This is a genomic window from Gardnerella sp. CCPDSM (assembly GCF_056754715.1).
Genome location: NZ_JBQEQO010000004.1, coordinates 57,672 through 173,014, shown reverse-complemented (window position 1 = coordinate 173,014; position 115,343 = coordinate 57,672). Strand labels below are relative to the sequence as shown.

The window sequence follows — 115,343 nt, the reverse complement described above, 5'->3', positions numbered from 1 at the left end:
GAATACTCAACTACTTGCGGCACACTTTCGCGGCGCACAAACACTGAATTATCAATGCTTGTGCCGGTTTTTGCAAGCTGAGCTACCACAGGCCATTGGTGCGCAAAAAGCCGAACCGTATGCTTGTAGGAAACTAGCACGTTTGCTCCAGCAATCATTTCGCCTTTTTGCAAAGTCTTTTTATGCTGCGAGTAAATCCAAGGTCCTATAACAAAATCAGAATCTGGATCAAAACCGATTATTTGCAGCTTTTCCGCGCAACATCCTGCAGAAAGAGAAGAAATATACGTTTGCGCGCTCGACTTTTGTACGCCTGGCGAACGCTTAACTAAATCTTCAATATTATTCGTGAAATAGAAAGTGCTTGAACCGCCGTTAGTTAAAAGCGCTTCCGCTTTTGTGTGAGTACCGTTTGGGATAACCATAATATCGGCTCCCATTCGCTCACGCATGCTGTTCAAGCCTTGTGCGAGATTCATAGAAATAAGCGAGCCGCCGAAAAATATGGCAGACAGGCACGCAGCAACCACTATAAGTGCGGCAGTGCGTAACGGTTTGCGTTTAATATTTTCCAGCGGCAGTCGCTTTAGAGTAATAGTGCGCATATTTTTATTCTTTGCGTTTAAATAGCAAATATTATGTGCAAAATGCTTTACTAAGCTTCACTCATTTATTTTGTGCAAGCTTAGTATCCATATAAACTGCTACTGCTGCGAATACCGCTGCAAGCACAGACAGAACAATCAACGTTGGGCGAGTAACAGATGCGCAATGCATCATTGGGCTCTTGCAAACGCCAATAAGGAATGTTGGAACGGAAAGCATAAGCAAAGCGTTCACGAATACAGCAACATTCAAACCGGCGCGAACCTGATCTTTAACGAACAAAGCAATAACGCCAAGAACTGCAATAACTACGCCGATTCCAAGAGCAGCGCGGCCAGTGTAATAGCATGCCATGTGCATTCCGCCTTCCGACTGGCATACTTTGGCGAAGGTTAGCGGCGCAATAGCAATAAGCACGCCAAAAATAATCGCTGGAATTGATGCGAATAATTTATTTTTCATAATTGATACCTCATAGATGTATATGAATTATTTTTTAGTGCGACATTTTCCTTAATGCCACACGCCTTACTGCACTCACTTTCGCAAGTGCCACATCTTCGCTAAAAACTAAGTTTACGATGAAGTGTATAAAAATGAAATGTTACAATTTTTCGATTGGTGCAACTCGAAGCATTAAGCGCTTTACGCCGTCGGAGCCGAAATCGACTGTAATAATTGAATTTCTGCCCTTATCTTGAGTTGCAATAACAGTTCCTAAACCGTAAGTGTCGTGCGTAATTTTGTCTCCAATTTGGAAGTCTTGAATATTTAGATTGTTGTCTTTATCCATTACTCCGGAAGATGAGCCAAGTTTTGTAGCACTTGTTGAAGACGCTGATTTTGTGGCGATTTTGCGCGTTTTTACAGCGCTTGATTTATACGAATTTGATTTGGATGCGTACGATTTAGAGCCGTAAGAAGATCCGTAAGAAGAACTAGAGCCGTAAGAAGATCCGTACGAAGATCCGTAAGATTTAGATCCGTAAGATTTAGAACCGTAAGATTTAGAGCCGTAAGATTTGCTTCTTCCGTAAGATTTTCCGGAACCGTAAGATTTGCCGGAACCGTAAGCGCTGCCGCCGTAAGTTGTTTTTTCGCTAAAAGCATCGCTATAATCGTCATCCCAGCCGCCGAAATCGCTATCGAAATCACCGCCGAAATCACTATCGAAATCTCTACCAAAATCGCCGCCGCGCGCACGCGAAGCACCCCAACTAGTAACATCAGCTTCTTTGCGCTTCCAATCAATCAAATTATCTGGAATCTCATCCAAAAACTGGCTTGGAAGCATATCCTGAGCCTGACCCCACTGCGCACGCACAGCAGCGCGAGTCACATACAAACGCTGCTTAGCACGCGTAATTCCAACGTAAGCAAGCCGGCGCTCCTCGCAAAGCTCGCCATCATCTTCCAAAGCGCGCGCATGCGGAAAAGTACCCTGCTCCATGCCAGTTAAGAACACAACCGGATACTCCAAGCCCTTAGCCGTGTGAAGCGTCATCAACGTAACTTTGCCAGTGTCCTCATTTTCATCCGGCAACTGATCCGAATCCGCCACAAGCGCCGTCGTTTCAAGGAAACCAGCCACGCTAGCATCCGGCGTATTCTGCTCATACTCGGCAGCAACCGACTGCAACTGCGACAAATTATCAACGCGCGAAGCATCCTGCGGATCTTCAGAACGTTGCAAATCTTCCAGCAAACCGCTGTCTTTCAAAATGCTGTCAATAACTTTTGAAGGCTTCGAATCGTTGTCTTGCATGCACGTCATTAAGTTGTGCATAAGATCTCGAAACTCTTTAAGCTTTGAAGCAGTGCGCGTTGGCACGCCGTCAATCGACTCCAAATGCTCCAAAGCTTGCCAGAAACTCACGCCTTGAGTTTGCGCATACAACGTGAGTAAAGCTTCGGCGCGAGGGCCAAGTCCGCGCTTTGGAACGTTCAAAATTCGGCGCATATTCACGTCGTCATCCGGGTTTGCCATAGATTGCAAATACGCGAGCGCATCCTTTACTTCGCGGCGCTCATAAAACTTCGTTCCGCCAACCAACTGGTACGGAAGACCCGCCTTAACAAGCGCATCTTCCAGCGAACGCGACTGCGCATTAGCACGGTACATAATTGCAATATCCGAGTAAGAAACGCCTTCTTCTCCAGAAAGACGCGCTATTTCCTCAGCAATCCAAGCCGCTTCCTGCTGAGCGCTGTCTGCAGCGTAGCCGCAAATTGGATCGCCCTGGCCTAAAGCCGTCCACAATTTTTTAGGTTTTCGACCTTGATTATGCGAAATAACAGCGTTTGCAGCGTCCAAAATTGTTTGCGTAGAGCGATAGTTTTGCTCAAGCATAATGGTTGTTGCGTTTGGAAAATCTTTTTCAAAGTCTTGAATATTGCGAATATCTGCGCCACGGAAAGCGTAAATTGACTGGTCGGAGTCGCCGACGACTGTGATTGATGCAGGCGTGCTATTTTGCTGTGCTGCATTTGCGTTAGATTGCGTTACGTTCGCGCGAGATTGCTTTACATCTACGCCTGCAAGCTCTCGAATAAGCTCGTATTGCGCGTGATTAGTATCCTGATACTCGTCAACCAAAATATAGCGGAACTTGTGTCGATAGTATTTCGCAACTTCCGGAGCTTCTCGCATAAGTTGCACAGTTCGCATAATCAAATCGTCAAAATCAACAGCATTAGCTTGAGCCAATCGATGCTGATATTCCGCATAAATCGTTGCGTATACAGCTTCAGAATTTCCAGCGTGCGCAATTTGCTGCCCCAAAACCCCCGGCTTGTAATCGTTTGCATACATGTCGAGCTGCTCGCGCCAACTAATCAAACTATTCTTGCAATCCGAAATCTTCGCCAAAATATTACGAGGCGTAAAGCGCTTAATATCAACGTTAAGCTCAGTTGCAATAATTTTTACTAAACGCTCGCAATCAGCAGTATCGTAAATAGAAAATCCAGGTTTTAAGCCAATACTTTGACCCGACCTGCGAAGTATTTTCACGCATGCGGAATGGAAAGTCGAAACCCACATTGTATTTGCTTCGCTGCCAATAAGACTTCCCAAACGTTCGCGCATTTCGGCTGCGGCTTTGTTCGTAAAAGTGATTGCTAGAATTTGGCTAAGCCACGCACCTTTTTGGCCTAGAATCCAGGCGATTCTGCGCGTAAGAACTCGCGTTTTGCCGCTGCCTGCGCCTGCTCCAATAAGAAGAGCCGGGCCGTCGTATTGCACTGCTTTAGATTGTTGTGGATTTAAGCCGTCGAGTAGTTTTTGCGCGTCTATTGCGATTCTGGAATGAGAGGAAGGCGAGGAATATGAGTAGTTTTGGGAATATTCTTGAGGGTATTCTTCTTGCGAAGGAGCGTAATCTTCTTGCGCGTAATCTTCTTGTGCAGGAGCAGGTTCTTGCGCGTAATCTTCTTGCGCAAGTGCAGGTTCTTGCGCGTAAGCGTCAGCATATTCGTCATAACCATAGTTAGCGTAATCACTTGCATCCGCAGCATTCGCATAAAAACTATCGTCCGAATCTAGCGAATCCGCAGCATTCTCATAAAAACTATCTTCCGAATCTGCCGAATCAACGGGATTTCCCAATAAATCACTCGCATACCCGTAATCGCTATCTTTTGCACCCATACTTGCACCCATACTTACACTCCATTAATGCTGCAAATCACATACGCATACCTTCAGCAACAAAACGCCCCCACGTTTTAATTGCGCACGTATCTAATCAGGTTTACCACATGCCGCAGTCGTTTTTAGCGTATTGTGTCACACGTTTGGGTATGCTTGAGCGTACTGCAATGTAAGTTACGCAAGAAGGGTCATATCGTGCAAGAGTTGGAAAATCGCATTATAAAAGACGGTATTGTAAAGCCAGGAAACGTGCTAAAAGTAGACGCTTTTTTGAACCATCAATGCGATGTTGCGTTGTTTGACCAAATGGGAGCAGCTTGGGCTGAGCATTTTCGCGACGCAGGTATTAATAAAATTCTTACGATTGAAGCTTCCGGCATTGGCATTGCTTGCGTTGCAGCGCGCCATTTTGGAAATATTCCTGTAGTTTTCGCAAAGAAAGCACAGTCGATTAATCTTGATGGCGACCAGTACGTTTCCACCGTTTTTTCCTTTACAAAGCAGCGCGAGTTTCCGGTAATTGTGTCGCGTAAGTATTTGAGTGCGGAAGATCGCGTGCTTATTTTGGACGATTTTTTGGCTAACGGCAAAGCTTTACACGGTTTGATTGATATTTGCGATCACGCTGGCGCTACAGTTGCCGGCATTGGTATCGCGATTGAAAAGGGATTCCAAGGCGGCGGAGATGAGCTTCGAGAGGCTGGATATGACTTGGATTCGCTTGCTATTGTTGACGCGATGGATCCTAGCGATGGGTCGATTTCGTTCCGTAAGTAACGGCGAGTGAGATAGCTGATTTTCGATATTCTTGAGTATCGTCTATGAGTTTTGATTAATGTTTTCTATAGTCAATCTGATGAGCCTCGAAAGTTTTCAGCATCGCAAGTTCCCGTCCTTCGTCGCTCTATTCTTAAACGTTCTTAACGATACGCTCGCGTTTTATTACGCTCGCTTGCGAAACTCGCGTTGGAAGTCCACTGGACTTCCAACTTTAGCGAGTTTCCGCATTGAAGTGCCTCCGCGCGCTACGCTTTAAGCGCTCCGGCAAGTCAATGCGCAGTCCTCTTTTAGTGCTCGTAGAGAAATTCCCCAAACTCTGCGTGTTTAATCTTTAATAACCTCATTCAATCGCAGAGATTTTTCGATTTTTCTTCTTCGCTTGGCGAATCAGCAGCCTGCGGCTCTGCGCGACGACCTGCTTTCGCGCTTAGAGCGTAGCGCGCGAAAGTAATTCGGAGCGTGAGCTTGCTCAAGTTGAAAGCACGGTGTGCTTTCAACGCAAGCTCAGTAGCGAGCGCGTTCCGCGCGAGCGTGCCGCGTTCAGTGCGAAAAATCTCAAATCTCTACCACACTAGTATTCGTACACTAAAGTCGCGAAACAAAGCTGTGTGTGGGTGTGTGGTATGTGTGCCCGGTGTGGTGTTAGCAGAAGCACAGATGTTAGTGTTCTTTAAGCAACAAGTAATCACTTTTCACAGAATATGCAAACTCACTGAAGTTAGTGCAAATGTGAAGGAAACGAGAAAAATTTTTCGCAAATAGTAATTTTGTCGAAAAATACGATAAAGTAGTCCGGTTGGTATACTGCAATACTGTTGCAATAAACAATTGATTAGGTGGCTAAACATATGACTGAAGTGGTGATTGCGAGCGCTGTACGTACGCCTATTGGCAAATTCGGCGGCAGCTTATCTTCGCTTTCCTCAGTTGATTTGGGAACGATTGCCGCAAAAGCCGCAATCGAACGCGCAGGTCTTAATGCTCAAGACGTAGATCAAGCCATTTTCGGCAACGTTTTGCAAGCAGGCAGCGGCCAGAACGTGGCTCGTCAAATCGCATTGCGCGCAGGCCTCGACACTTCCAGCTGCGCAATGACTATTAACGAAGTATGCGGATCTGGCTTAAAAGCAGTGCGCTTGGCACAATCTGCAATCGTTATGGGAGACGCGCAAGTTGTTGTTGCAGGCGGCACCGAAAGCATGAGCAACGTGCCATTTTACGCAACCAACTCGCGATTTAGCGGACACAAATACGGCGACTTTGCGCTAATTGACGGCTTGCAGCGCGACGGCTTAAACGACGCTTTTACAGGCGACGCAATGGGCGTTACTGCAGAAAACGTAGCCGCAAAATTTGGTATTACTCGTAAATCTCAAGATCTTTTTGCGCTTAAATCTCACCAAAAAGCTATCGCCGCTATTAAACGAGGCGATTTTGACGCTGAAATTGTTCCAGTAACGCTTGAAAACGGAAACGTTATAAGCAAAGACGAGCATCCGCGAGAAGACACGTCTTTGGAACAGCTGTCGAAATTGCGCACGCTTTTTAAAGCGTCTGAAGAATCGGAAGAAAATGCAAACTCGACTTGCGAAAATAGCACCCACGAATCGACTGTAACCGCTGGAAATGCAAGCGGAATTAACGACGGAGCCGCAGCCCTTGTGCTCATGAGCAAAGATTATGCAGAAGCGCACGGAATTAAATATCTTGCGAAAATTGTGGGATTTGCAGAAGGCGGAATCGACCCAGATTTAATGGGTTACGCTCCAAAGCACGTGATGGAACGCATGCTAAACGCAACAGGCAGCAGCGTTGAAAGCATTGATTTGTTTGAGATTAACGAGGCTTTTGCAGCGCAGAGCATCGCGGTTTCTGAGCAACTGCATATTGATGAGTCGAAGCTAAATGTGAGGGGCGGCGCGATTGCGCTCGGTCATCCGCTGGGTGCTAGCGGAGCGAGGATTTTGACGACGCTTATATACGCTTTGCGAGACAGTGATAAGAAAAATGGCGTGGCTGCTCTTTGCGTTGGCGGCGGAATTGGCGTTGCGATGCAGATTGAGTGCGCTGGTAAGTAAGAAGTAAGTAAGTGCGCTGGTACGCGTGTTCATGCGTAAGTAAGTGCGCGCTTATACGCAGGTAAGTAAGTAAATAAATAAGCAAGCAATATACGTAGTCGACACAAATCATGAGGTGATTTCGATGACTGCTTTTCGTGAATTAAGCGTGGAAAATCGCATAAAAACCTTGCAAAACGAGGGCGCGATAGACGAGTCTGACGCAACTTTTTTGCTTAAGCAGCTTGCGGAAAGTTCCGATGCCACAATTCCGGCGGATGTTGCGAATCATATGATTGAGCATCAGATTGGGAAGTACACGCTGCCGGTTGGCGTTGTGCGAGGGCTGATTGTGAACGGCGAGACGCGGGACGTGCTGGTTGCAACCGAGGAGCCGTCCGTGATTGCGGCTGCGTGCAATGGCGCGAGGATTGCGGATGCGGCTGATGATGGAGCTTCGGCAGGTATTGCGGATGTTGCTGATGGTGAATACGGAATTATTGCGCACTCTCCGCAATACGTAACAACCGCGCAAATAGCTTTTGAAGACGCGGACGGGAGCGTGGCGGCGCGTTTGCGTGAGATTGTTGGCGATTGCGAAAAGGTTGAAGAGTTATTGCGCGTTGCAAACGAGTCACACCCATCAATGAGTAAAAGGGGTGGCGGCGCGCGAAAATGCCGCGCTTCAGCTTTGCACGGCTTCGCCAAGCTCGAGATTGACGTAGACACATGCGATGCGATGGGCGCAAACACAGTGAACACTATGGGCGAAGCCGTCAAAGCCCAGCTGGAAAGCTGGCTCGGCGTTGAGGCGCTTGTGGCGATTCTTAACAACACAAGCCGCGTTGCCACCACGGCAGAAGTGCGCATACCGGTTGAAGCGCTCGCATCAAGGCGGCTTGAAGAAGCTGAACGCGAAGGCGAAGGAAAGCGCCTCGCACGCCGAATCGCGGCATTAAGCGCGCTAGCCGCCAGCGACCCGGAACGCGCCGCCACGCACAACAAAGGAATCCTAAACGGCATCGCAGGAGCCGCGCTCGCGTCCGGAAATGATACGCGAGCGCTAGAAGCGGCAGCACACGCGTGGGCTGCGCGCTCCGGTCGCTACCTACCACTGTCAACGTGGAACACCGAAATCTTAAATACCCAAACCATACTCCACGGCCGTATTGAAATTCCGCTACAAATCGGCATTGTTGGCGGCTCAATCTCATCTCTTCCAATGGCAAAACTCGCGCTTAAAATCGGCAAATACAAAAGTGCAAACGACTTTAGAAACACGCTTGCAGCTCTCGGATTAGTGCAAAATCTTGCGGCACTGCGCGCGTTGGCAGGTCCCGGAATTCAGGCAGGTCACATGACATTGCAAGCGTCAAATCTTGCGATTGCAGCAGGCGCAAAAGGCGCAGAAATCCAACAAATCGCGCATAATCTTATTCAACTTAGCGCATCAGAGCGCACTACAGAAAAAGTTGCGCAATTGCTTAAAAAGTTACGTGAATCAAGTAAAAATTGAGGAAAAAATGAATACTCCACCAACCACCGTCGGCATCGACCGCATCTCCTTCGCAACTCCCCACTACTACTTAAATCTCACGAATCTTGCAAACGCGCGCGGAATCGACCCTAATAAATTCACAATCGGCATCGGCCAAAGCGAGCAATCCGTGCCGCCTAATCACCAAGACATCGTCACTCTCTCCGCCGAAGCCGCGCGCCCACTCCTACCCCACATCGATAGCAATCGCCTCAAAATGCTAATCGTCGGCACAGAAAGCGGCGTCGACGCAAGCAAATCAAGCGCGCTATACGTTCAAAATCTGCTAAAACTCACGCAGTGGGTGCGTGCTATTGAAGTAAAAGAGGCTTGCTACGGCGGCACCGCGGCTTTGATGATGGCATGCGACTACGTGCGCGCTCACGCCGAAAAAGATCCGCAAGTGCTCGTTATTGCGGCCGATATTGCGCGATACGGGCTTGCAACTCCTGGCGAAGTAACGCAGGGCGCTGGAGCTGTGGCAATGTTAGTTAGCACGAATCCGCACGTTCTTGAAATTAACGACGATAGCGTCGTAAAATCCGCGGACATTCAGGACTTTTGGCGACCGGTTTACCAGGATACAGCGCTTGCTCGCGGCAAGTTTTCGACTGAGAAGTATATACAGTTTTTCTGCGATGTGTGGAAAGAGTATTGTGCGCAAAACGGTTGCAATTTCAACGATTTTGCAGGATTATGCTTCCATTTGCCGTATACGAAAATGGGTTTGAAGGCACTTAAGGCGGCGATGGATACTTGCGATAATACTTGCGCTGATACTTGCGATAATTCTTGCGATAATAGCAACTTAAGCGAATCGTCACGCAATCGCTTACTTTCGCGCTACGAAACCAGCACGAAGTACAGCCGTCGCATAGGCAACATTTATACGGGATCCTTGTATTTGGGATTATTGTCTTTGCTTGAGCTAGACGAATCTACTCACGAAAATAGTAAGCTTCCTCAACTTAAAAACGGCGATAAAATCGGCTTATTCTCATACGGATCCGGCGCTGTTGGCGAATTTTTCAGCGGCACGCTTGCGCCTGGATTTAAGGATGCGCTTTTTGCTAGGGAACATGCGGATATGCTTGATTCGCGAGTGCGCTTAAGCGTTACTGATTACGAGGCGATGTTTTCTAGCGTTGCGCCTTACGCTCCGGAAGATTTTGTAAGCGACGCATCTCACCGCGATTGCGCGCACTTCTTCCTCGACGGCATCACATCGCAAGAGCGCCACTATTCCGCGCGCTGAAAACCAACACCCCCCCCCCCGGCAAATGTTCCATAAAATGGCTGATACAGCTACAAATGCGAGGCGAGGTGCGCGCATTTGTGTACTTGCACCCAACCCAAGTACACAAACCCGAGGAAGTATGCGCACGTTTGTGGACTTGCACCCAATCCAAGTACACAAACCCGAGGAAGTATGCGCGCATTTGTGTACTTACACCCAACCCAAGTACACAAACCCGAGGAAGTATGCGCGCATTTGTGGACTTGCACTCGAACTAAGTACACAAACCCGAGGAAGTATGCGCACGTTTGTGGACTTGCACCCAACCCAAGTACACAAACCCGAGGAAGTATGCGCACGTTTGTGGACTTGCACCCAACCCAAGTACACAAACCCGAGGAAGTATGCGCGCATTTGTGGACTTGCACCCAACCCAAATACACAAACACGAGGAAAAACTCCCGCAAATGTTCCACAACAACGTCAGAAAGCTCGGCAGAATAAAAAAGCCTAAAGCATTTTTACATGCTTTAGGCTTGGTTAATTCGCGGATGAGGCGAGATTCGAACTCGCGGTAGGTTTCCCTACAACGGTTTTCAAGACCGTCTCCTTAGACCGCTCGGACACCCATCCAGTCTGCGCGCGAAAGCAATCAAATCGCCTTCAACACACAGGGGTTAAGCATATCAGCACGCATAGAACGCAACACACACCACCAACGCAACTCACCAACACACACCACCAACGCAGTACTCACCAACACAACACACCAACACAACAAATAAAAAAAAAACGTGCGTAAGCACAAAACTTACGCACGCAAATACGAACAATCAGTTCAAACCGCGACTCTCACGCTTCCCACTTCGTCGGCTCAATAACTTCCTTGCCGCCCATATAAGCCTGCATAGCCTTTGGAATGTCAATCGAACCATCTTCATGCTGATGATTTTCCAAAATAGCCACAAGCCAGCGAGTAGTAGCCAAAGTGCCGTTCAAAGTGCTCACTGATCGAGTTCCGCCATCTTCCATGCGTTCGCGCACATTCAAGCGGCGAGCCTGATACTCAGTGCAGTTGGAAGTAGAAGTCAACTCACGGTAGCGTCCCTGCGTTGGCACCCAAGCTTCGCAATCGAACTTGCGCGCAGCAGAAGAACCAAGATCGCCCGCAGCAGTATCGATAATGCGGTAAGGCACTTCCACCTTCGCAAGCATTTCCTGCTCCATGCCAAGCAACTTTTGATGCTCAGCGCGCGAATCTTCCTGCTTGCAGTAAACGAACATTTCAACCTTGTCGAACTGATGCACGCGAATAATTCCGGAAGTATCCTTACCAGCAGCACCAGCCTCACGACGGTAGCAGCTAGACCAACCGCAGTAACGCAAAGCGCCGTTGCTTAAGTCAAGAATCTCATCCTCATGCATACCAGCCAAAGCAACTTCGGAAGTACCAACCAAATACTGTTCATCCGGCTCGCGCAAACGGTAAATCTCATCCGCGTGAGAATTCAAGAAGCCCGTGCCACGCATCACTTCTGGGCGCACCAAAGTTGGCGTAATCGCAAGCGTAAAACCGTGCTCTTCTGCCTGATCCACAGCCATAGTCAGCATTGCGATTTGCAAGCGCGCCACGGCACCACGCAAGAAGTAGAAGCGAGAGCCAGCAACCTTCACGCCACGACGCATATCAATGCCAGCAACGCCGGTGCCAAGAGTCAAATGATCCTTTGGCTCAAAACCTTCAGCTGCAAAATCGCGCGGAGTTCCAACTTTCTTAACGACCACGTAGTCATCTTCGCCGCCTTCTGGAGCCTCATCTTCAACGATGTTGGAAAGCTTCCACATTGCGGTTGTGTAGTCGGCAGTAGCTTTTTCGGATTCGGCTTTGTACTCAGCCACCTTCGAAGCCAATTCCTTAGTTTCTGCAATAAGCGCAGCTTTTTCTTCTGCAGGCGCGGTTGCAACCTTCTTGCCAATCGCCTTCTGCTCAGCGCGAGCGGCCTCAAAAGCCTTAAGCGCATCACGGCGCAAATCATCATTGCGCAAAACTTCATCGACGAGCTCAACGGACTCGCCACGCTTACGCTGCGATTCCTTAACTACGTCGGCATGTTCACGAATAAATTGAATATCAAGCATGCAACCTAGCCTAGTGCCGCAAGGCGACAGATAGCACCTACGCACGCACGCCAAATTATGCACGCCAAAACATATAATAGACAAACTACGCACAATAAGGGGGATGATATGCCAGCAATACATGCGAATACACAAAATTTTGAGCGAATTGCTTCAACTAATGAGATTGTTGTTGTTGATTTTTGGGCGACTTGGTGCGGTCCGTGCCGCGCGTTCGGCCCTATTTTTGAGCAAGTAAGCGAAAAATATCCTGACATTCCTTTCGTTAAGGTTGATGTTGACGAAAGCTCCGATATTGCTGAAGCTGCTCAAATTCGCGCAGTTCCAACGGTTATGATTATTAAGCGCGGCGAGGTTATTTATCGTCAAGCAGGTTCGCTACTTGCGGCAGATTTGGAAGATTTGATTAAGCAAGCACAAAATTTTGAGCATAAAAGCGAAGAAGATAAAGGCGAAGATAATAATAACGAATCAAGCCAAGAATAATACCAAGGACCAGACCAAGAGGTATAATTCTGCACGGATGTTTTTACGCGCAAATTATTTTTACAATTTGTACTTTTAAGCAGACTTACAAAAGTAAGTAGGTTTAGTAAGTAGTTGCGTAATTAAGTAGTTGCGTAATTGCAAATAAGGAGGGATATGGCCAGTCACCGTAAGCATACTGTTACGCTTAGTTCGCTGAGTTTGCGTCAATGGGCTAAGTTTGGTGCGATTGTTGCAGGTTTTGTTGCTTTGGTGACGCTTGGTTTTGCCTCGCGCGGTTTTTATACTTCAACTCAAGGCCACGCAGCTCCTGTTACTTCCTATTCTGCAACTGATAGCACGCAAGTTTCTCGTGGCGCATCTCGAGACGCACTAACTAAAGGCAATACTTCGTACGTAAACGTTATTATCAACGGACATCACCGCACTATTTTGGGAACTCATTTTACCGACGTAAAGTCTGTTCTTGAAGCTGGAGATATCACTCTTGAGCCACACGATGTTGTTACGCCTTCTTTAACTACTAAAGTTGACGAATCAACTGTTATTACTATTAATCGTGCTGGCGCAAAGTTAGAAACTTCCGACGACCCTATTGCTTTTAACGTTGTGAAAAAAGAGACTGCCGCACTTCCAAAAGGTACCGAAAAGGTGCAAAGTGAAGGCGCTGAAGGCGTTATGGAAACAGCAAAAATAGTTACGCGCACTAATGGCAAAGTTGTTTCTTCAAACATTTTTGCTTCTTACGTAAAGCAGGCTCCTAAAGATAAGGTTATTCTTGTTGGCACGGGCGGCTCTTCCGCAGGACTTGGTTTTGCAGCTTCGATTGGAACCACGGTTCCAGCTGGCGAAATGCAACAGTGGGCTCACGATTGGCTGATTTCCAACGGATATAGCGAGGCTGATTTTACAGCCACAGTGTTTATTATTTCTCGCGAATCCGGCTGGCGCGTAAATGCTATGAATCCTTCTGGCGCTTACGGTTTGCCTCAGGCATTGCCTGGACGCAAGATGTCTTCTGCTGGCGCTGATTGGGCTACTAACTATCAGACTCAGCTTCGTTGGTTCTGGAATTATTGCAACGGCCGTTACGGATCAATCCAGGGCGCTTACAATTATTGGCAATCCCACCACAATTACTAAATATTTGCGTAAAATATTTGCCTAATATATTTGCCTAATATATTTGCGTAAGTATTTGTAGCAGTACAATATTTGTGCAGTATTTGCAATCTAAGCAAGTAATTGTAGCAGTATTTACGCATGCTATTGCTCGCAATGCAGTAGCTAGACTAATTACAAAAAATTTGGCGAATACACGAATTTAAATATACGAATTTAGCTAGCAATTAGCGCTTAATGCTATTTTCAAAGGATGTTATTTTGGCACACTCAAAATGGCTTTTCAACACAAGCCGTAATCTCAGTCATGCTTTGACTGGCGATGAAGCGTACTTCAATAATCGCCTTACGCGTCCTGCATTAATTTCGCTCGCAATTCTTACGTTTATTACGTTTATTGGAAATTTTGCGCAGTTACAACTTACGGCAGCTCTTCCAACAATTGTTCAAGAATTTGGCATAAGCGTTACTACAGGCCAGTGGCTTACGTCTATTTTTCAGCTGATTATGGCAATTATGGTGCCTCTTACAGCGTTTTTAACTCGCCGCTTTTCCACTCGCCAAATCGTTATTACTTCTATGCTACTTTTCACAGTAGGCTCAGTTTTTGCGTGGTTAAGTAACGATTTTATTATGGCTCTTGTGGGCCGCACTCTTGAAGCAATTGGCACTGGAGTTATGTGGCCCGTTTTGCAAATAACAGTTTTCTCCGTATTCCCTGTTACGCGCCGCGGTATGGCAATGGGCAGCGTTGGCATGGCTATGAGCATTGCTCCAGCGATTGGGCCTACTATTGGCGGCTTGCAAACAGATATTAACGGCTGGCGATCAATCTTCTTCTCTCTGACTGTTATTGGCATAATTTCCGTGATTTTGTCGACTCTTTTCCTTCATAATTTTGGCGAGAATGATCCTAACGCGCACGCTGACTTCTTCTCAGTTGGTCTGTCGATTATTGGTTTTGGCGGACTTATGTTTGGTTTTACCAATATTGAAGGTTGCGGAATTTCTAGTCCGCTTTCTTGGGTTCCTATGGTTTTAGGAGCGCTAGGAATTGCTTGGTTTGTGCTTCGTCAGCTTCGAGCCGAAAAGCGCGGTCACACTCCGCTTCTTGGAATTGGCGTGCTTAAAAACAGGCATTTTATGGTTGGCACTATTTGCGCGTGCTTAACTTTCTTTGCGTTTAGCTCAATAATGGTTTTAATTCCGCTTTATATTCAGTCTGACCGCGGTTTTTCTGCAACTATGAGCGGTTTGATTCTGCTTCCAGGCGCTTTTGGAATGGCGATTTCGCAATATTTTGGCGGCCGTATGCTGGATCGTTTTGGAGTTAGACCGGTTGCAATGGCAGGCTCGATTATTTTGCTTTTTGGCACTGTGATGATGAGCCTTATTGACATGAATACGTGGATTTGGTGGATTTCTATTTGGCAATTCACTCGCCAAATTGGCATGGGCTTCTTGCTTATGCCTGTTACAACTTGGTCGCTTAATTGCTTGAAACCCGAAGAGCTTGGCGACGGCTCCGCTGTAACTAATACTATGAGGCAGCTTTGGGGCGCAATCGGCGCTCCTGTGCTGGTAGTTACAATGACAGTTCTAACTGAGTGGCATCGTTCTGTTACCGGCACAGGCCATGCTGCTGACGTTGCTGCAAGCATTTTTGGCGTGCAATGGACGCTTCGTATTAGCGCTATTATTACGGCTATTATGGCTTTGTTGGTTATTTTTGGCGTTAAGGGAGAAGGCGCAGGTTCGGCGCATAATCTTGCGCGTAGAGCTATTGATCGCATGCGCGTAATGCATATTCCGCACTCAACAGAGCATCAAGACGTAATGCACGATCACACGCATAATCACTACTAAATCGCACGCATTCGTTTTTTTATGGAACATTTGCCGGAGTTTTACCTCGTGTTTGTGTACTTGAGTTGGGTGTAAGTCCACAAACACGCGCACACCTCATCACGTTTGTGTACTTAAGACAGCCGCAAGTCCACAAACACGCGCACACCTCATCACGTTTGTAGCTGGATTGGCTGGTTTTTGGAACATTTGCCTGAATTTTACTTTGGTAGCTTTTGCGCATGGCAGTTATGCAATATTCCTGCCATACTTTCTTTTTCTTCGCGTGTCACGCTAAGACCGTACTTATATTTAACAGCAATTTGACGCGCTACGTAATCGCATCTAAATGACTTATTTGAAGGCAGCCAATAAGCCGCGGAAGCAGAACCTTTTTCTTGATTCGCTTTGCCTTGTACAGCTAATAAATTAAGCATATCGTTACCAAACTTTAAGCGTTTGGCAGTATTCCACTTCCACGCTCCAGACTCCCATGCATTCTGTAGCGCAACAACATGATCTATTTGCACTAAAGCACTTGTTTTGCGCCCACGCACGAAATGAATATTTAGCCCAGTGTACGGATCGTGAAGTAGTCCTGATCTAACTTTGCAAGATCCTGCATATTTGTATCGCACATTTTGCAAATCGCGCGACAAAACGTCTTCTCTCACATCGCAACCATTGCCATCGTTATCCGTTGTTCTGTACCCAAATACTTGACGTTCATAGCCACTGCGATAAGGTTTCGCCACGCGAAGCCTTTTTAGCGCTTCAGCTGCTTGCCCACTTGCTTCATATTCGCCAGTAATTTTGCCTACTGTGTGGTCAATTTTTGGCAATACTAAACCAATAACAACACCGCATAGCACAGCAAGAAGTAGAAGCCACAGTAAAGCATTAAAACGCGAATCATGCGAATTTTTATTACGCATATTCACTCCCCCAACCTAGAATGCATATACACTTTTACTTTTATTGCAACACAAGCTAATTACTTACAAGTACTTATTTTCTTATTCTCTTATTTTCTTATTTTGACTATAGAAGGTATGCGTTGCAAAACCACATCAACTATCTGCTGAAGCATAATTACTAGCAAAACCATTGCCATAACAGCGTATACGGTGCTCCAAGCTGGAATATTTGCCGGAACTGGGTGAATTGTATTAGACACCACAAGCGCAGCAGTAGCAATACTCGCTAATGAAAGCGACAGCACGAACGCAGAAATTGACGCAATTTTACGCTCTAAGCGCATATTTTGTTGCGAAACTTTGCGCATTGACGCAACCATATGATTAACGCAATGCTCACCTTGCCTAAAAGCAAGCACTTCATCAATGCCAAGCTCAATATCACTTACTTCACACTCAACTTCATGTTGCTCTAAGCGCACTTTGTTTACAATATGCTTCGATCTTATAATCAAATATCTTGGCACAACGAACATAATAAGAATGCAAGCTACAATCGCCACATACGACAAATTCGCATCAAAATAGTAAAGCACAACCATAAGCGGCACAACAGCACAAACCATGCCCACATTCATGCTTAAATGAGCCTTATGCCATTTATCGTGATGCATATCTACGCCAGCAAACGACACAACTAAAGTAAGCGCACGAACAACCATACAGCACACAGCAGCAAGCACACATTGTTGCATTACAAAACCAAATATTGGTCGCCCTGCTACAGCAAACATTGCAGCAACAATCGCTACAGGAATAAATACTGCAGAAGCAAGATTTAACGCTGTGCTAAGCATAGAAATAATTGCAAAAAGCGCGCGCTTCCACTTTGAAACAGAACGCGCTTTCGACGCATAATTCGACACAGAAGAAATACCTTCAGACGCAATATTTACAAGAGAAGATTTAGAATCATTCTTTTTAGAATCAGAAGATTTGATATTTGCGATATTTTTATTTGTGATATTTTTATTTGCGCTGCTTTCGCTATTCTCTTTATTTTCGCTATTTTGTTGCGATTTAGATTTTGCAATATGACGATACGTTTCTACAGTAACTTTTGAATCTGTTGAAGATACGCCAGCATCTTTAGGCATAAGAACAATTACGTTTGCAAGAGTAGTCGATACGCGTCGCAATATTTTAATAATTGTTTCAGCTTCTGCATTACTCATAGATTGCGCAGAATAATCAAAAATATAAACAGGCGTATGACGAAGCAAAGCGCGCGCAAGAATAATTCGACGCATAATATCTTCAGGATTATACGTTGAGTCAGAATTATTAAATAAGCGATCTATTGGCATATCCAAGCCGTCATAATCTGCATAAACAACGCCATCTACTCGAACTGCGCGCAATGCGTCCCACATTGCAGTAGTTGTGGCAGTTGGAGCTGCTAAAAGTAAGTTTTCTCGCAAAGTCGTGGCAAATAAGTGACTTCTTTCGCTTACTACAGTTACAATATCTGCTAAAGCTCCAGGAGTTGCATCGTTAAGCGGCAAATATGAAGCATTCTCATTAGCGCCGAAAGCATCTGAGACTACGAATGGAGAAATATCATCTTCGCTAACTTCGTAACGGTCGCTGTAAGAAAGTAATACATCCGCAGATTTATTAAAACCAGCGCCGGAAAGTATGCCTTCTCGCATAGCAGCATGGTATTTGCTTGGAACGATTTGTAAATCTCCAGAACGAGCAACTATTGATAAGCGCTCAACTTCATTAGCGTTTTGGCTACTATTATGCGCATTATCGTTTTTAATATCGCAACGCATACGCAAAGCAACATTCGTAACACCATCTGGCAAAGATAATGTTGAACCGTCATCGCTAAATGCTATTGGCGCAGAAGAATCATTCACCATCTTAAGCAAAGATTCAACATGGCTCATGCCATGAACAGCGTTTTTAACAACGTGCATGTATTTACTAACGCTTCGCAAAGGCTGCACGCTAAGCATTAATAAAGGCATAGTAAGCAATGCTGCAGCAAGTCCAACTCCCTTAACTGAAGACAGCCAAACAGTTGCAACAATAGCAATTCCAGTAATAACGTATGCACATAATATGCTTAAGCATCTTAAAGCTTTAGATCCTAAAATTAAAACCAAAAGCAAGGAAGCAATATTAAATATTGCACTTAACGCGCAAATTCCAGCAATAGCCGGGTTAACTGTAAATAATGCTGCAGAAATAACTATTGGAACTGGAATAGCAGCTAAAATTTGCGGCACAAGAACCGCAATAAAACGCTGAAGAGCAGCAATATCATCATTTACGGATAGCGATGCAAAATCTTTAGCGTCTTCAATATCTGCAGAGCGCAAAGACAACATTGCGTGCAACATTTTAGGGCGCAAACGCATAGCAACTCGAGATTCAATATCGGTTGCCATTGTGCAAGAGCCATGAAAAGCAGCATATTTGAACAAAATAATAGCCGCAATAGCAATAATATAAGACGTTAACTCAATAGAACTCATTAAAGAAGTTCCAACTGAGCGCACCGGCCTAAGAACAGGAGAAAGCATGCCAACGCACACGTACACAAAAGCGATATTCATAAGATAAGAAATCGCGAGGCACGTCGACCTTAAAGCAACCAAATGCTTAATGCCTGGCACGAACGCAAAACAGCGATTTATCATCTCCTGATTCCTTTTCTTTATCTAAAAAATCCTCTAAATTTTCCAAAAAATAAAGTGTCCCAACTGCTTTCAAGATTACGCTGTGCACACACCATCAACACGCCGGCAACCGCGTAATTATGCTGATTTTAAGCCATTTTTGCAACTCTAACTAGCAAAGATTTAAAGATGTTTCACAAGTGTTTAGCAAAGCGTTACACAATTGTTTTACAAAGTGTTTCACAAGTGTTTCACGCAAACTATAATTTTGCAATTTAGCACTTTATTCGTCACTTTATTTAGCACTTTATTTAGCACTTTATTCGTCGCTTTTGCAAACGAAATTTATCTCAAAACACTAGCAAGAGAAGAACGCAATTTTACGCTTGCAGGTATTTGCCCAACGCCATGAGCCATATCTGTAAACGCAGGCTCAGGACCATGATGAATCAAACGCAACGCTTCCCTAACAGCCAACGAACCCAATTGCTGAGTATCAAGACTTACGGTTGTTAAAGGTGGGAAGAAATCGCTTATTGCAGGAATATCACCAAAACCAACAACGCTAATATCACTAGGAATTTTCAAACCATGCTCATACAGCGAGCGCACAACTCCAACCGCTTGCTCATCGCTTGAAGTAACAACAACGCTTGGTAGCGAAGTTCCGTCAATACCAAATTTTTCCAGCATATGATTCATTCGCGCGTAACTTTCTGAAGATTTCCACGAAGAGCATTGAATAATATGCGAATGAATGCCTTGTGAAGCAGAAAGCGACCTCCACGCAATTAAACGCGTAGAAGATCCTCTCCACTTAGAAGGACCTGCAAAATAAATAGCATTTTTATGACCATAATGCGCAATAAGAGACACAATATCGCTCATTGCGCGCCAATGGTTCGTGCCAATTATTGAATAATTAATATTATTGTGACGGCGCAAAATATTCATGCCTTCATGCGCGCTTATAGCTCCGTGAGTAGATGTAATACATACGCAAGGCTTAATAATTCGTGATTTGCATAGTGACGTAAATATTGCGTCGGTTGGTGCGTCGACTATAAGAGCATCTACATTTTGTTCTTCAAAGTTTTCGCATAAGTCTTGAATATCGCTTTGCTCGCATAATGTTTCGTTCACCATGCTTACGGAAAGAAATAATCCGCGCGCTTTTGCTTGAGCCTCAATTGGGGGAATAATATTGTAGGACGAGCTGGATGTTGCGCCTACAATAAGGCCTAATGTGCGAGATTGATGCGTTGCTAGCGAGCGCGCAGAATTGCTTGGGTGATAATCTAATTGCTCAATTACTTTTAAAACTCGCATGCGAGTATTTGCAGAAACATCCGGAGAATTGTTAATAACGCGAGAAACAGTTTGATGACTTACGTTAGCTGCACGCGCAACGTCGAGCATTGACGCGCGTTTTGCTTCGTTTTTTGTCATACTTAAACCTCGATTACAAATTCCATGAAAGTCTGTGCAAATCGCTAGGACCTACTTCTTTTATTGCGTTACGATGCGCAAGAGAACCGTAACCTTTATTGCTAGCCCAATCGTAAGCTAAATACTGCGGTTTTTTAGCCAAAGATACCATAAGATTATCTCTTGTAACTTTTGCTAAAACTGCAGCTGCAGCAACGCTAGCACACTGCCGATCTGCTTTTACTAAAGTGTGTACGTTTACAGGAATCGGCACGGATGGTGCGTCAAAAGTATTCGCAACTTTATCAATATAATCGCAAGGACCATCTAATATTGCCGCAATTTTAGTAACTTTCGCGCTTTTCTCACTTTTTTGTAATTGCATTTTAAGAATATCATTTTCTACTTTTGCAATTGCTTTTAATGCAGCTACCCCTAGCGCGTAGCTTATGCCCCACTCGTCAATTTCTTTATTCGTGCATGATCCAATAGCCCAAAAAGTACACCACTTTTGCAAAGGCTCATACAGCGCTTCACGCTTATGCTCAGTAAGTAATTTAGAATCAGCTAAGCCTTCCGGAATATTTTGCGCTTCTACTTGAGATTTACCAACAACAGCAGCACCAACCATTACTGGACCTGCTAAAGAGCCACGACCAACTTCATCTAATCCAATAACCCAATCGTAGCCTTCAGAAAGTAAAGATTGTTCATGCGTTAAAGATGGAATTAACGGTATAGTAAGCAATTTTGTTTGCATAATTTTTTTTAATAGCTTACTTCACGTAATTATCTGGTACGCTATCAAAAGCGTCGTGATGATCTTCCAAAAAGCCGATTCTATTTAGTGGCCACGTGCGGAATACAGCAACGCCTTCAATTTTAGAAATTGGCACCAAACCATCGTCACCGTCGTTGCGATGATAGCGAGAATCCGCAGAATTAGCGCGATTGTCGCCTAATACAAAAACATGATCCGGCTTAACTTTTACTTTAAACGCAAAAGCGCTAGGATCCACGCCAGGACGAATATAAGCAGATTCGTGCACTGTTACGCCATTAACAGTAATCGGCTCGCCTGCGCCTTTGCACTCTACAACATCACCAGGTAAGCCAATAAGACGCTTAATTAAATCATTGCCAACAACACCGTTAGCACCACGCTCACCGCTTAACCAATGCGCAGGATCTTCAAAAACAACAATATCTCCGCGCTGAAGAGAAAATATACGCGGAGTAAGCTTCGACGTAATCACATAATCGCCAATGTGAATAGTGTCTAGCATAGATCCGGAAGGAATAGTATAAGCACCAAGCAAAAATAGTCGAACAAGTATTACTGTAAAAACTGGAATACCAAACCAAGTTATTACATCTCGTAACGAAAAACGGTCGTTACCATTATGACGAGCGTGTGCAAAATGCTTGTTTTTGCCGGATTTTTTTCTAGACATGCGAGAGCCGGAAGGAACATAGCCTTCCGGCTCAGGCGGAACCGGTGAAGGATCAAGGCCATGACCCGCTACAGCAACGATATGCGTATCGCTAATTTGCGTGCCATCAGCCATAATATGTAATCCTTCACAATGGTTCTAATAATTTACTTAGCAGAGTTATCGCGACGCTCAGCAATACGAGCTGCCTTGCCGCGCAAAGCGCGCAAGTAGTAAAGCTTAGCACGACGAACACGACCACTACGAACCAGCTTAATGGAGTCAATAGCTGGAGAATGAAGTGGGAAACGACGCTCAACACCAGTGCCGAAGCTCACCTTACGAACAACGAAAGTTTCACGAACGCCAGCACCCTTACGAGCAATCACCACGCCGGTGAAGGTCTGAATACGAGTGTTGTTACCTTCCTGAATCTTAACGTTGACATCAACGGTGTCGCCAGGACGGAAAGCTGGGATTTCCTCAGCTGCCTTAAGATGCTTAGCATCAAATGCTTCTACAGCATTTACCATAATATTCCTCCATCGCCGCCGCATATCGACGTACAGTTAGCTAGAAAAAAGTTACTCTAGCGTAATCTTTCCCAAAAAGTTCGCTTTTTGGGGGCTTTCGATCCGTGCAATCTTAAATAAGAAGCTACTAGACCTAAAGATAAAAGAACTATGCGGCATCCTTTTATCGAAAGCATACGAATATCAAATTTATGCACAATAATGGACATTCGTTGTACATTATTTCTAGCGAATTTTCGCGATAGTTTTCGCAAATTTCCGCTAGTTTTTACTAGATTTCGCTAGTTTTAGCGCAAAACACCATCCAAAGGAGCAGTTTCAACAGTACGCGTAAGCTCATCGTCATCTGCATCGTAATCAAACAACTCACCGTAACGCCCCCAGCTAATCGCAATATCAAACTGCTGACGTGCCAACGCATCCGTATGCTTACTGCGAAGCAAATCCAAAATCAACTCTCCGCGAAGCTTTCCGTTACGATTACGGCTCAAAGCTTGATCAATTGCGTGAACAAGAGGCGCATGCTCAATAGCAAGCCTTGCAAAAACTTGCTTACTGTGCAAAATGTCGGCGTTATGCCATTCTTCTCCAGCTGGAGTAATAGTAATATGGCCGTTTTCTGCTGTAAGAAGATTAAGCATTGTGCCAGCATCAACAAGTGGGAACAAGTCATCAATTTCAAACGACAAGTCAGCAGCCAAATCAGCCAAATCAATACCATCCGGATTTTCCGAAATCACGTCAAGCAAACCTGCCATACCACCTGGAGTTGCGTTTGGAAGCAAACGAACAGCCACAGGTTCTGCTTTCGCTTCCCCAGATTCTGCCTCATCTTCGCTTTGCTTGTCTTCGTCTTCATCGTCATGGTGACGCTGAATAAGCATATCCGCAATTGCTGCAGCTTCAGTATCTTCAGCATCCTCAGTATCTGCAGCTTGAGTTTGATTTTGCAAATCTTCAGATTCAGAATTATCCTTCTCGGACACACTTTCTGGAGCAGAACCTGTAAGAATTGCGTACAAGTTATCAACCATCGCCTCAAATTCAGCACTATGCTTATCTCGAGGGCGAGGCAAATCAACCTGAACGTCTGCAATTAAGTGACCAGGGTGAGATCCAAGAACCACAACGCGATCAGCCATTTGCACAGCTTCTTCAATATTGTGCGTCACAATAAGAACCGACTTAATATCGCGCTCATCGCTTGACCACAACTTAAGAACTTCTTGACGCAAGTTTTCAGCAGTAAGAACATCAAGAGCAGAGAAAGGCTCATCCATAAAAAGCGCATCCGGGCGAAGCACAAGTGCGCGCGCAATACCAACGCGCTGACGCATGCCACCAGAAAGCTCCTTTGGGTAAGCAGTTTCAAAGCCGTCCAAACCGATTGCGTCAATTGCAGCTAACGCAAGCTCAGTGCGCTTTTCTTTGCTAACTCCGCGAGCGCGCAAACCAAGCTCCACATTGTCTTGAACTGTAAGCCATGGCATAAGTGCGAAGGTTTGAAATACTATTGCAACACCTGGGTTCGGTCCAGTAAGCTCGCGTCCGCGATACGTTACAGTGCCTTCTGTTGGTTGCACAAGACCTGCCAGAGTGCGAAGGAAGGTTGATTTTCCAGCACCGGAGCGTCCTAGAATTGCCACGATTTCGCCTTCGCGAAGAGTGAAGGAAATATCGTGCAACACGTGCTGAGTAGTGCCACTATCGGAAGTAAAGCTTTGGCTTATGTGCTTTGCGTCGATAATATCGCTTGTGATTGAAACTGGCGCTTTCTGTGAATTATTTGCGCCCAAAACGCTGTTCATTGCGCTGTTCATCGTAGTCATAATTTTTCCGTTCTACTAATTTAGCTAAATAAGTCTTTTAAAAATTTTTTAACCTAAAACGTATCTTTTTTCGGAAATACGTTGCAAAGGTGCCCAGAACAGTCGATTGCTTAACACAACTATTAAGCTCATAACTGTTACTCCAACAAGCGTTTTCACAGAATTTCCCTCAGTAGTTGCGGCTGTAATATACGCACCCAAGCCCTGAGTTGACATGTGATTTTTGCCATATTCCACAATTTCCGACACAATCGAAGCATTCCAAGCGCCGCCAGCAGCAGTAAGACCACCAGTGCACCAAGATCCAAAAATAGAAGGCAAAATCAAAGTCTTCCAACGCAACACACGATTTAGACGGAAGCTACGAGACATTTCTCGCAAATCATCCGGAATAGCGCTAGCTCCAGCAATAACGTTGAAAAGAATGTACCATTGAGTGCCAAGTGCCATCAAAATAATACTTCCCCAACCAAGGTCAATATGCCAAGCCATAAACCACATCATTGCAAACGGGAATATGAAGTTTGCTGGGAAGCTCGCAAGTATTTGCACAATCGGCTGCATTATGCGAGAAATCTTAGGATTCATGCCAATATACACGCCTACTGGCACCCAAATAATAGAGCTTACAAGAATAAGCACAGCAACTCGAATAAACGTTAACGCACCCAACGCTCCAGCAGTAGCAAACTCTTGCAAACCGGTTCTAGTTGCCACAAAGTAAAGCATTTGAGCAGCGCAAGCCACTATTAAAACAATCATAACGATGTTAAATACTAAATCGCCAAGCTTGCGCTGAGCCGCCTTACGAGGCCACCTAGCACCAGTGCGTCCAAACGGGCGAGTAACAAGCTCCAACCATTCGCGAATCGGAGAAAACAGCTTACTAATAACCTCATCTGCGTGAGAATGACGAATCAAAGTCAAAATAGCACTGTGACGCTCTTCATCCGACGCACTTTGCGTAATGCGGAAACGCTCAGCCCAAGCCGTAAGCGGCTTCCAAAGGAAGAAATCTATTGCAAGAACAACAACAACCATTGAAGCAATAGCCCACCAAATATTCCCAAGCTTGTTTTCCGCGGCGGATTGTGCCACAAAACTACCAACTCCTGGAAGAGCATAAGTGTGATTGTTTACGGAAATCATTTCGGATGCTGTAAGGAAGAACCAACCGCCGCCAACAGACATCATGCAATTCCAAAGAAGCGGAATCATTGAGTTCGGCATATCCAGCACCCAGAATCGCTGCCAATGCGTAAGTTGCAAGCTACGAACCGCTTCATCCAATTCCTTCGGCTCACTTAGCAACGAACGATGGAACGAGAAAGTCATATTCCACGCTTGGCTTGTAAAAATAGCGAAAATCGACGCTGCTTCAACGCCGAGCATAGAGCCCGGGAAAAGCACAAGCCAAATAGTAACCGTAGCCGAAAGAAAACCTAGAATTGGCACGGATTGCAAAATATCCAAAAGTGGAATAAGTACCTTTCCAAGACGACGACTGCGCGCTGCAAGAGAGCCGTAAATAATCGTAAAAATAAGCGATGCTATAAGAGCTAGCATCATGCGAAATACGGATCTAAGCGTGTAGTAAGGAAGATTAATAACGTCGGTTGAAACTTTAGAAGGAATGCCGCTTGGGCCAATTGGCTGGTTTATGCGCTGAATAAGAAAAGCTGTTATGCCAAAAACAGCAATAATACCAACGCAAACAATAATGTCTGACCAGAAGCGAGTGTTCTCGTCGACCTGAGCGCCTGCGCCTTCTTTGCGCGAAGTTGTGAATACGGTCATAATAAGTCCTCGAATAGGCAATAAATTGGTTCGCCTTAGGCTATTTTTTATTTATTAGTTCTGTTTATTTATTTTATTTATTAGTTATTACGCAAATATTTATTATCTATTAGATTCCTATGCGGATTTATTTAGATTTTTGTGAATTCTTGCGTAACTTTCCTCACGTAACTTTCCTCGCGTAGCCGTATCACCATTGATTACGTTACAGGCGCAAATAACCAGAACTCACGTTTTTAACTTCTAAAGTTATTTCGCAAGCTATTTCGTAAGTTATTTATTTCGCAAGTTTTATAACCTAAATTCGGTGATTGCCGGCTTCATATATTCAGGAGGAACGTCCGAACTACTACTGCTAGTGTCGGAGCCTTCATCAGTACGAGTACTAGAATTATGGCTTTTACTGTCATGTTTCATGGCGAATCACCTCCTTAAGTTCGTGCCAATTATAAAATATCGCAGATACTGTGTCAAGATACAAAAGCGAGGCGAGGTGCGCGCGTTTGTGTACTTACACACCACCCAAGTACACAAACACGAGGAACTATGCGCGCATTTGTGTACTTACACACCACCGCAACGCTCGCGCTATAAGCGCTCGCTGTACTGCGCTCAGGCAGGTCGTCGCGCACAAACAAAAAGCCTCTTGACGAATCAACGCCAAGAGGCTATAAATTAGCAACCGCTAAATAAAGCTATTTGCAATTACTTGCGATGTGCGCGGTAGAAGCGAATCAAGCTCTTGGTAGAAGCATCCTGAGCTGCCAAAGCTTCATCATCCTTAGAGATTGCAGGAGTAATCTGCTTTGCAAGCTGCTTGCCAAGCTCCACACCCCACTGATCGTAGGAATCCAAGCCCCACACAGTACCTTCAACGAAAGTAATGTGCTCGTAGAGAGCAATAAGCTCGCCCAAGCTGAATGGAGTCAAAGCATCACCAAAGATGGAAGTGGTTGGACGGTTGCCGCTAAATACGCGAGCTGGAACAATCTCTTCTGGAGTACCTTCAGCGCGAACTTCGTCTGCAGTCTTACCGAAAGCAAGAGCCTTGGTCTGTGCAAGATAGTTGCCCAAGAAGAGCTCGTGCACGTCCTGATCGCCATCCTTCGTAGGATTTGGCGTGTTCACGAAAGCAATGAAATCAGCTGGAATAAGCTGAGTGCCCTGGTGAATCAACTGGTAGAAAGCGTGCTGGCCGTTGGTGCCTGGCTCGCCCCAGAAGATTTCGCCGGTTTCGCTGGTTACAGGAGTGCCGTCCCAGCGCACAGACTTACCGTTGGATTCCATGGTGAGCTGCTGCAAATAAGCTGGGAAGCGGTGCAAGTACTGGTCGTATGGAAGCACAGCGTGGGAAGCAACCTTGTAGAAGTTGCGGTACCAAACGTTGAGCATACCAAGAAGAACCACAACATTCTTCTCGAATGGTGTTTCAGCGAAGTAAGTGTCGATTGCATGGAAGCCGTGCAAGAACTCTTCGAAACGCTCAGGTCCAAGAACCACAGCCAAAGAAGTACCAACAGCGGAATCCACAGAGTAGCGGCCGCCAACCCAGTTCCAGAAGCCAAAGGCGTTGGTTGGGTTAATGCCGAACTCTTCAACCTTCTCGAGGTTGGTGGAAACAGCCACGAAGTGCTTAGCAACAGCTTCAGCCTTCTTTGCGTCGGAGCCGTCAATAGCACCGGACTCTTGAAGCTTGTTAAGCAACCAAGTACGAGCGGTACGAGCGTTGGTCAAAGTCTCCAAAGTGGTGAAAGTCTTGGAAACAATAATGAACAAAGTGGTTTCTGGATCCAAATCCTTGGTCTTTTCGGCCATATCGTTTGGATCAATGTTAGAAACGTAGCGAGCGCTAATACCAGCGTCGGCGTATGGCTTCAAAGCTTCGTAAACCATAACCGGACCCAAGTCGGAACCGCCGATACCAATGTTAACAACAGTCTTAATGGTCTTGCCAGTAACGCCCTTCCATTCGCCGGAGCGAACCTTGTTGGCGAAATCGTAAATGCGGCCTAATACTTCGCGAACGTCGGCAACGGTGTCCTGACCGTCAACCATAAACTTGCCTGCGTCCTCAGCTGGACGACGCAAAGCAGTGTGCAACACTGCACGATCCTCAGTATTATTAATGTGCACGCCGGTGTACATTGCCTTAGTACGCTCATCGAGCTTTACAGCCTTTGCTAAGTCGGCAAAAAGCTTAAGAGTTTCTGGCTTAATCAAATTCTTAGAAAGATCGAAGTGGAGATCACCAGCTTCGAAGCTCAACTTATCCACACGATTTGCATCCTCTGCAAACCACTTCTTCAAGCAGACGCCTTCAGCCTGCAACTCGTCGTAATGCTTCTGCAATGCAGCCCATTCTGGGGTTTTTACGGCGTCAACTGGCGGATTGATGGCCATTTGTTTTGGTCCTTTCATTTCTCTAACTGACGTGACAGCAATCGTCACTATCATCCAATTCACAAGATACTCACAAAAGCAGACAGAAACACGCGAAGCCGAACACAAAAACGAACACAAAAAATACTGATGATTCGCGCATAAAATTTATGTGCTGCACTCCAAACGCGCGCAACCTACCCCACATTTGGAGAGTTACGGAGAACTAAACGCTCCAAACGCGCGCAACCTACCCCACATTTGGAGAGTTACGGAGAACTAAACGCTCCAAACGCGCGCAACCTACCCCACATTTGGAGAGTTACGGAGGACTAAACGCTCCAAACGCGAGAAAAGTTGCGCACATTTGGAGAGTTACCTGTTGTACGGCGCGCCCATTGGACAAATTCAAGAATATGATATATAGTTATTGATTTGTGCGCGAGTCGCGAATGCGTCTCGGGCAACATGCCGCTTTAGCTCAGTCGGTAGAGCGTCTCCCTCGTAATGAGAAGGTCGACAGTTCGATTCTGTCAAGCGGCTCTCGACTTATTCGAGCGTGTTAATTCCTCTTTTGTATTACACGCTCGATTATTTTATATAAAATTACATATTTATATAAATTATTTTGTATAAGTCGTATGCGCGAGTGGCGAAATGGTAGACGCGCAGGATTTAGGTTCCTGTGTCTTACGACGTGTGGGTTCAAGTCCCATCTCGCGCACGAGATTTTGATTATTCCGTTGCGCTTATTACGTTGCGCTTATTACTTTGCGCTTATTCGCTTATTCCGTTGCGCTTACTCCGTAATAAACAGCGCCCGCAATTCCGGCAAAAGCGCGCGCAAAGCGTACCCACGGTGAGAGATAGCGTCCTTTTCTTCCTTAGTTAATTCAGCGCTAGTCAAACCTTCCATTTGCACACCGTCGCGAATAGGCTGCTCATCCGGCACAAAAAGCGGATCGTAACCAAAACCGTTATTTCCACGCTCTTGGCGAATCAAATGCCCAATCATCTCACCAACTCGCACAGTTTCGAATCCGCGCGTGTGAGACATAACGCTACCTTCTGGCACTTCACTGCAATCGTCAGGAATAGCTAGAGCGGCAGCGCAACGAAAGCGCGCTGTGCGGAATCGATCTGGAATATCCTCAATTTGGCGAAGAAGAAGCGCATTATTAGCTTTATCGTCTCCGTGAACTCCACTCCACCTAGCAGACAAAATTCCAGGAGCCGCGCCAAGAACATCAACAATAATGCCCGAATCATCCGCAATAGCCGGGTAACCAGTTCTTGAAGCAACATCGCGAGCCTTAAGCAACGCATTCTGCTCAAAAGTAACCCCTGTTTCTACTGGATCTGGCAAACCAAGCGACCCGGCAGTAACTAGCTCAAACTGATCCGCTAATTGCGCCAACTGCTCTTTTAAAATACGCTTAATTTCAACGAGTTTTCCCTCATTATGTGTTGCCACAACAAGCTTCACGCCCGCTCTCCTTCAGTCTATCTACTTGCTATTTATTATTTAGTTATTTACTATTTCGCTACGTGCTATTTCGCTACGCGCTATTTCGCTACGCGCTATTTAGCTATTCACTACTTGCTATTTCGCTAAAGCTTCTTTTTGCGCCGCCTGCAACTCGAGATTACCTTTAGTCGCTAAATCAAGCAAAGTATTTAATTCGCTGCGATTAAACGGACGATGCTCAGCAGTGCCTTGAATTTCAATAAATGTGCCGGAACCAGTCATAGCTACATTCATGTCTGTCATAGCTTGGCTGTCTTCAACATAAGGCAAATCAAGCATAGGTGTGCCGTTAATAACGCCCACAGAAACAGCTGAAATAGAATCCTTAATAACGCTTGAAGCGGAACGAATATGACCATTCTTTTCCGCCCAATTAAGCGCATCTACCAAAGCCACGTAAGCGCCTGTTACAGAAGCCGTGCGAGTTCCGCCATCTGCTTGCAAAACATCACAGTCGATTTGAATTTGGCACTCACCCATTGCCTTCATATCCACAACTCCACGCAAGCAACGTCCAATAAGACGGCTGATTTCATGCGTGCGGCCTCCTATTTTTCCGCGCACAGATTCGCGATCAGTACGCTCAGCCGTAGCTCTAGGAAGCATCGAATATTCAGCTGTTACCCAGCCCAAACCAGAATCTCTACGCCAACGAGGAACGCCGACCGTAAAAGTTGCGGTGCACATAACGCGCGTATTGCCGCACTCAATTAAAACAGAGCCTTCAGGAACGTCAGTAAATTTACGGGTTATTCGCACTGGACGAAGCTCGTCAACAGCGCGACCATCAACACGAATAGTTTTAACAGATTCCAACATATCCTTGATTTGAGTCATAATTCACAAATTTAGCACGTGGCAGTTATCTTCTAAATCGCTACAGCTGCTCAGAAAGTTCCATCCACTCTTCTTCAAGATCGCTAGTTTCTTTCGCATTTTGTTGCAATTCTTCGTTAAGAGCTTGCAATCCTACGAAGTCGCTTGGATCGTGAGAAGCCATTTGCGATTCAATATTTGATTTTTGATCTTCAAGTTTTGCAAGTTTTCGCTCGATTGCTGCCACGCGTCTAGTTGCGTCGTGATACGCTTTGCCAGTTAGTTTCGGCGCGCTTGCTGAAGCCGCGCTTGCTGAAGCTGCACCTTCCGCACCTTCTGCGCTTGCACTACTTACAGCACTTTCTGCAAGTGCTGAATTTATTACGCTACTTTCGCTACTTTCGCTATTTTCTCTATTTTCGCTACCATTTTTAGTTTTTGCAGAATTAATATTATTTTCGTGCTCGCGTTGCAATTTTTCTACAATCTGCAAATACTCGTCCACGCCGCCCGGAAGATGACGGATTTTGCCGTCAATAAGCGCAAACTGCTGATCAGTTACGCGCTCAAGCAAATAGCGATCGTGCGAAACCACAATCAGCGTGCCAGGCCACGTGTCAAGCAAATCTTCCATAACAGCGAGCATATCGGTGTCGAGATCGTTTCCAGGCTCGTCCATAATAAGCACATTCGGCTCGTTTAGAAGAATCAAAAGCAATTGCATACGTCGTTTTTGACCGCCCGAAAGATCCGCAATCGGCGTCATAAGCTGTTCCGGCTTAAAACCAAGACGCTCCATAAGCTGGCCAGGAGTTACTTCCTTGCCGTCAATAATGTAACTTGGCTTGTATCTGCTTAAAACTTCCTTAACCTTATATTTTCCAAGCTTTTCAAGCTCTTCCAAACGCTGCGAAAGTACCGCAAATTTTACGGTTTTACCAATATTCACGCGGCCAACAGTAGGTTTTAACGAGCCGTCAATAATGCTTAATAGCGTTGATTTTCCGGCACCGTTTGCGCCAACAATTCCGAAACGATCTCCTGGTCCTATTAGCCATGTTGCATCGTCGAGAATCATGCGGCCTGTAATAGTTTTTCGTTCTGCTGCCGCAGTTTCCAGATTTTCTTCGTAAAAGTTTTCTTGATTTTCGTCGACTGCAATCGTAACGCTTCCTACGTGAGTTGGTTGCGCAAAAGCAGATTCTACAATGTCGACTTTATTTGATTTTTCCGCAGTACCGGCGCTTTCCGAAGTAACGGCACTTTCTGTAGTACCGGCGCTTTCCGCAATATCTGGATCAATATTTTTTAGTTGATTAGCATCGTCAAAAATTTGCGTAACATCAATCAAATCAACAACTTGCTTACCAAGACGCGAAGTTGCCATTTTCTTCAATTCCAAAGTATCGCGCATTGGCGGCACGTCTGCAATAAGCTCGCGCGCCTGCTTTACGTGGAACTTCTGCTTAGTTGAACGCGCACGAGCGCCGCGTGAAAGCCAGGCCAACTCTTTACGCGCCAAATTTCTGCGACGCTCCTCGCGCACATCCGCCTGACGCTCGCGCTCAACTCGCTGAAGCATGTAAGCGCTGTAGCCACCTTCGAACGGATCAATAACGCCGTCATGAACTTCCCACATAGACGTGCAAACTTCATCCAAAAACCAACGGTCGTGCGTCACAATCAAAAGCGCGCCCTGACCATCCTGCCAACGGTGAAGCAAGTGCTCAGCAAGCCAGTGAATCGTCACCACATCCAAGTGGTTAGTAGGCTCGTCCAAAGCCAAAATATCCCAGTCGTGAAGAAGCAATCTTGCCAAATCCGCGCGCCTACGCTGGCCGCCGGAAAGCGTACCAATTTTCGCTTCCAAATTGATTCCGCCAAGAAGAGCCTCTACGATTTCGCGCGAGCGCGTATCTGCAGCCCACTCGTAATCTTCGCGATTTTCCAACGCAGCCTCGCGCACAGTATCGTTGTCATTTAAAGGATCGCGCTGATCGAGTATGCCAAAAGTAAGACCGCCGCGCTTAGTTACGCGCCCGGAATCAGGCTTAATATGCCCTGAAAGAAGACGAAGTAGCGTTGACTTTCCGTCACCATTTTTACCAACAATACCAATTCTGTCGCCTTCAAAAACACCTTGCGTAACGTCAGTAAAAATCGTTTTTGTAGCAAATTCTAGCGAAACTCGTTCTAATCCCAAATCATACGTAGGCATAATGCACAAATATAGCTGCAGACTTATACGAACAGATTTAATCTGATTTAATCTAAGCTAATCTAAAAGCGTGCGTGTTGGCAATGTGGACTATAATAGTGCTGTTATGAAGAATCAAAATAATCAAGAAAATCAGCACGAAGCTATGACGGAAAATATTGCAAGCGGAGTTTTAAGATTAGATGACGGCGAGGCTCGCGCCGGGGATCCAACGCAGGAACTTTTAAGCGCTTTAGGCACAACAATTTCGCCAGATCTTTTGGTTGAAGCACTTACGCATCGCTCGTTTTCGCATGAGCATCCGGGTACGCGCAATTATGAGCGACTCGAGTTTTTGGGAGATGCTGTGCTTGAGTTGGTTTCTACAGAAACGCTATTTTCTGCGCATCCAGACATGACGGAAGGGCAGCTTGCAAAAATGCGAGCGAAAGCTGTGTCTGAATGGGCGCTTTCTGCTGTTGCGCGCGAAAAATTGCATGTTGGACCGTATATTTTGCTTGGCCGCGGCGAAATGGAGCAAGGCGGAAGTAATAAGGATTCGATTCTTTGCGATATTGTTGAGGCGCTTATTGGTGCGACTTTCGTAGAGCACGGTATTGATGAAGCGCGCGCGGTGGTGCATCGTTTGATTGATGATACTTTGGCGGAAGTGCTTACGGAAGGCCCGGCGCTTGATTGGAAGACTTCGCTTACTGTTAAAGCGCACGATATGGGTTTGGCGGATCCGGAGTATCGTATGTCGGTTTCTGGGCCGGAATATGCTCTAGTTTTTGAAGCGCGCGCGGTTTTGGCGAATGATGATGGCGACGAAGTGCTGGGTGTTGGGAGCGGATCTAGCAAACGCAAAGCGCAACTCGCCGCCGCAGAAGTCGCGTGGCACGTACTCGACGCGCGTAAATAAAAAGAAACCCTGCCACCCGTCGATGGCAGGGTTTTTATAAATACAACCTACTTGTTGTGTGCGGAGCGAATAGCTTCGCGATAAACGCGGCCGCGGAAAGTTCCGCAGGATGGGCAAGCCATGTGTGGGAATGCCTCAGAACCGCAGTTCGGGCAAGTCACAGTCTGCACGGCAGACGCCTTCCAATTAGCGCGACGCGAATGCGTATTAGCACGCGAGGTCTTGTATTTAGGCAGTGCCATAATTTTTCCTCTATTTCGTTCAATCGATTGAGCTTAAGCGTTCTGTATATTACAGCAAGCGCCGTACAATTCTCCCGAAAATGTTCCACAAAACGGCTGACGCAGCTACAAACTCCGGGAATTTTCCCGTAAATGTTCCTGAGGCTTTGCAGTAATGCTTCTGCGAACGGTGATTACTTGTTGCTTAAAGAACACTAGAATCCGTGCTGCTGCACACATCACGCCAGGCACTCATACCTACGCACACACCCGCAGCTTAATTGAAGGAATATTAGCGAGGTGAGATTTGAGATTTTTCGCACTGAACGAAGGCGGACGTCAGAGCCGAAGGCTGCTGACAAGCCGAGCGAAGAAGAAAAATCGAAAAATCTCTGCGATAAAACACGGTTATTAAAGATTAAACACGCAGAGTTTGGGGGATTTCTCTACGAGCAATAAAAGAGGACTGAGGAAGCAACATTCTTTAAGAACAAAGCAGACATAAAAAGCCTATAACAGCCAAAGCGACGAAGGACGGGAACTTGCGAGGAGAGAAATCCCCCAAAACTCGCGCCACATTAAACAAGAACTCGTCCCACGCTATTAGTGCAAAATCAGGTCGTCGCGCAAACGCCCGCAATTAATTTTGTTTTTCAGATTTCTCAAGCTGCGCTTTTAATCCTTCCAAAGCCGCAAATCGAATATCCGTAACGTCGTGATGATGCTCCGGATTCTCGTTCAAATTCTCACCGCACTGCGGGCAAAGTCCGCGGCAATCCGGCTCGCACAGCGGCTGAAGCGGCAACTCGCTAACCATCGTATCTCGAATAAGCGCCTCAATATCCGCAAAATCGCCGCCACCAACTAGCGGATACACATTCCCAGACTCATCGTTTTCATCCCAAATTTGCGACTCGTCTTCGTCAACATCTTTGCCGTTCTTGCGATTATCCGCACGTTGCGAGCGCTCGTCCACATAAGGGAAGAATACGCAAACATCAACTTTCCAATCGCGGCGAAGTGGCATCAAGCAGCGCGTGCATTCCGCATGCACAGGAGCTGTAATACTCCCCTGAAACATTAAGCCATCAACCACAGCATCAAAATCGCCATCAACCATAACGTCACTGCCTGGTTTTACGCCAATAACGCAATCTCCAATACCTTCCGGAGCTGGAAAAGCGCGGTGCAATGACATGCTACTACCAGCTCGCGCAGCCATTTGCGCAACTGGAACAGCCCATGGTGATTGGGAAGGATGCGAAGTCATTACTCATTCCTTTCGTCGTTGTCAGTATCTTCATACAATGATTCGCTAATATCGTTTTGCACATGCGCTGCAGCACGTCGGCGATCTTCCAATACGCGCTGTCCTGCTTGAACGTCCTGCTCTAGCTTATCGAGCTGTTGCTTTAGACCTTCCATAACAGTTGCGCAATACTGATCCGCACCTTGAGTGAGCTTATCGGACTTTGCTTGCGCGTCAGAAAGAATATTGCGCGCCTTTTGCTTTGCCAAAGCCGTAACGTTTTCTTGACCTGCCAAGAATTGCGCACGTTCTTGCGCTTCGTCAATTATTTCCGCAGCTTGAGATTGTGCAGAAGAAACAATAGAATTTGCTTGCGATTGAGCAGTACGAAGCCTACGCTCTGCTTCGCGCATTAACGCTGAAGCGCGCTCCAATTGCACAGGAAGCATATCTTTTAAGCGAGCTAATTGATCTACAAAATCATCGCGATCAATTTTTACCATGCCCGGCGCAAACAGAACGTTTTTTGCTTCCGACAGCGTCGTTTCCATCGCGTCAATAATGTCGTAAACTGTGGTAAATTCTGCGCGACTTTTTGAACGAACTTCTTCGCTAACTGTATCAGAATTAATTTTTGACGAAGCTGGCTCATCTTCTTCAAAATTGATTGCGCCGCCGTCTTCGCGCTCGCGCAAATCTGGAAGAGGGAACGATGAGATTGATGCTGCTGAAGTTGATTTAGTACCAGCGTTACTAGCAGCACCAGCACTTGCGCTACTTGCGTTACTTGCGTTACTTGCAGCTTGAGAATCTGCCAAATCTGCAGAATTTCCAAATGCTGCAACTGCAGAAGTTTCAGTATTATCAGCATCGTAGCTATCGTCACCAGCAGCACTACCTGCACTATCAGCACCAGCGCCAGCTATCAAATCATCCTGCTTAGAAACCGAAAGATTATCTTGAGCATCTTCATCATCAGCAATCACTGGATGCAGCGGCAACTTTTGATTCCGCTCAACATGCACTTCGCGCTCCATTGTGTCGTCAGCCTCTGCAGGTAGACCAGCAATATCCTTCATATCGCTACTATTCTTATTAGTCATCCTCTGCTCTCCTGTCTCAATTGTTCAGTGTGTCTGAATTATTGTTTTGATTTGACGATTGCTCAATAAAAAGCTTCTGTAATAAGGGTATTACGTTATCTGGAACCATACCAGTAACGTTTCCCCCGTGACGCGCCACATCTTTTACTACAGAACTTGATACATGCTCAAGTATAGGGTCCGCCGGTAAGAAAAGCGTTTCAATACCTGCTAATTTGCGATTTACTAAAGCCATACCAAGCTCAGCTTCGTAGTCACCGTTTTGACGCAAGCCTTTTACGATTGTAGTTGCGCCAACTTTTGTGCAATAGTCCGTAATTAAGCCGGATGTTGATGCAACTACTATTTTTCCGCAACTTGCAGCACTTGCGCTACTTTCGCTACTTTCGCAAGCTTTACTACTTGCGCAAGTATTATTCGATTTTTGCAAATCGCGCACAGCTTCTTTAATAATGTTCACGCGCTCGTCTTCGGAAAATAACGGCGTCTTCGCAGCATTAACCGCAACTAGCACATGTACTTCATCAAATAAATGCGTACAACGTTGTATTACGTCTAAATGGCCGGCAGTGACTGGATCATACGAGCCGGGGCACACAGCTATAGTCATGCTTTTAGAGTATCACCCATTTACCTAAGAGTAAAAAATATGCGACAAAATAATGCGTTTTATAATAATTTTTTAGGTGATTTTGTTGCGATAATGCTTTATGCTTGGGTTAAGTGAAATTGACGCGGAATTCGTTTTGCATTTGATTTTGAAAGGGATTCGATTATGTTTTCAACTTTATTAGCAAATAGCGCACTTGATGCAACTATGGAAGCAGATTCGCAATCCACTGAGCCTGACTCCACATCCGGCACTAGCACTTCCGTTTTGGAGCGTCCGGAAGTCGAAGAAGATGCGCGCTTAGATGACGGCGGAAATGCCGACCGTTTTGCACATTACGTTTCTAAAGATCGCGTTGAAGAATCGCGCTTAACTGGCCGACCAGTAGTCGCTTTGTGCGGAAAAGTGTGGATTCCTCGCAGAGAAGCAAACGACTACCCTGTGTGCCCAGAGTGCAAACGAATTTACGAGGAAATTGGCAAGCTCGGTTTTTAAAAAACTTGACTTTTAAAAAACTTGATTTTTAAATTTAAAAGCCTGACTTTAACAGCCAGGCTTTTTTAAATGCGTAACTTACAAAATACGCAAGTTACAAATTACGTAACCTACAAAATACGCAAGTTACAAAACGTGAATTTCGGTTGGAATTGCAGGATCTCCGCGCATCAAACTTTGCGCAGCTAACGGCAAACGCTGCAACTGGCGAGCGCAATAATCTTGAGCACGCATAATCGCGTCGTGACCCATATATTGCTCGTCATCTTCACCGTCAACCATGTAATCAACCAGCAAATTCTCCCACGAATCTTCAGGCTTAAACTGACGAAGCGCAACTTCCGAACCGGAAATTACGCGCTCTAAATCAGCTACACCGCAAGAATCGTTGCTGTAATCGTAAGAGCGATACGCCAACTTGCGTCCAGGAACAGTCGCCTTATTCTTCGACTTCTTCGCAACAGGCTTCATTACGCCATCCGCACCTTCGCGCTCAGTAAGCTTATAAACCATTGCGCAAGTTGGAGCGCCAGAGCCTGTTACAAGCATTGTGCCAATTCCATAAGAATCCACAGGCGCGTTTTGTAAGGACGCAAGCGCGTACTCGTCCAAATCGTTCGTAACTGTAATCTTCGTGTTCTTAGCACCCAAATCGTCAAGCTGATTTCTAACGCGACGAGCCAAAACGCACAAATCTCCAGAATCAATACGAATTCCGCCAAGCTCCGGCCCTGCAACTTCAACAGCGGTTTTTACAGCTTCTTCAATGTTGTAAGTATCAACAAGAAGCGTAGTGCCCTTTCCAAGAGCGGCAATTTGGGAAGTAAAAGCGTCGCGCTCTGTGTCGTGCACAAGAGTAAAGCAGTGAGCTGCTGTGCCGATTGCCTTCAAGCCGTAAAGTTTTGCAGCCAACAGGTTTGCAGTTCCCTTAAAACCGCCAATTACTGCGGCACGAGATGCAGCAACTGCCGAATATTCGTTCGTGCGGCGGCCGCCCATATCCATGCAAGGGCGTCCTGCGGAAGCAGAAACCATGCGAGCTGCAGCAGACGCAACTGCGCAATCGTAATTAAGCACGGAAAGAAGCAAAGTTTCAAGCAAAGTGCACTCACCAAAAGTGCCTTCTACTTGCAAAATCGGCGAATCTGGGAAGAACATCTCACCTTCGCGATAACCGGAAATTTTACCGTGGAATCGGAAATTTTCCAGCCATTTAATAGTTTCGGCGCTAACAATTTTGCGATCACTTAAGAAACGCAAATCATCTTCCGAAAGATGGAACTTACGCAATTCTTCCAAAATGCGGCCCATTCCGGCAACAACGCCGTAGCGACGACCTTGCGGCAAGTGACGCGTAAAAATTTCGAATACGCACTTGCGATTTGCAGTGCCGTCCTTAAGAGCAGCGTCAAGCATTGTATATTCGTACATGTCCGTCATAAGGGCAGATGAAATCTCAGCCATGATATTCCTTTCAATAACGAACAATAAAACTAGCTAGGTAATAGATAAGTAATAGATATGAATCTAATTGGATTACTAAAGCTAAATCTAAAACCAAATCGCAATAATTGTATCGCTAACTAAAGAGCCGGAGCGCAAAATGCAACTTCTCAAAGTAACTCTGAGTATAAAGAAGCATTTATAATAGCAATTATGCTTAATAAGACTTTGAACGAAGAGACTACAAAAGTTACTAAAGCCGCACAAAACTTGCGCTTGTACAACACTGCCTCGCACGCAACCAACGCTTTTACGCCATCGAAACCGGGCTGCGTAGGAATGTACGTATGTGGCGCAACCGTGCAAAGCTCGCCGCATATTGGACACATTCGCGCAGCAATCGCCTTCGATGTGATCCGCCGGTGGATGCTACGTCTTGGTTACAAAGTTACGTTCGTTAGAAACGTCACAGATATTGACGACAAAATCATGAAAAAAGCTAGCGAAGCAGGCCAAACTTGGTGGGAGCGCGCATACATTTACGAGCGCGAATTTAGTGAAGCCTACAACACTTTAGGCGTTTTGCCGCCAACTGTTGAGCCGCGAGCTACAGGGCATATTACGGATATGATTGAGCTGATTGAGCGTTTGATTGAGCGCGGTCACGCTTACATTATTAAAGACAGCGCCGGAAATCCTACCGGCAACGTTTATTTTGACGTGCCAAGTTGGGAGCATTACGGCGAGCTTACGCACCAAAATCAAAATCGTGATGTAAATAGTTGCGACGAAGCGTCCGCAATTGCGGATGCAAAAGGCCCAAGCGTAGACTCAGCCGGCAACGATATTTACAATCCAACAGACCCAGCCGACGCTTCCCCAGACAAGCACGATCCTAGAGATTTTGCGCTTTGGAAAGCTCCTTGCGATTTCGATCAGCCGGACGCGCGCTGGAAAACGCCTTTTGGCGAGGGTCGTCCAGGTTGGCATATTGAATGCTCGGCTATGAGCCACCGTTATCTTGGCGACGATTTTGATATTCACGGCGGCGGATTGGATTTGCGATTCCCGCATCACGAAAACGAGATGGCACAAACTCGTGCCGCCGGCTGGAAAAGCGCGAACGTGTGGATGCATTCCGCGTGGGTTACAGCCAAAGGCGAAAAAATGAGCAAATCGTTGGGAAATGGGCTTTCCGTGCCAACAGTTTTGGCGAATAATTCGGCTTGGATTGTGCGATACGCGCTGGGAGCTGTGCAATATCGCGCAATGTTGGAATGGTCGGATCAAGCTTTGGTAGAAGCAAAAGCTGCTTACGATCGCATTACGAACTTCCTTGAGCGAGCCGGACGATTGCTTGAAACAACGCCAACGCAAGAAGAAGTGCAATCTGTAGACGCAGACTCGCTTCCGGAAGATTTTACGCGCGCAATGAACGACGATATTAACGTTTCTGGCGCAAACGCAGCAATATTTACAGCAATTCGACAAGGAAATGCACTTCTTGACGATTGCGCACAAGACTCTTCGCAAGCACAAAGCGAAGGAACGCAAAAACTGATATACACCGCGGTTTTGCAAGTGCGAGCTATGTTGGACACTCTTGGATTGGATATTTACGGCGAACCTTGGGCTTCTGCAAAATCTTCTGCAGAAGGCGCAAACGGAAGCGAAGGCGGCAAGAGCGGCAAGAATAGCAAAGAGAGCGCAGCTTTGGACGCTTTAATTACTTCGCAACTTCAAGCTAGAGCGGATGCTCGAAAAGCGAAGGATTTTGCTACAGCTGATGCGATTCGCGACACACTAAATAATGCGGGAGTTGTGATTGAAGATGCAGCTCAAGGATCTTCGTGGCATTTGAAGTAAGCGATAAGTGCATAAAAACGCAACGTTAGTAAACGCAACGTTAGTAAACGCAACGTTAGTAAACGCAACCAAAATATCAACAATCACGCAACGTTAGTAACAGCAGGTAGAATGGAAACATTATGGCAGCATTTAGTTCATTAACAGACCGCCTTTCCAATGCTTTCAAGCATTTGCGCAGTAAAGGCAAGCTTTCAGAATCGGATATTGACGGCACGATTCGCGAGATTCGTCGCGCTCTTCTCGACGCAGACGTGGCGCTGGAAGTTGTGCGCTCATTCACAGCAAAAATTCGCGAGCGCGCACTTGGCGAGGAAGTCTCCAGGGCGCTTAATCCAGCTCAGCAAGTTGTGAAAATTGTGAACGACGAGTTGACGCAGGTGCTTGGCGCAGGCGTTGATAGGCCGCTTAATTTTGCGAAGTATCCGCCTACTGTGATTATGCTTGCTGGCTTGCAAGGCGCTGGTAAAACTACGCTTGCCGGAAAGCTCGGCTACTGGCTTAAGGATTCCGGGCACACTCCTTTGCTTGTGGCTGCGGATTTGCAACGTCCGAACGCTGTTACGCAGTTGCAAGTTGTGGGCGAACGCGCTGGAGTTCCTGTTTTTGCGCCGGAAAAAGGCGTGCAAAATGGCGGAAGCGCAATCTCTTTGCCATGGTTTACTAAAGGCGACCCGGTTAAAGTGGCGCGCGATTCTATTAATTATGCGCGCGAAAAAATGTACGACACGGTGATTATTGATACCGCCGGCCGCTTGGGTGTGGACGAGGAGTTGATGAAGCAGGCGCGAAATATTCGCGACGCTGTGAATCCTCAAGAAGTGCTGTTTGTTATTGACGCGATGATTGGCCAGGACGCTGTGCGCACAGCTCAGGCGTTTAACGACGGCGTGAACTTTACGGGCGTTGTGCTTTCTAAGCTTGATGGCGACGCTCGAGGCGGTGCCGCACTTTCGGTTGCAAGCGTTACCGGAAAGCCGATTTTGTTCGCTTCTACAGGCGAAGGTTTGAAGGATTTTGAGATTTTCCATCCGGATCGAATGGCTTCCAGAATCCTCGACATGGGCGATATTTTAACGCTTATTGAGCACGCACAGAAGCAATTTGATGAGGAAGAGTCGCGTAAAGCTGCCGAAAAGATTGCTGAAGGAAGCTTTGGTTTAGACGACTTTTTGGAGCAGCTTCAGCAGGTTCGTAAGCTTGGATCAATGAAAAAGCTTTTGGGCATGATGCCAGGAATGGCCGCTCACCGCCAGGAGCTTGAGCAGTTTGACGATAAGGAAATTGACCGCACGGAGGCGATTATTCGCTCCATGACTCCGGCTGAGCGCAGGGACACGAAGATTATTGATGGCTCGCGTCGCGCGCGCATTGCGGCTGGCTCTGGCGTAAGCGTTTCGCAAGTTAACGCGCTTTTGCAGCGTTTTGAGCAGGCTGCGAAGATGATGAAGCGCATGAGCGGTGGCGCTGGAATGCCTGGAATGGGTGGAATGCCTGGATTTGGCGGCCCTGGCGGAAAGTCGAAGCGCAAGGATAAAAAGTCGAAGAAGAAGGGCGGAAAGTCCGGAAATCCAATGCGCCGCGAGGCTGAGGAGCGCGCGTTGCGCGAAAGGCTTTCGGGAGAATCTGCCGGAAGTGGAAGTAATGACGTTTCTGGCTCCGCTTTCGCAAAGCCGCAGCAGCCGAATATGCAGAATCTGCCGGAAGGTCTTAAAGAGCTTATGAATTCGGAAGACGCAAATCAAGATAATCAACTTCCACCTAACTTCGGCGGCGGATTAGCCGGATTATTCGGAAGATGAGTTTTCTGTTAGCGATTCTGTGGGTTATATTTGCGGCGCTTCTTTGCTGGCAGTTGCTTCGGTGGCTGCCTGCCGGCGCGGATAAATATAACCCACTTCCGTATATTATTGCGCTTCTACCGCTTGCAACTTATGTTGTTGGAGCGCTGTTTTTTGTTAGTTTAGGCGCGAGTTTGTGGAATTATTTTTATGCGCCTAAATTAGCGCAATCGTATAATTTCGCTCAATCTTACGCATATTTATGCATTGCTTATGCGGTACTATTTTTGATTTCGATTAAGTCGTATGCGCCGTACTGGTTTGGAAGATTTAGAAGCGCGCAGCAACAAACGCCGGAAAAAATACGCGTAATGACGCTTAATTGCAGATACGGAAAAGCAAGCGCTGCTCAAATAATCGAAACCGCGAAAAAATACAACGTAAATACGTTACTTTTACAAGAATTAAGCGAATCTTTAGTAAAAAATCTTAAAAAACTCGGTATTTACGAAATTTTTCCGACTTCTTGCGTAGGTGCTCAAAGCGCGCACAATAACGGCGGATTTAACGCGATTTTTACTAAATATTCCGCTATTTCAACTTGCAATAATTCCGTAAAAATTGAGGCCGCAAGTGTGCCGAGCATTACTACGCGATTAGATTTTGACGCGACAGCAAACGTTTTTGTAAAGTTCGCTTCAGCGCATCCAAAGTCTCCTATGCGAGGTTGCAAAGCTTGGAGCGAGGGAATTCGCGCGCTTGCAAATCTTATAGATTCTGCAGAAACTTACGAAGCTCACGCAACTTACGAAGCTCACGCAACTTACGAAGCTCACGCAACTTACGAAGCTCACGCAACTTACGAAGCTCACGAAACTTACGAAATTTCAAAAACTACAGAAACCGCCAAAAATTCTCAATCTTCCGAATTAGCAACTCTTACAATTCTTACGGGAGATTTGAACTCAGCAATCGACCACCCGAGCTTTAGAACGCTTATAAAAGCCGGATTCGCAGATTCTGCAATTTCGCTTGGGCATAGACTTCGCACATGGCCTACGTGGCTTAAGTGGCCGAATCTTACGCTAGATCACGTGCTATTTTGCGCAAAAAACTTACGTGCTAAAGCCGTGTGGCATAAAAACGTGGAAATCGACGGCACCGATCACCTTGCGTATATAGCCGAAATCGCGCTGTATCCAATACATTCAATGGACTAAAACATCCAAATTTAATAGCCTAAAACGTCCAAGCAGTAAGGCATAATAGGTAAGTTATTCGTGTGAATCGGCGCCCTCTTCCCGACCACGCGAGGAACATGTGGAAGCTCGTAAGGAGTGCCCCACACCCGAACGAAATTCCACGACTCTAGTTACAAGGAGAGCCATTTTGGCAACTAAGATTCGTCTTAAGCGACTCGGCAAGAAGTTCTATGCCTTCTATCGTGTAGTTATTTCTGATTCACGCAACAAGCGTAACGGTCAGTCCATCGAAGAGATCGGCGTTTACGATCCAAACAAGCAGCCATCCATGATTCAGATTGATTCTGAGCGCGCACAGTACTGGCTTGGCGTTGGCGCACAGCCAACCGAACCAGTGTTGAAGCTTTTGAAGATCACTGGTGACTGGCAGAAGTTCAAGGGTCTTGACGGTGCTGAAGGCACTTTGAAGACTTCCGAGGCTGGTCCAGACGCACAGGCTCGCGTGGAAGCTGTTGAAGCTGAAGCTCAGAAGTTGAAGGCTGCAAAGTCCGAAGCTGCCGCAAAGGCACAGGCCGCTGCTGAAGCTGCCGCAAACGAAGCTGAAGAAGCTCCAGCCGAAGCCGAAGCACCAGCAGAAGCTGCTGAAGCCGAGGAAAAGGCTGAGTAATTATGCTGGCTCAAGCTGTGGAACATCTCATTAAAAACATCGTGGATTTTCCAGATGACGTGTCGGTACGTTCTCACGAAAACGCTCGCGGCGAACTTTTGCGCGTGCGCGTGAATCCTGAAGATATCGGTCGCGTTATTGGACGTGGCGGTCGTACTGCTAATGCTATTCGCATTGTTGTGCAAGCTTTAAGCGATCACAATGTGCGAGTTGACATTATGGACGTACGTAAGTGAGATGAACGTGGCCTTAGACCAACAATCTTTTGACAACCCTCAGCAAAGTCGTAACGACCTGCTGAGGGTTTGTCGTATCGGAAAAGCCCAAGGATTAAAAGGCGAAGTTACTGTGCAAGTCTTTACGGACGAGCCTGACGAGCGTTTTAAGCCAGGAAGCGTGCTCTGCACTACCGATGCCGAAGGTTCACGCGAATTTGTTATTGAGCGCGCGCGAACCTTCAAAAACCGCTGGATTCTGCTGTTTGAAGAAGCGCAAAACCGCAACGATGCCGAATCTCTTAACGGCCTAGAATTATACGTGCATGCAGAAGATGCTAAAGAGCTCGCTGCCGAAAATGCTTGGTATATTAAGGATTTAGTTGGGTTGGAAGCGCGTCTTTGCGAGGAAAATCAGCTTGGGATTCCTGCTGGCGCTATTGGAAAAGTTGTGGACGTGCTCGACGGCGCGCAATCTTTGCTTAAAATCCGCTTAAATCAGCCGGTTGACGACGATAATAAGACTGCGCTTGTGCCGTTTGTGGAGGCTCTTGTGCCGGAAGTTGACGTTGATGCAGGATATTTGACTATTGATCCTCCGGGCGGCTTGATTCCAGGACTTGCGTAGCTTTTGTAGCTTTAATATATTTCGTAGCTTTCGTAACTTTCGTAACTTTCGTAACTTTCGTAGTAGAGTGCATTATGATGAACATCGATATTGTTTCCGTATTTCCCGAGTATTTTCAAATGCTCGACTTGAGTTTGCTCGGCAAGGCGCAAAATAACGGCTTGCTTGAGATTCGCGCGCATAATTTGCGCAAGTGGACTCACGATGTGCATCAATCGGTTGATGATACTCCAGTTGGCGGCGGCGCTGGCATGGTTATGAAGCCGGAAGTTTGGGCGGAATGCTTAGATGAGTTGCTGAATTTGCAGGACACGCAGGATGCGCAGGATACGCAGGATTTACCGATTCTTATCTTCCCTAATCCATCTGCCCCACTATTTACGCAAAAAGACGCAACCGAACTAAGCCGTGCGAAGCATCTGCTTTTTGGCTGCGGCAGATACGAAGGCTACGACGCGCGAATCCCGGAATATTACCGCGCGCAAGGCGTTGACGTGCGCGAGTATTCTATTGGCGATTACGTGCTTAACGGCGGCGAAGTGGCTGTAAGCGTTATGCTTGAGGCAATTACGCGGTTGATTCCTGGGTTTATGGGAAATCCTGAGTCGATTGTTGAGGAGTCGTATACGGGTGCGGATGCGCTTTTGGAGCACCACCAGTACACGCGTCCGACTACGTGGCGCGGAATAAGCGTTCCAGAGGTGCTAACTTCCGGAAATCACGCGAAAGTTGACAGATTCCGCCGCGACGAAGCGATTTCTAGAACTAGCGAGATTCGTCCGGATTTGATTGAGCGACTTGACTGCCGCGCGCTAGATAAAGCGGATCGCAAAACGCTAATGTCTCTCGGCTGGGAAGTTTCTGCCGATCATCCCCGCAAAACCTTGCACTAACAACAAACTGCCTGAAATTTTCCGGAAACAGTATTGCTGCTGCACACACAACACCAAATCTAACTACCACCACACCACCACCTGTTTAGTACGCTAGCTTAAATGTACGAATATTCGTGTGGTGAGATTTGAGATTTTTCGCACTGAACGAAGGCGGACGTCAGAGCCGAAGGCTGCTGACAAGCCGAGCGAAGAAGAAAAATCGAAAAATCTCTGCGATAAAACGAGGTTATTAACGATTAAACACGCAGAGTTTGGGGGATTTCTCTACGAGCACTAAAAGAGGACTGAGAAGCTACATTCTTTAAAGATAGGCGAACACACTAAACTCTTTTAACAGCCAGAGCGCCCGAAGGACGGGACGTGCGAGGAGAGAAATCCCCCAAAACTCGCGCCACATTAAACAAAAACAGATTGTAACGAATCTGAAAAATAAATTAGTTTCGAGAAGGCTGAATAAACAGCACCGCAGTTTCGCCGTAATTGCGCGTATCAAACAGCTCCCATCCATCCGGAATCAACGGCATAACACTACGCGTACTACGCTCAAGCACAATAAGCGTATCTGCAGCAACGCTCGCAACGCCGCTAGCAATCATCGAAGCCAATAAACTTTCGCAATCCGCAGTTTCGTAAGCATATGGCGGATCAATAAACACCAACTCAAACGCTTCCCCACTATAATCCGCAACGAACTGCTCAGCGCGCTTACGAATAACGCGCATCGAAAGCGTATTATCCCACGATTTCGAACTCTGCAACGTCTTCGCAGTGCGAAGTATAAGAGATGCAGCTTGAGCGTTCGCTTCAACCGAAACCAGCTCGCGCGCGCCTCGAGAAAGCGCCTCAACGCCGAGCGCACCTGTGCCGGCGAATAAATCAAGCACGCGCGCATTCGCCATAACATCCCACGAATCGAGGCGCGAAAAAATGGCCTCCTTCGTGCGATCCGTGGTAGGCCTGGTACATGATTGCGCCGAAGTGAGCGGCAGAGATTTAAAACGTCCGGCAATAATATGCATACTTTTAGCTTAACTGCAACCTCAAACGACAACAATCGCCGCGCATTCCCCGGCAATGTTTCCTCATAACCACCAACCAGAGGCCCTAACGCAGCGCGACGACTGCACGAAGGTCTCATTCTGCCATTCTTCAGACCCGGACGCAGATTAGTTACTGCACTAGAGCCTCATTCCGCACCTCTTCCAACCCGCGCGCAGAAACTCATCTGCACGAAGGTCTCATTCTGCCATTCTTCAGACCTTAACGCAGTACACCAACTGCACGAAGGTCGCGAATTATGCAGGTCGTCGCGCATGCGAGGAGAGAAATCCCCCAAAACTCGCTCCACAGCAACGAGAACTCGCTCCACAGTAACGAGAACTCGCGCCACAGTCTAAGCGCTCAGAAAGTCGTCGCGAAATAACAAACGCCGGGGAAAGTTCCCCGGCGTTTGCAGTCAAAAACAACCCTACTTACTTATTTACTTCTTCAGGATCCGGAATCAAGAAGGAGCAAGCAAGAGCCAAAGCAAGCAAAATAATGCCCGCAACCATCGATGCCATGTATCCGCCTGTTGCGCCATTAGTTCCAGCAACATTAGTCATCACAGCGTAAAGAATTGCAAAGCTCAAGCCTGCACCCAAGTTAAACGCACCAGCATTCATGCCTGGCAAGTAGCCTGGATTATCTTTTGGCGAAAGCACAATACCAAGTCCGTTAAGCATAATGTTTGCAATGCCAGCGTAGCTTACGCCCATAGCGAGCGAAAGCACCACAAGCGCCCACACAGAAGGCACTCCGGCAACGTAAATGCCAAAAAGCACGCCAACCATGCTCAACAAAATGCCCACGCGAAGCACCAAACGGTATCCAAACTTTGCAGCAAGCATACCTGCCACAGGACCAAACAAGAAGCCAATAATTGCGTAAGGAGTAAGCGTTGCAAAGCTCACAACGCTAGCACCCAAATGCGCACCAGCCTTCGCATCCTGAGCAAGCTGTGGCACAACGCCGTTCATCAAAGCGAACACGCCGGTCATAGTCAAAAGCGTGGAAAGGAGCAAGCCCCACGTACGACGCTGCTTCATGTAATGCGTAGAAACAAGCGGAGCCGCGCTATTGCCCTCAATCTTCCAGAACACAACGAAGAACACAACAGCCACAACCACAAGTCCTGCAATCATCGTCAAGTTTGCGGAAGCGAGCTTATCAATCTCGTTAATTGCAAGATAAGCAGCCAAGAACGCAATACCAAGCGTTATAACGCCCAGCCAATCCATTCGCGGCGTTTCATCAGCATGAGATTCGTCAGCAGCAAGCACAACCATAATCACTGCAACAACAGCAATACCGGCCATAGTCCAGAACACGGAACGGAATCCGTAACGACCAGCAAGCCATCCGCCAAGAAGCGCGTCAACGCCTGCAATACCGCCGTTTACGGAAGTTAAGATTGCCATCAACTTTGCGTAACGCTTTTCCTCCGTCACGCGCACGCGCAACATAATTAAGCACATTGGCACCACAGGGCCGGACGCGCCTTGCAAAATACGGCCAATCATCAAAATGTTAACGTCTGGAGCAAGCGCCGACACAACGCAACCTAAAATCGTAGAAATTAAAATGCCAATAAGCACTTTCTTACGACCAACCAAATCAGCTAATCGCGGCAAAAACAGCGAGAACAAAGCCGCTGCAGTGAAGAATACCGTTTGCGTTAAGCCGATTTGCGTATCGGTTGTGTTAAGCTCTTTCGTCATCGTTGCCAATGCTGGAGAAAGCATTGAAGCGTTGAGTTGGAATGCAAAAATTGCCACAAGCAGCGCCGTCATTAGCGCTACGATTGAGCGGCCGCCTTTATCTAACATCGAAGGCGCTGGAGATGAAACCTCAGTCATAGTAACCTCGTATCAAAATTTGATAGTACTTTTACTTTCGGTAAATAGTACTTTCGGTAGATTCTACTTTCGGTAGATTCTACTTTCGGTAGATAGTACCTGGAAAATATCCGCAATAATTCTAGTACGATTAGCCAATACGCTTAAGCGCGTCGACAATCAAATCCCAGAATTTATCAAAATCAAGCTTCGTCGCAACTTGCGTATGGCACTCTTCAGCAGAAGGCTCCGGCCCACGCAAATCCGCAACAGTCATGCCAAGCGTCAAATCACCCTTAATTTCAACGTCAAGCGGGCAACGACGAGTCTTAACAACGCTGTGATCAATCAAATACGCAATCGTGCAAGGATCATGCACAGGCGGATCAATAAAGTCCTGATTATTCTGGTATGCCTTGCGGAAGAAGTCCATCAAACCGCTAGCAAACGCGGCAAGAGGCGTTCCAACTGCGTCAATTTTTGCCTGAGCTTCCGGCGTACAAAGAGCCTGATGCGTCAAATCAAGACCAACCATCGTAATTGGCCACGCCTCGTTAAACACAACGTGCGCAGCTTCCGGATCCGTCTTAATATTGAACTCCGCAACCGCGCTCCAATTTCCAACGTGATAGCCGCCGCCCATAAGCACGACTTCCTTCACACGGCTCACAATTCGCGGCTCCATGCGCACAGCCATAGCAATATTCGTAAGCGGGCCGGTTGGCACAAGCGTAATCGTGCCAGGCTCGTGGCTCATAATAGTGTCAATAATCCAGTTAACAGCATGACCTTCGTCCAGCGGACGCGTTGGCTCCGGAAGAGTTACGCCGTCCAAGCCGGTTTCGCCGTGTACTGCGGCCGCAACTTCCAGCGGACGAATCATAGGGCGATCGCATCCTGCGTGCACAGGAATATTCGTTGCGTGCGCCATTTCTAGCGTTGCGCGCGCGTTATACGTAACTTTTTCGAGGCTTTGGTTGCCGCCAACTGTAGTTACGCCAATCAAATCAATATTTGGGTTGCCAAGTGCTAGCAAAATAGCCATGGCATCATCATGACCTGGATCACAATCAAGGATGACAGAAGTCATCATCACTCCTTTTCGCTTCATTGCGTTATAAAATTGTATAATTTCGGTTAATTAACATTTGTTTATGATTATAAACAAATGACGATTTACAAGTATAGCATACTACAGTTTCGTTTCAAATAACTAAATAAAATAAATAAATAGATAAATAAAATAAAATAAAATAGATAGCGCAATAAAGTAACGCAATAAAATATCTAAATAAATAAAATAAATAGATAAATAAAATAAATAGATAGCGCCTTACGCAGCTTACGAAACTTACGAAACTTACGAAACTTACTCGGCTTACGCGCGCTCGTGAATGCTATCCATGCGGCTTAACACCAATTCCGGCGTAAACGACTCATGCACCGGCTGCATGGACTCAGTATTAAGCGCGGCAGCAGCAACCGCAAAACGACCTGTCTTAGCAGAATCAAAATCGTTATAACGAGCGTAAATCAAAGCAGCCGTAGCAGTATCGCTAGAACCGTTATCGTTGCCAACCGCTTTCACACCATCCGAACCATTGCCATGCGCAAGCATCATACGCTGAACGCGCTTCACAGGCACCGGATAGAACGACACGCCTTCATCAGCCACGCCGTAAGCAACTCCAGCACGACCAGCATTCACAAACACGTGCTTCACGCCGCGCTTAAGCAGCGCACTCGCGCAACGCATAGCAGAACGCTCATCAATCGCATTAATGCCAGTAAGAGCCTGCGATTCTGCGGTATCCAAAACAAGCGTATCAATCTTAGACAATCTCGACAGCACGCGCGGAGCCTTCGCATCAGTAATAGCGCGAACCACAATCGGGCGGCGATACCTATCACACAGCCATTCAAGCGACTTTTGCGGAATATTCGTATCCATCACTAAAATATCAGCATTTTCAATAATCGACATACGCTCGCGCAGAAAATCAGGAGTCATGTGATCGTAAATGCTCATATCGTCCAAAGCGAGCAAGCGCTGGCCGGAAGCGTCGCCAACATACATATACGAAGCCGTCATAGAATCCGGAAGCTGCTTTGCGTAACCAATATCCAAGCCGTTCGCAGCCGCATCAATGCGGAACAATTCGCCATTATGGTCGCCGCCGTACACCGAAACCATGCTGGTTCGCACGTTAAGTCGCTCCAAAGCAACCGCAATATTTCGACCAACGCCACCAAGCATGTAGCGCACGCGCGAAGCGTTAGACGTGTAATCCATTAAATCGCCGCAAGCAATGCCGAGAACATCCATGCTGATGCCGCCAACAACCGTGACGTAGCTCGGAGGCGTAACAATATAGCCTTTGCCGCGCAAGTAGCCTTTGCGAACGAGATTAGAAATATGCGCCGCAACGCCAGAACGTGTAATTCCTGCAAGATTTGCAAGCTCTTGTTGGCTAATCATTGGGTTTTGTTGAATCCACGCCAAGATTTGCTGTTCACGTTCAGTCATTGTGCCCTCATCTCTAATGCGATTACAAATGATTCTTACCTTTGCATTACTTCTAGGATATTCGCAATTCGAATAATATGCACGTAAATTTATAAAATTTTCTGTATTTTTGTTTATTTTTGCGCGAAAACTACCATTTTAGGTATGATTTTGGTAAATTTTTGGAAATTTTTGCACAAAAATTTATCAATTTAAGATTTTAATTACTTAAGTTTTTTAATTTTTTATGCGCAATTACTTAAGTTTTTTAATTTCTTACGCATAATATCCTAAATTTTTTAATTACTTACGATTTGCGCACTTCCGCCGCGCGTAAAGTCGAGAACAGCGCCAGCGAGATTCTTAAGCGACGTAAGATGCACATCGTCGCGCAAAATTTCCGCAGCATCTTCTCGCGCTTCCGCAATAATCTTCGCATCTTCAACAACACGAAGCAGCTTCAAACTCGACCTTCCGCCGGATTGCGAATCGCCAAGAACGTCGCCAACATTACGCAATTCCAAATCTTTTTGCGCAATAACCGCGCCATCAAGGGAATTTTCAACAACTTTCAAGCGCTCCTGAGCAACCGTGTCATCATCGGTTTGCGCAATCAAAAATGCCCAAGAATTCGTGCCACCTCGCCCAACGCGACCACGCAACTGGTGCAATTGCGCAAGACCAAAACGATCCGCATCAAAAATCACAATGCAACTTGCTTGCGGCACGTCAACGCCGACCTCAATCACAGTAGTTGCAACCAAAACTTGCACGTCACCGCGCAAAAAACTCTCCATAGTTTCGCGCTTTGTTGCGTCGTCGTCGCGGCCGGTAAGTTGCGCAAATTTAATACCTTTGAATTGCGGAAGCGCAGAAAGACGCTTCAAAATGCCAGTAACTGTGTGCAATTTACGTGCGGAAGGCAGGTTTGGGGCTGCTAAATCGGAATCATCGCTGGCGGCGGCGGTTGCGGAGACGGTTGCAGCATTCGCCAAATCGTCATCCTCAATATGCGCACAAACCACGTACGCGCGCTCCCCCGCGTCAATTCGCGCGCGAATATGCGAAAACATGCGCGCCATCGTACTCGCGTCCGATTCCTGCACAACGAAAGTGCGAATCGGCTTTCTGCCGCCCGGAAGCTCCGTCAAATACGAAGCGTCCAAATCGCCGAACCAAGTCATAGCAGCAGAGCGCGGAATAGGCGTTGCTGTCATAACCAAAAGATGCGGGGTTATTTGCGAATTTTCGGTGTTCGAGTTTTCGGTGTGAGAATCTTCGCTCATTTTGCGCATAAGCACATCTCGCTGTGCAACGCCAAAACGATGCTGCTCATCAATCACAACCAGCGCCAAATTAGTCGGCTTAAAAGTCGCGGAAAAAGCCGCATGAGTTGCCACAATCAGCGCAGGCTCCCCACTCGCAACGCTCGCAAGCGCGCAGCGACGCTCCGCAAGCTTCATGCCTCCAGTCACAACGATTACAGGCACTTTTAGACTTGCGCGAGAAATCATTTGCCGCAAATTTTCGGCGTGCTGCGAAGCAAGAACCTGCGTTGGAGCAACCAAAACCGCCTGATAACCCGAACCAACCGCCTCAAGCATAGCGCAAAGTGCCACAACCGTTTTGCCGGAACCAACTTCGCCCTGAAGCAGGCGGCGCATCGGACGGCGCTCACGCATATCCGCAACAATTTCGTCAATAACTTCTTGCTGACCGTGCGTAAGATCAAACGGTAAACTTTCTATAAATTGATTGCGGAAACAAGAATTATTACATGATTTTGCTTGATTAGCTTTAGAATTTTCGCGAGATTGCAATACCGCAACTTGCGAAACAAAAGCTTCTTCGTAGCGCAACGTGGCAATAGCTTTGTGAAATTCGTCGGTTGATTTTGGATTGTGAATTGCGCAAATTGCTTCCGCGCGAGTCATGAGATTGCGTTTTGTGCGAACAGATTCCGGCAGAATATTTGGGATTTGAGCGGAAAGTGCGGAGGCTGTGGGAGCTGATTGTTCTGGCGCGTCCGCATTAGTTGGTGCAAGCGCAGAAAGTATAAAAAGTATAGTTTCGTGAATATGCTCGCTGGAAATTCGCGAATTCGCGTGATAAACCGGCTGCGGCGCGCAAAGACGCGCCAAACCCTCCTCAACGCTACCAACAGTATCGAAAGATTTTGGCAAATCTTCGCGATTTTCAGCCGAATCAACCGTCAAAACCTGCGGATGCGCAAATTGCAATCTACCATTAAAAGTGCTCGACACGCCGCCAATCACAACGTTTGCACCAACCTGCATCCTCGACGAAAGCCAATTGGCATACGCGCGATTTTTCGAAAAATAAATAAGTTGCGCAGAAGATTCCTGATCCTGCAAAACGTTGATTTCAAGCCTAAACCCACGGCGCGCGTTCATTGGCACAACGTTAATCGACTGTATTTGCGCATAAAATGCCACTTCCTCGCCGATTCGCACATCTCTCAAACGCGCGATTTTTAGCGGTTTCGTAACTCTGAACGGGTAGTAAGTTAGCGCGTCTTCGATTGTGATGATGCCGAGCGACTTCAGTGCGGAAACGCGGCGCTTGTTGGGGATTATTGAGGAAAGTGCAGCGTGCGTTTTGGCTGAGTTCGTGGGCGTATTTAGCATATTTCGATTATAAATCATCCGCAAAGCATTTACTTACTCTCGCTCCGAACTGCTTTCGCGCGAGCGTAGCGAGTTTTTGGAAGTTCCTTGCTTGATGTTGCGCGAGTTTTGGGGGATTTCTCTCCTCGCACGTCCCGTCCTTCGTGCGCTCTGGCTGCTAAAGTCGCTTATTGTGTTCGCCTTTCTCTAAAGAATGTAGCTTCTCAGTCCTCTTTTAGTGCTCGTAGAGAAATCCCCCAAACTCTGCGTGTTTAATCTTTAATAACCGTGCCTCATCGCAGAGATTTTTCGATTTTTCTTCTTCGCTCGGCTTGTCAGCAGCCTTCGGCTCTGCGCGACGACCTGCTTTCGCGCTTAGAGCGTAGCGCGCGAAAGCAATTCGGAGCGTGAGCTTGCTCAAGTTGAAAGCACGGTGTGCTTTCAACGCAAGCTCAGTAGCGAGCGCGTTCCGCGCGAGCGTGCCGCGTTCAGTGCGAAAAATCTCAAATCTCTACCACACTAATATTCCTACAACTAAAGTTGCAAAACCACGCTGCTGTGGAATGCGCGGTAATAATTCACGACGTGGTGTGTGCATCAGCGCAGACGCTAGTGTTCTCTAAGCAACAAGTAATCTATGTATGCAAAGCACGACTGCAAAGCTACAGGAACATTCACGCAGATTGCGTACTGCGTTAGAGCCTCTGATTGCTCGTTTTCGGACATTCGTGCAGATGACATACTGCGTTAAGGCCTGAAGAATGACAGAATTAGACATTCGCGCAGTACAGTTACTGCGTTAGAGCCTCTGGTTAGCGGTTACGTGGAACATTTGCGGGAGAAGATGCGAATACAAAAAAGCCCCGAGCACTGCTCAGGGCCTTTACGATTTAAACGCAATACAATGCGCGATTCACGCCTCAACGCGCTGAACCTTGCCAGCCTTAATGCATTTTACGCACACACGAAGGCGAACATTTTCGCCATCAATGGTGGTGCGAACCGGCTGAAGGTTCGGGCGGAAGGTGCGCTTATTGCGGATATGCGAATGTGAAACACTGAAACCGGTCTGCGGTCCCTTGCCACATACTGCGCAACGAGCTGCCATAATGGACTCCTATTTTCTTTGACTTGCAAGTCTTGCGTCATTCAAACGAACAAACTACTCACGCAAATAACTTCAGCAAATTACCAAAGCAAATCGCACAAATAAATAAGCACGCCTGAACGCACAACTACACAAGTATATCACTTACCAAGACAATCCGCATGCACGAACTCAGTTTTTTCGCGCAAATCCGCAACATTCTTGCAACCAAGAAGCGCCATAATTACTCGAATCTGCTCCTGCCAATCTGCAATTTGTTGCGTAAGTGCATCCTCGCCTTCGCGCATAAGCGTGTGCAAAAACTCGCCGGCAACACCTACTGCCGAAGCGCCTAACGCAAGCGCTCGCACAACATCAAGTGGCGTACGCACTCCTCCACTCGCGAAAATCTCCACCGGATTAGATTTAAGCGCCTCGCACTTTCGAATATCAAGCAAAGACTCAACGGTTGTAAGACCCCAATCAGCCAAATAATCGTACACGCCGCGCGCGCGACGAGCGTTTTCAATAGACACAAAATTCGTGCCGCCGCGCCCAGAAACATCAACAGCGCGCACGCCAACATCGCGCAAACGCAAAACATCGCGAGCCGTCATTCCGCAACCAGTTTCCTTAACAATAACCGGCACGCGCGCCGACTCGCACTCGCGCACAATCTGCTCAATATTTTTAAGCCAATTTCGAAAATCGCGGTCGCCCTCCGGCATCACCAGCTCCTGAGCCGCGTTCAAATGCACCTGCAGCGCGTTCGCTTGAAGCATACTCACAGCTCGCATAGCATCGCTTGCGCTCGTTCCTGCACTCACGTTCGCCATTACGAAACCGCGCGGATTTTCGCTTCCAATCACGCTAAAAGTACCGGCTAGTGCGTCGTCTCGAAGGGCTGCGCTTAGCGATCCGCTTGCCATTGCGACTCCAGTTTTCGCTGCAACACGCGCTAGCTGTGCGTTCACTTTTTGCGCGCGCGCACTTCCGCCGGTCATTGCGTTAATATACAGCGGCGAGCGCCAGTTTGCGGCAGTCGCTGGGGTGGCTGAGGCAGTGCTTGCTTGTGCGCTTCCCGATTCAAACACACGCGCAAACACGCGCACGCTGGAATCAACTTCCTCCAAAGCCACCTGCGGCAACGCATTCGGCATAAATCGCACGGAATCAAAACCGGAATTCGCGTAAGCGCTATACTGCTCGTCCGCAAGCGTAATATGCTCGTCTTTTCGATGCTGGATTGTTCGGGAAGCTTGATTTTCCGGCGATTCGCTGCCTTCCGCATTCTCGCCGCCTTCCGCATTCTCGACGCCTTCCGCGTTCTCGGCGATTTCAATATTCAGCGGCTCAATTCCGTGATTCTCCCAAGCAGATTTCATAGATTCAATCCGATTATTTTCGTAAATTTTGGTGATAGCAATTCCGCAATCTCCTCCTCCAGCGCCGCTAGTTTTCGCCGGAATTCCAACGAAATCAGCGTCTTCAATAAGTTGCGTAAGCTTCGGCGTTTCGATTACGGTGCCAGTTAGCGCGCTCAATTTTTGCAATAATTCGCGATTTTTTGCGAAACCGCTGGAAATATTGTCTAATTCGAAATTTTCTAGCGATTGCGCAAGTTTTTGCACGCAAATTTCGCTTTGTTCGAAGAAATCTTGGTAAGTAAAGTTTGCGGTAGATTCTGCTGTAGATTCGACGCTACTTTCTACGCTACTTTCGACGCTACTTACCAACTCAGCGCTCGACGCAGGCGAACCAGTCCAACCTACCAAAAGTTTTAGCGTTTCCGGCACATTTATTCGTTTAATTTCCAGTCGAGGCCACTTTTTATTCAATAATTTATTGAAGTTAGAGTCACCGGAATTTATAAGGCTAAGTTCCGCTTCAAGCCACTCGCGATTGTATGCGCGGTACAAAATAACGCCGCCGCAAGAGCTTGCAGCCACATCTCCACCACTGCCTGACTTCTTCACAGTTGACGAAGCAATTAACGAAAGCTTAGAAATCATTGACGTTTTAAGATTCAAACCGTACCACTTACAAAGCGCACGAACCACAGCAACCGTAACTGCTGCAGAAGATCCAAGACCGTACTTTTTGCCGGATTTTACGTCGTCAAGTTCGCTTGAAATATGCAAATTGTAAACGTTACGATCGCAATTTGTCGCGCAAATTTCTCGCGCATATGCGTCAACTACGCGCATTGCTGCAAGAACATAAGAGTAAGATTTTGCAGAAAGTGACAAATCTGAAGAAATTGCTGAAGAAGAAATTGCCGAATCTTCCGAATCTAAATCATCCCTATATAAAATATTTCCGCCTAAATCTCGATTCCAATAAAGCGGCTTGTAATTTTCTCCTTCAGAGGTGATTATTCCGTAATATTTTCGCTTTTCACTTGCGTTTTCGCATAAATCTTCGCGTAAATTTTCTTGCGTATTTTCGTACTGTAAATTTTCATCATCTACAGTAACTTTTACGTAGCGATTCACAGCCGCCACAATCGCAGCCGCGCCGTCAACAACCGCGTATTCACCCGCAATATAAAGCTTTCCGGGAGCGGTCGCCTGCACCTGAGTCATAATTTCGCCGCCTGTTCCAAACTCACACTTACGCTTACGCCGTCGCCAGCGCGCGCAATCGAAAATAGCGGAGTGCCGGCATCGCTAGCGCCGCACGCAACGCCTCCATCCGCATAATCACCCTGAATAAAAGCATACTCAACTCGCCCACGCAACTCCTCAGCCGCGCGCTCAGCGCAATCCCCGTCCGTAAGCACTTTCACATTCGGCCCCGCGTCCATGGTTGCCCACACCGGCCAACCGCACTCACGCATAGCACGCACTGCACGCAGCACAGCGTAAGTTTTATCCGTAAAATAATTCACAGGCGGCGCAGCTTTGTGCATAGTCTCGTGCATTCCGAGCGCGTTACGTTCCACAACTTCGCCGAGCTTCTCAAGGTCGGCTGTGCGAATCGCCTCAAGCGCCTCGGCAAGGTCCAACTTCGACTGCTCAACCCACGGCATGTACGCGGGCGAAGTTTCAACAGTGCGACGCATTGCTTCGCGGCTGGAAATCGCCTTTTTGTGCTCGTCCAAAGTTACGACAATCATGGCAAGGTTTAAATTTTTCGGCGCGGATGCTTGCGATTCAGGCTCCGCAATCGGCTCCGTAATCAGATCCGCAATCGACTCCGCGTAAGACGTTTCGTCATCCTCGCCAGCGTGCCAAATCACAAGTCCGCCAAAAATCGAGCGACACGCAGACCCCGAACCGCGACGCGCAAGACGCGAAAGTTCGCGCGGAGTAAGCTTCAACCCAGCAGCAAAAGCTGCCGACGCACACAAAGCCGCAAATCCAGAAGCGCTTGAAGCAAGACCGGCTGCAGTAGGCACGTGATTTCGCGACTCAACTCTCGCTTTCGTTGAAATTCCGGCTTTTTCGCGCACTAAATCAAGCATCGAAACTACGCGACGAAAAGTCGTACTACCCGGCAGAAGATTTTCGCCATCTAAAGTAACGGAATCCTCGCTAAAATCATCCGAAAAATTCACGGCTGTTTGCGTGTATAAATCCGAAAGCGTAAGCGAAAGCGAGGAAGTGTACGGCAGAATCAGCTTCTCGTCGCGCTTGCCCCAATACTTAATCAGCGCAATATTCGCATTTGCCGTTGCTACAGCTGAGTTGGGTGCGAGCTGATTGCTGGCAGTTACTTTTGGCTGAATTTCAACGGTTTTCATTCGGTTCCTTTGTTGAAGCGTGCGGCACGTGAGCGCGCGTTCTGCTCTACTTACATATGTATTTTAACAATTCCCAGCGCACAAACGACATTTACTATACGCGCTTGCAAAGTTTATATAGCTTTTCAGCACGATTACGTTATTTCCTATACGCGCTTGTAAAGTTTCTGTAGCTTTTCAGCGCGATTACGTTATTTCCTATACGCGCTTGTAAAGTTTATGTAGCTTTTACTGAATTTTTGTGACTACATCTTAATCAACAAAAAGGAGCTTCAAGCCCGAAAGCTTGAAGCCCCATTTTTATATCAGACTAGCGTCACTCAGCTTCGTCACCGTAATCGCCCTGACCGCCTTGATCATCAAGGAAGTCATCTGGATTAAAGTCGTCGCCAAGCTTCATGTCGCCGAAGTCAATGTTGGAGAAGTCAACATCAGCCATGTCGCTTTCGCCGAAGTTTGATGGCGTTCCGTCAGCACCACCCAAACCGAAGTTCGGGTAAATGGAGTCGCGCACCTGAGGATCCGGCTCAACGTTAGCGTTGCGATAACGTGCCAAACCGGTACCAGCTGGGATGAGCTTACCGATAATCACGTTCTCCTTCAAGCCCTTAAGGTCATCTTCCTTCTGGCTCAAGGCGGCTTCAGTAAGCACGCGTGTAGTCTCCTGGAAGGATGCTGCAGAAAGCCAAGAATCCGTAGCCAAAGAAGCCTTGGTAATACCCATAAGCTCTGGTCGGCCGGCAGCAGGCTTTCCGCCGTTCTTAACAGCAGCCAAGTTTGCTTCACGGAACTTTGCTTGGTCAACAAGCTCGCCAGGAAGAAGATCCGTATCGCCAGAATCAATCACCGTAATGCGGCGAAGCATCTGGTGCACAATAACCTCAATGTGCTTATCGTGAATATCAACGCCCTGAGAACGGTAAACGTTGTGCACTTCTTCCACGATATTCACCTGAGCTGCACGCGGGCCAAGAATACGCAGAATCTTCTTAGGATCCACAGAACCCTCAATCAACTGCGTACCAACCTCAACATGGTCGCCATCCTTCACAAGCATTGGAGCACGACGAGTCACAGGGTAAACGATTGGCTCAACAGTAGAGTCGTCTGGTGTCAAAGTCACCTGACGGCCGTGATCTGTATCCTCAACCTTCACAACACCTGGGAACTCAGCGATTGGAGCCTCGCCCTTAGGAGTACGAGCCTCGAAAAGCTCCGTAACACGAGGAAGACCCTGCGTAATATCGGAAGCCGAAGCAACACCACCGGAGTGGAAGGAACGAAGCGTAAGCTGCGTACCAGGCTCACCAATGGACTGTGCTGCAACAATACCAACAGCCTCACCAACGTCCACAAGTCGGCTCGTAGCCAAGGACCATCCGTAGCACTTTGCGCAAACGCCGCGCTTGGATTCGCAAGTAAGCACAGAACGCGCCTTAACTTCCTCAACGCCGTGCGCAACCAAATCGCGCAAAACGTCCATAGAAAGCGCATCGCCGCACTTTGCCAAAACTGTAGTGCCATCAGCAGGATCAACAACATCCGCAGCAAGCAAGCGCGAGTATGGACCACCATCAGCAGCCTTAACAAGCGTCAAATTGCCGTTTTCGTCGCGATCAGCAATCTTCATAACAAGACCGCGCTTAGTGCCGCAATCTTCTTCGCGAACGATTACTTCCTGCGAAACGTCCACAAGACGACGAGTCAAGTAACCAGATTCTGCCGTACGAAGTGCGGTATCTGCCAAGCCCTTACGAGCGCCGTGCTGGGAGATGAAGTACTCCAACACGGACAAGCCGTCGCGGTAGTTTGACTTAACAGGTCGAGGAATAATCTCGCCCTTAGGGTTTGCCACGAGGCCTCGCATACCAGCAATCTGACGAATCTGCATCCAGTTACCACGTGCGCCTGACTGAACCATGATGTTCACGTTGTTGTCATCATGGAAGTTTTCGCGCATTGCGTCTGCAACCTTGTCGGTGCATTCAGTCCACAAGTTGATCAATTCTTGACGACGCTCTTCGTCTGTAAGAAGACCCATGTCGTACTGAGAGTTGATTTTTGCAGCCTGATCCTCGTAATCTTGCGCAATTGCCTCGCGGTTTGGAGGAAGCACAATATCGGAGAATGCCATTGTTACGCCGGACCAAGGAGCGCGCGTAAAGCCGAGATCCTTCAAAGCGTCGAGCGTTGCTGCAACTTGCGCTGTAGAATAGCGGGTTGCGATTTCGTCGACGATCTTAGAAAGTACGCCCTTTGGCACCTGCTCGTTTACGAACGGATAGTCTACTGGCAAAGTTCCGTTGAACAAGATACGTCCGCAAGAAGTTGCGAAAAGTATAGTTCCGTCCTTAAAACGCTCTTCGCGCACAACGTCTGGGCTGCCTGGCTCAGGATCAACAACCTTAATCTCGGAAGGCTCCCAATCCTTTGGCAAAACGAAGTCTGCAGGAACGCGAATCAGCACCTTAGCTTGCATGTCAATCTCATGCTTGTCGAGAGCCATTTCAGCTTCAGCAAGCGAGGAGAAGATTCGGCCTTGACCCTTGGCTCCCTCAATTACGGTAGACAAGTAGTAAAGACCCAAAATCATATCCTGAGATGGCATTGTAACGGTGTGGCCGTCTGCTGGCTTCAAAATATTGTCGGAAGCCATCATCAAAGTGCGCGCTTCAGCTTGAGCTTCTGCAGAAAGCGGAAGATGCACTGCCATCTGGTCACCATCGAAGTCTGCGTTGAATGCTGCGCAGGCAAGTGGTGGCAGGTGGATTGCTTTACCTTCAACCAAAATTGGCTCGAATGCCTGAATACCCAAGCGGTGAAGTGTAGGTGCGCGGTTAAGAAGCACAGGATGCTCGGAAATAACTTCCTCGAGCACGCCCCAAACTTCGGAGTCGCCGCGGTCTACCAAACGCTTTGCGCTCTTCATATTCTGAGCGAAGCCCTGATCTACCAAACGCTTAATAACGAACGGCTTGAAAAGCTCCAATGCCATTGGCTTTGGCAAACCGCACTGATGCATGCGAAGGCTTGGACCAACGACGATTACGGAACGGCCGGAGTAATCAACACGCTTACCGAGCAAGTTCTGGCGGAATCGGCCTTGCTTACCCTTAAGCATGTCGGAAAGCGACTTTAATGGTCGGTTGGATGCGCCGGTTACTGGGCGTCCGCGGCGACCGTTGTCGAAGAGCGAGTCGACTGCTTCCTGAAGCATGCGCTTTTCGTTATTAAGCATGATTTCAGGAGCGCCGAGCTCAATAAGTCGCTTCAAACGGTTGTTACGGTTGATTACACGACGATACAAATCGTTCAAATCGGAAGTTGCGAAACGGCCACCGTCAAGCTGAACCATTGGTCGCAAATCTGGTGGGATTACTGGAATTACGTCCAAAACCATAGCTTCTGGCTTGTTTCCAGTAGTCAAGAATGCGTTTACAACTTTCAGTCGCTTCAAAGCGCGAGCCTTGCGCTGACCGGTTCCGTTGTCGATTTCTGCGCGAAGCTCTTCTGCTGCAGACTTCAAATCGAAGTCCTGCAAACGCTTCTTAATAGCTTCAGCACCCATGCAGCCTTCGAAGTAGTCGCCGTAGCGATCTTCCATCTCGCGCCACAAGTCAACGTCGCCTTCCATATCGCCGGCACGCAAGCCCTTGAAGCGGTCAAATACGGCGTTCAAACGCTGAATCTGCTCATCGTAACGCGTGCGAATAGCAGACATTTCGCGTTCTGCACTAGCGCGCAACTTAGATTTTGCAGCACCTTTGCCTTCGCCAGATTCTTCCAGCTCGTGCAAGTCTTCTTCAACTTTCTTTGCGCGCGCTTCGATTTCGTTATCGCGGCGCTTGCGAAGATTGCCGATTTCGGTATCGAATTCGTCTTGCAAATCTGGAAGATCTTGATGACGCTGCTCTTCATCGACTTTCGTAACCATGTAAGCTGCGAAGTAGATTACTTTTTCAAGATCCTTAGGTGCAATGTCGAGCAAGTAGCCCAAACGGCTTGGCACACCTTTGAAGAACCAAATGTGCGTCACCGGAGCTGCAAGCTCAATATGACCCATGCGTTCGCGGCGAACGCGGCTGCGCGTAACTTCTACGCCGCATCGCTCGCACACGATTCCCTTAAAGCGCACGCGCTTATACTTACCGCACGCGCACTCCCAGTCGCGAGTTGGACCGAAGATCTGCTCACCGAACAGACCGTCCTTCTCTGGCTTTAGGGTACGGTAATTAATGGTTTCTGGCTTCTTTACTTCGCCGTGGCTCCAGCTACGGATATCTTCGGCGGTTGCCAGTCCAATCCTCAATTTGTCAAATGCGTTGACGTCCAGCACTCTTATCGTCCTGTCTCATGAAATTGTTTTCTAATGTTTCTTAATTTCTTAAAGTGTGTTCGTTACCGAATCAGTTACTGAATCAATTAGCAAATCAGTTACTGAATCGGTTACAGAATCACTGGTATTCAGGTTCAACAGCAATCTGGTCTTCCTTGGCGGACGAATCTGGTCGAGCGCCAATATTGAAGCCAAGATCGTCGGAAGATGAAACTGGGTCGTCCTCTTCATCCTTCATGTCGATTGCAACGCCTTCAGCGTTCAGCACTTCAACATTAAGGGAAAGCGACTGCATTTCCTTAAGCAACACCTTGAAGGATTCAGGAATGCCAGCTGGTGGCAGGTTATCGCCCTTGACGATAGCACCGTACACGCGCACGCGGCCGTCGACGTCATCAGACTTCGTGGTCATCATTTCGTGCAATGTGTAAGCAGCGCCGTAAGCCTCGAGCGCCCACACTTCCATTTCGCCGAAGCGCTGGCCGCCGAACTGTGCCTTACCACCCAACGGCTGCTGGGTAATCATGGAGTAAGGACCAGTGGAACGCGCGTGAATCTTATCATCAACCAAGTGATGCAGCTTCAAAATGTACATGTAGCCCACAGAAATTGGCTTCGGGAATGGCTCGCCAGTGCGGCCATCGAACAAAGTTGCCTTACCGTCTGGGCCAACAAGCTTGTCGCCGTCGCGATTTGCGAGGGTTGTAGAAAGCAAGCCCTTCAAAGTTTCTGGGCGAACGCCGTCGAATACTGGAGTTGCAACTGGAGTGCATGGATCGCCATGCTCAGCGCCCTGCGGCACGTACTTCTTCCAAGCTGCTTCCAAATCTGGATCCAAGTTAATATCCCAGCCAGCGTGAGCAATCCAACCCAAGTGAAGCTCGAGCACCTGGCCCAAGTTCATTCGAGAAGGCACGCCCAACGGGTTAAGCATGATGTCAACTGGAGTACCATCAGCTAAGAATGGCATATCTTCTTCTGGCAAAATGCGGGAAATAACACCCTTGTTGCCGTGGCGGCCGGAAAGCTTATCGCCTTGCGTAATCTTACGATGCTGAGCGATGTAGACGCGAATCATTTGGTTCACGCCGTTTGGAAGCTCGTCGCCGTCGTCTTCAGCGTCTTCGCGAGTGATTTCCTTAACTGCAATCACAGTACCGGTTTCGCCGTGTGGCACGCGCAAAGAAGTATCGCGCACTTCGCGGCTCTTTTCGCCGAAGATTGCACGGAGCAAACGCTCTTCTGGAGTAAGCTCGGTTTCGCCCTTAGGAGTTACCTTACCAACCAAAATGTCGCCGGCTTCAACTTCAGCACCGATGCGAATAATGCCGCGCTCGTCAAGATTTGCAATCGCATCTTCGCCAACGTTTGGCAAATCGCGAGTAATCTCTTCGGAACCAAGCTTAGTTTCGCGAGCGTCGATTTCGTATTCTTCAATATGAATAGAAGAAAGCGTATCGTCTTGCACAAGACGCTGGGAAATAATCACAGCATCCTCGTAGTTGTAACCGTTCCAAGGCATAAACGCAACGAGCAAATTCTTACCCAATGCAAGTTCGCCCTTTTCGGTTGCAGGACCGTCTGCCAAAACAGTACCAGCTTCAACGCGTTCGCCGTCTTTAATAAGCGGCACTTGGTTGTAGCAAGTAGTTTGGTTAGAACGCTGGAACTTGGAAAGCTTGTAGCTTGACTGAGTTCCATCGTCGTTCATAACGCGAATAATATCTGCAGAAACGTAGGTTACTACGCCCGGCTTTTCTGCCAAAATTACGTCGCCAGAATCAACTGCTGCACGCCATTCGGAGCCGGTACCAACAAGTGGTCGCTCGGACTTAATAAGCGGCACAGCCTGACGCTGCATGTTCGTACCCATCAATGCACGGTGGCCTTCGTCGTGCTCCAAGAATGGAATCAAGGAAGCGCCGAGGGAAACCATCTGGCGTGGGGAAACGTCCATGTAGTCAACAGTGCTTACAGGCACATCGACTGCTTCTTCTTCGTCCACGCGAGCAAGTGCTTGAGTGCCTACGAAGTTGCCGTTTTCGTCGAGTTCCTGGTTTGCCTGAGCAATAACGTGCTCGGCTTCGCGGTCTGCAGTCATATATTCGACTTCGTTAGTTACGTGACCGTTAATAACCTTGCGGTATGGGGTTTCGATGAAGCCGAATGGGTTGATGCGTCCGAAGGTTGCCAAAGAACCGATAAGACCGATGTTTGGACCTTCTGGGGATTCGATTGGGCACATACGTCCGAAGTGGGATGGGTGCACGTCTCGAACTTCCATGGAAGCGCGATCGCGAGAAAGACCACCAGGGCCGAGTGCGGAAAGACGACGCTTGTTCGTAACGCCTGCCAAAGGATTGTTTTGATCCATAAACTGGCTGAGCTGGGAAGTTCCGAAGAATTCCTTAATTGTTGCGTTTACTGGGCGAATGTTGATTAAGGACTGCGGAGTAATTGCTTCTGCATCCTGGGTTGTCATACGTTCGCGCACAACGCGCTCCATGCGGCTTAAGCCGGTACGAAGCTGATTTTGCACAAGCTCGCCAACCTGACGAATACGACGGTTGCCGAAATGATCAATATCGTCAACGTCAACACGCAACTGCACGTCTTGACCGTCGCGCTTACCTGGGAAGGTTTTTTCGCCTGCGTGTAAGGTTACCAAATATTTGATAGTGGCGATAATATCTTCGCGGTTCAAGCTGCGATCGCCGTAGTCAGCTTCAAGACCAAGCTTGCGGTTGATCTTGTAGCGGCCGACTCGCGCCAAATCGTAACGCTTTGTGTTGAAGTAGAAGGAGTCGAGAAGATTGCGGCCAGCTTCTGGAGTTGCAGTATCAGCTGGGCGAATCTTACGATACAAGTCGGTAAGTGCATCGTCTTGCGTATCGATAGGCTCTTTTGCGAGCGCATCCAAAACAAGTGGATATCCTTGGAAAGCATCGGCAATTTCGTCTTTCGTCATGCCAATAGCCATAAGGAATACGATTGCGGACTGCTTGCGCTTGCGGTCAACGCGAACGCCTAAAACGTCGCGCTTGTCGATCTCAAATTCCAACCATGCGCCGCGGCTTGGGATAATCTTCGCACCGAAAACATCCTTGTCGGAAGTGCGATCTTGCGTACGGTCGAAGTACACGCCTGGGGAGCGCACAAGCTGAGAAACGATTACTCGCTCGGTGCCGCCAATAATGAAGGTGCCGTGAGGAGTTTGGAGTGGGAAATCACCCATGAAAACGGTCTGGCTCTTAATTTCGCCAGTTTCGCCGTTTTCAAACTCAGCGTTCACATAAAGTGGAGCAGAATAGGTGTAATCCTTTTCCTTGCACTCAAGCACAGTGTGGCGTGGTTCTTCAAAGTATGGATCGGAGAATGTGAGGCTCATCGTCTCAGCAAAGTTCTCGATTGGGGAAATCTCCTGGAAGACTTCGTCAAGACCGGAAACATGAGGCACGGTGTGAGTTCCGTTTGCTTCATCTTCGGCAACGCGCTTCTTCCAGCGTTCAGAGCCGATCAACCAATCAAAGCTGTCGGTTTGTACGCCGAGGAGGTATGGCACATCAATAGGCTCACAAATGGAGCCAAAATTCACACGATCTGACGCTTTGTGCAGCTTAATATCATGCTCGTCAGCACGTGCGATGACTTTCGTGGTGCTCGTCATAGCTTGTTCAGCAGCCAATGGACGTTCCTTTATCACTCGCTAGTTAATTAATTCAATATTTGAAAACTAAAGAAAATCGCGGCAAATTTGGTGCTTATTTAAGCATATTGTAATTCGCGGGCGCCTTCTTCGGTTCCATGAGCATGCCCGCTATATGACACACCTTACACAGTCTGTCCACTCTACCAAAAACCCCAGACTTCCCTATCAATAAAAAGAGTAATGTGCAAGTTGCGAGTAAACTAAATACGTTACGACTACGAAGTTACGTAAGGAATATTTAAAAAGCTAAGGAATAGCATGAATAACAGCGAGAATCCGCAAGAAGCAAAAGCAAAAACCGAAGAGCAAGCTAACGCACACAAAGCAGCCGCAAGCCGCGTAGAGCAAATGTACGAGTACGGGTACCGCAAGTCCAACTACGGCCCGGACGAGCTCGTAACCGACGCTCACGGAAATCCGATTAGCGTTATGGACGCAATGCTCAGCGCCGACGATGCTGCGCGCGCAGAAACGCATACCCCTCATCTTTGCTTCTACTCCCCTCGTATTCCGGGAAATACAGGTTCCGCAATTCGTCTTTGCGCTGTAACTGGCACGATTTTGCACTTGGTTGAGCCGCTCGGTTTTAATTTGCACGATACTAAGTTGCGTCGCGCAGGCTTGGATTATCACGATATGGCTCACGTTGTTTTGCATCCGAATTTTGAGAATTTGGTTGAGTCGATGCCGAATTCGCGAATTATTGCGTTTACTGCGAATGCTACGAAACTTTACACCGAAATTGAGTATAAGCCGAACGATATTCTGCTTTTTGGCCCAGAACCAGGAGATATTCCGGATCCGATGGATGTTATGGCAGGCCCGCATGTTGCAGAGCAGGTTCGTCTTCCAATGCGACCTTCGCTTCGTAGTTTGAATCTTACGAATTGCGCTTCTATTGCAGTGTACGAAGCGTGGAGGCAGCTCGGTTTCGCCGGCGGCGAGTGAGCTCATCAAACGATGCATTACAATAGTAATTATGTTTATGCCAGACGGGATTCTACGCAAGCTGCGTAAAAAAGTGAGCGAAATAAAGGCTCGTAAGCCAATGCGTACTCCCGCGCGCAAAATCGCGAAGTTGGCGACGTCGCTTAAGAAAAATATTAAAAGCAAAATTTCAAGCAAGCCCGCAAGCGATTTAACGCATAAACTCAAAAGCAAGCTTGCACAAAAGCCCGCGCGCAAGCCGTCTATCAAGCCGTCTCGCAAACAGTCTCGCAACAATATGAGCGCAGCTCGACGCAGAATGTACCTCCGCCGCCGCATTGCAGTAGGCACAGCCCTGTTGCTAATTCTTGCGATTGCAATATTTTGCGTTATTAGTTTATGCAAAGGTTTTGTTGCGATTGGCGGCGCTATTGCTGGTCACGAAGTTAATATTTCGCGTAAAGCTGTGCCAGATCCTCGCCCTGTTGGCTTAACGCCTCGTTGTTCTGCTAGAAATATTCGACTTGAGCTTTCCACGAGTTCTCAAAATGTTCCGATGGGCGGAAGTGTTGAGATTACAGAGCGATTTGTTTATGACGGAAATTCTTCATGCCTTATTGACGCGTCTAATATAAACGCTGTGCTCACTGTAAATACTAGCGACGAAGCTACTAACAGCAAGGACGATTCGCAAAATAAGGATGCGAAAAATCAAACCGATTCAGTAGATACTAAGGACGCAAGTAAAAGTAACGATTCGCTATCTCACGCTGTGTGGCGATCTGATAAGTGCGAAGATGTGCCTTTGAATCCTTTGCTTATGGCTAAGGGCGATCATTTTGAGAAGAAAGTTACTTGGAATACAAATTCTAATTCCGGCAAAGGTTGCGTTGCGGATGAGGATTTGCCTAAGGTGGATCGCGGCATATACGTTATTCAGCTTCAACATAAGCGCGTTCCGGGATTGCATAGCGATCCTTTGCTAATAAACGTTAAGTAGGGTTCGCGCGTTAATTTCTGTTTTTGCTAGTTTTTGGAACATTTGCCGGAGATTTTCCAGCGTTTATTTCCACGCGCAAAGAAAACGCTGATTCCCTAGTTCTTAAAGCTGTGAACAGGCGCCGGAATACGCCCACCGCGCGTAACGAAAGCCTCGCAACTGGTCTGATTCACCGGCATAATCGGCGCGTAACCCATCAATCCGCCGAAGTTAGCCATCTCGCCAACGCCCTTGCCAATCACAGGAATAATGCGCACTGCAGTAGTTTTCTGATTAATCATGCCGATTGCTGATTCGTCCGCAATCATTCCGGAAATCGTCGCAGCGGAAGTATCTCCCGGAATCGCAATCATATCGAGGCCTACAGAGCACACGCAAGTCATTGCTTCAAGCTTTTCAATCGTCAAGCAGCCGGATTTCGCAGCCGCAATCATATTCGCGTCTTCCGAAACAGGTATAAACGCTCCGGAAAGTCCGCCAACGTAACTGCTGGCCATAATTCCGCCCTTCTTCACCTGATCGTTCAGCATTGCGAGCGCAGCAGTCGTGCCAGGAGCTCCAACCTGTTCCAAACCAATCTTCTCAAGCACTTCGCCAACGGAATCGCCAACTGCAGGCGTTGGCGCAAGCGACAAATCAATAATTCCAAACGGCACTCCAAGCCTGCGCGAAGCTTCTTGCGCAACCAACTGCCCAACTCGCGTAATCTTAAACGCAGTACGCTTAATCGTTTCGCACAGGAAAGCAAAGTCTTTGCCGCGAGCAGCGTCCAACGCGCACGACACAACGCCAGGTCCGGAAACGCCAACGTTAATCACAGCATCGCCTTCAGTAACGCCGTGGAAGCCGCCTGCCATAAACGGATTATCGTCCGGAGCGTTGCAAAAAGCCACAAACTTAACGCATCCGTAAGAATCTTTGCTAGCAGTCGCCTCTGCAATCTTCTTAACCGTGCGCCCAAGCAGCTCCACGCAATCCATGTCGATTCCGGTTCTAGTTGAGCCAACGTTCACAGACGAGCACACAATTTCCGTCTCGCTTAAAGCTTGCGGAAGCGACTCAATAAGCATGCGGTCAGATGCGGTCATCGACTTTGCAGGAAGCGCGGAATATCCGCCGATTAAATCAACTCCAACCGTGTGTGCTGCCCTGTCTAACGCGTGCGCAATTTGCACAAAATCTTCAGGCTTTTTGCAAGCCGACGCACCAACAAGCGAAATTGGAGTTACGGTAATGCGCTTGTTTACAATCGGAATGCCGTAATCGCGCGAAATATCGTTGCCAGTTTTGACGAGATCTTTTGCAAGACGCGTAATTTTCGCCTCAACATTGCGACAAACATCTTGCAGGTTTTCCGAAGCACAGTCGAGCAGGTTAATTCCCATTGTGATTGTGCGAACGTCGAGCTGTTCTTGCTCAATCATCGAATTGGTTTCGCTTACTTCCATCAAGTTGAGCATGGCACACTTCCTTACGTTTACTTAGATTGCTACGGTTTCGCTATTGTTTCGCTACGAATTTTCAAAAAGATTTCTACGAGTTTTAATTAGTTTTAACGAGTTTTATGCAATATTTCTACGAGTTAGATTCTGTGCATTGCTGTAAAAATATTGCTACGCTGGCAGCGAATACGCACGCCAATCTCGGCACCAAGCGACTCTAATCCGTCGGCAAATTCGCCAAATTCGCAGTCCATAGTTTCCACGTCAACAATCATCATCATATTGAAGAATCCGTCGACAATGGTTTGAGAAATATTCAAAATATTTACATTATGATTGGCTGCGTGCGAAGTAACTTTCGCAATAATACCGACGGCATCGCATCCAACAACAGTGATAATCGCCTTAGAAGCGTCGCCTTTATAAAGCGATTCTTGATTTTCTGCAACTGTAGTATTGGCGACCATATTTGCCTCCTGCTGTTGTGAAACCGCTTATGCGGATTTGCTTTGCTTTATTTTATATTTTTGCGTGAATTTAGATTTATTCGTAAGGTTTACGAAAAATCTAAGTTTTTACGTAAATTTTTACGTAACTTTTATGCGTAAATATTATGCTGCTTCATATCTTCCGGAAGCGCGTTGCGAAGCGAAACAAGCGATCCAGAACGGAACACAGAACGAATACCGGCGGCAAGAAGAGGCGCAATCGAAAGCACTGTCATATTATCAAGTCGCTTTTCTTCCGGCACAGGAACCGTATCCGTCACAATAATTTCGCGCACATCCGCATCCTTCAAGCGCTCAATAGCAGGACCGGAAAGCAAAGCGTGCGTTGCAACCAAAGTAACAGACTTAGCGCCAGCCTCACGCAAAGTGCGCACAGCTTCGCAAATCGTGCCTGCAGTATCGATCATATCGTCAACAACAATGCAATCACGACCCTGAATTTCACCGATAATACCGTGAGCTTCAGCGTGATTTGGACGCGTAATATCGCGAGTTTTATGAATAAAAGCAAGAGGCAAATCGCCAAGTTTTGCAGCCCACTGTTCGGAAACTTTAATACGGCCAGCATCCGGAGAAACAATAGTTGCGTTGTCGAGCTTCATAGAGTTTCGCACGTAGTCAATCAGCACAGGCATAGCAGTTAAATGGTCAACCGGGCCGTCAAAGAAGCCCTGCTCCTGAGTGGCGTGCATGTCAACCGTCAAAATTCTGGTAGCACCTGCAGCGCGGAACAAATCAAACATAAGACGCGCCGTAATAGGCTCGCGACCCTGATGCTTTTTATCCTGGCGCGAATAACCAAAGAACGGCGCAACAACGTTAATACTGCGAGCAGAAGCGCGGCGCAAGGAATCAACCATAAGAAGCTGTTCCATAATCCAATTGTTAATAGGATTCGTATGCGCTTGAAGCACAAAAACATCCGCTCCACGAACCGGCTGCGTAAAGCGCACGTACATTTCGCCATTCGCAAAATCGTAGGCAGTTGTCTCAAGCACATCAATACCAAGATATTGCGCAGTTTCTTGAGCAAGTTCCGGATACGCACGACCCGTAACCAGCATCATCTGCTTTTTTGGATTGCCTTCAAGAATTGTTGACATAATTGCCTTCCCGTTTGCAAATTGCATGTACAGTGACAGAGTCGATTTCTATTTTAGCAGTCGCCGCGCCGGAAGAGACACAACCGGTGAGTTACGCATAAATTGCGCGAAATTAAGCAGATAAATTAATTAATTAGTTACTTAATTAGTTAATTAGTTACTTAATTAGTTACTTAATTAGTTAATTAGTTACTTAATTAGTTAATTAGTTACTTAATTAATTACTTAATTAATTACTTAGCAAAATACGCGCGAATTTCGTCCGCAGTTCCGTAAGAAGCTTGCGCACCGAAGCGAGTTGCAGCATACGCAGAAACGTAAGACGCGAGCGCTGCAGCATCCGGCAACGACATTGAAGCAGCCAATCCAGCCAAAACCGTGCCCATAAAAGCATCGCCGCAGCCGGTTGTGTCCTGAGCTTTAACGCGCTGAGCGGAAATGCGGCAAGCAGGATCTTCTTCAGCGTACTCCAACACCACAGAGCCTTCGCCGCCCAAAGTCACAACAGCTTCGTCAAAACCAAAATCATGCATAACTTCAGCAGCATGCTTCCAATCAAAAGCATCCCAATTGCCATCTTCTGGCTCATCAATATTAAGCAACTGAGCCATCTCATGCTCATTCACAAGCAAAATGTCAGCCGCATCAATCAGCTCCTTCGGCAAAGTAGGCACAAAAGGAGAATTGTTAAGCAAAACTTTTACGCCAGCCGCGTGAGCCATCTTCGCAGCAGCAGTAACAGTTTCCATCGGGCTTTCCAAGCAAAGCCCAAGCACACGAGCGCTAGTCAAAGCGTCCTTAACGGACTCAACATACGAAACCGTAACGTGCGCGTTAGAACCAGGCGCGTAAACAATCGTATTTTCGCCGCCCTTAGCGTCAACCGTAATAACCGTAGCACCGCTAGGAGTGTTGTCGACGTGCAAAATATTAGTGGTGTCAACGCCGGCATTGTTCAATGAATTAAGCAAAAAGTCGGCATTTTTATCACTGCCGACTGCGCCAAACATGCGCACGTGCGCGCCAATTTTTGCCGCAGAAACAGCCTGATTTCCGGACTTTCCTCCAGGAAGAACCTTAAGATCGCCACCGTTAACTGTTTCGCCTGGTTTTGGAAGACGGTCGGCAACAATCGTGTAGTCGGCGTTCATTGAGCCGACCACCGCAATCGCAGAATTTGCGCAGTCGGCGGCTTTCACTTTTTCTAATACATCCAGCGACTCTAAAGTACCTTGGTAGCGCATCAAAATTCCTTTCTTTGTTTGGTTTTTATTTTATAGCCTAAGTCAGTCAGTACGCTTGCACAGCAGAACCATCATTATGAAGATAAGTCCGAAGCCCACGAAATCTGCCCACGAAAAAACAGCGCCCGTAAACAGCACTGCCGTAATCGCAGCAGTAACCGGCTCGCTCGCGCCAAGAAGCGTTCCTCGCACGGAACCCACGCGCATAATACCCTCAAGAAACAGCCAGTACGCACCAAAAGTTCCTGCAACAACCGTAAAAGTAAACAGCAAAAGCGCGCGCCAATCAAGCGGCGGCATAGTCTCCCACGGACGCACAAACGGAAGCATAATCAGCCCCGAAATAATAAAAGTAATGCCGTTTACAGTAAGATTTCCCCATTTTGCAATCAACTTCACCGGCATAATCGCGAGCGCCGCCGTTGAAGCAGCGTCCGCCAAGCCCCAAAGCAAGCCCATAATCGGCAACGATAGCGAAGAAAGATTTCCGCCGGTTGCCATTAAAGCAGTTCCTGCAAAAGCTAGCACAACGCCAATCGTCTCGCGCATAGTTGGCACGCGGCGAGTGTGCAAGCACGCGTAAACCAGCACGAACAGAAGATTAAGGCTTTGAAGAACAGTTGCAGTTCCGGAATTAGTCCAGTCGATTGTGCACAAATACGAAACTTGCGTAAGAAGCACGCAAACTATGCCCGTAACCGCCATCGAAATCCACGTGCGACCGGATTTGATTGCTCCAGTAAGCTTTTTCGGCGTGCATGCTGCGGCGGTTACGCTGAATAATATGCCGGCTGCGATTTGGCGAACACACGCAATTTGCAGAGGAGATACGTGATACGTCGACATGAGGATTTTCGAAACTGTTGCGTTTGCACCCCAGAATGCACCACCTAAAAGAGTGAGCAAAATGCCGATGAGTATTGCGTTTGTTGAGTGGTTGAATGCTGGATTAGGGCGATCCGGCGTGCTTGCTATTGCTTTTGCGGCGGCTTTTGAAGTGTCGAAAGTTTTAGAGCCAGTTTGCAAATTAAGCTTAGACATATCAGATTCACCTCGCATCCCCAACACAAGCAATCATGCAGTAATTATTGCACGCGCGCCCAACTAATATTGCACGCACGCAAACGGTGTAAGCAGCATAACTTGGAAAACAAAAAGCTCCCGGCGCTAAATCAGCGCCGGAAGCTCAAGCGCGGAGAATACGAGATTCGAACTCGTGAGGCTGTTACACCAACACGCTTTCCAAGCGTGCGCCATAGACCACTAGGCGAATTCTCCAAACTGCTAACTTAGCAAGTAAATAACCCGCTAAGCAAACAACTTAAATAGAATACCACGAATCTAAGATATTGCAAACTCGCGCGCGCCGCGACCTTTTTTGGTGACACTGGTGCAGTACGCTTTCTGCACCCGTGTCCCATTCTGGCGGTTTAGAGACACTCGCGCAGTACGCTTTCTGCATCCGTGTCCGATTCTGGCGGTTTAGAGACACTCGCGCAGTACGTTTTCTGCACCCGTGTCCCATTCTGCCAGTTTTCAGACACTCACGCAGATTGCGTTCTGCGTTAGGGTCTGATTTTGCCTATCTTCGGACACTCGCGCAGTACGTTTTCTGCATCCGTGTCCCTGATTACCGCTTTAACGCGCGCCGCGGCGGCGAAAGTTGAGATTACTTAAGTAGCGGAGCCACTTGCGATTCGTAAGCGCGCAAAGCCATATCGATCACGTTATGCATATCGTAATAGCTGTAAGTTCCCAAGCGCCCTCCGAAAACCGTGCGCGGTTCAGCCGCCGCAAGCTCCGCATAGCGAGCATACAAAGCTTTATCTGCATCAGTATTCACAGGATAGTAAGGCTCGTCCTCGCGAGTTGCAGCGCGCGAATACTCCTGCCACACCACAGTCTCGCCGGCTTTCACGCTCTTTCCAGGCACGAAATCAGCCGAATCACCAGAATCCTCGCCAGCCTCGCCGCCAACTTCCTCACGCTCCGGATTAAAGTTCTTAAACTCAATCGCGCGCGTAAACGGCACATCAGCATCCGAATAGTTCATAACTGGGCAGCCAAAGTGGTCACTTTCCTCGTAACGCACTTCCTTAAAGTCCACGGTTCGCCACTTCAACTCGCCAAGCGCATAGTCAAAATACCTATCAACCGGGCCGGTATAAACCACCGGCACTCCAGCCTCCGCCAACGCGCGCTTATTAAACGGCTGCGACTCGTCGAAGAAGTCCACGCCAAGCGACACGTGAATTCTAGGATCGTCAATCATACGCTGCATCCAAGCAGTGTAGCCGTCCGCAGGCAAGCCTTCCCAAGTATCTTTAAAGTAGCGATTATTGTAGTTAAATCGCACCGGCAAGCGCTTAATAATTCCAGCCGGAAGCTCGGAAGGATCCGTCTGCCACTGCTTTGCCGTGTAGTTTTTAATAAACGCTTCGTACAAAGGTCGCCCAATTAAGCTAATTCCCTTATCGTTCAAATTTTGCGGATCTTTGCCAGCCAACTCCCCTGCTTGGCTTGCAATCAGCACCTTCGCTTCTTCCGGCGTGTAGTGCGCGTGGAAGAATTGGTTAATCGTGCCCAAGTTGATTGGCAGCGGATAAACTTCGCCGTCGTGCGTTGCGTACACGCGATGCACGTAGTTAGTAAACGACGTAAAACGATTCACATAATCCCACACGCGCTTGTTGCTTGTGTGGAAAAGATGCGCGCCATACTTGTGAATTTCGATTCCCGTGCGCTCGTCAAAATACGAGTAGGCATTGCCGCCAATATGATTTCGAACGTCAATAATTTCAACGCGAGCGCCCGCGTGCTCCACTGCTTGCTGAGCTACAGTTAAGCCGAACAATCCTGCGCCAACAACTACTAAATCTGGGTAAGTTGTATTTTGGGAGATTGCTGCTTGCGTCATGTTATTTACCTTTCGTAATTTCGGTTGTTTTGCGCACAATACATATTAAGAATAGGCTTAAGCGTATATATAATGTCTAGTATGACTAAGGCAACGAGTGCAGATAAGCAAAATACGCAAGAAACGCAAGATAAGCAGGATATTAGTAACGCAAATAGTAACGCAAATAGTAACGCAAGTAACAGCAACGAAAGCTGGGAAGTTGTAAATCGCGTTGTTTACCCGGTAAAAGATGCGGAAATTACTATGCCGCTTTACGTAATTCCGTGGCACCGTTCCTACTTGCAGCGCACTGTGCTCGATCCTCGTATGAATACGCGCGCAATCGATATAAATAATTTGAATCTTACTGATTTTAAGAAGCTTCTTGCAGACACTAGCAGTCATCTGCCAAACGTTGAGACTCAAGGCGTTTGCGCTGTTCTTTCGCGCAACTCACTTCGCGTCGATTCCGGAAAGCACGTGTCTCTTTGCACTTTCTTTAACGCTTTTCCTGCGAGCTATTGGCAGCATTGGACGCGCGTAAAAACTGTTAAGTTTACTGCTCGCGTTGAGGGCGAAGGCGAGCTGCAGCTTATGCGCTCGACTGGTCGCGGTCTTACGTATCCGGTTCAAAAGTTTGAGTTTGATTCAGCCAATCAAACAAATCAGCCAGCGCAAGTTATTAGCTACGAAATTCCTATGGCAGGTCTTGCAGACGGCGGATATTTTTGGTTTGATGCGAAAGCAAGTGATTCCAGCTGCTTTACTGTTAGCGATGCTGAGTGGAGCGTGCCGTGCGCAAATAAAGTGCAATTTAGTAGCGTAACAAGTACAGACAGCAAACAGCAGCAGTCAAATAGCACTTTTTCTATTGCTATTACTACGTTTAATCGCCCTTCATACTGCCACAATCAGCTGAAGGCAATAGCAGAGAACAAGGCACTTCGCGCGCGACTTGACACAATTTATTGCACGGATCAGGGCACGGATTTAGTGAAGAATCAGCCTGGATTTAATGAAACAAGCGCGAATCTTGGCAGCCAGCTTACCTACATTCAGCAGGCTAATTTAGGCGGTTCCGGCGGATTCTCGCGAGGCATGTTTGAAACGCTTAAAGCCGGCAAAAGCAGCTACACTATGCTTCTTGACGACGACGCAATTAGCGAAACCGAGTGCATTCTTCGCGCGCTTCAGTTTGCCGACTACACAATTAAGCCAGCCATTATTGGCGGTGGCATGCTTCATTTGGACAATCGCACGGTACTTTACACTCAAGGCGAGCGTTTCACGCGCAACAATGTGTGGATGAAGCCTTCGCAGAATCTTGATTACAATCACGATTTTGCAGCGATTACTTTGCAAGATTGCCCGGAGCGTCACCAGAGAATTGACACGGATTATAACGGTTGGTGGATGAGTCTTATTCCGACTGCGATTATGAAGGAAATTGGTCTTTCGCTTCCTGTGTTTATTAAGTTTGATGATACTGAGTATTCGATTAGGGCGCTTGAGCACGGGTATCACACGATTTGCCTGCCGGGAGTGGCGGTTTGGCATCAGGCTTGGCACGATAAGGATCCTTCGCGCACTTGGGAAGAGTACTTCTTCCAGCGCAATCGTTGGATTTGCGGACTGCTTCATTGCACTCAGCCGAGTTTGCGTTTTGCGATTGAGATGCTTAGAAGCGATTTGGCTTCCGGCTTAAAACTTGCGTATTCTGCTATGCAATTGCATCATATGGGATTGCAGGATATTTTGCGCGGTCCGCAATATATTGTTGATTCGATGCCGCAAAAGCTTGGTGAGGTTCGTAAAGCGCGCCAAGCGTTTAGTGACACGCAGCCAGTAAGCGATGAGGCGATTATTAGTGAGGTTTTGCGCGAGCATATAAGTCCGTTTAGTGCGCATGATGCTAAGGCTTTGCGTAAGACGCAGAAGCGCGCTACGATTAAGGCTTTGTTTGCTCACGAAAAGCACGCGAAGAATCCTCAAGCAGAGGTTGCGATTCCAGCGCAAGACGTTTCTTGGCCGTCGTTTGTGGGAGTTAATACTGCAATTGTTACGGCTCCAGATGGCACTACGCTGAATCTTTTCCAGCGAGATAGTAAGTTATTCCGTAAAATGTTGCGCACGGACGCATTTTTGGCGTTAAAAATGTTGCGTAAGTGGAAGAAGCTGTCTAGAGAGTATCGCGCTTACGATATGGCTAGCTTCGAAACTTGGGATCAAATCTTTCGCGCTGCTAATAAGTAACAGTGATATTTGACCACATTTGCCGGGACTTTTCCGGCAAATGTTTCTTCGCTTTGCAGTAATGCTTCTGCGAACGTCGATTACTTGTTGCTCGAAGAACACTAACATTATTGCTGCCGCACACATCACGCCAGGCACACATACCACACCCAACCAACAGTTTTGTTTTGCGACTTTATTGTACGAATACCAGTGTGGTAGAGATTTGAGATTTTTCGCACTGAACGAAGGCGGACGTCAGAGCCGCAGGCTGCTGACAAGCCGAGCGAAGAAGAAAAATCGAAAAATCTCTGCGATTGAATGAGGTTATTAATGTTTAGCACGCAGAGTTTGGGGAATTTCTCTACGAGCAATAAAAGAGGACTGAGGAAGCTACATTCTTTTAAGAACAAAGCAGACAGTAAAGTCTTTAACAGCCAGAGCGACGAAGGACGGGAACTTGCGAGGAGAGAAATTCCCCAAAACTCGCGCCACATTAAGGAGAATCCCCCGGAACTCGCGCCACAATAAACAAGAAGCATCTACTACTTAAGCTGCAGAATCAGAAACCTGCTTAATCATCATCGCGCGATCGCTTAACAAAGCATAGTCACGATTACGACTATCCCTAATCACGAACGTGCAAGCATTCGCATCCACCGCCACAGCAAGCAAATCCGTGTAGTCGTCTTCAGTTGGGCTAGGCGTGCGCAAGGACGTAAACAGCGTAAACTCGCCATTGTTAAACAAGTTCAATGGCATTTCAAAATACACTGTTTGATGCCCGCGCTTTTGCATTTTCAGAACTTTGGAGCCGGTATCGTAAGTAATTCCGCCGCGCCGAATATCGTGCAAAGCAATCGCCAAGTAAAAGTCACCTGGCTCGTCGTACTGGTATTCAACAGCGAAACGGAATGTGTCACTGCTCTTGTAAATCTTGTCTTCCAAAGCATAGGTTCTAAGCAGCGGACACTTTTCATTCAAGCCCTGCGCGTATTGCACTTTTCCATGCCCATTGCCAAGCTTCTGCTTCTGCATCAGCTTATTCTGCTTTTCGCGCTCTGCCTCAATATTTGCCAAAGTGTATTGATCCGCCACGGACTCAGTGTTTCCAATCGCCGCCACTTCCCCGTCGCTAATCATCATTGCGCGCGTGCAATATCGCTTCACAGCGTTCATATCGTGCGTAACAAGAATAACGGTTTTCGTTGAATCCTTGCGAATGTCCGTAAAGAAAGCGTCGCATTTGCGCTGGAAAGCTTCGTCGCCAACGGCCAAAACTTCGTCAAGAACTAAAATGTCTCCCTGCGCTTTAATTGCCACAGAAAATGCCAAGCGCACTTGCATGCCCGAAGAGTAATTTTTTAACTTTTGATCCATAAAGTCTTCAAGCTCAGCAAATTCCACAATATCGTCGTACATTGCGTCAATTTCTGCGCGCGTAAAACCGAGTAGCGCTCCGTTAAGATACACGTTTTCGCGGCCGGTAAGCTCCGGGTTAAAGCCCACGCCAAGCTCAATAAACGGCACAAGCTTGCCTTTTACTTTTACACTTCCGGTATTTGGATAGTAGATTTGCGAAATAATTTTTAGGAGGGTTGATTTGCCGCCGCCGTTTCGCCCGACAATTCCGAAGAATTCGCCGCGATGCACGTCAAAACTTATGTCTTTAAGAACGTTTTGGATTTTGTAGCCTTTAATGCCTTTTGTGAGATTTATAAACGCTTGCTTTAGTCCGGTTGCTTGCTCGGTTGGTAGTTTAAAATATTTTCCTACGTGATTTACGGATAAAACAATATCGTCGTCTCGCGCGTCGTCTCGCGCGTCGCCTAGCTCCGCTTCTCGCACTTCCGCTTCTTCTTGCAAGTTACTCATAAATTCCACTTCCCGTCATAACTACCGTAAAATTTTTCGTAAATTTAGCGTGCTACATAACTTCTACGAAAGCGCGACTATTTTTTCGGAATATATACACTCCAAGCCACACTATTAGCACGGTAAGCAAAAGCGGCACACAAGATATCCACGAGAATCCGAATTCGCTCCACACAGTTGGTTGCGTTTTTGGAGCCAGCATATTATGCCGCATATCTTGAATGCATTGCGCTATAGGATTAAGCAGCTCAAGCTTTGCAAGCACCGCAAAAATGCCGCCTTTATTAATCACGTAACTAAGCGGATAAATAATTGGCATTCCGTAGAACAGCAGTTGCTGAGCTACTTCCCAAATATGCAAAATATCGCGGAAAAACACGTACATAGTAGACATTATTAGTGCCATTCCAATTGCAATTGCGTAAAGTTGCACCAAACTTATTGGCAGCAGAATCACTCTCCACGTAAAATGCACTCCGCCAATAATCGCAAAAATAAGCACCACTACTAAGTTAATTAAGAAGCTTATTAAAGATCCAACTGTTGCCGAAACCACCACAATGTAGTTTGGAAAATGGATTTTGCGCAGCAAATCGCCGCGATCTACCAGCGAGCGCAATCCGATCGAAGTTGATTCTTGCACAAACTGCCACGCGCTAATTCCCATTAAAAGCACCACAGGATAAGTTGGCGTGCCGTCTGTCATTCGCAAAAACTTGCCGAAAATAAGATACATCACACAAAACATCATCAATGGCTTTAAAGCCGACCACGCTACACCCAAGAAAGACCCTTGGTAGCGCAACTTAAAATCGGTTTTTACTAAGCCGCGAAGCACGATATTTGCATACGCGTACTTTTTTCGACAACGAGTTATGAGATTTTTCACGTTCACAATAATATCAGTTGTGTTGTAATTAAAGCTTAAACAAGGCCAAACTTAAGCCAAACTTAGGCCAAACTTAAGCCGCGAATAGGCCACGAATAGGCCACACATAAGCCACTTATGCTAACATCGTACATATGCCGAAAGTATCGATTATTGTTCCTATTTATAACGTTGAAGCCTTTTTACCAGAATGTTTAGAATCTATTAAAAATCAAACTTTTAAAGATTGGGAATGTTTGATGTTTTCGGATGGAAGCAAAGATGGTTCCATCGATATTATGAAGTCTTTTGCAAAAGAAGATAGTCGTTTTGTGGTAATTGAAAAAGAAAACGAGGGCTACGGAGCTACTTGCAATCGCGGTTTGGAACGCGCTAAAGGCGAGTGGATTAGCATTATTGAGCCGGATGATTTTATTGATCCGCATATGTATGAGCGTTTGTTGAGTAACGTTGAGCTTACAAGCGCCGCTTCTACAGACGCTTCTACAGCCGAAAACTCTACCGACGCTTCTACCGCCGAAACTCTCGATATTATTAAAGGCGGCTACTGGCTTTTTTACGACGGCAAAGACGGCTACAAGTCGGCTGTTGAAACGCCAAACTTGTGCTATTTTATGCCAAAGCACCGCACTATTTTTAATCTTAACGATTTCGCTGAGCCTTTTTACCATCATCCTTCTATTTGGTCCGCGCTTTACCGCAAAGATTTTCTTAATGGCAATAATCGCGCACACGAAATCATTCGTTTTAAGCCGATTCCTGGAGCCGGTTGGACGGATAATCCTTTCTTTGCGCAAACAATGGTTTTGGCAAATAAAATCTGCTGGAATCCTGGAAAGTACTATTATTACCGCCAAACGAATCCGGGTGCGTCTAGCTTGCTGAAGGATTTCCATCTTCCTTTCGATCGTTTGCGCGATATGCGCGAGTTTCTTAGTAAGCAGCAGATTTCGCGAGAAATTTTGCACGCTTTTTATTCGCGCGAGTTTGATTACGTAAATTCTTTAATTACAGAATTTGGTTTTGACGATAAAAATCCGGAAATTCGTAAGCTTATTTCGGAAGTTTTCCACTCTATGGATTCGAAGGAAGTTTTCCTTATGGCCTCTCGATTGAAGCCAGAATTTATGGATTATTACATGGATTTCCTTGGATCTTCGTACGAAGTGGAATCTCATAAAGCTGAAGATAATCCGAAACTTTCTCTCGTAATTTTTACGCATAACGCTCATTCTTGGATTGTTGATTCGCTTAAAGCTTGCAGCTCAATAAATAGTATTCCTTGCGAATTTATTATTGTTGACTCGCATTCTAACGACAGTACGCTTGCGATTGCTAAAAAATTTACTAGTAAAGATAAGCGATTTACGATTCAGCCGATTGACGATACCGCAAGTTTTAAAGATATGATTTCTAAAGCTACTGCTTGCGCGCGCGGCACTTACGTAATATTTATGCCTTCAAGCTATATAATTAACGAAAAAGTTTTAGCAAAAGCGCTAAATCAAGTGGAAAATTATAGCGGAAGCAACGCTAGTAGCGAAAAAACTTGCGTCGACCTTGCCTTCTTTAGTAACAAAAATAGGCACAGCGATTACTTAATTGATTGCGCTTTAAACACTCTAAAAACTCTAAAATCTTCTAAAACTTCACAAAATAGCGAAAAAACTAAAGAATTAAACGCCTTGCGTCAACAATTTATTATGCAAACTGATTCTGAGAATGCAAATAAAGACGTAAGCTACGGACTTTATAAAGCTAGCGATATTCCGGAACTTTTGGTGAGCAGTTGCTACAGTTACGGCTGGCAGAAGATTTGGCGAACCGAGTTTTTGAAGTCTGCTAATGTTTGCGCAGGAGAACACGATTTGCCTTCAACTTTGATGACTTTTAGCACTCGCGCAGCAATGTCAGCAAATAATATTTTGTATTGCGATTTGTCGAAAACTTACGAAGATGCTTACGGAAGATTCAGCGTTGGAGCCGACGAAGGGTTTGAGAATCTTCATCGCACTAATATTCCAGAAAACTTCTGGCTTTCTATTGAGCGTCACGCAGTTCAGGATGAAGCTCCTCTTGAAGTTGATTCTGTGCTAGAAGCTGGAGAATGGCTTGAAAGCGCGGGTTTGCTTAACGCTTACAAGCAAGGCTACGACAACGCGCTTTTAAATAGCTTCGTGCATGATTGCCATACCAGAATCACGCCTGAATCTTTAGCAACTATTGTGCATAACAAATTGCAATACGTTCTTAAAGCCATGGATTATATGAATTATGGTGAAGATTCGAAGCGCTTGCCGACTTACTTCTACGACGAGCGCGCGTATAACGAATTCCAAAAGTTGCAGCTTAATACTGCTTCGCGCACGCTGTGGCTTAAGGAGAGAATGCTTGAATTTGAGCGTAAAAGCGATACTTATAAGCAGGAAATTAGCAGCATACGCACTTCTGCACGCTACGTAATTGGAGAAAAAATCGTAAAAACAGCGAAAAAGATAACTTTCCCAACTATTATTGCGAAATTGCAGAAAAAGATGCGGCTTATGAGGCGAGATAGCAAATAATTTTTGCTTGCGTATTATTAAAACGCAATATTTTGCAAACGCTACTTTTCGTAAAGTTTGTTACCTAAGCGTTCGTTGCGTAAGTATTTGTTGCTATATCTTCCTCAATTGCGTCAACAATACGCTTATTTTCAAGCAAATCGCGGCTCACGTGCTGGAAGTGCGAAACCATATCCGCAGGAAGCTTGTAAATATCGCCGTAGTAGTTAAACAGAACTTTTTGAGAATTATTCGGCACATTTACCGTAAATTTTTCAAATTCTGCTTGATTTAGTGGGAATATATCCGAATATTTAGCTGAATATATTGATTCTGCATCAACATTATCCAAGCCGTAAATAACAGTACAATTTTCGCTATTCGCCTTCGAATCCGCAATAATATTTTCGCTTTTCGCTAAATCGTAATATTTAGTAAAAACAGACTCGATTTCGTCACTAAACTCCCCGCCATCTTCTAAATATCCGTTTTCAAGCCACTTTTTATAAAAAGGCTTAGAATGCAAATCTTTTTGCAAAGCCCTACGAATTTCTATAAACCTCTGCTTAGTTTTTTCATTAAACTCAGGCATGTAGTCATAGAAGAAAATATCAATAAAGCTAGGATCGTCCGGATTTTTATAGCGCAATCGCAACTGTCTGCAGCAAACGTAAGGATCAAACACAAGCACTGCGCGATAACGCTTAGATAATTCCTCATCTTTTTTAAGCAAGTCAAGAAGCTTATTTACGTCGGAACGAATCATTCCCAAATCCGTATCGTCATCCCACGGAATAAACCCACGGTGACGAACTGCGCCAAGCAATGTGCCAAAATCAGCCCAATATTGCAAATTATGCTTTTTTGCAATATGCGCAAATTCGTTTAATAAGCTTGCACAACCGCGCTGAATAAGGCGCACGGAACCAGTTGCTTGCGGAAGATTGTAGTAAAAGCGCTTTCGAGCGTCCAAATCACTTTCACCGCTTTGACGATATGTGGCCCAAGCTAAAAGCGATGCGTGCTCACGATTCGTAAGTGTGTCAACATGCATATTGTGCTGATTTTCAAGAATATGCGACAATTGCTCGTCTAGTACGTATTGCATATGATCGAGACGCGTTTGCAAATCGCTAACTTGCGCACGAAGATCGCGTATTGAACGCTTAGAAGAAGGGCAATGGTCAACTATTTTGCGAATTACCTTACGAAATACAGACGCCATAAATACACCTTCTGTTACTTTCTTATCTCTTTTACTTAGAGCCAAGTCATATGGTTATTCATTATAATACCGTTTGCGTCTTGTACGCGACTTGGGAAGATATTTCCTTTACGCTGCTGTAAAGAAAATAACGAAATACAGCCGAAAAACGATTGTTACTTTACAGCGTTGTAAAGAAAATAACGAACCCAAGCCGCGCGTTGTTCAAAATAAAAATTTAATAGCTATTTTTGAACACTTGTTATATAATAAACAAAATATCTACAAAAGCGAGGCGCACATGGCAATTGATTACAACGAATTTAGGCTGCTCACAACCTTATTAAACAACAGCAGAACCAGCAAAGCAACCAGCATAGCGCGAATAAGTCAGCGCAATCTTGCCGCGCGCGCAAAAATGTCACTCGGAACTGTTAACTCAGCAATCAAAAGCGCGGAAGCCAAGCATCTTATTGACACAACCGGCAAAATGCACGTAACTGCCCAAGGATTTGAGGCGCTTGAACCGTATAAAGCACGTAACGCAATTATTATGGCCGCCGGCTTTTCATCACGATTCTCCCCCGTTTCGTACGAAACACCAAAAGGACTTCTTAAAGTAAAAGGTGAAATTCTTATTGAGCGCCAAATCAAGCAGCTTCACGAAGCAGGCATTAAAGATATAACAGTTGTTGTTGGCTACAAGCAAGAGCAATTCTTCTACTTAGAAGACGCTTTTGGCGTAAAAATTACGATTAATAACCAGTATGGCACTAGAAATAACAACAGTTCGCTTATGGTGGTGGCAGACAAGTTATCTAACACTTATATTTGCTCTTCCGATAATTATTTTGATAAAAATCCGTTTGAGTTATACGTTTGGAAATCTTATTATTCTGCGCAATTCCATAAAGGATACACTAAAGAATGGTGCATTACTTGCGGCGCGCATAATAAAATTAAAAATGTTACGATTGGCGGAAGCGACGCTTGGTACATGATTGGTCACGTGTATTTCGACTCTGATTTTTCTAAGCGTTTTGTGCAAATTCTTGGCAATGAATATGATTTGCCGCAAACTGCAGGAAAACTTTGGGAAGATATTTTTATTGAGCATATTGACGAGCTTGATATGCAAATGCGAAAGTATGATCCGCCAATTATTCACGAATTTGATTCTATTGACGAGTTGCGCGAGTTTGATCCTCTTTTCTTAGAAAATATTGATAGCGATATTTTTGATCACATTACGCAAACGCTTAATTGTAAGAAATCCGATATTCATAATATTTACCCACTTAAAAAAGGTCTTACTAATTTATCTTGCCATTTTTCAGTTGGCGAAAACGAATACGTTTATAGGCATCCTGGAGTTGGCACGAACGTGCTTATTAACCGAAAAGCAGAAGTTGAAGCATTGCAATTGGCTCAAAAGCTTGGTTTAGACGGTACTTTTATTGCGGCGAAAGCTAAAGAGGGATGGAAGATTTCGCGCTTTTTGCCTAATTGCAGAACTGCGAATTTGCACGATTTTAGAGAGATGAGGGAGATTTTAAAATTGGTTCGCACTTTGCATAAAAGTTGCGAAAACAGCGAAAATAGCGAAAGCTACAAAAACTACGAAAATAGCGAAATCGCGAACCACAACTTTGATTTTTACGCCGAATCTCAGCGTTATATGAAAGAACTTAAGGCAAGAAATATATTAATACCGCAAAAAATTATGGATTTAAGCTATTTAGTAGAAGATCTTCATAAAGCCGTAATTTCGGAAGATATCTCATATACTTGCCTTTGCCATAACGACATATTTGACGCAAATATTTTAGTCGACGAGCAGAATCGCTACCATCTTATTGATTGGGAGTACGCAGGAATGTCTGATTACGCTCAAGATTTTGGCACTATGTGCGTTTCGGAAAAGTTTAGCGACAGGGAAATAAATAGTGCAATGAGGATTTATTTGGAGCACGAGCCAAGCCGGAAAGAAAAGCGACATTTGCTAGCTTATGTGGGATTCGCTGCTTGGTGCTGGCATTTATGGTCTCTTGTTAAGGAAGCTGAAGGCGAAAATATTGGAAGCTGCATGTATACCTACTTCAAGTATGCAGAACGCTATATTAATGAAGCTTCGAAGATGTATTTTGCCACAGGCGCTCCGGCTTCACTAGTAAAGAAAGAGCTAAGAGAAAGGCAATCGCTTTCAATGGAGTGAGCGCATCGCCAACAAAACTGCCGACAAAACTGCCAACAAAACCGCCACAAGTAAAGTAGGTACTTATGAAATACGCGTTTTTAAGCGGACTTTTATGGGGCGTTGACACTGCACTACTTGCAGTTTTAACAGCTTTGCTCACATCAACCAACAACACAAATTTTGTGATATTTGTTGGTTTTCTTGGAGCATTACTTCACGATGCAGTATGCGCAATTTTTATGTGGATTTACGTAAGTATTCGTAAAAAATGGCATAAAACGCTTGAAATACTAAATAAACCACGAATTCTTGCGCTTATTATCCTAGGATCTTTACTTGGCGGCCCACTTGGCATGAGCGGATACGTTTTAGCAGCCAGCAATATAGGAGCAGGATACGCTGCCGCAATTTCCGCCTTCTACCCCGCTTTTGGAACTGTGCTTTCCGCAATAATACTTCGCGAGCGCTTAAGCGCATCAAAATACGCGGCTTTTGCTTTAAGCTTAGTGGCAGTTTCGGTTTTAGGTTACTGCTCATGCGCTTCAAGCAGTTTAAATATGAGTATTTCCAACGCAATACTTGGGTTGTTTGGAGCCGCTTTAAGCGTAATTGGTTGGGGCAGCGAAGCAGTTGTGTGCGCTTGGGCCACGCGGCATAAAAATATTGACGACGAAATAATACTTCATATTCGCGAAACAACATCCGCATTTGCTTACTTTATTATTTCGACTATTGCGATTGCTTATACTGCAATATTTAGCGTTTTTAAAGGCACAGCAAAAGGCGCTTTACAAGGATTATCGGAATACATATCGCTTAGTGCAAGCTCGCTTAATCCTCTAAAAATCGCATTAATGGCGATTATTGTTGGCTTGCTTGGAGTAAGCTCGTACCTGTTTTATTACCGCGGTATTGCGAAGGTTGGAGCAAGCCGCGCAATGGCAGCAAACGTAACTTACGCAGCTTGGAGCATGGTTGCAACTGCCATAATCTCCTGCACAATGCCGTCAATTCTTGCTTGGATCTGTTGCATTACGATTATGTGCAGCACAGTTTTCGTAGCGCGTCAATAACATGTTAAATCCGCAAGATGCAAACGGAATCATAAGCAAATACGCTGGCAAAATATACTGCGATTGCGCTTCCCAAATCATGTAAAGCACAGCCATTCCAAGCACAATAACTAAAGGCGTTAAATATTCAACATTTAGTAACGCGCTATTATTTAGCGAATCTTTATTATCTGCCAAATCTTTATTATCGGCCGACTTTTTCTTGCGCAAAGTAACGCATAAGAACACTGCTGTGAAGAAAGCAAGCATAAATTGAAGAGCATCAAGGAAAGTAAAAGCAACCATATTTAACTTTCCAGAATAAAGCGAGCGCAAAGCAGGATTCATTTTGCGATCGATTAAAATCTGCCTGTATGGTCCGTTCCACTTCCAGCTACTTGCAAGTAAAGATTCATAAGTTGGCTCAAGCCATTCTCCCATAAATTTTTTCGTAAAGAAAGTCGCTATTTGCTTAGGATTTTTTAAGAAGAAATTAATATTTTTGCGTAAAAATTCCGTAGATTCCTTCTTTATAGCGTCTTTATTATAGCTTGCAACGTCAAAGCTAGTTGGGTATCCGTTATACCATCCAGGATTATTCGGGCCGCCTTTTCTAGCAGGATCCGTTGCCATTGCAAGCCAAACTGTAGAAGGCAAACCATCTTTTGCACTGTGACCAAAAGAATCAGCAGCCTGTGCTACAGCAAAATTGCTTACAAAAACGCACGCAATCGCAAGCAATACGCAAACAGCATGCTGCCACTTTTTAGAGCGCAAAGCCGACACAATCCACACAACAATCATTCCAAGTAAGCAATAAACCATAGTCGACTTAAGTAATATGGCAAACAGCATGCAAATTAAAGATTGCACAGCATCACGCCAACTTCCGCTACGAATATTTTTTGCGTGGAAAATAAGCGCGCCAAACACGAAAGGCAAGCAAAGCGTATTGCCGTACGCAAAAGTCGCGTAGAAAATCATAGGCAAAAATGCTGCGTAGAAAAGCAAAGAAAGAAGAGTTACGGTTTTATTGCGGAATAGTAAGTTTGCATAATACGCAATAAGAACGCCAGTAACAGCAGCGCATATTACATTCAACACTTCAAAAGCAGTGTACGCGTTGGAGCCAAAAACGATTACCAAAAAGCGCATAAGGCAAAGAAGTGGGAATTGGAATGGGAATCGAGTTAAGTAGCCGCCTGGGCACACAATCCAAGATAATTCCGAAGTATCAACTCCACAAACTACAGGAGTTCGATTAGGATCCGCATAATATTGTGCTGCGCTAAACAAATAAGCAGGATCCCACTCCGGCCATGCGTGCGTGGCATGCACCCAAATTAAGCCTGCAACAATCACGTAAGCAAAAACAGCGGCAGCAACGTAGCGTAAGCGTATTTTATTAAGAATTTCGTTAAGAATCCCGCGTTTTTTTAAAAGCGCAATAATAAAGAATATTGCTGCACTTATAACAATCACGAATGGAGATTGGAACCATAGGAATTCAAGAGTGTAGTCTCCCGGCAAAAGATGAGCCGAAATAACTAAATTAAGCAATGACAGTAAGCTGAAAAATACTGCAGCGCACCAAAGCACAGCAGCGCTAAAAAAGCGACCGAGCGTTACACTTACGTTTTGCAAACGCTTAATCATACGTCTTAAACCCCTTTAAAAAGATTGCTTTTACAAAGTGCCTTTATAAAGATTTTATTTAAAAAGATTGCTTTTACAAGAATTGTTCAATATAGTAGCGCGGACGATGCTTTGATTCCAAATAAATTTTGCCAATATAGCTTCCAAGAATACCCATGGAAATCATAAGGAATCCGCCAATAAACCAGATTGAGCACATAAGCGACGACCAACCAACAGCAGTGTGATTAGTAAACAGCGACACAATTACGTAAATAAACATTGCAAAACCAACAACAATCGAAAGCATGCCCATATACGTAACTAATTTAAGCGGCTTAACAGAAAACGAAGTAATTCCTTCTAAAGCGAAAGAAATCATCTTTTTCAAAGGATACTTAGAAACGCCAGCCGTTCTAACTCCGCGCTCGTAATAAACTTTGCCGGTTTTAAAACCGAGCATTGGCACAATTCCGCGAAGGAATAAATTAACTTCGTTGTATTCAGAAAGCGCATCCAACGCAATCGAACTCATTAAACGATAATCCGCGTGGTTTGGCACAACTTCTGCACCCATTGCGGCGAAAATCTTATAAAAAGCCAAGGCCGTATTGCGCTTAAACCAAGTGTCTTTTTTACGCGAAGAACGAACGCCATAAACTATTTCGCAACCATCTTGCGTAAACTTTTGGAGCATTTCGTCAACAGCGTTTACGTCATCCTGCAAATCGGAATCCATAGAAATTGCAGCATCGCAACCCTGCTCGCGCGCGTACATAAGTCCTGCATAAAGCGCATTTTGATGGCCGCGATTATGCGCAAGCTTTACTCCGCCAAAAAGTGAAGGATCTTCGCGATTAAACGAAGCAATTAAATCCCATGTGGAATCTGTAGAACCGTCGTCAACAAAAATAACTCGGCTATAAGAGTGAATAAGCTTACGGCTTTCAAGATCTGCAATTTTATTTTGAAGAACTTTTGCCGTTGTGCTAAGTCCTTCTTCCTCGTTAAAGCAAGGTACGACAATGTACAAAATCGGCACACTTTTTGGTGCTGTGGTTGCTTTTTGTAACGAAGCGCTCATAATATAACAAATCTCCAACGGCTGTACTTAACAATAGACAGTATAGTCTAGTACAAGAATCTAAAATTTGCGCTGCGGCGAGCTAAAAATAGTAATTCTGTTGATTTTTAGCCAGTTTTATGGTGTTGTTGCTATGGTAGTACCGAAGAAACACGTAAAAAACATGTCTGGAGGACTCGTGGGACAGATTATCGTACGTGTATTAGTTGGATTAGTATCAGTTGCTACTGCTTTTACTATGAACACGGTAGCTCCTAAGCAGACTGTCCAGTTTGCTCAAGTTCGCAATAATGCTGTTACTAAAGTTACTAAAGCTAATAAAGCTACTAAAGCCAATAAAGCCAATAAGACTACTAAAATTAATAAGCCGATTATTCAATCGCAACCTTCTGGAGTTGTGCGCCAAAGCTCGCTTACGGAAAGCGAGTACGGTGCGCATTGGGATAATTCGGATTCCACTCCTACATTCGTCGACGGAAATGGCGATGTGTTCGTCAAGAACGCTAAGAATGTTATTGATGTTTCTGAGCATCAGCACGAAATCGATTGGGAAGCTGTAAAAGATTCCGGCGTAGACGGTGCGATTATTCGAATTAGCTACGGTTGGGATAATGGTTATGACAAGCAAGCCATTCGCAATATTAACGAGTGCAAGCGTTTGGGTATTCCGTTTGGAATTTACATGTACTCTTACGCTGAAAAAGCTGCTGATGGTGCCGCTGAAGGTGCTGACGTTGTGAAGCTTCTTAAGAATGCAGGCGTCAAACCGGAAGACTTAACATACCCTGTTTACTACGATTTGGAAAAGTGGACTTGGAGCGGACACCAGCCACCAACTTCTCCTTATGTGTATCAGGATATTGTTGCATCTTGGTGGAATCAGCTTGTTTCTGCCGGATACCATAAGCTTGGCGTGTATTCTTACGCAAATTATTTAAAGGATCCTCTTAATTCCGAATATATTCATCAGCGCACAAGCTGGGTGGCAAGCTACGGTTCTCAAGTTGGATTCCCTATTTCTACATCATTGCGCGGATGGCAATACACTTCTGACGGTAGCGTTGATGGAATTGACGGCCGAGTTGATATGAACGCATTCGGCATGGCTGATGGCGGCGAAATTAACGGCGTTTCCGAATATGGAAACACAGTTGAAAAGCCTAATAAGCCTGCGGAGAATTCTAACAACACTACTAGCACAAACCACGGCGCTTGGACAGTAAATAAAACCGGCAGACGCGAAGTTTGGGCTAACGGTGATAAGCGCTTCGTTTTGCAATACGAGTTGCGCGATTCTTACTACGCTCACGGCGGCTACGCTCGCCTTGGTGCTCCTGTTGCGCAAGAGGAGAACATGGGCGGCGGCTGGTGGCGCCAGTGCTGCGATCATGGCGATGTTTGGACTCACGGCAAAGACAAGAAGTTTGTGATTCAGTATGAGCTTCGCGATTCTTACTACAATCATGGCGGCGAAATTTTCCTTGGAACTCCTGTTGCTGAAGAAGAGAACATGGGCGGCGGCTGGTGGCGCCAGCGCTGCGAGAACGGCGACGTTTGGACTCGCGGCAGAGATAAGAAGTTCGTGATTCAGTATGATTTGCGTGATGCGTATTACTCTCACGGCGGCCACGCTCGCCTTGGTGCTCCTGTTGCTGAAGAAGAGGATATGGGCGGCGGCTGGTGGCGTCAGCGCTGCAAGAATGGCGACCTTTGGACTTATGGAAGCAGTAAGAAGTTTGTGATTCAGTATGAGCTTCGCGACTCCTACTACGCTCACCGCGGTGCATCTTGGCTTGGCGCTCCTGTTGCTGAAGAAGAAAACATGGGCGGCGGCTGGTGGCGCCAGCGTTGCACTAACGGCGACGTTTGGACTCACGGCAGGAATAAGAAGTTCGTGATTATGTTCAATCTTCGCAAGGACTACTATGCTCACGGCGATTTCGCTAAAGTTGGCGCTCCTGTTGAAGACGAACATTACGACGGCAAAGGCTTGTGGCATCAGCGTTGCCAGAAGTACACTTTGGAAGCCAGGTAATAATAATTTAAGCTGATTACAGTAATGGCCGGCGTGCTTTATGCATACCGGCCATTTTTATATAGTTTGTTTTACATTTTGTTTAACGTGGCGCGAGTTTTATTTTCGATATTCTTTAGTATCGTCTATGAGTTTTGTAACTGATTTAGTTTTTTGGTTTTGACGAGGCTGGAAAATTTGTGTTTGCGTGCGTCCCGTCCTTCGTGCGCTCTGGCTGCTAAAAGAGTTTAGTGTGTTCGCCTATCTTTAAAGAATGTAGCTTCTCAGTCCTCTTTTAGCACTGAACACAATTTTTCCAGCCTCTCAACACACTAAACTTCAACACAAAACTCATAGACTCGTGCAGAAAGTTACGAAAAGTGCGTGGTTTACTAAGTGCAACTAAAGTCGAAAAATTAAGCTGCGGGTGGGTGCAACTATCTATTTTTATAGTTTATTTTACATATTAATTGCTTCGTTATTTAGTAGCATAGATATTAGTGTGGTAGAGATTTGAGATTTTTCGCACTGAACGAAGGCGGACGTCAGAGCCGAAGGCTGCTGACAAGCCGAGCGAAGAAGAAAAATCGAAAAATCTCTGCGATAAGGCACGGTTATTAGCGATTAAACACGCAGAGTTTGGGGGATTTCTCTACGAGTACTAAAAGAGGACTGAGGAAGCTACGTTCTTTAAAGAACAAAGCAGACAGTAAAGTCTTTAACAGCTAGAGCGACGAAGGACGGGAACGTACGAGGAGAGAAATCCCCCAAAACTCGCGCAACATCAAACGAATTGCAATACAAACTATGCAATTAGTGATACGAAATCAATCACTACTAAATCAGCGCCCAATCGTAAATAAATCACTCCACTTAAGGAATAAATCAGGATTCACGTTTTGTATATCTGCCGACGGCTCAGTATGGTTACTAAATACTAGTAACCCGACTATTACAATAGTTAGCGTCGCGCAAAGCACAGCCGGAATGTACAATCGCAGCGAAGACTCCCCTGCAATATTGCAAGCTTTTGCAGAATCTTTTTCTAAAGTTGCAAAATCATCTTTTACGCAAGGCGCAGACCTATGAAGCATACTCATTATTGCAATCAAAATAAATATAATAATCGAATCGCAATAGTAACGGTACAAATTGCCGCCTAAGCAGTAGTTAACATATAGCAGCAAGAAGGACGCAACTAATCCGGTAACTGTCATAATATACTCAATTTTTTGCATAAACTTGCGTCGCATCATAAACAGCCACCAGAAAAGCGGAATCATCATAAGACCGAAAATCATATGCGTGTAGAAAGAATTTCCGTAGCCTTGATTATTTGCCCAAGGTATAGAAATATACGGGAAATTTTCCGAAATATTAAAAGGTTTTAAGAAATAATTAAGAATAATATCGCGAATTTTAGTAGGATCGAAAGATTTGCTATTAAATCGCAAATCGAAATTCGTAAGCTGCTCTTCATTTCCAAAATTAAAGAAAGACTTAAAACGCAAGTAATTATAAGTTAAAATCCCAGCTACGCCTGCAATTGCCGGCACAAGGAAACTCAAAGCCGCAGCAACGCGATTTACAATGCTACGCTTTGCGTCAAAAAGTAACGCAATAAACAAAGGCGCTATAAAAGCAACAACCGGAATGCACGCGTTTGGCCTAGATCCGCATTGTAAAGCAAGACTTACGCCTGCGAGCGCAAAAAGCGCATACTGCGCACGCGGATGAGTTGTGTGAAGTCGCACAGCTTTAAGAGAAGCATATACGAATAAAATTCCAAACAGTATTGCGCTAAGAAGTGGCATGTAGTAAAGAGATGCCGAAGATTGCAAGTAGAAAATTAAGCAACCAAATGGGAACGCAACCGCAGTAAGCAGGAACAGGCAGTAATTAGCGCGTATTGCAAAGAATTCAACAACTTCTTTAAGAAGCGCGAACATAGACGGAATAATAGCAACCGCAAATACTGTAACAACTAATATTGCGGAAGGAACTGCGTGTGGAAAAAGCAGATTAAAAGGCAAGTAAGTGAGCAGGAATGGCACGATGCCAAAGTAGCAGTAGTAGTGATTATTGTGTAAAACAACATCCCAAGGTATGGATAATCCTTTAGAGCCCAAATACATGCGCTCGCCCCAGCTAAACGGGTTCGCAGATTCGACTAATTCCTTAGGCGGCTGCTGTAGCAAAGCCAAAGAGTTTGATTTCCAAGCTTTAAGCTGCTCGGTGTAGGGATTGCCGTTAACGCGATCATATAAGTCGGACGGGAATGGAACGCGAATTCCGTGGCCGCGGTACACAATAAAGCACAGGTATAGCGAGAATCCCATAAGAATTGCGCACGCAACCCAAAAAATTATATTTTGCGCAAGATTGTGGCGGTCGTAATTAAGCAAATACCATTTTTTCTTGTATACGAGGAATATAAGCGAACTTGCAACGAAAAGTATTGCCCACATTGCAAAGTTTATGTGCAGCGCAAAAGGCGGATTTGCTGTAACTGCTTTAAGCGTAAAAGGCGCGCCGGTTTGATTAAAATGCAGCTTTGCTTTGTAAGCAGCACCGTGGCTTTCGAAGCGAAGAACTTTAGTATTGTGCTTTCCGGTAGACATTTGGAAAGAATCTGTTAGCGTGAAAGCTTTTGGCGCGATGCCGAAATCTTCTATTTCGAGTGTGCCGGTGACGAAAGTTGCCGGTGCTGCCGGAGTTGTTTGCTGCAATTCGATTTTTAGCGCTTTAGTATTTGCGTTAATTCCGCTTAATATTACGTCTGCGCCAGAAGTTGGGATAGAAATGGAATTTCCGACGACTCGCGCATGTTCGCTGTTATTTTTTTCGCCAGTCTGCTCGTTGTAGCCGCTTAAATCCGGTATGATTGCGCGGCTTAGAGTAAGAGGTTTTTGAGCGTAATCGCGCGAATTGTATGCAAGGTACAAGTTGCTGAAAAATGCGATTGTAATAAGACCAGTTACTACAAATATTGTTATAAACGGAAATACATGCGGAAATATTTTGCGTATTGCGTTATGTTTTTCTGAAACTTTTTCTGAAGCTATCTCTGAAACTTTTTCTGAAACTTTTTCCGAAACTATCTCTGAAGCTTTTTCTGAAACTTTTTGCAATTTCGTATCCCTCATCAACTATAAATTCTTTACGCCCTTTGATATGCAAGTATATTGCAAGTGCATGATGGAGGGAAAATAGTAGAAAATAACGAAAATAGCGAAATAACGAAATAACGGATAATACGCGCAATTAAAAAGTGGAGCGGACGACGGGAATCGGACCCGCGTAATCAGTTTGGAAGACTGAGACTCTACCATTGAGCTACGTCCGCAAAACAGCAACTTGTTCAAGTATACAGAAGCTTACGACATAGAGCAAGTTTGCAATTTAAGTGTATACGAAAGTCACGTTTATAAAATTTCTAATATCGCAACAGCAGATGCAATTGCAGTGTGATTTTGAATTAATCCGTCATGAGTAAGCGAAATATGCCAGCGGATTTCAATCGGATCGCTTTTATTAGCGCTATTTTGCGCGCGCGAAAGAGACTCCAAAACTTTATTATTAACTTCTGGACTAAGGTTCACACGCGGGCAACCATGCGAATCGTCAAGAATCTCAATTCCAGACCACGGCGTGTTATCAAGAGTATAGGGGTAACTGGTATGGCAAATCGACAACGCTTCACACCACGCTTTAATCACTGCTTCCTTACCAGCCCAACGCGCCGCAACATGCAAAGCTTCATCATCACGCTTATTCTCCGCACGCAAACTGCACTGCCGAAGCTCGCGCGCAGAAAATAGCGCACGCCAACCCTTGCTTACACTCATTTGCTCAGCAAATTGCGAAACATTCACCACATCATGGCCGAGTCCTGCAATCATTCAAACCGTCTTTCTTAGAAATCACAACGATTCGTCAGGAATCGAAGACCAGTCGAAAGGCTGTTCCACAAGATAATACGCATTATCATCATCCGGAGCAGGCGCAAACTTCACAGGCTTATTAAACATAGTAGGCACAAACGGATTATAATTTACGCTCCAATGCTTATTAGTCACATCAACCTTCGTATTTTTATACAACTTCGGATTTCGCCGCAAAATAAACGGACGACTCATATCCGGACGCTTAGAACCCTTGCCAACAAAATAACCGGACTTTTCTACAGCATCTAACTTAGCATTCAACGGCACAAGCAAAAGAAACTCGTCCATCCTAAAACTTGCGCCCTTAGCATAGCCAGGTATATCTTCAAGCTTTCCATAATTCATCATGCTTTCTGGCCTATTAAATTGGTCAATCACCGTTCCATTAACGCAGAAGAAAGCTATAGAATCATCAACTAACTTATTACCGCAATACGGCGCACCCCTATACTTGTATATTTCAACAACGCCACTATTTCCATAAAGAAGGTGGTTTTTAATAGGATTATCCGAGCTGCCATCCGTTGAATAATAACAATTCGTTGGATCGTGCGTAATGTTGCAAACTTCAAAAGATTTTTTGTAGCCTTCGTAACTATTTTGATCATACGGAAGATCCGAAGAATAAAGCGAAACGCTACTATGAGACTCATCGCCTTTATCTGGAGCGCGCAAATCTAAGCAATCACCAGATTTTGAGCACCACAATCCAGCAATCGAATCAGCATTCATTTGAGCGAACATGTAAGGAGGCTGATCTTTATGCAGAAATGTATTCTTTGTTTGCGACGCATCCACACCATAATAAAGCGTTAAATCGCCGCCAGAAAGTTGACTGCCTAACGAAGGAAATGCGCCAACAATCTTGTTAAGATACTTTTTAGAAGAGAACTTCGGGCGAAGCTTTACATTGTATGAGCTATTAAGCATCTTTTTGTAGGCAGTATCTTTATTCATGCCAAATAAACTAGTCGGCACTCCCGTTAAAGTGCTATCTCCAACAGCTATATGAATAGCTTTTTCTTTGCCTATTGAATATCCAGGAACAGGATTTGAAGCCAAAATTTTTCCGGATTTTGATGAAACTACGTAATGAACTTTTACAGGCACGCCCATTGATTCAAGAATGTTTTTTGCAGACTTAAGACTCTTGCCAACAACGCCTTTTGCTGGAACGCCAGGGCCTTTAGACCTAGCGACTTTAACAACATAACTAGACGGTATGCGAGAGTTAGGTTTTACATTAAGGTATCGCAAAAAACTTCCAGGCTTTTTGCCGCTAAATTCATCTACGACTTGCGACTTGATGCCGTTGGAAGCAAGAGTTTTAGTAATATTCTCGATTTTTTCACTTGCCGCAAATTTTGGAACAACTACTTCGCGTTCGCGCAAGAAATACCACAAGGTTCCAGCGAGGATTAATGCGACTGCAAGAGTTGCGCTTATGGAAATTGCGATGACGTTTTTTGAGGTGGTTTTTTTGGAGGTGGTGGCAGCGGTGTAGGTGGCTGGTGCAGGTGCGTAGGTGGCTGGTGCGTAGGTGGCTGGTGCGTAGTTGTAGTTGGAGTAATTTGCGTTTGCGCTGGCATTGGCTACGTTAGCGTAGCTTGCGTTAGAGTTTGCGTTAGCGTTTGCGCAATTTGCATTAGCGTAATTTGAGTTCGCGGCGTTGGCGTAGTTTGAGTTCGCGTTGACAGCGGCTGCATTGCCGCAGTTTGAGTTCGCATTGACAGCGGCTGCATTGCCGCAGTTTGAGTTCGCGTTGACAGCGTTGGTGTTATTGGTGTTGTTATTGCCAGCCGCGCTATCTTGCTGGTTTTGATAATTGCTTACTTTTGCACCGCATTTCGTGCAAAACTTAGCATTTTCGTCAATCTTATTTCCGCAATTTATACAAAACATAGCAGCCTTCTCTCGTTCCGCAACAATCTTATTTATAGAAAAATCTGCTTTCTATACTACAGCTACTTACGCAACTTTTTAACGCAACTCCAATCGCCCCACCTTTCCCGGCAAATCTTCCAAAACAACCCAAAAACAACTACAAACGCCAGGTAAGGTGCGCGCAAATGCGCGACGACCTGCTTGAGCGCTGCATTGCGCGCGCGAAAGCAACTCGGAGCGTGAGCTTGCTCAGACGGAAAGTCCAGTGGACTTTCCGTGCAAGCTCAGCAGCGAGCGCTTATAGTGCGAGCGTTACGCACCACCCAAGTCCACAAAACCAAGTAACTATGCGCGCTTTTGTGTACATACACACAACCCAAGTCCACAAAACCAAGTAACTATGCGCGCAAATGTGTACATACACCCAACCCAAGTCCACAAAACCGAGACCAAGTGCGCGCAATTGTGGACTTACGCACTACCCAAGTCCACAAAACCAAGTAACTATGCGCGCTTTTGTGTACTTACGCACCACCCAAGTCCACAAACACGAGACAAGGTGCGCGCAACACCCACCTGCAATCTAAGTACATCACATTTCTTTATCAACAAGATACAACTTTGTAAACTCAAACAGGAGAACGCGTATAAAAATAACTTTTATCCACATTTATAAAAATATATTGCGCCTTGAATCACATAAAAATAACATCATCAGAATGAAATATTGTAAAACACTATCCAGCATTTTGGAATCAGAAAATCAAGGCTCATGCTTTATGGCATCGTGCACTGAATCACGCAAAACCCTGCGCAGACAACTAAAATCCGGCTATCTTGTTGAACCGTACTACGGATTGTACGCAAGGCGCACACATTGGGAAAACTTATGGTACAAAGATAAAGTACGACACATAGCTATTACTATTACTAGAAAAATAAAAATAAAAGCTTGGAAGTATACCGGAGAAACTGGCGCTGCACTACTAGGACTAGACATAGTTGAAGAATACAAAAATCGCTCAAGGCAAATGAACATATACGTGTCATGCCCATATCCAAACAGAACTGCTGAATCAACAAATGAGAAAACTGCAAGAAAGATAGAAAAACGTCAGCTTAAACGCGTTCACCTTCCAGACATTATTGAAGATGAGAATGGAATTAGACTCGAAGAAAATCATAAGAAGCACAATGACACGCAATCATCAGCTTCTAACGAATCTAATAAAGAAACGAACGGCACTATAAAAATCCTAAAAACTTCAACATTCGGGCATATTAAAACGCCGGAAGAAAGCACAATTGATTATGCCGCTAGTATCTACAACATTCTATTTGTTGAAGCATGGACCAAACCATTTAGAATTGCTCTGCCAACCTTTGACTCAGCATGTCGAAAAGGCTTTGATCTTGAGAAGATTTACAACACTTGTTGCGAATCTTACAAATTTGCGCGCTATCAACAAAATACTCAACCATTCTATAACCAGCAGTATCTTGAAAAATCTCAAAACCCTTATTTTGCAAACATTGACGACACTGATATTTTTGCGCGACTGCGCCTTCTTTGCAATTTTGCATCACCAAAAAGCGAAAACGCTGGGGAATCTTTGGCAAGAGCTGCAATGCTTGAATTGGGCTTTGTTAAACCTTATTTACAATATGAATTTCCAAATAACAATAATCCAGAATGGCCACTGCGCGTCGATTTCGCATGGAAGGTTAATGAAGGTCTTATAGTCGGAGAATTAGATGGAACAGATAAGTATTTAATTGGATGCGGGAAAAATTTAGATTGTGATATTAATCATAAATCTTCTGATAATTTTGTTGATGGTAACTCTAGCAACGAAAACAGAGCACTTAAATACGATCGTGATGCTGTGAAACGAGAACGTAACAGAGAACGAATTATTTACGAATGTGGCGCAATTAAGATTGTACGTTTCGATTTTGCAGATGTAGTAGATCCTAGAAAGCTTGAGAAAAAACTATTATATGCAGGGGTTCCAAAAGTGCATGTGTGAAAAAGTTGGCAACGCGCGCGCAAATGTGTACATACGCACCACCCAAGTCCACAAAACCGAGACAACACGCGCGCAAATGTGTACATACGCACTACCCAAGTCCACAAAACCAAGGAACTACGCGCGCAAATGTGGACTTACGCACCACCCAAGTCCACAAAACCAAGTAACTATGCGCGCTTTTGTGTACTTACACACACCGCAAGTCCACAAAACCAAGTAACTATGCGCGCTTTTGTGTACATACACCCAACCCAAGTCCACAAAACCGAGGAACTTATATCGCGTATGAAGAGCAAACGTATATTGAAGCGATTAGTCTTCATGTGAATAAATTACGAAGATTGCAACAAAATTTTTGATTTTATCGCATGATAAGTCGTTATAACAATACTTTCTACACCCCCCCCCCCCACGAAAAACAGAAAATTTTACAATTGTTACTTATATAACAATAAAAAATTACGACAAAATAATAAAAATACGATATAATATTACGTTGTATGCGTATAAGCGTACTTATTGCCTACCGATACTTTGCACAAACACGAAATTAGTATTTGAAGAAGAACTAGACACAAGTTTATATACGCCGCACATTAAAGAACGTTAAATTAAGAAGCACAAGAATAAAGGATTACGGATTATTATGGCAAACAACCGCAAAAAGCACGCAAACGAGCAAGTCGAGAACTCGTTTAAAAACGTTGATTCATCTTCTGCGTATGCAACCATGCGAAAGGTGTCGTTGAGCACACTGGCCACAGTTCTTACTGCAGCCACCTGCTTGGGCGGTCAGCCAATCCTCGCATCCTCTAATATTCTTCTTCCTCCAACTACTGCGGCTTTTGCGTCTCAGGTACGCAGCGCAGACGACGATCCTAATCCTTGGCTGCATAGGCCAAATATTCTTGAGTATCAGCGCTGGCGTTACCAAAATAGTAATGGTGATGCAGGATACGTGAACCCTGACGAAAGTCATGATGACTACAACAAGGGTGACTACGGCAACCTAAAGAACAAGACGGATATGTATGCGTATGTTGAAAAGAAAGGAAACGACCAGTACCTAGTCTTCGACGTGTTCTTTAACAATGACGGTAAGTCCATGCTTACATCGTCAAAAAAACAGCAATATGTATGGCTAGTGCCTTATGCTGTTGCAGACCTAGACAATGGCAGATATAAAGGCGATACCGTAACTGATTTACGATTTGATTTCTATAAGCGCAATAACAACAGATCACCTCAAACGTATGCAAATCTTTCGCACGATATTGGTTTGTTTGATTACGTTGCAGACAAATCGTTCAATCAGAATTTACTTAACAACGACCATTCTTATAAAGGCTCTACTTATAAGAATTCATTGAATGTTCGTAACGGAGGAAGTAGGGGACGAGATATATCCGACAACTTCCATGTTAATGAAAAAGATTTAGATGACGCTATTAAGAAGGCTATAGCTCCTGGATCAAGTCCTTATAGCGGATACAACTACGGCATCGGTATAACAACTACTAACGTTGACTACGCAGTGCGCATGCATTGCAAGGTAAAACTGCGTCAAGGCGTAACCAGAGACGAAATTCAAAACGCTTTTACGTATGCGAACACAAGCTCTTATGGAAGAACTACTCACTCTGCTTACACCTTTATTTCCGGACGAACTCACGACGAAAACTTCCCTCGCACAAAAAGCGATAGCATTGCTCCAAAGCTGTATTTGAACGGCAAGGAAATTGGCGATAAAGACAACAACAGCATTGACGTATATCAGGGCGAGACGCCAAATATCACTTTCGGCACGTCCGATAATAGCGAAAAAGTAACTAATTTCTCCGTAAAGGGATTCCCGGATAGCATAAAAGCAAACTTTAATAAGAATAGTAACGACGGTTTTGACGCGACTGAAAAGAATCCTTACAAACACGAAATTAAAGACGTTAAGTTTGAGCATAAGGATGAAAACAATAATCCAGTAAACTCCGACTACACGATTACTGTTTCTGCAACTGACGCTTCTGGCAACACAGCAAAAAAGAATGTCACTGTACATCTTAAGAACCTGAACCAGAAGTATCCTTCCCCAACAGCCGAGGAGCTTACTGTTGATTGGGGGAAGACGCTTACTGACGATATGCTCACGAAGCAGATAAAAAACAATGCTGGAAATGGTACAATAACTTTTGTCAAGAAGCTACCAAGTACAAAACTGTCCGAAGGCCATTTCAAACGTTCTAAAAATAAACTAAAAGTTACAGCAAAGATTACATATGCAGATGGATCCAGTCATACAGTAGACATTCCTGTAACAGTTAAAAAGCCACTTGCTTTTGAGCACGCACCAAAAGGTAGCGAGAACAATGTAACCGTTGGAGATAAACTTAAACAACCAAGCGATTACATAACACTCGAAAATAATTCTGACAATAAAGTTAAGCCGAAAACAGTAGAATGGTACGGCGGAACACCTAATTCCAGCACAATTGGCAGGTTTGATAACACTGCCAGAGTGCATTACACAGACGGTAGCCGCAAAGACACCACTGTAACATTTAACGTTAAGCCACAAAAGCCTGTTATTGAAACGGATTTGAACGGTCGCGCAAAAATTCAAAACCAGAAAGTAGTAGTAAACGTCGGCACTGGGTTTATACCAGGTGCCACAAACAAGGTTACCTTATACGATGCCAACAATAACGAAATTGGCTCTACTGCCGAAATCAAAGACGGTAAAGCAACTATTACTGTAGCTGGTGGCATACCTGAAGGAAATGTGTATGCAGTTACAAACAGTTCATACAACAATCATCAGGATAAACATATAAAAATCTTCAATTTATCTTCCGATAGAAGTGAAAACCATCAAGCTACAGAAGATAAACAAGCTCCAACACTTACAGCAAACGACGCAACTGCAAAAGTTGGAGAAAATTTAAGCTTTGAGCTTGAAGCAACAGATGATATTAAAATTGACGACTTCAATATTGCAGCTCCTCTAGCAAATCTTGTAAATGGTGATTTTTCACGTTTGAAGATCGAATACCAAGAAACGAAAGATAATGCTAAACATCGCAAAGTAAAAATTACGATACTCGGCATGAAAGCAAATGAAGTTGGAGAACACAAACTTAAGTTCTCAGTTACCGATGCTGCTGGAAACACAACTGAGAAGGAAGTTAAGCTAACAGTTAAGCAACCTTACGAACTGAAGAAAAATCCTATTACCGTTGACTTAGGTCATGAACTTACTGAGGATGACGCTAAGAAGATATTTGAGAACAGCAAGAATGTTCCTTCAGGAACAACATACACTTGGGTTACTAAACCTGAAACCAACTCAACTGGAAATGAAAAGAAAGGCAAAGTAAGAGTCAGCATTCCTGGAGGAGAACCTAAGGATATTGATGTAGCTGTAACAGTTCAAGATAAAGTAAAACCAGTAATAAAGGTGTACAAGAAAGGCCCTGGTAACACTTGGACTGAAGTAACCGAAAATATTACTGAAGGTAAAGTAGACTACACAAAGATTGACACGTACCACGGTGACAAGTGCGAACTGAAAATAACAGCAACAGACAACAGTGGCAAAGTTACAGATTTGAAGATTAATAGTTTATTAACAGGCTTGTCTTCATCTGATTTTGAGTCAAAGAAAGGCACTGGTTCCGAACAAGATCCTCGAGCTATAAAGATTGCAGGAAATGTGCCGAATGGCACGGCTGCCGGAGCGTACTCTAGGACTCTTGTAGCAGTTGATGGCTCTGGAAATCAAACGAACTTCCCAATTCGCTTTATTGTGCACAATCAAGCAGATAAATTCGGCAAGATTACTCCAAAGGATATAACTCATAACATTCCTGAAGATGGCAACAATAATAATCACCCAAAGGCTGAAGATGGTATCTCGGAAACTAGCAAGAAAGATTTGCCAACTGGTACCACGTATTCTTGGGTTAAAGAACCAGATTGGAATAAGCCTGGCAAAGATACAACTGCTACAATTCGCATAACGTTCCCAGACGGTTCTCACGTAGACGTTTCGCCGAAGCTTACTGTTACGGATACTATTAAGCCTGTTATTGAAAAGCCTGATTTAGGAACAGCAAAACATGGAAGCAAAGATCATTACTTACTGAAAGTTCATCGCGGTGAGAAGTTTGATCTTACACTGAAAGTTCACGACAACACCGGCAAAATAGTCGGCGCAAGTTTGAATGACAATGTAACTGACTGCGGAATTACTGAAACTAAGTTAACAGTTGACAATGCAAACAACCACAGTGTTAAAAACCCTGCTATTGTGCATATAACTGGCACAGCACCAACCGACGAAGCAAAGGAACAATATTGGAGCCGTACTGTTACTGTAACAGACGAGGCTGGTAATGAATCTGAACTACCTATTCAGATTGCTGTGTATACGAGCGCAGAAGAGCACACTGCAACTGCTACCCGTATTACGAAACAAAGCGGTAGAAGAGTAACAGAAGATGATATAAAGAAAGCAGTAACAACTGACTATACAAATAAAGACAAAACTAAGAAACCAGTAGTTTCTGTAAAAGCTGACCAAACTTTACCAGATGGAAGCACTCCTGGAAACTCCACAATAACAGCTATTGTGACTTACCCAGATGGTTCTACAACAGAAGTCGAAGTGCCTATTACCATCCAAGAGCCAATGAGTAAGACTTATAAACCTACTACAAACGAGGTTGATAAACCTTACGGCTCTACTAAGAAGCAAATAGAAGATTCTATAACAAGCACTTCTAATGGCGGCGGAATATCTTGGCCTAATAGCACTGCTCCTACAGGAAAGACAACAATTGAGATTTCCGACAAAACCAAGATTCCTAGAGGAACTGAACCTGGCAAATATGAAGTTCCTGTAAAAATAACGTATAGCGATAACTCTGTTGGATATGCCACAGTAAAAGTTAAGATTGGCGATCCGCAGAGCAAGAGCTACAACCCACAAGGCAATACGCTTACGTTTGATTACAACTCGACGCCAAATAATGACATATCCAAGAAGATTACTGGTGTTGGCACTGGTAATGGTGTTAGCTTTGGCAAAAATAAGCAGGGCAAAGAGATAGCACGTCCTGATGGCGCGAACGTTACTATTGACAACCCAAGTAATATTCCAGACGGAACTAAGGCTGGCGATTTTACTGTTCCTGTAACCATCACCTATGGTGATGGATCAACGGATCATACAGTTGTTAAGGTAAACATTGGCAAGCCACAAAGCGAAACAAATAAGCCAAATGTTACTGATATAACGAAAAAGTATGGCGAAAAGTCTAATGAAGCTGAAGTAAAGAAGCACGTTACTTTTGACAGCAGTAAACCTAAACCAACCGTAACTGTTGAAAACGTTAGCGATATTCCAAATGGTACAACTCCTGGCGACGTAAATATTAACGTTAATATTGTGTATCCTGATGGCTCTAAGTCTCACGTTACAGTAAAAGTTAATACTGGAGATCCTGATACTAAGACTTACGCACCAAGCGCAAGCGAAGTTAAGAAAAACCGTGGCGATGAGATTACTGCTGCGGATATCACTGGTGCTGTAAAGACTTCTACAGTTAAGGACAAGCCTGCTCCAACAGGAACAACAGTAAAGCTTGTAAATCCAAACGATCCTCTTCCAACTACAGATAAGACTGGCACAACTAACGTACCTGTTAAAGTTACATACCCAGATGGTTCAGAAGTTGTTCTTGAAGTTCCAGTGGTAGTTAGGGATACCGACAAAGATGTTTACACACCAACGGCTTCTACACTAGAAAAATCTTACGGCTCAACTATTAAAGAGGATGAAATTATTGGTAAGGTGAAGGTTCCAAACTTTGTTGGAGATGCAACTAAAATCTCTTACACAGTAAAGGACAAGAATAATATTCCAGGGGAAAAGTCAAACCCTGGATCTTACACCGTACCTGTAACAGTAACTTATCCGGACAAAACAAGCGAAGATGTGGATGTAAACGTTACAATCTTGAATAAGGATTCTGACTCTTACGAACCAACCGCTAAAACTCTTACGAAGAAGCACGGCGAAACGATTAGCAATGACGATATTACTGGTCAAGTAAGTGTGCCTAATTATCCAACCGGCAAAAAGCAACCGGATAAGACTGTAGTATCTGGAAAAAAGCTTCCAGATACGAATACTCCAGGTGAAAGCGACGTGCCGGTTACTGTTACTTACCCAGATGGAACTAGTGACACTGTAAATGTTCATGTGGTTGTTAAGGATGCGGATGCGAATACGCATACTCCACAAGCTGAACCACTTGAAAGGAATATCGACAGCGGAAAGCCTAAAGATAACGAAATTACAAGTAAGGTTACGATTCCTAATTGGCCAAAAGGCGGAACTCAACCAACTTACTCTATTGCTGATAGTGATAAGGCTCAGATTCCTACTGGAGATAAGGCTGGCAAGTTTGAGGTGCCTGTAACGGTTAAGTATCCGGATAAATCAACAACCGTGATCAACGTGCCTGTAATTATCAATGCTCCAACGCCAGAAGCGAAAACTGGTGTGACTGTGCCAAAGGGCGTTGAACCTAAGCCAGAAGATATGATTTCCAATAAGGATAAGTTCCCTGAGGGAACCACCTTCGAGTGGAAGAAAGAGAACGGCAGTGAAACTGGCAAGCCAAATACTTCTGCGGAAGGAAACAAGTCAGGCATTGTTGTTGTAACAGTTCCAGATCAACCTTCTCAGGAAGTGCCAGTGACTGTGAACGTTGTTGATCCAACCGCATCTGAAGTCAACGTGCCGCAAGGTAAGGATTTGCCAAAGCCTGAAGATGTAATTAATGATTCCACCGATAAGAACAAGTACCCACAAGGCACTAAGTTCGAGTGGAGTAAGGAAGATACACCGGATACCAAGAATCCTGGCACGAAGAATGGCAAGATTATTGTTACTATTCCAGGCCAAAAGCCTGTGGAAGTGCCTGTAACGGTGAACGTTTTGCCAAAGCCAGAAGCTAAGGTTGTGAACGTTCCACAAAATGGCACACTGCCAGAAGCTAAGGATGTTATTAAGGATTCTGACAATAAGGATAAGTTCCCTAAGGGCACTACGTTCACTTGGAAGGGCAATGGACCAAGTACTACAGATTCTGGTACGAAGACCGGCACAATAACCGTCACTGTTCCAGGTGTAAATGGCACTACTGGTTACACAAGTGATGTTTCTGTAACAGTCAATGTGACTAAAAAGCCTGAAGCGCAGGACACCTCCGTTATTCAGAACAGCGATCCAGATCCTAAGAACAGCATTAAAGACAACGATACGTTGCCTAATGGAACCACCTTCGAGTGGAAGAAAGGTTCTGCTCCAAAGACCGACAAGCCAGGCACCACTAACGGCACTGTGATTGTAAAGATTCCAGGGCAAGATCCTCAAGAAGTGCCTGTAACAATTACTGTTACAGCATCGCCTGAAGGAAAAGACATAACTGTGTTGCAAAAGAAGAGCAGTGACACAACTGGCACCACTCTTCAGCCAGAGGATGTTATTAAGAATCATAAGGATCTACCTAAGAATGCCAATATTTCTTGGAAGACAAAGCCTGACACATCAAAGACTGGCAACCAGCCAGGCGTTGTGACTGTTAAAGTGCCAGGCGAGCCAGATATTGACATTCAAGTCAACGTGCTTGTTGTGCCAAATCCAAAAGACAAGACGGTGAGCGTGCCACAAAACGGCAATGTTCCTAATCCAAAAGACATGATTGCCAATAATGGCGACTTCCCACAAGACACTAAGTTCGAGTGGAAAGAAAATGGCAAGCCAAACACTACTAATACTGGAAAATCAACTGGCACTGTTGTTGTAACTATTCCAGGTATTACAACTCCTGTGAACGTACCAGTAAAAATAAATGTTGTGGCACAAAACAAGCCATTTATCAACGACGGTAAAGCTGAGAATAAGCCAGATTCTAATAAGACAACTATTACTGGTAAAACTCAGCCAGGAAACACCGTAACTGTCAAAGACAATAATGGTAATACTGTTGGTACTGGAACTGCCAACAAAGAAGACGGCAACTTCACTATCGAAATCGATAAGAAGGAGCCTGGCACAGATCTCAAGCTCGTTCCAAGCAAGGATAAAGTTAATGGTGATGAAACTACTGTAACCGTCGCTGATAAACCGCAAAGGCCGACGATTAAAGTTCCAACCAGCGATGATAAGAACGACGGAAACGTAACTGTCACTCCTCCAACCGGCAGCGCATCAGTTGTGAAGATTGAAATCAATGCTAAGCCAAATCCGCTTAACGGTTCAGAGCAGCCAGTTCGCACGATTGTTGTTAAGAAGGATAATAATGGAAATTGGCAGATTGACGGAGATCATCCGGATGGCGTAGAAGTTGATGGGAAAACTGGCACTGTCACGATTCCAGCCAAAGACTTGGAAGACGGCAGCACAATCACCGCTGTAGCTAAGGATAATACGGACAAACCGTCTGATCCTGCTACTGCTGTAACCGGCTTTAAGACTCCGCAGATTAGTAATCAGAATATTGCACCTAAGAGTGATGATTCTAATAAGCAAATCATCACTGGAAAGACGCTTCCAGGCGCAACGGTAACTGCCAGCAAAGATGGAAATCAGATTGGTGATCCAGTAAAAGCTGGCGATGATGGCAACTTCACTATTACTATCGATAAGCAAAAGCCTGGCACCATCATCACCCTCACGCCAACCAACGGCACGGGTAACGGTGCAAAGACGGGCGATAGCGTAAATATTACTGTCGGTGGAAATATTGCTAAACCAAATATTGACACTCCAACCGATGGTGGCGCTAGCGTGACGCCGGATCTCACAGATACTCGCGTGAACAAGGTTGTAATTACCTACACTCCAGAAGGCAGCACAACAACCTCAACGATTACTGTTGTTGCTAAAGGCGATAATCGTGAGTGGAAGATTGACGATAATAATAAACCAGAAGGCGTAACTGTTGATCCGCAAACTGGCGTTGTTACGATTCCAGCAAACAAGATTAAGCACGGTAGCACTATTACTGCGCATTCGGAAGACAGTAGCGATAAGACTGGCAATAGCAAATCAGGAGAAGTAACTGCTAAAGTTGGCGAAAAGAAGAATCCAACTCCAACTCCAACTCCAACGCCTACCCCAACGCCGGAACCGGAGCCAACGCCAAGCCCAATCCCAACGGATAAGCCGCTTGTTGTAACTCCGCACAATGGCGAAGAGCAGGGTTCTGCAACCGTCACTCCTCCAGCTGGCGCGGATTCCATGGAAATTACCTTTATTCCAGAAAATGAGGAAACATTCTCTGGAGTTGGTGAAACTGAAATACCTTCACTTGAAGAATTGGTGCCTGGATTACAGCCTGATTCGCAAGAGCCAGGAAATAACCCAGGAAATACGCCAGGAAACGCAACCCCTGGAGATAACACCACAGGTAACGGAACCGACGGTAACGGAACAACTGGTAACGGAACCTCAGGAAACAAGACTCCTCGCGTCACAATCAAGATAAAGAAGGACGCGGAAGGCAAGTGGACGTTTGACGGAAAAGTTCCGGACGGCGTAACAGTTGATCCGCAAACCGGTATTGTTACAATTCCAGCAAATAAAGTGAAGGATAATACTGAAGTTACTGCGAAATCGAAGAAGGGCGAGGAAACTTCGAGCGACGCGACGGGTACGACCGGAACTGATCCGAATAACAAACATGGAGAGGAACCAGATCATCCGCAATCGCAGTGGCCAGATTTGCTGCCAACTCCGGATTCAACAATATGGAATATTCCAGGTGTTTCTGGCGTTCCGGGCGTTCCGGGTGTTCCGGGCAATGGCAGATTCCCGTATGACGCAATCGAAAATAATGGTGGATACCATGGCGACGATAGCGGAAACGGAAATCAACAAAACCAAGGCAACTTGAGCAAACAGGACGAGCAAGGAAACGAAAACGCTCAAAGTGGCACGCAAGCAGAAAATAAGTCTGGAGCTAGCGCTGGAAATAATGCTGGCGCTGCTACAGGTGCTGCTGGCGGAAATGCTGGCGCTGCTAACGGCGCTAACGGCGCTAAACGTCCTGCGCAACACTCTTCCGGAAAGATTGCGAAATCTAAGCTAAGCAAGACTGGAGCCACCGTTGCTGCAGTTGGCGCAATAGCCGCACTTGCTGCCGCAGCCGGAGCCGCAATCACGGTTATTGTTCGCAAGAAAAAGCGCAAATAAAAGGCGCAACTAACAAAGCGCAACTAACCAAATAAAAAGCTGCACCGCTTTTACTGGTTTGATTTAAATCGGTAAATTTGCGGTGCAGTTTTTTATAACATCACCAGCAACCCCACTCCAATCGCCAGGTAAGGTGCGCGCATTTGTGTACTTACACACGCCACAAGTCCACAAATACGAGGTAACGCGCGCGCAAATGTGGACTTACGCACTACCCAAGTCCACAAATACGAGGAAGTATGCGCGCAAATGTAGACTTACGCACTACCCAAGTCCACAAAAGGGGTACATATCAGCTCAATGATGCGCTCAAGTAGTTAGAGCGCAAACGCCGGAGAAAATTCCCCGGCGTTTGTAGTCAAAACCAGCTAAAGAAGCCGCTCAGCAGTAATAGCCATTCGCATTAAGGCGCGCATCTGGATTAAGCAGCATCGCCTTTTCCGCCTCATGGCCGTCATAGCGAGTGCCGTCCGGAAGGCGCGTGCCGTCCTTCAGCAAGCGGCGATTTTCCACTGGCTCAAACAGCGGCGCGTGGCCCATCATGCCTTCCTCAAGCCTTCTCTGGCCGGCCGCCAAACGCGCATTCGCACGCTTGCGCCACTCCTCCAGCGCCTCAGCACCTGCGCTAGCAGCCACAGCCGCCTCGAAAGCACCCGGATGCACCAAAGCTACGAATCCACTCACGTGACCGAAGCCGAGCGAAGTTGCGAGCGCAGCCTTCACAGTTCCTGCACCAGCAGCACCCGCGCCACCCACGCGCATCGGCTCACGCAACCAAACCATATGATCGTCGCGCGCAAGCTTAGGATCCACGCAATCAAGCGACGCATTCGCCGGAATTACGCCAGTTCTAAACAGTTGCGTCAAACCGTTGATTTGGAAGATGCACGCGCCGCCCTTTGCGTGGCCGGTTAGCGTCTTTTGGCTGATTACGAACAGCGGATTTCCGTCCGTGCGTCCGATTGCGTGCGCAAGAGTATTGTGCAGCTCGGATTCGTTCGGATCGTTGGCATTCGTGGACGTATCGTGCTTAGAAACCACGGTAATATCGTCCGGAGTTACGCCAAGCGCCGCCAAATCGCGCACGAGCTTAGACTTTGCGCCTCCCATACCTGCAGCCAGCGCACCCAAGCCCGGAGCAGGAATAGAAGTGTGAATGCCGTCAGCGTAGGAGTGAATAAACCCAACCACGCCAGCAACTGGCAAACCAAGCTTCAGCGCAATATCGCCGCGCGTAACCAAAATCGTGCCGCCGCCTTGCGCTTCAAGGAAGCCACCGCGTCTGCGATCGTTCGCGCGCGAGAAGAATCGTGGGCTTATGCCCTTTGCGTACATTTCTTCGCTATTGGCAGTTGCGTTCATGTTGCCGAAGCCGACCACGGATTCCACGCCAATATCGTCGATTGCGCCAGTTACCACGAAGTCCGCTTTGCCGAGCGCAATCTTATCGACGCCTTCTTCGAGCGAAACCGCCGCAGTTGCGCAAGCCGACACCGGCTGAACCATGTTTCCGTAACCGCCGATATAGGTTTGCATTACGTGCGCTGCAACAACGTTTGGAAGCGCCTCTTGCAGCACGTCAGTTGGGATTTCGTGGTTAAGGAAGCGATCCAAGTACAGTTTTCGCATTGAGCTCATGCCGCCGAAACCGGTGCCTTGCGTGGAAGCAACAAGCGACGGATGCACAGACTGCAGAATCTCCGAAGGCGTGAAACCGGCGGAAATGTAAGCGTCCACTGTTGTGACGATATTCCACAACGCAATCTTGTCAACGCTTCCAACCATCGAAGCTGGAATTCCCCACTTGAGCGGGTCGAAGCCCTTAGGGAATTGTCCGCCGACGGTTCTGGTCATCGCAGCCCTGCGTGGCACGCGAATCATGGAACCTGCCTTGCGAGTAACAGTCCACTCTCCCGACTCGGCATCGCGAGCAATCGCAGTATGCGCTTCGTCGAGTGCCACGTATTCGCGAGCAATCGTTTCTGTTGGTACGCTGAAGCTTACGTCGTGGTCGAGGAAAATTTCTGCTTCTTCTTCGTTCGCGCCTTCCTTGTAGTCGCCGCCCATGCCGGTTTCGAATGGTCGAATTCCGGAACGCGCAACTACTTCATCAGCATACTTTTCTGCAATATCTTCTTCTGGCACAAGCGTGCCGTCGACATCGTACCAGCCCGGCTTTGGCGAATCCTGCCAAGTAAGCAAGCCCATATTCCAAGCCAATTCCAGCACAGCTCCTGCAGAAAGTTTTACGGAACCGTCTTCCTTAATTCCAAGCTCTGCTTCGAAACGAGTACGTCCGGAACCCCACGGTCCAAGCTCGCCGACAGATACGATTACGATTTCGTCTTCCGGACGCGCTGTTACGTTCTTCCAATCAGACAAGTTGACTTGTGGCTGAGTTGGTACGTAAGGAGTTGGGAGCGCTTTGTTGGTTGATTTAGCAGTTGATTTTGCAGAAGATTCTGCAGATTCAACAGATTCAACAGATTCTTCCGCAGCTTCCGCACGCTTTTGATCTTCCAACGCTTCTGCACGAAGCGCGTTCAAATCAAGAGGCTCCTTGCCTAATCCGCCCGTAAAATCTACGTCCAAAGGTGCGATTGCAGCCTGTTCACGCGCCTCGCGAGTGCACAAATCAAGCAAACGGTCTGCCATTTCTTGCGTAGAGTAGGTAGTTAATCCGTGACGCTCAACTACAGCAACCAACGGATCGTTTCCGCCCATTAAGCCGGTTCCGCGCACCCAACCAATCTTTGGATGAGCGAAAGTCACGCGATCCGACCACACGCTTTCCGCATGCGAACGATTCACAATCGCATCAAACGCACTCTTGACTTCGCCGTAAGCACCGTCGCCGCCGAACATGCCGCGGTTTGGAGAGCCAGGTAACACAACGTGCATACGATGTTGCACATCCGTATCTGCTCCAATCTGCGCAAATCCAGCAATTGCGCGCTCCACACCCCAAAGCATTAAGCGAGATTGCGATTCAAAAAGCGAACCGGAATCAGCCAAAGTGCCGTGAACTGGAGGTGCTGCGAACGGGAAGAACATGCTCGGCTCGTAAGCAGGCTTCAAAATTGTGGTGGTTGCGCCGCTTACTTTCTTCGAAACCGTGCCAACCCACTTCACAAGCGCGTCAACATCGCGGTAGCTAGACAAGTTTGCTGGCACAAGCCAAAGTTTTGCGCCCATCGAAGCGTTTTCGCGATACGCTTTCTTTGCCCAAGACTTTACGCTCGGCTTGAAGCTGTGCGAAGTTGCAATAACAGTCGCGCCGCCTGCAAGCAAGCCCGTTACTACGCGAGCTGCGATTGAGTTTGGCGCAACGCCCGTTACAACCGCAACTTCTCCCGCGAAACGAGTTGCGTAAGCAGTATCTTCAGAAGCGTTACTTTGCAAAAGTTTCGTGCGCGCATCGCAAGAAATACCGTTAAATATGGTTGCAAGATTTTCCAATCCGCGCGATTTCGCAGCACTCTCGAACCATTCAGCTTCCGAAGCTACAGCCTCACCTGCACCAAGGAAACTGCCGAATCGACTTGCGATTTCGGAAACTTCAGTTGGTTGCACATCAGCATTCTTTACTGCATGCTCGTAGTACAAGCGCGCAACGTCTTCGCGAGCAGAAGCCCAACGATCGTCGAAAAGAATCGCCTTTCGCTCATCGAATCGAGGCTCCACCTGCTTTGGCCAATCCGCGCCAAGCTCCGCTTCAACAGCAGCAACAACAGCCGCGTTTTCGTCGGCTTCAGTTTCTGATTGAGGCGCTTCAATTCCAAGCTTTGAAAGCACAAACTTAGCGGTTGCAGCAAGCACGCCGTCAGATCCAACCACCTGCTGAGCGAAAGCGTCAAGAGCTGCAGAATCAACCACAGCACCGCCGGCAGCACCGGCCGCACCAGGCTGGGAAACGCTAACGCCGTGAGCTTGAGCAACTTGCTGAATTGCTGCGTCGATTAAAGCGTCAGCTGCAGCAGTGTTCTTTGCAGGATCCGTAGAAAGTTGCGCAAGATTTTCGCCGCGCACGCTTGCACCTTCGCGAGTTTGCAAAACCAAAGCTGCAAGCACATGCGCACGCCAGCCTTCGCCAAGCTGCCAGACTTCCGAAATTCGCTTGTCGATTTGCGCTGGCTTCACGCCGGCAGCACCGAAAAGCGCACGCAAACGTTCGCGC

At 46.1% G+C, this 115,343-nt stretch carries 72 protein-coding genes and 5 tRNA genes (2 of these 77 cut by a window edge); 27 read left to right on the top strand and 50 right to left on the bottom strand.

Annotated features, from left to right (window positions below):
* The 3 genes from ACTJLE_RS03790 to ACTJLE_RS03780 all read right to left on the bottom strand — a co-directional run.
* On the bottom strand, positions 1-605 hold the 5' end (the start) of the coding sequence (locus tag ACTJLE_RS03790; protein WP_481267489.1) for an FtsX-like permease family protein. Its footprint begins 607 nt before the window's first position; only the first 605 of its 1,212 coding nucleotides appear in the window; it begins with the start codon at positions 603-605; the stop codon falls past the left edge of the window.
* A 61-nt stretch (positions 606-666) separates the two neighbouring features.
* Positions 667-1,068 (bottom strand): DUF4418 family protein, encoded by a 402-nt coding sequence (locus ACTJLE_RS03785; protein ID WP_481267488.1) that lies wholly within the window; start codon positions 1,066-1,068, stop codon positions 667-669.
* A 142-nt stretch (positions 1,069-1,210) separates the two neighbouring features.
* Positions 1,211-4,267, bottom strand: coding sequence for an ATP-dependent helicase (locus ACTJLE_RS03780; RefSeq protein ID WP_481267487.1), 3,057 nt, complete (start codon positions 4,265-4,267; stop codon positions 1,211-1,213).
* 186 nt (positions 4,268-4,453) lie between these two features.
* Here ACTJLE_RS03780 and ACTJLE_RS03775 point away from each other — a divergent pair, with 186 nt between their 5' ends.
* From ACTJLE_RS03775 to ACTJLE_RS03760, 4 genes are all read left to right on the top strand, one after another.
* The gene (locus tag ACTJLE_RS03775) at positions 4,454-5,035 is read left to right on the top strand and encodes a xanthine phosphoribosyltransferase (protein ID WP_119486875.1); all 582 of its coding nucleotides are present in this window, start codon (positions 4,454-4,456) and stop codon (positions 5,033-5,035) included.
* Between the two features lie 851 nt (positions 5,036-5,886).
* Positions 5,887-7,116 (top strand): thiolase family protein, encoded by a 1,230-nt coding sequence (locus tag ACTJLE_RS03770; protein ID WP_481267486.1) that lies wholly within the window; start codon positions 5,887-5,889, stop codon positions 7,114-7,116.
* Positions 7,117-7,240: 124 nt separating this feature from the next.
* On the top strand, positions 7,241-8,611 hold the full coding sequence (locus ACTJLE_RS03765; protein ID WP_481267485.1) for a hydroxymethylglutaryl-CoA reductase, degradative: 1,371 nt from the start codon (positions 7,241-7,243) through the stop codon (positions 8,609-8,611).
* Between the two features lie 7 nt (positions 8,612-8,618).
* Entirely contained in the window at positions 8,619-9,887 is a 1,269-nt protein-coding gene (locus ACTJLE_RS03760) for a hydroxymethylglutaryl-CoA synthase (protein WP_481267512.1), read from the top strand.
* 530 nt (positions 9,888-10,417) lie between these two features.
* Here ACTJLE_RS03760 and ACTJLE_RS03755 read toward each other — a convergent pair.
* Both ACTJLE_RS03755 and serS read right to left on the bottom strand, forming a co-directional pair.
* A tRNA-Ser gene (locus tag ACTJLE_RS03755) sits at positions 10,418-10,502 on the bottom strand.
* A 219-nt stretch (positions 10,503-10,721) separates the two neighbouring features.
* Positions 10,722-12,008 carry a serine--tRNA ligase gene (gene serS / locus ACTJLE_RS03750; protein WP_481267484.1) on the bottom strand — a complete coding sequence of 429 codons (1,287 nt, stop codon included), beginning with the start codon at positions 12,006-12,008 and terminating at the stop codon, positions 10,722-10,724.
* A gap of 108 nt (positions 12,009-12,116) precedes the next feature.
* Here serS and trxA point away from each other — a divergent pair, with 108 nt between their 5' ends.
* The 3 genes from trxA (at position 12,117) to ACTJLE_RS03735 (ending at position 15,482) form a co-directional block, all read left to right on the top strand.
* Entirely contained in the window at positions 12,117-12,494 is a 378-nt protein-coding gene (gene trxA, locus ACTJLE_RS03745) for a thioredoxin (protein WP_481267483.1), read from the top strand.
* A gap of 156 nt (positions 12,495-12,650) precedes the next feature.
* Entirely contained in the window at positions 12,651-13,637 is a 987-nt protein-coding gene (locus ACTJLE_RS03740; RefSeq protein WP_481267482.1) for an aggregation-promoting factor C-terminal-like domain-containing protein, read from the top strand.
* A gap of 216 nt (positions 13,638-13,853) precedes the next feature.
* Positions 13,854-15,482: an MDR family MFS transporter gene (locus ACTJLE_RS03735; RefSeq protein ID WP_481267481.1), complete on the top strand. Its 1,629-nt coding sequence runs from the start codon at positions 13,854-13,856 to the stop codon at positions 15,480-15,482.
* Between the two features lie 200 nt (positions 15,483-15,682).
* On the opposite strand, the gene ACTJLE_RS03730 is transcribed toward ACTJLE_RS03735, so the two are convergent.
* From ACTJLE_RS03730 to pgi, 10 genes are all read right to left on the bottom strand, one after another.
* On the bottom strand, positions 15,683-16,396 hold the full coding sequence (locus tag ACTJLE_RS03730; protein WP_119486882.1) for an HNH endonuclease family protein: 714 nt from the start codon (positions 16,394-16,396) through the stop codon (positions 15,683-15,685).
* An 89-nt stretch (positions 16,397-16,485) separates the two neighbouring features.
* The gene (locus ACTJLE_RS03725; protein ID WP_481267480.1) at positions 16,486-19,089 is read right to left on the bottom strand and encodes an ABC transporter ATP-binding protein; all 2,604 of its coding nucleotides are present in this window, start codon (positions 19,087-19,089) and stop codon (positions 16,486-16,488) included.
* Between the two features lie 324 nt (positions 19,090-19,413).
* On the bottom strand, positions 19,414-20,517 hold the full coding sequence (locus ACTJLE_RS03720) for a LacI family DNA-binding transcriptional regulator (protein ID WP_481267479.1): 1,104 nt from the start codon (positions 20,515-20,517) through the stop codon (positions 19,414-19,416).
* Between the two features lie 13 nt (positions 20,518-20,530).
* A complete protein-coding gene (locus ACTJLE_RS03715) occupies positions 20,531-21,256 on the bottom strand; it encodes a ribonuclease HII (RefSeq protein ID WP_481267478.1) in 726 nt (241 codons plus the stop codon).
* Positions 21,257-21,272: 16 nt separating this feature from the next.
* The gene (gene lepB, locus ACTJLE_RS03710; RefSeq protein ID WP_481267477.1) at positions 21,273-22,064 is read right to left on the bottom strand and encodes a signal peptidase I; all 792 of its coding nucleotides are present in this window, start codon (positions 22,062-22,064) and stop codon (positions 21,273-21,275) included.
* 32 nt (positions 22,065-22,096) lie between these two features.
* A complete protein-coding gene (gene rplS, locus ACTJLE_RS03705) occupies positions 22,097-22,462 on the bottom strand; it encodes a 50S ribosomal protein L19 (RefSeq protein ID WP_004105329.1) in 366 nt (121 codons plus the stop codon).
* A 287-nt stretch (positions 22,463-22,749) separates the two neighbouring features.
* Entirely contained in the window at positions 22,750-24,270 is a 1,521-nt protein-coding gene (locus ACTJLE_RS03700) for an ABC transporter ATP-binding protein (RefSeq protein WP_119486987.1), read from the bottom strand.
* A gap of 69 nt (positions 24,271-24,339) precedes the next feature.
* On the bottom strand, positions 24,340-26,088 hold the full coding sequence (locus ACTJLE_RS03695; protein WP_481267476.1) for an ABC transporter permease: 1,749 nt from the start codon (positions 26,086-26,088) through the stop codon (positions 24,340-24,342).
* Between the two features lie 291 nt (positions 26,089-26,379).
* A complete protein-coding gene (locus ACTJLE_RS03690) occupies positions 26,380-26,505 on the bottom strand; it encodes a hypothetical protein (protein ID WP_481267475.1) in 126 nt (41 codons plus the stop codon).
* 288 nt (positions 26,506-26,793) lie between these two features.
* Entirely contained in the window at positions 26,794-28,488 is a 1,695-nt protein-coding gene (gene pgi, locus ACTJLE_RS03685; protein WP_481267511.1) for a glucose-6-phosphate isomerase, read from the bottom strand.
* 449 nt (positions 28,489-28,937) lie between these two features.
* On the opposite strand from pgi, the gene ACTJLE_RS03680 reads away from it, so the two are divergent.
* A tRNA-Thr gene (locus ACTJLE_RS03680) sits at positions 28,938-29,010 on the top strand.
* 100 nt (positions 29,011-29,110) lie between these two features.
* Positions 29,111-29,191, top strand: a tRNA-Leu gene (locus tag ACTJLE_RS03675).
* Between the two features lie 75 nt (positions 29,192-29,266).
* Here the strand turns inward: ACTJLE_RS03675 and ACTJLE_RS03670 are convergent.
* The 3 genes from ACTJLE_RS03670 to ACTJLE_RS03660 all read right to left on the bottom strand — a co-directional run bounded on the left by ACTJLE_RS03670 (position 29,267) and on the right by ACTJLE_RS03660 (position 33,029).
* Positions 29,267-29,953: a non-canonical purine NTP pyrophosphatase gene (locus ACTJLE_RS03670; protein WP_481267474.1), complete on the bottom strand. Its 687-nt coding sequence runs from the start codon at positions 29,951-29,953 to the stop codon at positions 29,267-29,269.
* Positions 29,954-30,070: 117 nt separating this feature from the next.
* Positions 30,071-30,832: a ribonuclease PH gene (gene rph, locus ACTJLE_RS03665; protein ID WP_481267473.1), complete on the bottom strand. Its 762-nt coding sequence runs from the start codon at positions 30,830-30,832 to the stop codon at positions 30,071-30,073.
* Between the two features lie 40 nt (positions 30,833-30,872).
* Positions 30,873-33,029: an ABC-F family ATP-binding cassette domain-containing protein gene (locus ACTJLE_RS03660; protein ID WP_481267472.1), complete on the bottom strand. Its 2,157-nt coding sequence runs from the start codon at positions 33,027-33,029 to the stop codon at positions 30,873-30,875.
* 106 nt (positions 33,030-33,135) lie between these two features.
* On the opposite strand from ACTJLE_RS03660, the gene rnc reads away from it, so the two are divergent.
* Entirely contained in the window at positions 33,136-33,930 is a 795-nt protein-coding gene (gene rnc / locus ACTJLE_RS03655; protein WP_481267471.1) for a ribonuclease III, read from the top strand.
* A 47-nt stretch (positions 33,931-33,977) separates the two neighbouring features.
* Here the strand turns inward: rnc and rpmF are convergent, their stop codons facing one another.
* The 4 genes from rpmF to coaD all read right to left on the bottom strand — a co-directional run bounded on the left by rpmF (position 33,978) and on the right by coaD (position 37,113).
* Positions 33,978-34,172 carry a 50S ribosomal protein L32 gene (gene rpmF, locus ACTJLE_RS03650; protein WP_119486891.1) on the bottom strand — a complete coding sequence of 65 codons (195 nt, stop codon included), beginning with the start codon at positions 34,170-34,172 and terminating at the stop codon, positions 33,978-33,980.
* Positions 34,173-34,791: 619 nt separating this feature from the next.
* On the bottom strand, positions 34,792-35,421 hold the full coding sequence (locus ACTJLE_RS03645; RefSeq protein WP_481267470.1) for a YceD family protein: 630 nt from the start codon (positions 35,419-35,421) through the stop codon (positions 34,792-34,794).
* Positions 35,421-36,503, bottom strand: coding sequence for a hypothetical protein (locus tag ACTJLE_RS03640; RefSeq protein ID WP_481267469.1), 1,083 nt, complete (start codon positions 36,501-36,503; stop codon positions 35,421-35,423). The genes ACTJLE_RS03645 and ACTJLE_RS03640 overlap by 1 nt, the downstream gene beginning before the upstream one ends.
* 16 nt (positions 36,504-36,519) lie before the next feature.
* A complete protein-coding gene (gene coaD / locus ACTJLE_RS03635) occupies positions 36,520-37,113 on the bottom strand; it encodes a pantetheine-phosphate adenylyltransferase (RefSeq protein ID WP_481267468.1) in 594 nt (197 codons plus the stop codon).
* A 165-nt stretch (positions 37,114-37,278) separates the two neighbouring features.
* On the opposite strand from coaD, the gene ACTJLE_RS03630 reads away from it, so the two are divergent.
* Positions 37,279-37,608, top strand: a complete 330-nt coding sequence (locus ACTJLE_RS03630) for a DUF3039 domain-containing protein (protein ID WP_481267467.1) — start codon at positions 37,279-37,281, stop codon at positions 37,606-37,608.
* A gap of 126 nt (positions 37,609-37,734) precedes the next feature.
* Here the strand turns inward: ACTJLE_RS03630 and ACTJLE_RS03625 are convergent, their stop codons facing one another.
* Positions 37,735-39,072 (bottom strand): nicotinate phosphoribosyltransferase, encoded by a 1,338-nt coding sequence (locus ACTJLE_RS03625; protein WP_481267466.1) that lies wholly within the window; start codon positions 39,070-39,072, stop codon positions 37,735-37,737.
* Positions 39,073-39,264: 192 nt separating this feature from the next.
* On the opposite strand from ACTJLE_RS03625, the gene cysS reads away from it, so the two are divergent.
* The 7 genes from cysS (at position 39,265) to trmD (ending at position 46,303) form a co-directional block, all read left to right on the top strand.
* Complete coding sequence (gene cysS, locus ACTJLE_RS03620; RefSeq protein WP_481267465.1) at positions 39,265-40,917, top strand: cysteine--tRNA ligase; 1,653 nt, start codon at positions 39,265-39,267, stop codon at positions 40,915-40,917.
* A 122-nt stretch (positions 40,918-41,039) separates the two neighbouring features.
* Positions 41,040-42,719, top strand: a complete 1,680-nt coding sequence (ffh, locus tag ACTJLE_RS03615; RefSeq protein ID WP_481267464.1) for a signal recognition particle protein — start codon at positions 41,040-41,042, stop codon at positions 42,717-42,719.
* On the top strand, positions 42,716-43,918 hold the full coding sequence (locus tag ACTJLE_RS03610; RefSeq protein ID WP_481267463.1) for an endonuclease/exonuclease/phosphatase family protein: 1,203 nt from the start codon (positions 42,716-42,718) through the stop codon (positions 43,916-43,918). Before ffh ends, ACTJLE_RS03610 begins: the two co-directional genes overlap by 4 nt.
* Before the next feature lie 169 nt (positions 43,919-44,087).
* Positions 44,088-44,567, top strand: coding sequence for a 30S ribosomal protein S16 (gene rpsP / locus ACTJLE_RS03605; RefSeq protein WP_481267462.1), 480 nt, complete (start codon positions 44,088-44,090; stop codon positions 44,565-44,567).
* Positions 44,568-44,569: 2 nt separating this feature from the next.
* Complete coding sequence (locus tag ACTJLE_RS03600; RefSeq protein ID WP_119486901.1) at positions 44,570-44,803, top strand: RNA-binding protein; 234 nt, start codon at positions 44,570-44,572, stop codon at positions 44,801-44,803.
* 1 nt (position 44,804) lies between these two features.
* Positions 44,805-45,410 carry a ribosome maturation factor RimM gene (gene rimM / locus ACTJLE_RS03595; RefSeq protein WP_481267510.1) on the top strand — a complete coding sequence of 202 codons (606 nt, stop codon included), beginning with the start codon at positions 44,805-44,807 and terminating at the stop codon, positions 45,408-45,410.
* Between the two features lie 77 nt (positions 45,411-45,487).
* Entirely contained in the window at positions 45,488-46,303 is an 816-nt protein-coding gene (gene trmD / locus ACTJLE_RS03590; RefSeq protein ID WP_481267509.1) for a tRNA (guanosine(37)-N1)-methyltransferase TrmD, read from the top strand.
* A 437-nt stretch (positions 46,304-46,740) separates the two neighbouring features.
* Here the strand turns inward: trmD and rsmD are convergent, their stop codons facing one another.
* The 10 genes from rsmD to rpoB form a co-directional block, all read right to left on the bottom strand.
* Complete coding sequence (rsmD, locus tag ACTJLE_RS03585) at positions 46,741-47,325, bottom strand: 16S rRNA (guanine(966)-N(2))-methyltransferase RsmD (RefSeq protein WP_481267461.1); 585 nt, start codon at positions 47,323-47,325, stop codon at positions 46,741-46,743.
* 453 nt (positions 47,326-47,778) lie between these two features.
* Entirely contained in the window at positions 47,779-49,203 is a 1,425-nt protein-coding gene (uriT, locus tag ACTJLE_RS03580) for a uridine transporter UriT (RefSeq protein ID WP_481267460.1), read from the bottom strand.
* A gap of 130 nt (positions 49,204-49,333) precedes the next feature.
* Positions 49,334-50,272: a uridine-preferring nucleoside hydrolase UriH gene (gene uriH / locus ACTJLE_RS03575; RefSeq protein WP_119486905.1), complete on the bottom strand. Its 939-nt coding sequence runs from the start codon at positions 50,270-50,272 to the stop codon at positions 49,334-49,336.
* A 288-nt stretch (positions 50,273-50,560) separates the two neighbouring features.
* Positions 50,561-51,709, bottom strand: a complete 1,149-nt coding sequence (locus ACTJLE_RS03570; protein ID WP_481267459.1) for a PfkB family carbohydrate kinase — start codon at positions 51,707-51,709, stop codon at positions 50,561-50,563.
* A 278-nt stretch (positions 51,710-51,987) separates the two neighbouring features.
* On the bottom strand, positions 51,988-54,354 hold the full coding sequence (locus ACTJLE_RS03565) for an ATP-dependent DNA helicase RecG (RefSeq protein ID WP_481267458.1): 2,367 nt from the start codon (positions 54,352-54,354) through the stop codon (positions 51,988-51,990).
* An 874-nt stretch (positions 54,355-55,228) separates the two neighbouring features.
* Positions 55,229-55,423, bottom strand: coding sequence for a 50S ribosomal protein L28 (rpmB, locus tag ACTJLE_RS03560; RefSeq protein ID WP_004105392.1), 195 nt, complete (start codon positions 55,421-55,423; stop codon positions 55,229-55,231).
* A gap of 140 nt (positions 55,424-55,563) precedes the next feature.
* Positions 55,564-57,987: a type 2 isopentenyl-diphosphate Delta-isomerase gene (gene fni / locus ACTJLE_RS03555; RefSeq protein ID WP_481267457.1), complete on the bottom strand. Its 2,424-nt coding sequence runs from the start codon at positions 57,985-57,987 to the stop codon at positions 55,564-55,566.
* Positions 57,984-59,147 (bottom strand): diphosphomevalonate decarboxylase, encoded by a 1,164-nt coding sequence (mvaD, locus tag ACTJLE_RS03550; RefSeq protein ID WP_481267456.1) that lies wholly within the window; start codon positions 59,145-59,147, stop codon positions 57,984-57,986. Before mvaD ends, fni begins: the two co-directional genes overlap by 4 nt.
* Before the next feature lie 316 nt (positions 59,148-59,463).
* A complete protein-coding gene (locus ACTJLE_RS03545) occupies positions 59,464-63,483 on the bottom strand; it encodes a DNA-directed RNA polymerase subunit beta' (protein ID WP_481267455.1) in 4,020 nt (1,339 codons plus the stop codon).
* Positions 63,484-63,601: 118 nt separating this feature from the next.
* Positions 63,602-67,150, bottom strand: a complete 3,549-nt coding sequence (gene rpoB, locus ACTJLE_RS03540) for a DNA-directed RNA polymerase subunit beta (RefSeq protein ID WP_481267508.1) — start codon at positions 67,148-67,150, stop codon at positions 63,602-63,604.
* A 300-nt stretch (positions 67,151-67,450) separates the two neighbouring features.
* Between rpoB and ACTJLE_RS03535 the strand changes: the two genes are divergently transcribed.
* Both ACTJLE_RS03535 and ACTJLE_RS03530 read left to right on the top strand, forming a co-directional pair.
* On the top strand, positions 67,451-68,140 hold the full coding sequence (locus tag ACTJLE_RS03535; RefSeq protein WP_481267454.1) for a tRNA (cytidine(34)-2'-O)-methyltransferase: 690 nt from the start codon (positions 67,451-67,453) through the stop codon (positions 68,138-68,140).
* Positions 68,141-68,417: 277 nt separating this feature from the next.
* Positions 68,418-69,119 carry a peptide ABC transporter permease gene (locus ACTJLE_RS03530; protein ID WP_481267453.1) on the top strand — a complete coding sequence of 234 codons (702 nt, stop codon included), beginning with the start codon at positions 68,418-68,420 and terminating at the stop codon, positions 69,117-69,119.
* 95 nt (positions 69,120-69,214) lie between these two features.
* Here ACTJLE_RS03530 and ACTJLE_RS03525 read toward each other — a convergent pair whose 3' ends face one another.
* The 7 genes from ACTJLE_RS03525 to ACTJLE_RS03495 form a co-directional block, all read right to left on the bottom strand.
* A complete protein-coding gene (locus ACTJLE_RS03525; protein WP_481267452.1) occupies positions 69,215-70,579 on the bottom strand; it encodes a DUF711 family protein in 1,365 nt (454 codons plus the stop codon).
* 122 nt (positions 70,580-70,701) lie between these two features.
* On the bottom strand, positions 70,702-71,028 hold the full coding sequence (locus tag ACTJLE_RS03520) for an ACT domain-containing protein (protein WP_481267451.1): 327 nt from the start codon (positions 71,026-71,028) through the stop codon (positions 70,702-70,704).
* 131 nt (positions 71,029-71,159) lie between these two features.
* A complete protein-coding gene (locus ACTJLE_RS03515; RefSeq protein WP_481267450.1) occupies positions 71,160-72,173 on the bottom strand; it encodes a ribose-phosphate diphosphokinase in 1,014 nt (337 codons plus the stop codon).
* A gap of 233 nt (positions 72,174-72,406) precedes the next feature.
* Positions 72,407-73,417: a ribokinase gene (locus tag ACTJLE_RS03510; protein WP_481267449.1), complete on the bottom strand. Its 1,011-nt coding sequence runs from the start codon at positions 73,415-73,417 to the stop codon at positions 72,407-72,409.
* 42 nt (positions 73,418-73,459) lie between these two features.
* Entirely contained in the window at positions 73,460-74,458 is a 999-nt protein-coding gene (locus ACTJLE_RS03505; protein ID WP_481267448.1) for a DMT family transporter, read from the bottom strand.
* Positions 74,459-74,610: 152 nt separating this feature from the next.
* A tRNA-Ser gene (locus ACTJLE_RS03500) sits at positions 74,611-74,695 on the bottom strand.
* Between the two features lie 391 nt (positions 74,696-75,086).
* Positions 75,087-76,334, bottom strand: coding sequence for a UDP-galactopyranose/dTDP-fucopyranose mutase family protein (locus ACTJLE_RS03495; protein ID WP_481267447.1), 1,248 nt, complete (start codon positions 76,332-76,334; stop codon positions 75,087-75,089).
* A gap of 81 nt (positions 76,335-76,415) precedes the next feature.
* Here ACTJLE_RS03495 and ACTJLE_RS03490 point away from each other — a divergent pair, with 81 nt between their 5' ends.
* A complete protein-coding gene (locus tag ACTJLE_RS03490) occupies positions 76,416-78,569 on the top strand; it encodes a glycosyltransferase (protein ID WP_481267446.1) in 2,154 nt (717 codons plus the stop codon).
* A 528-nt stretch (positions 78,570-79,097) separates the two neighbouring features.
* On the opposite strand, the gene ACTJLE_RS03485 is transcribed toward ACTJLE_RS03490, so the two are convergent.
* Positions 79,098-80,423 carry an ABC transporter ATP-binding protein gene (locus ACTJLE_RS03485; RefSeq protein ID WP_481267445.1) on the bottom strand — a complete coding sequence of 442 codons (1,326 nt, stop codon included), beginning with the start codon at positions 80,421-80,423 and terminating at the stop codon, positions 79,098-79,100.
* A 52-nt stretch (positions 80,424-80,475) separates the two neighbouring features.
* Positions 80,476-81,312, bottom strand: a complete 837-nt coding sequence (locus ACTJLE_RS03480; RefSeq protein ID WP_481267444.1) for an ABC transporter permease — start codon at positions 81,310-81,312, stop codon at positions 80,476-80,478.
* Positions 81,313-81,446: 134 nt separating this feature from the next.
* Here ACTJLE_RS03480 and ACTJLE_RS03475 point away from each other — a divergent pair, with 134 nt between their 5' ends.
* On the top strand, positions 81,447-83,876 hold the full coding sequence (locus tag ACTJLE_RS03475; protein WP_481267443.1) for a glycosyltransferase family 2 protein: 2,430 nt from the start codon (positions 81,447-81,449) through the stop codon (positions 83,874-83,876).
* 64 nt (positions 83,877-83,940) lie between these two features.
* Here ACTJLE_RS03475 and ACTJLE_RS03470 read toward each other — a convergent pair whose 3' ends face one another.
* Complete coding sequence (locus tag ACTJLE_RS03470) at positions 83,941-85,080, bottom strand: LicD family protein (protein ID WP_481267442.1); 1,140 nt, start codon at positions 85,078-85,080, stop codon at positions 83,941-83,943.
* A gap of 280 nt (positions 85,081-85,360) precedes the next feature.
* On the opposite strand from ACTJLE_RS03470, the gene ACTJLE_RS03465 reads away from it, so the two are divergent.
* Positions 85,361-87,274, top strand: coding sequence for a phosphotransferase (locus ACTJLE_RS03465; RefSeq protein WP_481267441.1), 1,914 nt, complete (start codon positions 85,361-85,363; stop codon positions 87,272-87,274).
* Between the two features lie 65 nt (positions 87,275-87,339).
* Positions 87,340-88,329 carry an EamA family transporter gene (locus ACTJLE_RS03460; protein WP_481267440.1) on the top strand — a complete coding sequence of 330 codons (990 nt, stop codon included), beginning with the start codon at positions 87,340-87,342 and terminating at the stop codon, positions 88,327-88,329.
* Here ACTJLE_RS03460 and ACTJLE_RS03455 read toward each other — a convergent pair.
* Together ACTJLE_RS03455 and ACTJLE_RS03450 are read right to left on the bottom strand one after the other, a co-directional pair.
* The gene (locus ACTJLE_RS03455; RefSeq protein WP_481267439.1) at positions 88,264-89,964 is read right to left on the bottom strand and encodes an ArnT family glycosyltransferase; all 1,701 of its coding nucleotides are present in this window, start codon (positions 89,962-89,964) and stop codon (positions 88,264-88,266) included. The two genes, ACTJLE_RS03460 and ACTJLE_RS03455, sit on opposite strands and share 66 nt — an antisense overlap.
* A 73-nt stretch (positions 89,965-90,037) precedes the next feature.
* The gene (locus tag ACTJLE_RS03450) at positions 90,038-91,027 is read right to left on the bottom strand and encodes a glycosyltransferase family 2 protein (RefSeq protein WP_481267438.1); all 990 of its coding nucleotides are present in this window, start codon (positions 91,025-91,027) and stop codon (positions 90,038-90,040) included.
* Between the two features lie 133 nt (positions 91,028-91,160).
* On the opposite strand from ACTJLE_RS03450, the gene ACTJLE_RS03445 reads away from it, so the two are divergent.
* Positions 91,161-93,062, top strand: coding sequence for a glycoside hydrolase family 25 protein (locus ACTJLE_RS03445; RefSeq protein WP_481267437.1), 1,902 nt, complete (start codon positions 91,161-91,163; stop codon positions 93,060-93,062).
* Between the two features lie 821 nt (positions 93,063-93,883).
* Here ACTJLE_RS03445 and ACTJLE_RS03440 read toward each other — a convergent pair.
* From ACTJLE_RS03440 to ACTJLE_RS03425, 4 genes are all read right to left on the bottom strand, one after another.
* Entirely contained in the window at positions 93,884-96,187 is a 2,304-nt protein-coding gene (locus ACTJLE_RS03440; protein WP_481267436.1) for a hypothetical protein, read from the bottom strand.
* A gap of 126 nt (positions 96,188-96,313) precedes the next feature.
* Positions 96,314-96,387, bottom strand: a tRNA-Gly gene (locus ACTJLE_RS03435).
* 79 nt (positions 96,388-96,466) lie between these two features.
* Positions 96,467-96,943 carry a holo-ACP synthase gene (locus tag ACTJLE_RS03430; RefSeq protein ID WP_481267435.1) on the bottom strand — a complete coding sequence of 159 codons (477 nt, stop codon included), beginning with the start codon at positions 96,941-96,943 and terminating at the stop codon, positions 96,467-96,469.
* Positions 96,944-96,964: 21 nt separating this feature from the next.
* Positions 96,965-98,890: a PASTA domain-containing protein gene (locus ACTJLE_RS03425; RefSeq protein WP_481267434.1), complete on the bottom strand. Its 1,926-nt coding sequence runs from the start codon at positions 98,888-98,890 to the stop codon at positions 96,965-96,967.
* 731 nt (positions 98,891-99,621) lie between these two features.
* Between ACTJLE_RS03425 and ACTJLE_RS03420 the strand changes: the two genes are divergently transcribed.
* Together ACTJLE_RS03420 and ACTJLE_RS03415 are read left to right on the top strand one after the other, a co-directional pair.
* Positions 99,622-100,902, top strand: coding sequence for a hypothetical protein (locus tag ACTJLE_RS03420; protein ID WP_481267433.1), 1,281 nt, complete (start codon positions 99,622-99,624; stop codon positions 100,900-100,902).
* Positions 100,903-101,551: 649 nt separating this feature from the next.
* The gene (locus ACTJLE_RS03415) at positions 101,552-111,166 is read left to right on the top strand and encodes a Rib/alpha-like domain-containing protein (RefSeq protein WP_481267432.1); all 9,615 of its coding nucleotides are present in this window, start codon (positions 101,552-101,554) and stop codon (positions 111,164-111,166) included.
* Between the two features lie 381 nt (positions 111,167-111,547).
* Here ACTJLE_RS03415 and ACTJLE_RS03410 read toward each other — a convergent pair whose 3' ends face one another.
* Positions 111,548-115,343 carry the final stretch of a fatty acid synthase subunit beta domain-containing protein gene (locus ACTJLE_RS03410; protein ID WP_481267431.1) on the bottom strand. The gene runs 5,798 nt beyond the window's last position, so only the last 3,796 of its 9,594 coding nucleotides appear in the window; its start codon lies beyond the right edge, outside the window; its stop codon occupies positions 111,548-111,550.

What these genes read in the sequence shown, in the direction of transcription:
- rpoB (WP_481267508.1), bottom strand. Translation starts at nt 67,150, where the DNA reads ATGACGAGCACCACGAAAGTCATCGCACGTGCTGACGAGCATGATATT.
- ACTJLE_RS03515 (WP_481267450.1), bottom strand. Translation starts at nt 72,173, where the DNA reads ATGTCAACAATTCTTGAAGGCAATCCAAAAAAGCAGATGATGCTGGTT.
- ACTJLE_RS03450 (WP_481267438.1), bottom strand. Translation starts at nt 91,027, where the DNA reads ATGAGCGCTTCGTTACAAAAAGCAACCACAGCACCAAAAAGTGTGCCG.
- ACTJLE_RS03475 (WP_481267443.1), top strand. Translation starts at nt 81,447, where the DNA reads ATGCCGAAAGTATCGATTATTGTTCCTATTTATAACGTTGAAGCCTTT.
- ACTJLE_RS03765 (WP_481267485.1), top strand. Translation starts at nt 7,241, where the DNA reads ATGACTGCTTTTCGTGAATTAAGCGTGGAAAATCGCATAAAAACCTTG.
- rph (WP_481267473.1), bottom strand. Translation starts at nt 30,832, where the DNA reads ATGACTCAAATCAAGGATATGTTGGAATCTGTTAAAACTATTCGTGTT.
- ACTJLE_RS03455 (WP_481267439.1), bottom strand. Translation starts at nt 89,964, where the DNA reads ATGATTAAGCGTTTGCAAAACGTAAGTGTAACGCTCGGTCGCTTTTTT.
- ACTJLE_RS03470 (WP_481267442.1), bottom strand. Translation starts at nt 85,080, where the DNA reads ATGGCGTCTGTATTTCGTAAGGTAATTCGCAAAATAGTTGACCATTGC.
- ACTJLE_RS03625 (WP_481267466.1), bottom strand. Translation starts at nt 39,072, where the DNA reads ATGGCTGAGATTTCATCTGCCCTTATGACGGACATGTACGAATATACA.
- ACTJLE_RS03440 (WP_481267436.1), bottom strand. Translation starts at nt 96,187, where the DNA reads ATGAGGGATACGAAATTGCAAAAAGTTTCAGAAAAAGCTTCAGAGATA.
- ACTJLE_RS03690 (WP_481267475.1), bottom strand. Translation starts at nt 26,505, where the DNA reads ATGAAACATGACAGTAAAAGCCATAATTCTAGTACTCGTACTGATGAA.
- ACTJLE_RS03785 (WP_481267488.1), bottom strand. Translation starts at nt 1,068, where the DNA reads ATGAAAAATAAATTATTCGCATCAATTCCAGCGATTATTTTTGGCGTG.
- ACTJLE_RS03430 (WP_481267435.1), bottom strand. Translation starts at nt 96,943, where the DNA reads ATGATTGCAGGACTCGGCCATGATGTGGTGAATGTTTCGCAATTTGCT.
- ACTJLE_RS03570 (WP_481267459.1), bottom strand. Translation starts at nt 51,709, where the DNA reads ATGACTGAACGTGAACAGCAAATCTTGGCGTGGATTCAACAAAACCCA.
- ACTJLE_RS03425 (WP_481267434.1), bottom strand. Translation starts at nt 98,890, where the DNA reads ATGTTTTGTATAAATTGCGGAAATAAGATTGACGAAAATGCTAAGTTT.
- ACTJLE_RS03700 (WP_119486987.1), bottom strand. Translation starts at nt 24,270, where the DNA reads ATGAACAGCGTTTTGGGCGCAAATAATTCACAGAAAGCGCCAGTTTCA.
- uriT (WP_481267460.1), bottom strand. Translation starts at nt 49,203, where the DNA reads ATGACTGAGGTTTCATCTCCAGCGCCTTCGATGTTAGATAAAGGCGGC.
- ACTJLE_RS03505 (WP_481267448.1), bottom strand. Translation starts at nt 74,458, where the DNA reads ATGTCTAAGCTTAATTTGCAAACTGGCTCTAAAACTTTCGACACTTCA.
- rpmF (WP_119486891.1), bottom strand. Translation starts at nt 34,172, where the DNA reads ATGGCACTGCCTAAATACAAGACCTCGCGTGCTAATACGCATTCGCGT.
- ACTJLE_RS03525 (WP_481267452.1), bottom strand. Translation starts at nt 70,579, where the DNA reads ATGCTCAACTTGATGGAAGTAAGCGAAACCAATTCGATGATTGAGCAA.
- rplS (WP_004105329.1), bottom strand. Translation starts at nt 22,462, where the DNA reads ATGGTAAATGCTGTAGAAGCATTTGATGCTAAGCATCTTAAGGCAGCT.
- ACTJLE_RS03725 (WP_481267480.1), bottom strand. Translation starts at nt 19,089, where the DNA reads ATGATAAATCGCTGTTTTGCGTTCGTGCCAGGCATTAAGCATTTGGTT.
- ACTJLE_RS03445 (WP_481267437.1), top strand. Translation starts at nt 91,161, where the DNA reads ATGGTAGTACCGAAGAAACACGTAAAAAACATGTCTGGAGGACTCGTG.
- rnc (WP_481267471.1), top strand. Translation starts at nt 33,136, where the DNA reads ATGAAGAATCAAAATAATCAAGAAAATCAGCACGAAGCTATGACGGAA.
- ACTJLE_RS03600 (WP_119486901.1), top strand. Translation starts at nt 44,570, where the DNA reads ATGCTGGCTCAAGCTGTGGAACATCTCATTAAAAACATCGTGGATTTT.
- ACTJLE_RS03730 (WP_119486882.1), bottom strand. Translation starts at nt 16,396, where the DNA reads ATGCGTAATAAAAATTCGCATGATTCGCGTTTTAATGCTTTACTGTGG.
- ACTJLE_RS03660 (WP_481267472.1), bottom strand. Translation starts at nt 33,029, where the DNA reads ATGCCTACGTATGATTTGGGATTAGAACGAGTTTCGCTAGAATTTGCT.
- ACTJLE_RS03490 (WP_481267446.1), top strand. Translation starts at nt 76,416, where the DNA reads ATGACTAAGGCAACGAGTGCAGATAAGCAAAATACGCAAGAAACGCAA.
- ACTJLE_RS03610 (WP_481267463.1), top strand. Translation starts at nt 42,716, where the DNA reads ATGAGTTTTCTGTTAGCGATTCTGTGGGTTATATTTGCGGCGCTTCTT.
- rsmD (WP_481267461.1), bottom strand. Translation starts at nt 47,325, where the DNA reads ATGCATATTATTGCCGGACGTTTTAAATCTCTGCCGCTCACTTCGGCG.
- ACTJLE_RS03740 (WP_481267482.1), top strand. Translation starts at nt 12,651, where the DNA reads ATGGCCAGTCACCGTAAGCATACTGTTACGCTTAGTTCGCTGAGTTTG.
- ACTJLE_RS03735 (WP_481267481.1), top strand. Translation starts at nt 13,854, where the DNA reads ATGCTATTTTCAAAGGATGTTATTTTGGCACACTCAAAATGGCTTTTC.
- coaD (WP_481267468.1), bottom strand. Translation starts at nt 37,113, where the DNA reads ATGACTATAGCTGTGTGCCCCGGCTCGTATGATCCAGTCACTGCCGGC.
- ACTJLE_RS03495 (WP_481267447.1), bottom strand. Translation starts at nt 76,334, where the DNA reads ATGACGCAAGCAGCAATCTCCCAAAATACAACTTACCCAGATTTAGTA.
- ACTJLE_RS03535 (WP_481267454.1), top strand. Translation starts at nt 67,451, where the DNA reads ATGAATAACAGCGAGAATCCGCAAGAAGCAAAAGCAAAAACCGAAGAG.
- ACTJLE_RS03720 (WP_481267479.1), bottom strand. Translation starts at nt 20,517, where the DNA reads ATGACAAAAAACGAAGCAAAACGCGCGTCAATGCTCGACGTTGCGCGT.
- cysS (WP_481267465.1), top strand. Translation starts at nt 39,265, where the DNA reads ATGCTTAATAAGACTTTGAACGAAGAGACTACAAAAGTTACTAAAGCC.
- ACTJLE_RS03530 (WP_481267453.1), top strand. Translation starts at nt 68,418, where the DNA reads ATGAGCGCAGCTCGACGCAGAATGTACCTCCGCCGCCGCATTGCAGTA.
- ACTJLE_RS03760 (WP_481267512.1), top strand. Translation starts at nt 8,619, where the DNA reads ATGAATACTCCACCAACCACCGTCGGCATCGACCGCATCTCCTTCGCA.
- serS (WP_481267484.1), bottom strand. Translation starts at nt 12,008, where the DNA reads ATGCTTGATATTCAATTTATTCGTGAACATGCCGACGTAGTTAAGGAA.
- fni (WP_481267457.1), bottom strand. Translation starts at nt 57,987, where the DNA reads ATGACTCAGGTGCAGGCGACCGCTCCCGGAAAGCTTTATATTGCGGGT.
- ACTJLE_RS03565 (WP_481267458.1), bottom strand. Translation starts at nt 54,354, where the DNA reads ATGATTTATAATCGAAATATGCTAAATACGCCCACGAACTCAGCCAAA.
- mvaD (WP_481267456.1), bottom strand. Translation starts at nt 59,147, where the DNA reads ATGAAAACCGTTGAAATTCAGCCAAAAGTAACTGCCAGCAATCAGCTC.
- ACTJLE_RS03520 (WP_481267451.1), bottom strand. Translation starts at nt 71,028, where the DNA reads ATGGTCGCCAATACTACAGTTGCAGAAAATCAAGAATCGCTTTATAAA.
- uriH (WP_119486905.1), bottom strand. Translation starts at nt 50,272, where the DNA reads ATGACTTCTGTCATCCTTGATTGTGATCCAGGTCATGATGATGCCATG.
- ACTJLE_RS03640 (WP_481267469.1), bottom strand. Translation starts at nt 36,503, where the DNA reads ATGACTAATAAGAATAGTAGCGATATGAAGGATATTGCTGGTCTACCT.
- ACTJLE_RS03460 (WP_481267440.1), top strand. Translation starts at nt 87,340, where the DNA reads ATGAAATACGCGTTTTTAAGCGGACTTTTATGGGGCGTTGACACTGCA.
- ACTJLE_RS03715 (WP_481267478.1), bottom strand. Translation starts at nt 21,256, where the DNA reads ATGCAAACAAAATTGCTTACTATACCGTTAATTCCATCTTTAACGCAT.
- lepB (WP_481267477.1), bottom strand. Translation starts at nt 22,064, where the DNA reads ATGGCTGATGGCACGCAAATTAGCGATACGCATATCGTTGCTGTAGCG.
- ACTJLE_RS03630 (WP_481267467.1), top strand. Translation starts at nt 37,279, where the DNA reads ATGTTTTCAACTTTATTAGCAAATAGCGCACTTGATGCAACTATGGAA.
- rpmB (WP_004105392.1), bottom strand. Translation starts at nt 55,423, where the DNA reads ATGGCAGCTCGTTGCGCAGTATGTGGCAAGGGACCGCAGACCGGTTTC.
- ACTJLE_RS03780 (WP_481267487.1), bottom strand. Translation starts at nt 4,267, where the DNA reads ATGGGTGCAAGTATGGGTGCAAAAGATAGCGATTACGGGTATGCGAGT.
- ACTJLE_RS03415 (WP_481267432.1), top strand. Translation starts at nt 101,552, where the DNA reads ATGGCAAACAACCGCAAAAAGCACGCAAACGAGCAAGTCGAGAACTCG.
- trxA (WP_481267483.1), top strand. Translation starts at nt 12,117, where the DNA reads ATGCCAGCAATACATGCGAATACACAAAATTTTGAGCGAATTGCTTCA.
- ACTJLE_RS03485 (WP_481267445.1), bottom strand. Translation starts at nt 80,423, where the DNA reads ATGAGTAACTTGCAAGAAGAAGCGGAAGTGCGAGAAGCGGAGCTAGGC.
- ACTJLE_RS03465 (WP_481267441.1), top strand. Translation starts at nt 85,361, where the DNA reads ATGGCAATTGATTACAACGAATTTAGGCTGCTCACAACCTTATTAAAC.
- ACTJLE_RS03645 (WP_481267470.1), bottom strand. Translation starts at nt 35,421, where the DNA reads ATGACTTCGCATCCTTCCCAATCACCATGGGCTGTTCCAGTTGCGCAA.
- rimM (WP_481267510.1), top strand. Translation starts at nt 44,805, where the DNA reads ATGAACGTGGCCTTAGACCAACAATCTTTTGACAACCCTCAGCAAAGT.
- ACTJLE_RS03770 (WP_481267486.1), top strand. Translation starts at nt 5,887, where the DNA reads ATGACTGAAGTGGTGATTGCGAGCGCTGTACGTACGCCTATTGGCAAA.
- pgi (WP_481267511.1), bottom strand. Translation starts at nt 28,488, where the DNA reads ATGGCCATCAATCCGCCAGTTGACGCCGTAAAAACCCCAGAATGGGCT.
- ACTJLE_RS03695 (WP_481267476.1), bottom strand. Translation starts at nt 26,088, where the DNA reads ATGACCGTATTCACAACTTCGCGCAAAGAAGGCGCAGGCGCTCAGGTC.
- ACTJLE_RS03510 (WP_481267449.1), bottom strand. Translation starts at nt 73,417, where the DNA reads ATGCGCTACCAAGGTACTTTAGAGTCGCTGGATGTATTAGAAAAAGTG.
- ffh (WP_481267464.1), top strand. Translation starts at nt 41,040, where the DNA reads ATGGCAGCATTTAGTTCATTAACAGACCGCCTTTCCAATGCTTTCAAG.
- trmD (WP_481267509.1), top strand. Translation starts at nt 45,488, where the DNA reads ATGAACATCGATATTGTTTCCGTATTTCCCGAGTATTTTCAAATGCTC.